Origin of the sequence: Cobetia sp. 3AK, assembly GCF_029846335.1 — a bacterium.
In the GTDB taxonomy this organism is placed as follows: Bacteria; Pseudomonadota; Gammaproteobacteria; order Pseudomonadales; family Halomonadaceae; genus Cobetia; species Cobetia marina.
On record NZ_JARWKR010000001.1, the window covers coordinates 461,372 to 576,714 of the forward strand.

At 63.5% G+C, this 115,343-nt stretch carries 100 protein-coding genes and 6 tRNA genes (2 of these 106 running past the window's edge); 54 read left to right on the forward strand and 52 right to left on the reverse strand.

The window, feature by feature from the left end:
• From murA to QD228_RS02020, 7 genes are all read right to left on the reverse strand, one after another.
• On the reverse strand, positions 1 to 1,089 hold the 5' portion of the coding sequence (gene murA, locus QD228_RS01990; protein WP_077371616.1) for a UDP-N-acetylglucosamine 1-carboxyvinyltransferase. Its footprint begins 177 nt before the window's first position; only the first 1,089 of its 1,266 coding nucleotides appear in the window; it begins with the start codon at positions 1,087 to 1,089; its stop codon lies off the left edge, out of view.
• A 12-nt stretch (positions 1,090 to 1,101) separates the two neighbouring features.
• Positions 1,102 to 1,356 (reverse strand): BolA/IbaG family iron-sulfur metabolism protein, encoded by a 255-nt coding sequence (locus QD228_RS01995; protein ID WP_077371613.1) that lies wholly within the window; start codon positions 1,354 to 1,356, stop codon positions 1,102 to 1,104.
• Between the two features lie 189 nt (positions 1,357 to 1,545).
• Complete coding sequence (locus QD228_RS02000) at positions 1,546 to 1,917, reverse strand: STAS domain-containing protein (RefSeq protein WP_279855188.1); 372 nt, start codon at positions 1,915 to 1,917, stop codon at positions 1,546 to 1,548.
• A 23-nt stretch (positions 1,918 to 1,940) separates the two neighbouring features.
• Entirely contained in the window at positions 1,941 to 2,612 is a 672-nt protein-coding gene (locus QD228_RS02005; protein WP_279874266.1) for an ABC transporter substrate-binding protein, read from the reverse strand.
• A 52-nt stretch (positions 2,613 to 2,664) separates the two neighbouring features.
• A complete protein-coding gene (gene mlaD, locus QD228_RS02010; RefSeq protein WP_077371603.1) occupies positions 2,665 to 3,129 on the reverse strand; it encodes an outer membrane lipid asymmetry maintenance protein MlaD in 465 nt (154 codons plus the stop codon).
• Positions 3,126 to 3,929 (reverse strand): lipid asymmetry maintenance ABC transporter permease subunit MlaE, encoded by an 804-nt coding sequence (mlaE, locus tag QD228_RS02015; RefSeq protein ID WP_077371600.1) that lies wholly within the window; start codon positions 3,927 to 3,929, stop codon positions 3,126 to 3,128. The genes mlaD and mlaE overlap by 4 nt, the downstream gene beginning before the upstream one ends.
• Complete coding sequence (locus QD228_RS02020; RefSeq protein WP_077371597.1) at positions 3,926 to 4,858, reverse strand: ATP-binding cassette domain-containing protein; 933 nt, start codon at positions 4,856 to 4,858, stop codon at positions 3,926 to 3,928. The genes mlaE and QD228_RS02020 overlap by 4 nt, the downstream gene beginning before the upstream one ends.
• Positions 4,859 to 5,141: 283 nt before the next feature.
• Between QD228_RS02020 and QD228_RS02025 the strand changes: the two genes are divergently transcribed.
• From QD228_RS02025 to mgtE, 12 genes are all read left to right on the forward strand, one after another.
• Positions 5,142 to 6,086, forward strand: a complete 945-nt coding sequence (locus QD228_RS02025) for a calcium/sodium antiporter (RefSeq protein WP_084209224.1) — start codon at positions 5,142 to 5,144, stop codon at positions 6,084 to 6,086.
• Between the two features lie 225 nt (positions 6,087 to 6,311).
• Entirely contained in the window at positions 6,312 to 7,280 is a 969-nt protein-coding gene (locus QD228_RS02030; protein WP_077373096.1) for a KpsF/GutQ family sugar-phosphate isomerase, read from the forward strand.
• A gap of 126 nt (positions 7,281 to 7,406) precedes the next feature.
• Complete coding sequence (locus QD228_RS02035) at positions 7,407 to 7,976, forward strand: HAD hydrolase family protein (RefSeq protein WP_084209225.1); 570 nt, start codon at positions 7,407 to 7,409, stop codon at positions 7,974 to 7,976.
• The gene (gene lptC, locus QD228_RS02040) at positions 7,976 to 8,659 is read left to right on the forward strand and encodes an LPS export ABC transporter periplasmic protein LptC (protein WP_084209226.1); all 684 of its coding nucleotides are present in this window, start codon (positions 7,976 to 7,978) and stop codon (positions 8,657 to 8,659) included. Before QD228_RS02035 ends, lptC begins: the two co-directional genes overlap by 1 nt.
• 98 nt (positions 8,660 to 8,757) lie before the next feature.
• The gene (lptA, locus tag QD228_RS02045) at positions 8,758 to 9,336 is read left to right on the forward strand and encodes a lipopolysaccharide transport periplasmic protein LptA (RefSeq protein WP_240499585.1); all 579 of its coding nucleotides are present in this window, start codon (positions 8,758 to 8,760) and stop codon (positions 9,334 to 9,336) included.
• A complete protein-coding gene (gene lptB, locus QD228_RS02050) occupies positions 9,333 to 10,079 on the forward strand; it encodes an LPS export ABC transporter ATP-binding protein (RefSeq protein ID WP_077371586.1) in 747 nt (248 codons plus the stop codon). The genes lptA and lptB overlap by 4 nt, the downstream gene beginning before the upstream one ends.
• A gap of 336 nt (positions 10,080 to 10,415) precedes the next feature.
• On the forward strand, positions 10,416 to 11,864 hold the full coding sequence (locus QD228_RS02055; protein WP_077371583.1) for an RNA polymerase factor sigma-54: 1,449 nt from the start codon (positions 10,416 to 10,418) through the stop codon (positions 11,862 to 11,864).
• A gap of 599 nt (positions 11,865 to 12,463) precedes the next feature.
• The gene (gene raiA / locus QD228_RS02060; protein WP_043332555.1) at positions 12,464 to 12,772 is read left to right on the forward strand and encodes a ribosome-associated translation inhibitor RaiA; all 309 of its coding nucleotides are present in this window, start codon (positions 12,464 to 12,466) and stop codon (positions 12,770 to 12,772) included.
• 9 nt (positions 12,773 to 12,781) lie between these two features.
• Positions 12,782 to 13,252, forward strand: coding sequence for a PTS sugar transporter subunit IIA (locus tag QD228_RS02065; RefSeq protein WP_084209227.1), 471 nt, complete (start codon positions 12,782 to 12,784; stop codon positions 13,250 to 13,252).
• Between the two features lie 96 nt (positions 13,253 to 13,348).
• Positions 13,349 to 14,263 carry an RNase adapter RapZ gene (gene rapZ / locus QD228_RS02070; protein ID WP_077371578.1) on the forward strand — a complete coding sequence of 305 codons (915 nt, stop codon included), beginning with the start codon at positions 13,349 to 13,351 and terminating at the stop codon, positions 14,261 to 14,263.
• A complete protein-coding gene (locus tag QD228_RS02075) occupies positions 14,250 to 14,519 on the forward strand; it encodes an HPr family phosphocarrier protein (RefSeq protein ID WP_077371575.1) in 270 nt (89 codons plus the stop codon). The genes rapZ and QD228_RS02075 overlap by 14 nt, the downstream gene beginning before the upstream one ends.
• 164 nt (positions 14,520 to 14,683) lie before the next feature.
• Complete coding sequence (mgtE, locus tag QD228_RS02080) at positions 14,684 to 16,039, forward strand: magnesium transporter (RefSeq protein ID WP_077371573.1); 1,356 nt, start codon at positions 14,684 to 14,686, stop codon at positions 16,037 to 16,039.
• 102 nt (positions 16,040 to 16,141) lie between these two features.
• Here the strand turns inward: mgtE and pmbA are convergent, their stop codons facing one another.
• Positions 16,142 to 17,512: a metalloprotease PmbA gene (pmbA, locus tag QD228_RS02085; RefSeq protein ID WP_279874269.1), complete on the reverse strand. Its 1,371-nt coding sequence runs from the start codon at positions 17,510 to 17,512 to the stop codon at positions 16,142 to 16,144.
• Positions 17,513 to 17,588: 76 nt separating this feature from the next.
• Here pmbA and yjgA point away from each other — a divergent pair, with 76 nt between their 5' ends.
• On the forward strand, positions 17,589 to 18,092 hold the full coding sequence (yjgA, locus tag QD228_RS02090) for a ribosome biogenesis factor YjgA (RefSeq protein ID WP_077371567.1): 504 nt from the start codon (positions 17,589 to 17,591) through the stop codon (positions 18,090 to 18,092).
• An 88-nt stretch (positions 18,093 to 18,180) separates the two neighbouring features.
• Here the strand turns inward: yjgA and tldD are convergent, their stop codons facing one another.
• The 7 genes from tldD to QD228_RS02125 all read right to left on the reverse strand — a co-directional run bounded on the left by tldD (position 18,181) and on the right by QD228_RS02125 (position 29,015).
• Positions 18,181 to 19,641 (reverse strand): metalloprotease TldD, encoded by a 1,461-nt coding sequence (gene tldD / locus QD228_RS02095; protein WP_279874270.1) that lies wholly within the window; start codon positions 19,639 to 19,641, stop codon positions 18,181 to 18,183.
• Positions 19,638 to 23,753 carry an AsmA-like C-terminal region-containing protein gene (locus QD228_RS02100; RefSeq protein WP_279874271.1) on the reverse strand — a complete coding sequence of 1,372 codons (4,116 nt, stop codon included), beginning with the start codon at positions 23,751 to 23,753 and terminating at the stop codon, positions 19,638 to 19,640. Before QD228_RS02100 ends, tldD begins: the two co-directional genes overlap by 4 nt.
• A 341-nt stretch (positions 23,754 to 24,094) precedes the next feature.
• On the reverse strand, positions 24,095 to 25,558 hold the full coding sequence (gene rng, locus QD228_RS02105) for a ribonuclease G (protein ID WP_077371558.1): 1,464 nt from the start codon (positions 25,556 to 25,558) through the stop codon (positions 24,095 to 24,097).
• 139 nt (positions 25,559 to 25,697) lie between these two features.
• Positions 25,698 to 26,378 (reverse strand): Maf family protein, encoded by a 681-nt coding sequence (locus QD228_RS02110; RefSeq protein WP_279874273.1) that lies wholly within the window; start codon positions 26,376 to 26,378, stop codon positions 25,698 to 25,700.
• Between the two features lie 87 nt (positions 26,379 to 26,465).
• Positions 26,466 to 26,948: a rod shape-determining protein MreD gene (gene mreD / locus QD228_RS02115; RefSeq protein ID WP_077371553.1), complete on the reverse strand. Its 483-nt coding sequence runs from the start codon at positions 26,946 to 26,948 to the stop codon at positions 26,466 to 26,468.
• A complete protein-coding gene (gene mreC, locus QD228_RS02120; protein WP_255304420.1) occupies positions 26,948 to 27,913 on the reverse strand; it encodes a rod shape-determining protein MreC in 966 nt (321 codons plus the stop codon). Before mreC ends, mreD begins: the two co-directional genes overlap by 1 nt.
• 64 nt (positions 27,914 to 27,977) lie before the next feature.
• Complete coding sequence (locus QD228_RS02125; RefSeq protein ID WP_043332576.1) at positions 27,978 to 29,015, reverse strand: rod shape-determining protein; 1,038 nt, start codon at positions 29,013 to 29,015, stop codon at positions 27,978 to 27,980.
• Between the two features lie 242 nt (positions 29,016 to 29,257).
• Between QD228_RS02125 and gatC the strand changes: the two genes are divergently transcribed.
• The 4 genes from gatC (at position 29,258) to QD228_RS02145 (ending at position 33,289) form a co-directional block, all read left to right on the forward strand.
• Positions 29,258 to 29,545, forward strand: coding sequence for an Asp-tRNA(Asn)/Glu-tRNA(Gln) amidotransferase subunit GatC (gene gatC / locus QD228_RS02130; RefSeq protein WP_077371550.1), 288 nt, complete (start codon positions 29,258 to 29,260; stop codon positions 29,543 to 29,545).
• A 133-nt stretch (positions 29,546 to 29,678) separates the two neighbouring features.
• A complete protein-coding gene (gene gatA, locus QD228_RS02135) occupies positions 29,679 to 31,157 on the forward strand; it encodes an Asp-tRNA(Asn)/Glu-tRNA(Gln) amidotransferase subunit GatA (protein WP_077371547.1) in 1,479 nt (492 codons plus the stop codon).
• A complete protein-coding gene (gatB, locus tag QD228_RS02140; RefSeq protein ID WP_077371544.1) occupies positions 31,157 to 32,611 on the forward strand; it encodes an Asp-tRNA(Asn)/Glu-tRNA(Gln) amidotransferase subunit GatB in 1,455 nt (484 codons plus the stop codon). Before gatA ends, gatB begins: the two co-directional genes overlap by 1 nt.
• Positions 32,612 to 32,737: 126 nt before the next feature.
• Complete coding sequence (locus QD228_RS02145) at positions 32,738 to 33,289, forward strand: cupin domain-containing protein (protein WP_084209232.1); 552 nt, start codon at positions 32,738 to 32,740, stop codon at positions 33,287 to 33,289.
• Positions 33,290 to 33,431: 142 nt separating this feature from the next.
• Here QD228_RS02145 and QD228_RS02150 read toward each other — a convergent pair whose 3' ends face one another.
• Both QD228_RS02150 and QD228_RS02155 read right to left on the reverse strand, forming a co-directional pair.
• Positions 33,432 to 34,928: an aldehyde dehydrogenase gene (locus tag QD228_RS02150; protein ID WP_279874275.1), complete on the reverse strand. Its 1,497-nt coding sequence runs from the start codon at positions 34,926 to 34,928 to the stop codon at positions 33,432 to 33,434.
• A 120-nt stretch (positions 34,929 to 35,048) separates the two neighbouring features.
• Positions 35,049 to 35,834 carry a gamma-glutamyl-gamma-aminobutyrate hydrolase family protein gene (locus tag QD228_RS02155; RefSeq protein ID WP_279874276.1) on the reverse strand — a complete coding sequence of 262 codons (786 nt, stop codon included), beginning with the start codon at positions 35,832 to 35,834 and terminating at the stop codon, positions 35,049 to 35,051.
• A 256-nt stretch (positions 35,835 to 36,090) separates the two neighbouring features.
• Here QD228_RS02155 and QD228_RS02160 point away from each other — a divergent pair, with 256 nt between their 5' ends.
• Entirely contained in the window at positions 36,091 to 37,467 is a 1,377-nt protein-coding gene (locus tag QD228_RS02160; RefSeq protein ID WP_136938347.1) for a glutamine synthetase family protein, read from the forward strand.
• Between the two features lie 83 nt (positions 37,468 to 37,550).
• On the opposite strand, the gene QD228_RS02165 is transcribed toward QD228_RS02160, so the two are convergent.
• The 12 genes from QD228_RS02165 to hemA form a co-directional block, all read right to left on the reverse strand.
• Entirely contained in the window at positions 37,551 to 38,843 is a 1,293-nt protein-coding gene (locus QD228_RS02165) for an FAD-binding oxidoreductase (RefSeq protein ID WP_279874279.1), read from the reverse strand.
• A gap of 193 nt (positions 38,844 to 39,036) precedes the next feature.
• Positions 39,037 to 40,434 (reverse strand): glutamine synthetase family protein, encoded by a 1,398-nt coding sequence (locus QD228_RS02170; RefSeq protein WP_077371526.1) that lies wholly within the window; start codon positions 40,432 to 40,434, stop codon positions 39,037 to 39,039.
• Between the two features lie 73 nt (positions 40,435 to 40,507).
• Positions 40,508 to 41,572 carry a spermidine/putrescine ABC transporter substrate-binding protein gene (locus tag QD228_RS02175; RefSeq protein WP_077371523.1) on the reverse strand — a complete coding sequence of 355 codons (1,065 nt, stop codon included), beginning with the start codon at positions 41,570 to 41,572 and terminating at the stop codon, positions 40,508 to 40,510.
• A gap of 106 nt (positions 41,573 to 41,678) precedes the next feature.
• A complete protein-coding gene (locus QD228_RS02180; RefSeq protein WP_084209238.1) occupies positions 41,679 to 42,479 on the reverse strand; it encodes an ABC transporter permease in 801 nt (266 codons plus the stop codon).
• A complete protein-coding gene (locus QD228_RS02185) occupies positions 42,476 to 43,399 on the reverse strand; it encodes an ABC transporter permease (RefSeq protein WP_279874281.1) in 924 nt (307 codons plus the stop codon). The genes QD228_RS02180 and QD228_RS02185 overlap by 4 nt, the downstream gene beginning before the upstream one ends.
• 2 nt (positions 43,400 to 43,401) lie before the next feature.
• Complete coding sequence (locus QD228_RS02190; protein ID WP_240704187.1) at positions 43,402 to 44,571, reverse strand: ABC transporter ATP-binding protein; 1,170 nt, start codon at positions 44,569 to 44,571, stop codon at positions 43,402 to 43,404.
• A 99-nt stretch (positions 44,572 to 44,670) separates the two neighbouring features.
• Complete coding sequence (locus tag QD228_RS02195; RefSeq protein WP_279874282.1) at positions 44,671 to 46,056, reverse strand: FAD-binding oxidoreductase; 1,386 nt, start codon at positions 46,054 to 46,056, stop codon at positions 44,671 to 44,673.
• A gap of 295 nt (positions 46,057 to 46,351) precedes the next feature.
• A complete protein-coding gene (gene moeB, locus QD228_RS02200) occupies positions 46,352 to 47,104 on the reverse strand; it encodes a molybdopterin-synthase adenylyltransferase MoeB (RefSeq protein WP_176492871.1) in 753 nt (250 codons plus the stop codon).
• 118 nt (positions 47,105 to 47,222) lie between these two features.
• On the reverse strand, positions 47,223 to 47,723 hold the full coding sequence (locus QD228_RS02205) for an Lrp/AsnC ligand binding domain-containing protein (RefSeq protein ID WP_077371505.1): 501 nt from the start codon (positions 47,721 to 47,723) through the stop codon (positions 47,223 to 47,225).
• A 260-nt stretch (positions 47,724 to 47,983) separates the two neighbouring features.
• Positions 47,984 to 48,832 carry a peptide chain release factor N(5)-glutamine methyltransferase gene (prmC, locus tag QD228_RS02210; protein WP_279874283.1) on the reverse strand — a complete coding sequence of 283 codons (849 nt, stop codon included), beginning with the start codon at positions 48,830 to 48,832 and terminating at the stop codon, positions 47,984 to 47,986.
• 1 nt (position 48,833) lies between these two features.
• The gene (gene prfA / locus QD228_RS02215; protein WP_077371499.1) at positions 48,834 to 49,919 is read right to left on the reverse strand and encodes a peptide chain release factor 1; all 1,086 of its coding nucleotides are present in this window, start codon (positions 49,917 to 49,919) and stop codon (positions 48,834 to 48,836) included.
• Positions 49,916 to 51,187, reverse strand: a complete 1,272-nt coding sequence (hemA, locus tag QD228_RS02220; RefSeq protein WP_279874284.1) for a glutamyl-tRNA reductase — start codon at positions 51,185 to 51,187, stop codon at positions 49,916 to 49,918. The genes prfA and hemA overlap by 4 nt, the downstream gene beginning before the upstream one ends.
• 529 nt (positions 51,188 to 51,716) lie before the next feature.
• Here hemA and QD228_RS02225 point away from each other — a divergent pair.
• The 8 genes from QD228_RS02225 to ychF all read left to right on the forward strand — a co-directional run bounded on the left by QD228_RS02225 (position 51,717) and on the right by ychF (position 59,269).
• Entirely contained in the window at positions 51,717 to 53,600 is a 1,884-nt protein-coding gene (locus tag QD228_RS02225; RefSeq protein ID WP_279874285.1) for a hypothetical protein, read from the forward strand.
• 111 nt (positions 53,601 to 53,711) lie between these two features.
• Entirely contained in the window at positions 53,712 to 54,386 is a 675-nt protein-coding gene (gene lolB, locus QD228_RS02230) for a lipoprotein insertase outer membrane protein LolB (protein ID WP_279874286.1), read from the forward strand.
• A gap of 68 nt (positions 54,387 to 54,454) precedes the next feature.
• The gene (gene ispE / locus QD228_RS02235) at positions 54,455 to 55,333 is read left to right on the forward strand and encodes a 4-(cytidine 5'-diphospho)-2-C-methyl-D-erythritol kinase (RefSeq protein WP_279874287.1); all 879 of its coding nucleotides are present in this window, start codon (positions 54,455 to 54,457) and stop codon (positions 55,331 to 55,333) included.
• Between the two features lie 29 nt (positions 55,334 to 55,362).
• Positions 55,363 to 55,437 (forward strand) — tRNA-Gln (locus QD228_RS02240).
• 84 nt (positions 55,438 to 55,521) lie between these two features.
• On the forward strand, positions 55,522 to 56,451 hold the full coding sequence (locus QD228_RS02245) for a ribose-phosphate pyrophosphokinase (RefSeq protein ID WP_077371487.1): 930 nt from the start codon (positions 55,522 to 55,524) through the stop codon (positions 56,449 to 56,451).
• A gap of 179 nt (positions 56,452 to 56,630) precedes the next feature.
• Positions 56,631 to 57,263, forward strand: a complete 633-nt coding sequence (locus QD228_RS02250; RefSeq protein WP_077371484.1) for a 50S ribosomal protein L25/general stress protein Ctc — start codon at positions 56,631 to 56,633, stop codon at positions 57,261 to 57,263.
• 31 nt (positions 57,264 to 57,294) lie between these two features.
• A complete protein-coding gene (gene pth, locus QD228_RS02255) occupies positions 57,295 to 57,879 on the forward strand; it encodes an aminoacyl-tRNA hydrolase (RefSeq protein WP_084209246.1) in 585 nt (194 codons plus the stop codon).
• A 298-nt stretch (positions 57,880 to 58,177) separates the two neighbouring features.
• Positions 58,178 to 59,269: a redox-regulated ATPase YchF gene (gene ychF / locus QD228_RS02260; RefSeq protein ID WP_077371478.1), complete on the forward strand. Its 1,092-nt coding sequence runs from the start codon at positions 58,178 to 58,180 to the stop codon at positions 59,267 to 59,269.
• A gap of 104 nt (positions 59,270 to 59,373) precedes the next feature.
• On the opposite strand, the gene QD228_RS02265 is transcribed toward ychF, so the two are convergent.
• Positions 59,374 to 60,333 carry a LysR substrate-binding domain-containing protein gene (locus QD228_RS02265; protein WP_170877339.1) on the reverse strand — a complete coding sequence of 320 codons (960 nt, stop codon included), beginning with the start codon at positions 60,331 to 60,333 and terminating at the stop codon, positions 59,374 to 59,376.
• 153 nt (positions 60,334 to 60,486) lie between these two features.
• On the opposite strand from QD228_RS02265, the gene QD228_RS02270 reads away from it, so the two are divergent.
• Positions 60,487 to 61,821, forward strand: a complete 1,335-nt coding sequence (locus tag QD228_RS02270; protein WP_279874289.1) for an FAD-dependent oxidoreductase — start codon at positions 60,487 to 60,489, stop codon at positions 61,819 to 61,821.
• An 81-nt stretch (positions 61,822 to 61,902) separates the two neighbouring features.
• Positions 61,903 to 61,979 (forward strand) — tRNA-Met (locus tag QD228_RS02275).
• A 217-nt stretch (positions 61,980 to 62,196) separates the two neighbouring features.
• Here QD228_RS02275 and QD228_RS02280 read toward each other — a convergent pair.
• Entirely contained in the window at positions 62,197 to 63,525 is a 1,329-nt protein-coding gene (locus QD228_RS02280; RefSeq protein ID WP_279874291.1) for a M18 family aminopeptidase, read from the reverse strand.
• 294 nt (positions 63,526 to 63,819) lie between these two features.
• On the opposite strand from QD228_RS02280, the gene QD228_RS02285 reads away from it, so the two are divergent.
• A complete protein-coding gene (locus QD228_RS02285; RefSeq protein WP_279874292.1) occupies positions 63,820 to 65,919 on the forward strand; it encodes a carboxy terminal-processing peptidase in 2,100 nt (699 codons plus the stop codon).
• 349 nt (positions 65,920 to 66,268) lie between these two features.
• Here the strand turns inward: QD228_RS02285 and QD228_RS02290 are convergent.
• From QD228_RS02290 to QD228_RS02310, 5 genes are all read right to left on the reverse strand, one after another.
• Positions 66,269 to 66,344: transfer RNA gene (locus QD228_RS02290), tRNA-Asn, on the reverse strand.
• A 97-nt stretch (positions 66,345 to 66,441) separates the two neighbouring features.
• Positions 66,442 to 66,517: transfer RNA gene (locus QD228_RS02295), tRNA-Asn, on the reverse strand.
• Positions 66,518 to 66,595: 78 nt separating this feature from the next.
• A tRNA-Asn gene (locus tag QD228_RS02300) sits at positions 66,596 to 66,671 on the reverse strand.
• 174 nt (positions 66,672 to 66,845) lie between these two features.
• Positions 66,846 to 66,922 (reverse strand) — tRNA-Met (locus QD228_RS02305).
• An 86-nt stretch (positions 66,923 to 67,008) separates the two neighbouring features.
• Positions 67,009 to 67,917: a choline ABC transporter substrate-binding protein gene (locus tag QD228_RS02310; protein WP_279874319.1), complete on the reverse strand. Its 909-nt coding sequence runs from the start codon at positions 67,915 to 67,917 to the stop codon at positions 67,009 to 67,011.
• 539 nt (positions 67,918 to 68,456) lie between these two features.
• On the opposite strand from QD228_RS02310, the gene betI reads away from it, so the two are divergent.
• From betI to betA, 3 genes are all read left to right on the forward strand, one after another.
• A complete protein-coding gene (gene betI, locus QD228_RS02315; protein WP_077371460.1) occupies positions 68,457 to 69,119 on the forward strand; it encodes a transcriptional regulator BetI in 663 nt (220 codons plus the stop codon).
• An 87-nt stretch (positions 69,120 to 69,206) separates the two neighbouring features.
• Positions 69,207 to 70,688 (forward strand): betaine-aldehyde dehydrogenase, encoded by a 1,482-nt coding sequence (gene betB / locus QD228_RS02320; RefSeq protein ID WP_279874293.1) that lies wholly within the window; start codon positions 69,207 to 69,209, stop codon positions 70,686 to 70,688.
• Between the two features lie 370 nt (positions 70,689 to 71,058).
• Positions 71,059 to 72,774, forward strand: a complete 1,716-nt coding sequence (gene betA, locus QD228_RS02325) for a choline dehydrogenase (RefSeq protein WP_136938359.1) — start codon at positions 71,059 to 71,061, stop codon at positions 72,772 to 72,774.
• Positions 72,775 to 72,975: 201 nt separating this feature from the next.
• Here betA and QD228_RS02330 read toward each other — a convergent pair whose 3' ends face one another.
• A complete protein-coding gene (locus tag QD228_RS02330; protein WP_279874294.1) occupies positions 72,976 to 73,224 on the reverse strand; it encodes a hypothetical protein in 249 nt (82 codons plus the stop codon).
• 38 nt (positions 73,225 to 73,262) lie between these two features.
• Between QD228_RS02330 and QD228_RS02335 the strand changes: the two genes are divergently transcribed.
• Positions 73,263 to 75,731, forward strand: a complete 2,469-nt coding sequence (locus tag QD228_RS02335; protein WP_279874295.1) for an acyl-CoA dehydrogenase — start codon at positions 73,263 to 73,265, stop codon at positions 75,729 to 75,731.
• A 125-nt stretch (positions 75,732 to 75,856) separates the two neighbouring features.
• Here the strand turns inward: QD228_RS02335 and QD228_RS02340 are convergent, their stop codons facing one another.
• Positions 75,857 to 76,444: a hypothetical protein gene (locus tag QD228_RS02340; protein WP_077371445.1), complete on the reverse strand. Its 588-nt coding sequence runs from the start codon at positions 76,442 to 76,444 to the stop codon at positions 75,857 to 75,859.
• 304 nt (positions 76,445 to 76,748) lie between these two features.
• Here QD228_RS02340 and ugpB point away from each other — a divergent pair, with 304 nt between their 5' ends.
• The 7 genes from ugpB to QD228_RS02375 all read left to right on the forward strand — a co-directional run bounded on the left by ugpB (position 76,749) and on the right by QD228_RS02375 (position 83,884).
• Positions 76,749 to 78,089 (forward strand): sn-glycerol-3-phosphate ABC transporter substrate-binding protein UgpB, encoded by a 1,341-nt coding sequence (gene ugpB, locus QD228_RS02345; protein WP_077371442.1) that lies wholly within the window; start codon positions 76,749 to 76,751, stop codon positions 78,087 to 78,089.
• Positions 78,090 to 78,280: 191 nt separating this feature from the next.
• Complete coding sequence (gene ugpA / locus QD228_RS02350; RefSeq protein WP_077371440.1) at positions 78,281 to 79,156, forward strand: sn-glycerol-3-phosphate ABC transporter permease UgpA; 876 nt, start codon at positions 78,281 to 78,283, stop codon at positions 79,154 to 79,156.
• A complete protein-coding gene (gene ugpE, locus QD228_RS02355) occupies positions 79,156 to 80,001 on the forward strand; it encodes a sn-glycerol-3-phosphate ABC transporter permease UgpE (protein WP_084209256.1) in 846 nt (281 codons plus the stop codon). Before ugpA ends, ugpE begins: the two co-directional genes overlap by 1 nt.
• Before the next feature lie 131 nt (positions 80,002 to 80,132).
• Positions 80,133 to 81,242: a sn-glycerol-3-phosphate import ATP-binding protein UgpC gene (locus QD228_RS02360; protein ID WP_084209798.1), complete on the forward strand. Its 1,110-nt coding sequence runs from the start codon at positions 80,133 to 80,135 to the stop codon at positions 81,240 to 81,242.
• Between the two features lie 192 nt (positions 81,243 to 81,434).
• Positions 81,435 to 82,226 carry a glycerophosphoryl diester phosphodiesterase gene (locus QD228_RS02365; RefSeq protein ID WP_279874296.1) on the forward strand — a complete coding sequence of 264 codons (792 nt, stop codon included), beginning with the start codon at positions 81,435 to 81,437 and terminating at the stop codon, positions 82,224 to 82,226.
• Positions 82,227 to 82,233: 7 nt separating this feature from the next.
• The gene (locus QD228_RS02370; protein ID WP_167593051.1) at positions 82,234 to 83,019 is read left to right on the forward strand and encodes a DeoR/GlpR family DNA-binding transcription regulator; all 786 of its coding nucleotides are present in this window, start codon (positions 82,234 to 82,236) and stop codon (positions 83,017 to 83,019) included.
• Positions 83,020 to 83,074: 55 nt separating this feature from the next.
• Positions 83,075 to 83,884 (forward strand): HAD-IIB family hydrolase, encoded by an 810-nt coding sequence (locus tag QD228_RS02375; RefSeq protein WP_084209799.1) that lies wholly within the window; start codon positions 83,075 to 83,077, stop codon positions 83,882 to 83,884.
• Positions 83,885 to 84,073: 189 nt separating this feature from the next.
• Here QD228_RS02375 and trpC read toward each other — a convergent pair whose 3' ends face one another.
• The 5 genes from trpC to QD228_RS02400 form a co-directional block, all read right to left on the reverse strand.
• The gene (trpC, locus tag QD228_RS02380; protein ID WP_191236610.1) at positions 84,074 to 84,901 is read right to left on the reverse strand and encodes an indole-3-glycerol phosphate synthase TrpC; all 828 of its coding nucleotides are present in this window, start codon (positions 84,899 to 84,901) and stop codon (positions 84,074 to 84,076) included.
• Positions 84,901 to 85,947, reverse strand: coding sequence for an anthranilate phosphoribosyltransferase (gene trpD / locus QD228_RS02385; protein WP_084209260.1), 1,047 nt, complete (start codon positions 85,945 to 85,947; stop codon positions 84,901 to 84,903). Before trpD ends, trpC begins: the two co-directional genes overlap by 1 nt.
• A 75-nt stretch (positions 85,948 to 86,022) precedes the next feature.
• Entirely contained in the window at positions 86,023 to 86,658 is a 636-nt protein-coding gene (locus tag QD228_RS02390; RefSeq protein ID WP_077371419.1) for an aminodeoxychorismate/anthranilate synthase component II, read from the reverse strand.
• 322 nt (positions 86,659 to 86,980) lie between these two features.
• Positions 86,981 to 88,468 carry an anthranilate synthase component I gene (gene trpE / locus QD228_RS02395; RefSeq protein WP_077373081.1) on the reverse strand — a complete coding sequence of 496 codons (1,488 nt, stop codon included), beginning with the start codon at positions 88,466 to 88,468 and terminating at the stop codon, positions 86,981 to 86,983.
• Between the two features lie 107 nt (positions 88,469 to 88,575).
• On the reverse strand, positions 88,576 to 89,223 hold the full coding sequence (locus QD228_RS02400) for a phosphoglycolate phosphatase (RefSeq protein WP_077373077.1): 648 nt from the start codon (positions 89,221 to 89,223) through the stop codon (positions 88,576 to 88,578).
• A gap of 466 nt (positions 89,224 to 89,689) precedes the next feature.
• On the opposite strand from QD228_RS02400, the gene QD228_RS02405 reads away from it, so the two are divergent.
• Positions 89,690 to 90,991: an NAD(P)/FAD-dependent oxidoreductase gene (locus QD228_RS02405; RefSeq protein WP_077371416.1), complete on the forward strand. Its 1,302-nt coding sequence runs from the start codon at positions 89,690 to 89,692 to the stop codon at positions 90,989 to 90,991.
• 79 nt (positions 90,992 to 91,070) lie between these two features.
• Here the strand turns inward: QD228_RS02405 and QD228_RS02410 are convergent, their stop codons facing one another.
• Both QD228_RS02410 and rpe read right to left on the reverse strand, forming a co-directional pair.
• Positions 91,071 to 91,427: a GIY-YIG nuclease family protein gene (locus QD228_RS02410; RefSeq protein ID WP_191236609.1), complete on the reverse strand. Its 357-nt coding sequence runs from the start codon at positions 91,425 to 91,427 to the stop codon at positions 91,071 to 91,073.
• 7 nt (positions 91,428 to 91,434) lie between these two features.
• Positions 91,435 to 92,142 (reverse strand): ribulose-phosphate 3-epimerase, encoded by a 708-nt coding sequence (gene rpe / locus QD228_RS02415; protein ID WP_077373074.1) that lies wholly within the window; start codon positions 92,140 to 92,142, stop codon positions 91,435 to 91,437.
• A 368-nt stretch (positions 92,143 to 92,510) separates the two neighbouring features.
• Here rpe and ggt point away from each other — a divergent pair, with 368 nt between their 5' ends.
• The 3 genes from ggt to QD228_RS02430 all read left to right on the forward strand — a co-directional run bounded on the left by ggt (position 92,511) and on the right by QD228_RS02430 (position 96,339).
• The gene (gene ggt, locus QD228_RS02420; protein WP_279874320.1) at positions 92,511 to 94,181 is read left to right on the forward strand and encodes a gamma-glutamyltransferase; all 1,671 of its coding nucleotides are present in this window, start codon (positions 92,511 to 92,513) and stop codon (positions 94,179 to 94,181) included.
• A 132-nt stretch (positions 94,182 to 94,313) separates the two neighbouring features.
• Positions 94,314 to 95,579: an MFS transporter gene (locus QD228_RS02425; RefSeq protein WP_279855215.1), complete on the forward strand. Its 1,266-nt coding sequence runs from the start codon at positions 94,314 to 94,316 to the stop codon at positions 95,577 to 95,579.
• A gap of 157 nt (positions 95,580 to 95,736) precedes the next feature.
• Positions 95,737 to 96,339, forward strand: coding sequence for a YajG family lipoprotein (locus QD228_RS02430; RefSeq protein WP_077371405.1), 603 nt, complete (start codon positions 95,737 to 95,739; stop codon positions 96,337 to 96,339).
• A gap of 139 nt (positions 96,340 to 96,478) precedes the next feature.
• Here QD228_RS02430 and tmpT read toward each other — a convergent pair whose 3' ends face one another.
• Both tmpT and QD228_RS02440 read right to left on the reverse strand, forming a co-directional pair.
• A complete protein-coding gene (gene tmpT / locus QD228_RS02435) occupies positions 96,479 to 97,162 on the reverse strand; it encodes a thiopurine S-methyltransferase (protein ID WP_279874297.1) in 684 nt (227 codons plus the stop codon).
• A gap of 70 nt (positions 97,163 to 97,232) precedes the next feature.
• The gene (locus QD228_RS02440; protein WP_307722825.1) at positions 97,233 to 97,919 is read right to left on the reverse strand and encodes a TIGR04211 family SH3 domain-containing protein; all 687 of its coding nucleotides are present in this window, start codon (positions 97,917 to 97,919) and stop codon (positions 97,233 to 97,235) included.
• An 810-nt stretch (positions 97,920 to 98,729) separates the two neighbouring features.
• Between QD228_RS02440 and miaB the strand changes: the two genes are divergently transcribed.
• The 6 genes from miaB (at position 98,730) to QD228_RS02470 (ending at position 105,623) form a co-directional block, all read left to right on the forward strand.
• The gene (gene miaB / locus QD228_RS02445) at positions 98,730 to 100,079 is read left to right on the forward strand and encodes a tRNA (N6-isopentenyl adenosine(37)-C2)-methylthiotransferase MiaB (RefSeq protein WP_077373068.1); all 1,350 of its coding nucleotides are present in this window, start codon (positions 98,730 to 98,732) and stop codon (positions 100,077 to 100,079) included.
• 240 nt (positions 100,080 to 100,319) lie between these two features.
• The gene (locus QD228_RS02450) at positions 100,320 to 101,414 is read left to right on the forward strand and encodes a PhoH family protein (protein WP_191237901.1); all 1,095 of its coding nucleotides are present in this window, start codon (positions 100,320 to 100,322) and stop codon (positions 101,412 to 101,414) included.
• Between the two features lie 122 nt (positions 101,415 to 101,536).
• Positions 101,537 to 102,151, forward strand: a complete 615-nt coding sequence (gene ybeY, locus QD228_RS02455; RefSeq protein WP_279874322.1) for an rRNA maturation RNase YbeY — start codon at positions 101,537 to 101,539, stop codon at positions 102,149 to 102,151.
• A gap of 128 nt (positions 102,152 to 102,279) precedes the next feature.
• On the forward strand, positions 102,280 to 103,188 hold the full coding sequence (locus QD228_RS02460; RefSeq protein WP_077371396.1) for a transporter associated domain-containing protein: 909 nt from the start codon (positions 102,280 to 102,282) through the stop codon (positions 103,186 to 103,188).
• Positions 103,189 to 103,275: 87 nt separating this feature from the next.
• Positions 103,276 to 104,805, forward strand: a complete 1,530-nt coding sequence (lnt, locus tag QD228_RS02465) for an apolipoprotein N-acyltransferase (RefSeq protein WP_279874298.1) — start codon at positions 103,276 to 103,278, stop codon at positions 104,803 to 104,805.
• A gap of 65 nt (positions 104,806 to 104,870) precedes the next feature.
• Positions 104,871 to 105,623 (forward strand): YdcF family protein, encoded by a 753-nt coding sequence (locus QD228_RS02470; RefSeq protein ID WP_077371390.1) that lies wholly within the window; start codon positions 104,871 to 104,873, stop codon positions 105,621 to 105,623.
• Positions 105,624 to 105,718: 95 nt separating this feature from the next.
• On the opposite strand, the gene QD228_RS02475 is transcribed toward QD228_RS02470, so the two are convergent.
• On the reverse strand, positions 105,719 to 106,933 hold the full coding sequence (locus QD228_RS02475) for a hypothetical protein (RefSeq protein WP_279874299.1): 1,215 nt from the start codon (positions 106,931 to 106,933) through the stop codon (positions 105,719 to 105,721).
• Positions 106,933 to 107,574: a zinc ribbon-containing protein gene (locus QD228_RS02480; protein WP_308477992.1), complete on the reverse strand. Its 642-nt coding sequence runs from the start codon at positions 107,572 to 107,574 to the stop codon at positions 106,933 to 106,935. The genes QD228_RS02475 and QD228_RS02480 overlap by 1 nt, the downstream gene beginning before the upstream one ends.
• 329 nt (positions 107,575 to 107,903) lie before the next feature.
• On the opposite strand from QD228_RS02480, the gene leuS reads away from it, so the two are divergent.
• The 4 genes from leuS to QD228_RS02500 all read left to right on the forward strand — a co-directional run bounded on the left by leuS (position 107,904) and on the right by QD228_RS02500 (position 112,853).
• Positions 107,904 to 110,504 (forward strand): leucine--tRNA ligase, encoded by a 2,601-nt coding sequence (leuS, locus tag QD228_RS02485; RefSeq protein ID WP_279874301.1) that lies wholly within the window; start codon positions 107,904 to 107,906, stop codon positions 110,502 to 110,504.
• Between the two features lie 182 nt (positions 110,505 to 110,686).
• Entirely contained in the window at positions 110,687 to 111,256 is a 570-nt protein-coding gene (gene lptE / locus QD228_RS02490; protein ID WP_084209267.1) for an LPS assembly lipoprotein LptE, read from the forward strand.
• 145 nt (positions 111,257 to 111,401) lie between these two features.
• Entirely contained in the window at positions 111,402 to 112,460 is a 1,059-nt protein-coding gene (holA, locus tag QD228_RS02495) for a DNA polymerase III subunit delta (protein WP_077371377.1), read from the forward strand.
• Positions 112,461 to 112,502: 42 nt separating this feature from the next.
• Positions 112,503 to 112,853, forward strand: coding sequence for a DUF6482 family protein (locus QD228_RS02500; RefSeq protein WP_103751361.1), 351 nt, complete (start codon positions 112,503 to 112,505; stop codon positions 112,851 to 112,853).
• 89 nt (positions 112,854 to 112,942) lie between these two features.
• Here the strand turns inward: QD228_RS02500 and QD228_RS02505 are convergent, their stop codons facing one another.
• From QD228_RS02505 to fadB, 3 genes are all read right to left on the reverse strand, one after another.
• Entirely contained in the window at positions 112,943 to 113,875 is a 933-nt protein-coding gene (locus QD228_RS02505; RefSeq protein ID WP_077371374.1) for an amidohydrolase family protein, read from the reverse strand.
• Positions 113,876 to 114,068: 193 nt separating this feature from the next.
• Positions 114,069 to 115,247 (reverse strand): acetyl-CoA C-acyltransferase FadA, encoded by a 1,179-nt coding sequence (fadA, locus tag QD228_RS02510; protein ID WP_279874302.1) that lies wholly within the window; start codon positions 115,245 to 115,247, stop codon positions 114,069 to 114,071.
• A 94-nt stretch (positions 115,248 to 115,341) separates the two neighbouring features.
• Positions 115,342 to 115,343, reverse strand: partial view of a fatty acid oxidation complex subunit alpha FadB gene (gene fadB / locus QD228_RS02515; RefSeq protein WP_077371369.1) — a 2-nt sliver only. 2,149 nt of this gene lie beyond the right edge of the window; a 2-nt sliver of its 2,151-nt coding sequence is all that appears in the window; the start codon falls outside the window, past its right edge; only part of the stop codon is in view: it crosses the right edge, with 2 bases visible at positions 115,342 to 115,343.

Below are 115,343 nucleotides of genomic sequence, written 5' to 3' on the forward strand. Positions count from 1 at the left end.
CAGGCGCTCGGTACCGGTCACCACCGCCGTGTTGCCTTCCAGGGCGATGTGCGCGCCCATGCGGTTGAGCTCCTGCACGTGCATGAAGCGGTTCTCGAAGATGGTCTCGATCACGGTACCGGTGCCTTCGGCCACGGCATTCAGCGCCACGAACTGGGCCTGCATGTCCGTGGGGAATGCCGGATACGGCGCCGTACGGATATTGACCGCCTTCGGACGCTTGCCCTGCATGTCCAGCTCGATCCAGTCATCCCCCGTGGTGATGGTGGCACCGGCTTCTTCCAGCTTGGCAAGCACCGCATCGAGGGTATCGGCGCGCGTGCGGGTGACGCGCACCTTGCCACGCGAGGCCGCTGCCGCGACCAGGAAGGTACCGGTCTCGATGCGATCAGGCATCACGGAGTATTCGCAACCGTGCAGCCTCTCGACCCCTTCGATGACGATGGTATCGGTGCCGTGGCCGGTGATCCTGGCGCCCATGGCGATCAGGCATTCGGCCAGATCGACGACCTCCGGCTCGCGTGCCGCGTTCTCGAGCACGGTGCGCCCATCGGCCAGGGTCGCGGCCATCAGCAGATTCTCGGTACCCGTGACGGTCACCACGTCAAAGACGATGCGAGCGCCCTTGAGGCGGCCACCCGGCGCCTTGGCACGGATGTAACCGTTCTCGACCGAGATCTCCGCGCCCATGGCTTCCAGGCCACGGATGTGCAGATCCACCGGGCGCGAGCCGATGGCGCAACCGCCCGGCAACGAGACTTCGGCACTGCCGAAGTGAGCCAGCAGCGGGCCCAGCACCAGGATCGAGGCGCGCATCTTCTTGACCAGCTCGTAGGGCGCATGACAGTGCTCGACCTTGGAGCCGTCCAGCTGCACGGTCATGTTGTCGCCCATCACCGGCTCGACTCCCATGCGCCCGAGCAATTCCAGGCTGGTGGTGATGTCTTGCAGGTGCGGCAGATTGCTGATGGTCACGGGACCTTCGGACAGCAGTGTCGCTGCCAGGATGGGCAGGGCCGAATTCTTGGCACCACTGGCCCAGACTTCCCCGTTGACCGGCCCGTTGCCGGTGATAATCAGCTTGTCCATGAAATGTTCCGATCAGCTCTGGGCGTTGCCGACGGCAGCATCGTACTGCGCCGGGGTATAGGTACGAATGCTGATGGCGTGAAGCGCGCCAGAGCGAATCTCGTCATTGAGTGCGGCGTAGACCAACTGCTGGGCCTTGACGCGACTGAGGTCAGCGAAGACCTCGCCCACGGCGACGACCTGGAAGTTGCATCCTTCACCCTGGATATGAAAATCGACGTTCTCGATTCGAGCCTCGAGCAGGGCCTTGACATCATTCGGTTGCATGACGGGCGATGACTCCTTCGCGGTACATGTCCGGGCCAGGCACATTACGCTGCGCTTCGACCTGGGAGATATGACCGCACATGGTAATCAAAAGCGCGCGGGAACGCGATTGGCGGCAGCCTCCTGCCTCCCACGTTCCCGCGCGCAGTGGTGGTGATCGAGCGGCTGGGCAGCCCGGCCGGAGCACGATCAGACAGCATCGACCTCAGGGCGAGGCGCCGAATCCGACGCCTGACCCGTGGCCTCCAGTCCCGGCAACAGGACATCGAGGCCAGAGACGGAGGCCAGACGCTTGAGCGCAGGCGATAGACGCAGATGCGTGACATGCCCCGAATGGCGCGCCAGATGACGCTGCCACTCCAGCAGGACACTCAACGTGGCGGTGCTTGCGCCACCGACGCCACAGAGATCGATCTCGATGCCCTCTGCATGCTGCCCGAGCCACTTGCAGCCCACTTCGGCGAGCTCGGAGGCGTGATCGAAATCCGGCTGACCGCTCAGCGTCAGGCAGCCATCGCCGGCGCTCAGGGTCACGTCATCATCATCGAAGAGTGTTTTCATGGTCATATCGCCAGTGGTCAGGCTCAGCTGTCGCTGTCGCCCGCGCTCTCCCCGCTGTCCTTTTCCAGGTCGACATCCGGCTGCCAGCCCTGGATGACGGCATCGATATCACGGCCATTGTCACGCATGGCCTGGTCGAACTGATTGCGGAAGGTCAGGCCCAGATTGACGCCATTGACGATCACGTTGACCACTTTCCACTCGTCATTGCGCAGACGCATGGAATAGGCCACCGGGTACACCTTGCCCTTGGTGTCGATCACGTCCATGTAGACGGTGTCCTGATCTTCATAACGACGCTCGCCTTCACTGTCCTTCACTTCGAGCTTGGCGTAGTCAAAGCTCACCAGGCCCTTCGCGTAGGTACCGATCAGGGTGTCATGGAAGACCTTGGAGAATTCGGTACGCTGTTCCGGAGAGGCACCCTTGAAGTACTTGCCCATCACGCTTGCCGCGATGTAGCGGTAATCCACGACCGGCTCGAGGGAGTTGTCGACCAGCGCTTCCAGCTCGTCGACGTGATCCTTGTAATAGCTTTCGCGGCTGTCGATCTTGGTGGTCAGGCCTTCGACGGTATCACGCAGCAGCACGTCCGGCTCCTGGGAAGCGGCAGAGGCCAGCGGGCTCATCGCCATCATGGCAGACAGGCTCAATACGCTCAGTGGGCGAATCAGCTGCTTGAGGATATGGGTCATCGGATTTGCTCCTTGAAAATGTGCATCGCGCCAACGGCGAGTCAGGTCTGCGTCAGCTCTTCGAGAAATTGGAGACGAACTGCTGAATCAACTCTTCCAGTACCAGTGCCGACTGGGTATCCCGGATGGTGTCGCCATCCTCCAGCGTTTCCGGATCCCCCCCGGTGGTCAGGCCGACATATTGCTCGCCCAGCAGACCGGAGGTCAGGATGGCAGCCGTGGTGTCCTTGCTCAACTTGCCCTTGAGGCTGCTGTCCAGCTTCATCGTGACACGGGCGTCAAACCACTTGGGATCCAGCTCGATCTTCTCGACACTGCCGATCGCCACGCCCGCCATGGTCACCTTGGACCGCGGCTTGAGGCTTCCTATCCCTGAAAAGTTGGCATTGAGCACGAAGGTGTCATCCGCCTGCTGGAAGGTGACGCCACTGACGCGCAGCCCGAGGAACACCATGCCCAGAAAACCGGCAAGTACGAACAGGCCCACGCCGAACTCGACCATGCGGGTACGTTTCATCCAATATCTCCAAACATGACGGCTGTGAGGACGAAATCGAGTCCCAGCACCGCCAGCGATGAATAAACCACAGTACGTGTGGTCGCGCGTGAAATGCCTTCCGAGGTCGGGATCAGGTCATAGCCCTGGAAGACAGCGATCCAGCTCACCACCAGCCCGAAGACCAGTGACTTGACGACGCCGTTCATGACATCCCCGACGAAGTCGACATTCGATTGCATGCTGCTCCAGTAGGCCCCTTCGTAGATGCCGAGCCAATCGACACCCACGAGCTTGCCACCCAGAATCCCCACGACGCTGAAGCCGATGGTCAACAGCGGCAGGGACACGAAACCGGCCCACAGCCGCGGAGCGACGATCCGCTTGAGGGGATCCACGCCGATCATTTCCATGCTGGTGAGCTGCTCGGTCGCCTTCATCAGGCCGATCTCGGCCGTCAGGGCAGAGCCGGCGCGCCCGGCGAACAGCAGCGCCGCCACGACCGGGGCCAGCTCGCGCAGCAGCGACAGCGACACCATCTGGCCAAGCGCCTCCTCAGCACCGAACCCGACCAGAATGGTATAGCCCTGCAGGGCCAGCACCATGCCGATGAACAACCCCGACACCAGCACGATCGCCAGTGACAGCACGCCGACGAAGTGCATCTGACGCACCCAGAGGGAGAACCCCTCACGGGATGGCAGGCCGACGCCCGCCTGCGCCAGCAGCATGCCGGCGCGTCCGATGGCAGAGATCACCTCGATGGTGCTGCGCCCCAGCGAGGTGATGGCCCCCAGCGGGCCACGATTCAGACCGCTCATGCTGATTGCCCTCTCTGTGAAGTGCCACTGGCCGCTTCTCTGCCATCGAGAATGTCGCCGGCGAAATCCGGCGCGGGATAGTGGAACGGCACCGGTCCATCCGGCTTGCCGTGGATGAACTGGGCCACGCGCGGGTCCGCCTCGGCGTTCAGGGCTTGTGGCGTGCCCTGCGCCATGACCTTGCCATCGGCGATCACATAGACGTAATCGGCGATGGTCAGCGTCTCCTTGATATCGTGGGAGACCACCACCGCCGTCATGCCCAGCGCATCGTTGAGGCGACGGATCAGATTGACCAGCACGCCCATCGAGATGGGGTCCTGACCGGCAAAGGGCTCGTCGTACATGATCAGGTCCGGATCCAGTGCGATGGCGCGTGCCAGCGCGACACGCCGCGTCATGCCACCGGAGAGCTCGGCGGGCATCAGTTCACGCGCCCCACGCAGCCCGACGGACTCGAGCTTGATCAGCACGATGTCGCGGATCATCGCCTCGGGGAGATTGGTATGGACTCGCAACGGGAAGGCCACGTTCTCGAACACGCTGAGATCCGAGAACAGCGCACCACTCTGGAACAGCATGCCCATGCGACGACGCATGCGGAACAGTTCGCGCCGCGACAGGGCATGCACATGGTGACCGGCGATATCCACACGCCCGGCGGACGGGGTCAACTGCCCCCCGATCAGCTTGAGCAGCGTCGTCTTGCCGGTACCGGAGGGCCCCATGATGGCGGTGATCTTGCCACGCGGAATCTTCAGGTCTATCCCGGAGAAGATCTCGCGCTCTCCACGGGTGAAGCGCAGGCCTTCGACACGAATCAATGCGTCGTCGAGGTCGATGTCAGCGGAGCCACGGCGAGAGGATGGCGATGCATCAGCGCCGGCCGCAGCGGTCGCTGTAGCAGCCTGACCGGGTAATTCAGTCATAGAAGCATCCGCTGTGAGGGAGTCACGACACTGGCCATGGGCAATCCGTCGCCTGGCACTGTGCCGCGAGTCCGAATCTTGGAGTTCATGGATCACGTCATTCGGGAATCAAGTTAGTTAGCGAACATCGTATCCGAACCCGCCCCCTCACTACCAGTCCGTTGCAGGGTCCATCGCATCCCGCAGATGCGATCCCTTGCCTTGCAATGCCTTGGGGGGATGCGTTTAATGGCGCGGTCACTGGCGACAAGCCGCTGCCCTGCCTCCTGCCCCGAGAGTTCCGATGCTATATCCCATCCTCGCTGTCATCCTTGGCCTGATAGGTCTTGTCTGGAGCGCCGATCGCTTCGTCGAAGGCGCCGCCGCTACCGCATGGCGAGCTGGCATGAGCAAGCTGCTCATCGGGATGACCATCGTCTCCATCGGCACTTCGGCGCCGGAGATCGTGGTCTCGATCATGGCCTCACTTGACGGCACCCCCGACATCGCCACCGGCAATGCTCTGGGGTCCAACATCGCCAACATCGGTCTGGTGCTGGGCGTCACGGCGCTCATCGCTCCCATCCCGGTGCATTTCGGCCTGGTGCGCCGTGAACTGCCGCTGCTGCTGGCCGCGACGGCACTGGGGGGCTATGCCCTCTCCAACAGCGGGCTCGAGCGTCTGGATGGCATCCTGCTGCTGGCACTGCTGGTGTTCACGCTTGTCTGGCTGTTCAAGGTCGACTCGCCGAGTGACGCCGAGAGTCAGGATGACGTCCCCGAGATGAGCGCCGGACGCGCCATCTTCTGGCTGCTCTTCGGACTGGCGGTGTTGATCGCCAGCTCACGCGCGCTGGTCTGGGGCGCCACCGATATCGCCCAGGCACTCGGCGTCCCCGAACTGATCATCGGCCTGACCGTCATCGCCATCGGCACCAGCCTGCCGGAGCTCGCGGCCAGCGTGGCCAGCGCACTCAAGCGCCATCACGACATCGCCATCGGCAACGTCATCGGCTCCAACCTCTTCAATATCCTGGCCGTCCTGCCGGTACCGGGCCTGCTGGCACCGGGGCCGGTGGATGGCAGCGCCATCAGTCGCGACTACCCGGTGATGCTCGGTCTGACCCTGATGCTGGCCGCCCTGCTCATCTGGCAGCGTCGCGGCCGCATCGGCCGTGGTCCGGGGCTGGTGCTGCTGGCCTGCTACCTCGGCTACACGGCCTGGCTTGCCATCAGCCTGACTCGCTGACGCCTGTAGGCGGACAGGCCGGAACGATCAGGCCATCCGCCCCATGTCAGCATCACGCCCGAGGCGTTGCAGCGCGTGAGTGACGCCTCTCTCACGTACCTTGAGTCCTGGCCACACACAGGCAACAATCTGAACATGACCAAGTCCTCCAGAATCCAGCCCGCCACCTCCGACATGTCTTCCACTGCCGATGATTCGCCCTCCAGCGGCCGCGATCACGCCGCCATGCAGGCGGATTTCCGCGCCAGCGCCCGACGCACCTTCGCGATCGAGGGCGCCGCCATCGCGGCACTGGAGCACCAGCTGGATGCAGAGTTCGATCATGCCTGCCAGCTGATGATGGCGACCAAGGGCCGGGTGATCGTCACCGGCATGGGGAAATCCGGCCATATCGCCAGCAAGATCGCGGCGACTCTGGCCAGCACCGGCACGCCGGCGTTCTTCGTGCATCCCGGCGAAGCCAGCCATGGGGATCTCGGCATGATCACCTCGTCGGACACGGTGCTGGCACTGTCCAATTCCGGTGAAACCGCCGAAGTCACCGCCCTGCTGCCACTGCTCAAGCGCATGGGGACGCCGCTGGTCTCGATGACCGGCAAGCCCGGCTCGACGCTCGCGCGTGATGCAGACGCACACCTGGACACCAGCGTCGCCCAGGAGGCCTGTCCGCTGAATCTGGCACCGACGGCCTCCACGACCGCCGCACTGGTGATGGGGGATGCGCTGGCCGTGGCACTGCTGGAAGCCCGCGGCTTCACCGCCGAGGAGTTCGCACTCTCTCATCCCGGTGGCAGTCTGGGGCGGCGACTGCTGCTGCGCGTCCAGGACGTCATGCATCAAGGCGATGCCCTGCCACGCGTGGCGCTGGGCAGCCCACTGCGCGATGCGCTGCTCGAGATCACCCGCCAGGGCATGGGGTTCACCTGCGTGATCGACGAGGACGAGCATCTGGTCGGCGTCTATACCGATGGGGATCTGCGCCGCACCCTGGATCAGCACGGCGATCTGCGGGCGCTCAAGGTCGATGACGTCATGACGCGCGGTGGCAAGACCATCCGTTCCAGCATGCTGGCCGCCGAGGCGGTGCGCATCATGGAAGAAAACCGCATCAGCGTTCTGGTAGTCTGTGACGAGGATGAGCACCCGATCGGCGCCATCCACATGCACGGCCTGCTGGCCAGCGGCGTGATCTGAACTCCCCCGCGGGATTGCTGTCTCTGCACGACAGTCCCGTGAGTCTGGCGAGGGCAGCACGCAACCGTTGGCGGTCGTCGCCTACAGGAATGCGTCACGCATGCACGGAATGCGAGGAGAAAGACCATGAATGACATCACTTCCCTGGCGGAGGACTACCCCCAGGACATCATCGACCGCTCACGTCGCGTGCGCCTGCTGGCGCTGGATGTGGACGGCGTGCTGACGGACAACCGGCTGCACTACGATGCCAATGGCGTGGAAACCAAGAGCTTCCACGTCCAGGATGGCCACGGCCTCAAGCTGATCCTGCGCAGCGGTATCCGAGTCGCCTTGATCACGGGTCGCAGCTCGCCGATGGTGGAACGTCGCGCCAAGGAGCTGGGTATCCAGGACGTCATTCAGGGCCGCGAGGACAAGCTGGTCGCGCTGACCAACCTGTGTCGCGAGCACGATATCGCGCTGGATGAGGTGGCCTACTGCGGAGATGACCTGCCGGATCGCGAAGCCATCCGTCGCGTCGGTCTGGGGGTCAGCGTTCCCAACGCCATGCCCTATGTGATGAGTGAAGCCAACTGGGTGACCACTCGTCAGGGCGGTGATGGTGCCGTGCGCGAGATCTGTGATCTGCTGCTCAAGGCACAGGGCCACTGGGCCTCGGTGCTGGATACCTATCTGCAGGAGTCGCGCGCCTGATGCCACGTCTTCCCCGTCCCTCTCCGCGCCTGTGGCTGATGCTGCTGCTCCTGCTGGTCGGCGGCGTCATGGCCCTGATCGAGCAGCGCAACAGTCTGGAATCGACAGTGGATGTCGACGCCAGCAGTGATGAGCCGGATTACTATCTCGACGGGGCTGACATGACGCGCTTCGATGCGCGGGGAGTGTCGATCCAGTCGATGACCTCCCCGCACATCGAACACACGCCAGGCGATGACGTGACGCGTGCGCAGGCACCGAAGATCCGGACCAACGACAGCGAAGACCGTCGCTGGTACGCCACGGGTGACAGTGGCGTGTTGAGCGCCGGCGGCGACACCTTCACCCTCGAGGGCAATGCCAGACTGCGCCAGCCTTCGGACGCCTGGACACTGGACACCGACGTGCTGCATTACAGTCGTGAGCAGAACCGTGCCTGGAGTGACGTGCCGGTGGTGATCACCCAGAATGGTCAACGCGTCGAGAGTGACCGCTTCAGCGCTGACCTCTCTCAGGATTCCGCCCAGCTGGAAGGCCGCGTCCGCAGTACCCTGCAACCCGGCAAGGGCAAGAGCGATGCCGCCCGGGAAGCCGAGACTCTCGACACCGGCAATGACACCACCCGTGACGATGATGGCCGCGTCTCCAGCACCTTCGATGCCGCACCGGCCCAGGATCAGTGAGCGCGCCCCTGCATGCGCCGAATCCTCTCTCCCCGATTTCCGCTTCACGATGGCCTGAGTGATCGTGAAGCCTTACCAGTTCTGCCAAGGAGCACTCCATGACTTCAACGACTCTCACGCCCTTGACGGTCTGGCGCCAGACACTCAGACCCGGTGTCATGGCCCTTGGCCTGGCACTTGGCATGACGACGCTTTCCCCGACCGCACTGGCGCTGGACAGCGATGCCAACCAGCCGATCAACATTGCCGCCGACTCACTGTCACTGGATGACAAGGCCGGCACGGCCACCTATACCGGTCGCGTGGAAATGCGCCAGGGCAGCATGAAGCTGGATGCCGCGCGCGTGGACATCAGTCGCGCCGACAGCGGCGAGATCTCCCTGGTCAAGGCCACCGGCCAGCGCGCCTACATGGAGCAGAAACCCGATACCGACGAGCGACTGGTCAAGGGCTGGGCGAATACCATTCGCTACCACGCGCTGGAGCGCCGGGTGGAACTGGTCGGCGATGCCCGCCTGGAGAAAGGCGATGACACCTTCGAAGGTGGCTACGTGGAATACTTCCTGGACAAGCGCCAGGTCAATGCCAGCAATGGCACCGATGCCTCATCCTCCGAGGGGTCACGCGTCCACATGACCCTGACGCCACGTGGCGCCAATGCCAGCAAGGATCAATGAGCATGACTGCTGCCAGCCCACGTACCCTCAGCGCTCGTCATCTGGCCAAGGCCTACAAGGGTCGCAAGGTCGTCAAGGACATCTCGCTGGAAATCCGCCAGGGTGACATCGTAGGCCTGCTGGGCCCCAACGGGGCCGGCAAGACGACCTCGTTCTACATGATCGTCGGCCTCGTGCGCTCGGATGCCGGTAGCGTGACCATCGATGACCACGACCTGTCCGGCGCCGCCATGCACCAGCGGGCTCGCGCCGGCATCGGCTATCTGCCCCAGGAAGCCTCGATCTTCCGCAAGCTCTCGGTGTCCGACAACATCATGGCGATCCTCGAGACGCGCAAGGATCTGGATCGCAACGGACGCAAGGCACGCCTGGAGGAGCTGCTCAACGAGTTCAGCATCACGCATATTCGTGACAGTGCCGGCATGAGCCTTTCCGGCGGGGAGCGCCGCCGCGTGGAGATCGCTCGCGCACTGGCCACCGAGCCAGACTTCGTGCTGCTAGATGAGCCGTTTGCCGGCGTGGACCCCATCTCGGTGGGCGAGATCAAGAGCATCGTGCGCCAGCTGCGTGACCGCGGCATCGGGGTGCTGATCACCGACCACAACGTGCGCGAGACACTCGACATCTGCGATACCGCCTACATCGTGGGCGATGGTCAGATCATCGCGCATGGCGACGCCGACACCATCCTCGCCAACCAGCAGGTGCGTGATGTCTACCTGGGCCATGAGTTCAAGCTCTAGCCCGAGAGTGCCGTCAGCCTGGTGAGAGCCGTCAGCCTGACGAGAGCCGTCCGACCTCTTCTGCTCTCACCAGCACCCTCCAGCACCCGCCACTTCCTGCTTCACTGTCGGGGCCTCGTTCCCCGCCCCCTCACGCAAGCGCCTCGACATGCGCTTGCGTGATCTCCCCGTGAACCTTCCTGCTCTGCCACACCTCACTCGAATGCATGACGTCCATACCACCTTGGTGGCAACATGGCATGCAAGTTGCTTGAATATTCTCGACTGCCCCTTGTCAGTGCCCCGACCCACGGTATAGCGTAGATGCACGTTCCTTTGCCGTGAATGACAGACCCCATGAAACCCACCTTGCAGCTTCGACTCGGCACTTCCCTGACCATGACCCCGCAACTTCAGCAAGCGATCCAGCTGCTGCAGTTGTCGACGCTGGACCTGCGTCAGGAGATACAGCAGGCGCTCGAGTCAAACCCCATGCTGGAGCTTGACGAGGAATACGAGTCGCTGGATGTCGCGGAGACACAGGACAAGAGCGAGATCTCCACCTCCGAGACCAACAGCGAGATTCCTGAAGAATACCCTCTCGACAGTGACTGGTCGGACCTCTACCAGGATCACGCAGGCAGCCTGACCAGTTCCGGCAGCGGAAGCTCGAGCGAGGACGGGCCGGACTTCGATCGCAACACCAGTGTCGAAAGCCTGCAGGACCATCTGCGCTGGCAGCTGGCGATGACGGACCTCGATGCGCGTGAACGCCAGATGGCGGAGAGTCTGATCGATGCGGTGGATGGGGCCGGCTACCTGAGCATGAGCCTGGACGAACTGGTCGATGGCCTGCGAGGTCAGGGACTGCCCGGCCTCAAGGCGTCGGAACTCGAGCAGGTCCTGCTGCGCCTTCAGCAGTTCGATCCCACCGGTGTGTTCGCTCGAGACCTGCGGGAATGCCTGCTGCTTCAGCTGGCCCTGCTGCCGGACGATCTGCCACTGCTGGCCCAGGCCCGCCGTCTGGTGCGGCAATTCCTCGAGGCACTGGGCAATGACGATCGCAAGCTGCTCAAGCGTCGCCTGAGCCTGGATGATGATGAGCTGGATCACGTCATTCGTCTGGTACGGGCGCTCGACCCGCGCCCAGCGTCCGCCTGGGGCGAGCCTGCCAGTGATTACGTCATCCCGGACCTGCTGGTCCGTCATACGCGTCACGGCTGGCAGGTCGAGCTCAACCCGGAAGCGCTGCCCAAGCTGCGTATCCAGCCGGAATATGCCGCCCTCATCAAGCGGGCCGACAAGTCCGCGGACAACACCTTCCTCAAGGACAATCTTCAGGAAGCCCGCTGGCTGATGAAGAGCCTGTCCTCACGCAACGACACCCTGCTCAAGGTGGGCCGCGAGATCATGGCGCGCCAGATCGACTTCCTCGAGCAGGGGGAAGAAGGCATGAAGCCGCTGATCCTCGCCAACATCGCGGAAGTGGTCGAGATGCACGAATCCACCATCTCGCGGGTGACCACCCAGAAATATATCCACACCCCGAGAGGCGTGTTCGAACTCAAGTTCTTCTTCTCGAGTCAGGTGGGTGGCAGCGGCAACGGTGACGCGCACTCCAGCACCGCGATCCGCGCGCGCATTCGCAAGCTGATCTCGGAAGAACCGGCGCGCAAGCCATTGTCCGACTCACGCCTGGTGGATCTGCTGGCCAGTGATGGCATCGAGGTAGCGCGCCGGACGGTCGCCAAGTATCGCGAGGCCATGGGCATCCCCTCCTCCAGCGAGCGCAAGCGCTTGGCGTGAGTCTCGATAACGGATACCCGCAAGCCAGCGGGCTCCACACGTCGGAGCGCTGAAGCTCGCCCCCTTGCACCTGCCATCCTGGCATCATCTGCCAATCGGTCGTCTGAATACCGGTTGGCAATGCCTGTCCTTGCGACTGCGTGAGTGACTTCACGCCCCCAATTGCCTATTTTTCCTGCCACTTTTCTCCAGAGTGCTTTCTTTTTCCCTCACATCCCACGGACAGATAGCCAGGGGTCGCCACCGACTCCTGCCACACGAACGTCGACGTAAATGCTGACATTGGCCACAAACGGCCGGTTTCTCGAGCCCCATTCCGTCCGTGATGCGAGGCGATGCTCATGAAGAACCTGCTGATATCCCTCGCTGGGTTGAAGACAAGCCTTGCCCCACGATGCAGCGCAGCGTTGATCTTTGTTCAAAGCTTGGGCATTGTCGGGGTAGACGCTCGGTACACCGGCACCGCCGCTCTCGCCAGCAGATGATCGCCACGAGACCATGGCCGGAGTCAGAAAGTGGCCGCGCGTTCAATCAGGGTTTGCTCGCAGTCAAAAAGGGTTACAATTCAAAGGCAACCCGCTGGATAAAGGAGCGTGTCCATGCAAGTGAATATCACCGGGCATCATGTGGAACTCACCGATCCTCTCCGCGATTATGTCAACGAGAAGCTCGCTCGCCTCGAACGGCATTACGACAACATCACCAATGTTCAGGTGACACTGTCGATCGAGAAGGAACGCCAACAAGCTGCCTGCACCCTGCACGCCGCTGGCGCCGACCTCCATGCCCTGGCAGAAGACCCCAACATGTACGCTGCCATCGACGCGCTCGCCGACAAGCTGGACCGCCAGCTGGTCAAACACAAGGAAAAGTCCCAGGCTCGCTCTCAGGGCACCGGGACCCGTTGACCTTCTGCCATGACACTTGATCAGATTCTTCCCCCCGAGCGCACGCTCTACGGCGTCCCCGGGGGGAGCAAGAAGCGGGTGCTGGAATTCTTCAGCACCTTCATTGCTCAGAACATTCCCAGCCTGGACAGCCAGGAAGTCTTCTCGCGCCTGATCGGGCGCGAGAGACTGGGTTCGACGGGTATCGGCCACGGCGTGGCCGTGCCACATGCACGCAGTCCACACTGCAAGACCCCCATCGCGGCGTTCATGAAGCTCGGTGACCCCATCGACTTTGACGCCATCGATGGCGAACCCATCGATCTGCTGTTCGTGCTGCTGGTCCCCGAGGAGGCAGATGACACCCATCTCACTCTGCTCGGCCAGGTGGCGGAACTGCTCAACTCGCCCACCAACCGGGCAGCATTGCGCCAGGCAGACAGTCAGCGAGCATTGTTCGATGCCCTGACCTCGGCCATCGCCGAATTGCCGGCGCGCTGAACCTGCAAGCCCGGACTCGCTCCGGGCTTGTCGCTGACTGGCCTCAGGCACCCTCCGCTTTCACCTCATGCTGACCTCGCCCTGGGAGAGCACTCCATGAAGATCGTGATCATCAGTGGTCGCTCCGGTTCCGGCAAATCGATTGCCCTCCAGGCGCTGGAAGACATTGGCTACTATGCCATCGACAATCTGCCCGGCATGCTGCTGGCACCATTGGTCGAGCAGCTGGAAAAGGACAGCCCCACCCGCCGGCGCATCGCGGTCTCCATTGACGCGCGCAACCTCCCCGATGCCCTGAGTCGCTTCCCTGAACTGCTCGACAGCGTTCGTCAGAGCGGCATGGATGTGCAGGTCGTCTACCTGACCACGGACTCCCGTGTCCTGCTCGAACGCTATTCCGCGACCCGCCGCCGTCATCCGCTGACCCGCGACAATGACCGCACGCTGGCCGAGGCCATCGAGATCGAGCAGCAGACACTGGCCCCGATTCGTCAGAAGGCGGATCTGGTCATCGACTCGACCAACCTCAGCGTGCATGACCTGCGCTCGCGCATCACCGAACAGGTCGCACAGCACAGCTCTCGTCATCTGACACTCACCTTCGAGTCCTTCGGCTTCAAGCATGGCGTGCCGACCGATGCCGACATGGTGTTCGATGCCCGCTGCCTGCCCAACCCCTACTGGGACATCAATCTGCGCAGCGATACCGGTCGTGATGACAGCGTGGCGGAATTCCTGCAGCGCTACCCGGACGTCAAGGCAATGCAGGATGACATCGCCGGCTGGCTGGAACGCTGGCTGCCCGCCTATCAGGCCAGCAATCGCAGCTACCTGACCGTTTCGGTGGGCTGTACCGGTGGCCAGCATCGCAGCGTCTATCTCTGCGAGCAGCTGGCCGAACATTTCGCCAAGCAGCTTCCTGAGGTGCGTCTACGCCACCGGGAACTGGGGATCCATACGGCCCTGGCGATCAGCGATACCCGTCAGGAGTCACACGATGCCCAGTCGTGAACTGGTTCTGACCAACAAGCGCGGGCTGCATGCTCGCGCTGCCACCAAGCTGGTCAACTGCTGTGCGCCCTTCGAGGCCACGGTCATGGTCAGTCACGGTGAGCGACGCGCCAACGCGGCCAACGTCATGGCGCTGCTGATGCTGGCAGCCCCGTGTGGCACGGCGCTGATCATCGATGTCGAGGGCGAACAGGCAGATGAGGCCCTGTCTGCGATCGAGTCCCTGTTCGAGGCGCGCTTCGAAGAGGAAGAATGACGCCGCCGCACGCCGTCTGACATCCCCCGCCCGCCGGCTTTCTGCCACTTTTTCCGCGCTGATTGCCCTACCGATAAGAAACAGTGTTTTCTTTTGTCGACGCGCCCCCCTGCGCCAATGGTAGAATCAACGCTGTCCTTCATGTCGACAGGGGAAGCCGACAGATGAGCAAGACGTCACGCAAACTCAAGCCAAGACTTGATCGCCTGTCACAGGCACTGGAAAGTGGCGAGCTGGATCAGGCAAGGCGCATGCTGAATCGCGGCCTGGCACCGGTGGACGTGGCCCACTTGCTGGAATCCTCCCCCCCCAAGGAGCGCAACCTGCTCTGGGAGCTGGTCGACGCCGAACTTCAGGGCGATGTGCTCCAATACCTTGGCGAGGATATCCAGAGCGACTTCCTCAAGGACATGGATGCCGAGGACGTCCTGGCCGCCACCGAGAATCTGGAACCGGATGATGTCGCCGACATCCTCCAGCGGCTTCCGAATGCCGTGATTCTCGAAGTCCTCGACTCCATGGAGGCGCAGGAACGCCAGCGGGTCGAGACGGTGCTGTCCTATCCCGAGGACACTGCCGGCGGCTTGATGAACACGGACACCATCACCATCCGTCCGGACATCACCCTGGATGTCGTGTTGCGTTACATCCGCCGTCACGAGCGACTTCCCGATTCCACCGACACTCTGCTGGTCGTCTCGCGCCGCGATGAATTCATCGGCGCCCTGCCCATCAACCGCCTGCTGGTCTCTGACCCCGGTGTCACGGTGCGCGAGGTGATGGATACCGACAGCGTGGTGATTCCGGCATTGATGCCGGAGAGCGAGGTCGCCTCGCTGTTCGAGAAGCATGACCTGATCTCGGCGCCTGTCGTCGGCGGTGATGGCAATCTGCTCGGGCGCATCACCATCGATGACGTGGTCGACGTCATCCGCGGCGATGCCGAGCACCAGGTCATGTCGATGGCGGGGATGGACGAGGATGAAGATACCTTCTCCCCGGTGATGCGCACCTCCTGGCGTCGCGCCATCTGGCTTGGCATCAACCTGCTGACCGCCTTCATGGCGTCCGCCGTGATCGGGATGTTCGAGGGCACCATCCAGAAGATCACCGCGCTGGCGGTCCTGATGCCCATCGTCGCCAGCATGGGCGGCATTGCCGGCTCACAGGCACTGACGGTACTGATTCGCGGCATCGCACTGGGACACGTCAAGAGTGGCAACGTGCGCTGGCTTCTCAAGCGCGAAATCATCGTCGCGGGGCTCAATGGCCTGCTGTGGGCGGTGGTGGTCGCCGGGATCGCCATCGTCTGGTTCGGTGATGTCCAGCTGGGGGCCATCATCGGTGCCGCCATCATGATCAATCTGTTGATCGCGGCCGTGACCGGGACATTGCTGCCGATACTGCTCAAGAAGCTCAATATCGACCCGGCCCTCTCCGGCAGCGTGATCCTGACCACCGTGACCGACGTGATCGGCTTCATGGCCTTCCTGGGCCTGGCGACCTGGCTCTACCTGTAATCACGCCAGGAGAGTCACGCGTCATCCGGCAGCCTGCAGAAACGAAGACGGCCGCTCCCCCAGGAGCGGCCGTCTGTCTTTTCACGAAGGATGATCTCTAGCTCAATCTTCCAGCGCGTCTTCCTCACCTTCCGACATGCCCGCGACGGTCATGCCACCGATCAGCCAGCTGCCAGAGTGGATGCTGCCCCGGGTATCGACATCATCACCGACCGCCAGCAGGTTGGCGGCCATGTCACGCAGATTGCCGGCGATCGTGAACTCCTCGACCGCGTGCTGGATCTCGCCATTCTCGACCCAGAAGCCCGAAGCGCCACGTGAGTAGTCACCGGTCACGCCGTTGACGCCCTGCCCCATCAGCTCGGTCACCAGCACGCCGGTGCCCATCTGCTTGAGCATCTCGTCACGGGAGGTCAGTGGCGCGATGATGCGCACGTTGCGCGCGCCGCCCGCGTTGCCGGTGGTCTGCATGCCCAGGCGACGAGCACTGTAGGCGCTCAGCATGTAACTCTGCACCTTGCCGTCGGCAAAGTAGACATTGTCACGCGTGGCGACACCGTCGTTGTCGAAGGCGGCACTCGACATGCCACCCACCTCACGCGGCTTCTCGCCGAGGGTGAACCAGTCAGGGAACAGCGGCTGACCCAGGCTGTCGCACAGGAAGCTGGACTCACGATACAGCGAACCACCCGCGATGGCGGACAGATAGTGCCCTACCAGGCCTGCCGACATCTGCGGGTCGAACATGACCGGCATACGCCCCGTCGCCACCTTGCGCGCGTTGAGGCGTGCCAGCGTGCGGCGTGCAGCCTCACGCCCCACATCCTCCGGGGAGCGCAGGTCGGCCGGGTTGCGCACGCTGGTGTAGTCATAGTCACGCTGCATGCCCTGTTCATCCCTGGCGATCAACATGCAGGACATCGAGTGTCGGCTGCCGCACTGACTGGCCAGGAAACCGTGGCTGTTGCCGTAGACCTGCACACCTTCCCCACTGGAGAAGCTGGCACCTTCGGATTGCGCGATGCCTTCCACTTCCAGTCCGGCACGCTCACACGCCAGCGCCAGATCCGTCGCGTCATCGACGCTGATCGCCCAGGGGTGATGCGCCTGAAGGTCCGGGAAATCGGTGGCCATCAGTTCGGCCGGCGCCAATCCGGCAAAGCTGTCCTCGCCGGTGTAATGAGCGATGGAGACCGCTTTCTCGACCGCGGCACGAATCGAGTCGCTACCGGCGTCGGAAGAGGTCGCGCTGCCCTTGCGATTGCCCAGATACACGGTCACGCCGATCCCCTGGTCACGCGACAGCTCGACGGTTTCGACTTCTCCGTCACGCACCGAGATGCTGACGCCCTGATCGACGCTGGCGCCCACCTCACAGGCATCGGCTCCCAGACTGCGGGCCAGCTCGAGCGCTTCGCTGACGCGGCGCTCCAGCAGTTGTTGCTGAGCAACGGCATCAAAGGCCTGGCTCATGTTGTTCTCCTTCTGAGGAGACGGGGCGCTGGCAGTGCTATACTGCCGCAAATTTCCCCGACTCGTTGGAATTGGCATGCGTAAAGAAAGACCTGAGGAGCTCGTCGAGCGTCCCAGCAAATCCCAGATGAAGCGTGAAATGATCGAGCTTCAGGCCCTCGGCAAGAAGATCATCGACATGCCGGCCGGTCAGCGCGCCAAGTTCCCGCTCTCCGATGACATGCTGGCCGCCATCGATGAGTGCGGACGCATTCGCAGTCATGAAGGCCTGCGCCGTCACATGCAGTACGTCGGCAAGCTGATGCGCAAGGAAGACCTCGAGGCCATCAACGCCGTCTTCCAGAGCATGGAGCAGCAGAGCATCCGTCGGGATGCCTCCTTCCAGCGCCTGGAGCGCTGGCGCGATCGCCTGATCGAGGACGACGAAGCCTTCGTGATCTTCGTCGAGGACTACCCGGAGGTGGACCGCCAGGCACTGCGTCAGCTGATCCGCAATTCACGCGCCGAGCGTGATGCCGGCAAGCAGCCCAACAGCGCCAAGAAGCTCTTCAGGCTGCTGCGTGCCGAGCTCGATCTGTAATTCTGACACCTCACGCTTCATCGACGCCGCCGCGGCCCTGCCACGGCGGCGTCGTCATATCGCTTCTCTGCTGATCAAGCGCACCGGTTCATGACTGGGTGCCACCGACCGTCAGCTCATCGAGCTTCAGCGTCGGCTGGCCGACCCCGACCGGCACCGACTGACCGTCCTTGCCACAGACCCCGACCCCGGTATCCAGCTCGAGATCATTGCCGATCATCGAGACGCGACCCATGGCTTCCGGGCCGTTGCCGATCAGGGTCGCGCCCTTGACCGGTGTGGTCACCTTGCCGTCCTCGATCAGATAGGCTTCGCTTGCGGAGAACACGAAGCGCCCGGAGGTGATGTCCACCTGGCCACCGCCGAAGCTGACCGCATAGAGGCCGCGCTTGACGCTCTTGATGATCTCCTGCGGGTCACGATCGCCACCCAGCATGTAGGTGTTGGTCATGCGGGGCATCGGCAGGTGCGCAAAGGACTCGCGACGCGCATTGCCCGTCGGCGCCATGCCCATCAGGCGGGCATTCAGCTTGTCCTGCATGTAACCGGTGAGGATGCCATCCTCGATCAGCGGCGTGTACTGACCCGGCGTGCCTTCATCGTCCACCGACAGCGAGCCACGGCGGTCCGCCAGCGTCGCATCGTCGACCACGGTGACGCCGCGCGCCGCGACCTGTTCGCCCATGCGTCCCGCGAAGGCGGAGCTGCCCTTGCGGTTGAAATCCCCTTCCAGACCATGCCCGACCGCTTCGTGCAGCAGCACGCCCGGCCAGCCATTGCCCAGCACCACCGGCATCTGCCCGGCGGGCGCATCGACGGCCTCGAGATTGACCAGTGCCTGACGCACGGCTTCCCGCGCGTAGCGCTCGGCGACGTTGTCGTCACGCAGACGGGTCAGCGGGAAGCGTCCGCCGCCACCGGCACTGCCACGCTCACGACGCCCATTGCGCACCGCGATCACGCTGATGTTGAAGCGCACCAGCGGACGCAGGTCCGCGGCCAGGGTGCCATCACTGGCACGCACCATCACCACCTCGTAAAGCGCCGACAGCGAGGCCGAGACCTGACTGATGGACGGGTCAAGGCTGCGGGCGATGCGGTCCGCTTCCTTGAGCAACGCGACCTTGTCCTCGGCACTCAGGCCATTGAGCGGGTCGATGCCGGAATAGAAGGACGGTGCCTTGGTGATGATCGAACGGGCGACCGTGCCATTGCTGCCACTGCGTGAGATGCCGGCGGCAGTGCGACCGGTGTCGGCAAGCGCGGCGGCATCGATCTGATTGGAATAGGCGAAGCCTGTCTTCTCTCCCGCCAGTGAACGCACGCCGACGCCACCATCGATGTTGTAGCTGGCGTCCTTGACGACACCATCTTCCAGCACCCAGCTCTCCTGCCAGATACGCTGGAAGTAGAGGTCGGCATAGTCGGTACCCGGACCCATGGCATGTGCCAGGCCGGCATCCAGATCATCCAGGCTGAGTCCGCCCGGGGTCAGCAACAGGGCCGCGGCATCGTCGAGCACGCGACCGGAACTCGCATTTTGCGTCATTCGGCACTTTCCAGAGTAATGTTCGGGTCGCCCCAGGGGCCTGATACCCGATAGTGAATTTGCGTCACCTTGTCGATGAAGCGACCGAAGATCTTGTCGGCCACGAACAGCGCACCGCCCACGGCGGGAGCGCCTGCCAGCACGGCGGCCAACGGCAGGTTCTGACTGACCGGCACCGTGATGGCCATGTGTTGATCAAGGGTACCGCGAAGCAGGTCAACCTGCCCGTTGAGCGTCACGGTGGTGGACGGCGCCTCGATACGCAAGGGGCCATCGCTTTCCAGACGCCCCGCAAAGAGAGTCGCGGCGCCCCGCACCTTGTCGAAGGCCGTGCCCTTGTCGGTCACATCCGAGAAATCCAGCGACAGACGACGCAGCAGATTGTCGACGTTGACCAATCCCAATAGCCGCGCGGACGCCGAGCCGAGATTCAGGAAACGTCCGTCGTCCAGCTTGACCTCGAGCCGCCCGTTGGAGCGCGACAGCGCAAAGTCCTGCGGCGCCCCCGGCCAGGCCAGCTTGGCCTCGGCGCGTGCGCGCTCGGCCTCGATGCCGCGTGGCTGGGACAACCGCTCCAGCAGCCCGCCCAGATCGCTGCCATCCGCGGAAAGACGAGCGCGCGTCAGACTGTTGGCACCGGCATCCTCCCAGGTGATGTTGCCCTGGGCCGTCATGTCGCCCACAGTAATGGCGAGGGGGGACACCACCAGCCGCTGTTGATCCGACTGCCACTCTGCACTGATGGGCCCCAGCTGCTGCTCGCGCCAGATGAGACGTGCCAGGCGCAGGCTGCCTGCCGGCAGCCCGGCCAGCGCCGCTGGGTAGGGAGTCGGCTCGACCCCGGTGGCCACGGCCTCGGTGAAGTTGCTTGGCGCAGGCTCGGGGGTTTCCCGGGTCTGTGGCGGCCACAGCGCGTCGAGATCAAGATGATCGAGATCCAGAATCAACGGCCGCGCGGCCCCGGACTGCCAGACGAGCTCCCCACTGGCGAGCCTGCCCTCCAGAGTGGCCGCCAGCCCCAGCGCTTGCTGTTGAGAGCTCTGACGAGGCGCTGCCTCAAGCGTCATCGGGCCGGTACACCGATCCTGGATCATCAGACAATCGGTGGCAACGCGCAGCCGCGACAGCTCGCTGAGTGCATCGCCACCGCTGCCACTGGCTCCATCATCGCCACTCGCGCCGGATAGCGCCCCGCCCCATGATGACCAGAGCTCAGGTGCCAGCGTCGGCGTCCGCCAGGCGATATCCCACCCCGTACGGGACGGCCATTGCGGGTCGCTCGGCCAACGTTCCAGCCACAGCTGGCCGGTCATCGGCACCTTGCTGCCATCATCACGCGTATTGCCGCCTTGCCAGCGAGCGCGGGCACGATTGGCGAGCACGACATCGCCACCGCCCTCGGCGAGCCCGACCTCCACCGACAATGCCGCGGTTTCATCACGCGCCTTGCCGAAGGGGGCCGGCAGATTGATGGCCGCGCCCTTGAGATCACTCGACAGCTGCAGGCTGGCTCCCTCCTCGGGCAGCATCAGACGCGCCTGATAATCGAACGTGCCGCCCAGCGCACGCGGGCTATCTCCCTGATTCAGTGCGGCACGGCTATCCTGCGCCGCATCACCGAGCAGCGTCTCGGGAGCCCCCAGCCAGCTCAGCACCGGTGCCAGCGGCGCCTGGCCACTGAAGGCCACCGCCCCCTTGCTGGCCGAATCCGCCTGACCGATAGTGAGTGCCGCCTTGACCGCGCCACCGAACAGCTGCCCTGACAGGTCGCCGGTCAATTGCTCGCGCTGTCCTTCAGGACGCGTGGGGTCATGCACGAATGCCAGCGGGCCGCGAATGCCGGCGATCTCGATGCCCGGCCCGGGGAAGGCCAGGCTTGCCGCCTGCTTCTCACCGACCTTGCCCGTCACCTCCACCCGCGCCTGCTCGGCATCTTCAAGCGGTACGCGAATCTTCATGGCCGCCGCCACGGAGCCCTTGCCCTGCCACTCGGCCAGCAGCTCCGCGGTGTCCTCGAGCGGTGCATGCGAGAGCAGATCGAACAGCGCCTCGACACTGCCCGTGACATCCCCCTGGATATCCAGGGTGTCATCGTGCATGTCGACCTTGGCCTGATCCACCGACAGACGCTGCGCGCTACCCAGCGCGACCGGCCGTGAGTACGCCGACTCGACGCTGGCCGTGAGATCATTGTCATGCAGCTCGAGATTGCCCTTCACGCCGTCAAGCGCGGGCCAGCCCTCGACATAGCCGAGCCGCCCGTTCTCGATGGCAAGCTCGAGATCCATCGCGTCCCCGGGGCCGTAGCCATTCTCGCCATTGTCCTCATCCCAGACCTGCTCCAGATGCAGAGAACCCTCTGGCACGACACCTGCCACATCACGCGTCAGCCATTCACGCAGGGAGGGGTCCAGTACCTTGAGCGGCAACCAGTCCGCCAGCGGGATGCTGCGAGCATCCACATCCTGCATGTCCAGATCCAGCTGGAAGCGGTCCGCATCATCCGTGGGAATCTGCAACCCGAAGCGTCCCGTCACCCTGGCGCCATGACGCGAGATATCCAGATCACGCCCGCTGATCTGGCTGCCGGCATCATCCACCTGCCAGTCCACCACCCCCTGCGCGGACTCCAATGACCAGCTGTCACCGAAGACCTCCGGGAAATGGAATCGCATGCCGGGGGCTCCCTGGAAGGTGACACTGCCCTGCATGCCCCCTTCATCACGACTCCGCGCCGTGACCCACGCCGCCAGCGGCCCGAGCCCCGGAGCGCCCTCCCAGGGTTCCACCTCGGTATCCGTCAGGCCAAGCGCCAGCGTCATGCTCAGCGGGGCTTCAAGGCCGATATTGGCCAGTGACAGGGACAGTCCGGTGGCGGTGCCACGCGGATCGAGTGACTCAAGTATCTCGCCCAGCTCGCCCAGCTCCAGCACGTTGCGCCAGCGCGCCACCCGCGCCAGATCGAAGCGACCGGTCACAAGCGAGACACTGCCATCGGCGAGATCCCCCGACAGGGAGATACGCTCAGGGAGGCTGGCAAGCGCGGCCTGCAATCGAGCAGGCGGCTCCTGTGAAGCGGAATCTGAATCCGATGGAGAATCCGAGCGCTGGGCCACCTGTGCCTCACCGTCACTCACGACGGCGTCATCGAGCTGCGAGGCTCCCACCGAGAGCTGATTGAGCCACGCCTGCCAGCGATCCCCGCCCGACAGATCCCGCAGCCACTGTCCCCGCGCATGGATGTCCTTGAGGGCCAGCATGGCGCCATCGTGATCCAGCGTCAGACGATTGAGATCGAGACGCAGGCGAGCGTCTTCCAGCCGTGCCTCTCGCCAGCGCGCCCACAGCGTGGCGTTGCCATCAGCATCACGCAGCATCAGGCTGTCGCGCTCACCGATCAGGCGCCCGACACTGGCCAGTGCACCGGCATCCAGCTCCACCTGCAGCTGCGCGGAATAATCGGCGAGCCCCGCGTCGCCGGGCAGCACCTCCAGCACGGCACTCACGCCGGCCTGGGGCGACTCCCCTACGCGCAGCTGCCCCTCCAGATGAGCGCGTTCACCATCACCGGCCAGCAACAATTCGGCCGCGTTCAGATTGAGCGTATCGTTGCGTCCATGCAGCACGAGACGCACATCCTCGAGCCTCACGCGCTGACGCGCCAGCAGTGCCAGGCCCTGCTCGAGCTGTTCCAGGCTCATCTTCCCCTTGGGCTCGAGGGCTTCAGGCGGGCGCGGCGGCCCCGGCCAGCCCCAGCTGCCATCGTCATGCTGATAGAGGTGAACGATGACGCCAGTGGCGGTCGCACGGTCAAACACGGGCGCCAGATGGCGCAGGGAGGACAGCACATCAAGCCGCGATTCGAGATGCTCCACGCTCAACAGCGGGGCCGCCTCCATCTCGTCGGGCCGAAAGAGGTTAAGACCGGAGAGCTTGATGGCCGGGTCGAGATAGTCCATTCGCCCGTCAAGCGATGACATCCCGACATTGGAATGGGTCTGGGTAGCGATGAAGTCGCTGATCGCGTCACGGCGAGATTCCAGCGTCGTCAGCCACCAGCGCAGGCCACCGATCACGATCGCCAGCACCGCCAGCAGCACCGCCAGCGCCATCAAGAGCCTTCGCCCCCAGCGCCGCCGCCGTGAAGGCGAAGGGATGGGAGACGAGGCTTGATGAGATGACGGAGCATCACCGGCCGTGGCGGCCGACTCCGTCGGTCCATCCGCCGCTGTCAGCCTGTCTGACTCAGCGGGTGGCACTTGCGGCTCATCCGAGGAAGAGGTCACACGCGGATCTCCGAGCAAACATGATGACACGCTACCTCACGCCTACGCAGGAGGGAGGCACCCGACCTCGAGGGCCATGCATCGCCCTGCTGTGCCAGCAGGGGGAACGAGTGTATCAATGCACCGATGGCGAGACTCCACCGGCGGAAACACAGATGGCGGGCACCTTACATGAGAACGATGTCATATTGCTCCTGAGTATAATGCGCCTCGACCTGGAAACGGATGGTCTTGCCGATGAAACTCTCGAGGTCCGCCACCGAGGCCGACTCTTCATCCAGCAGACGGTCCACCACATTCTGGGAGGCCAGCACCATGTAGGTATCCGGACTGTAGGCACGCTCTTCGCGCATGATCTCACGGAAGATCTCGTAGCAGACCGTCTCCGGCGTCTTGAGGGTGCCGCGCCCCTGGCAGGTCGGACAGGCTTCGCATAGCACCTGCTCCAGACTCTCGCGGGTACGCTTGCGGGTCAGCTGCACCAGCCCCAGTTCGGTCACGCCGGTCATCTTGTTCTTGGCGTGGTCCCGCTCCAGCGACTTCTCGAGCACTCTGAGCACCTGACGCTGATGCTCGGCCTCTTCCATGTCGATGAAGTCGATGATGATGATGCCACCCAGGTTGCGCAGACGCAGCTGGCGGGCTATCGCCGTGGCCGCCTCGAGATTGGTCTTGAAGATGGTCTCTTCAAGATTGCGATGCCCGACGAAGCCACCGGTATTGACGTCGATGGTGGTCATCGCCTCGGTCTGGTCGATCACCAGATAGCCGCCGCTCTTGAGCTGGACCTTGCGCCCCATCGCCTTGTGAAGCTCATCCTCGACGCTGAACAGATCGAAGATCGGCCGCTCGCCGGGGTAATATTCGATGCGCCCTTCCATGTCCGGCATGAATTCGCTGGAGAACTCCTTCAAGCGCAGATAGTTCTCGCGGGAATCGATGCGCACACGCTCGATCTCGTCTCGCATCACGTCACGCAGGGTACGCATGAACAGTGGCAGATCGTCATAGATCACGCTGGGCACGGCGGCAGTCAGACGCCGCTCGCTGACCTTGCGCCACAGCCGCAGCAGGAAATGCATGTCCTGCTTGAGCTCCGCCTCGCTGATGCCCTCGGCGGCCGTGCGCAGGATGAAGCCCCCCGGAGCGTCCGGGTCAAGCTCGGTCAGGCAGCGCTCGGTCATCTCCTTGAGCCGCTCACGCTCGACATCGCTCTCGATACGCTGCGACACCCCGGTGTGGGGAGAGTCGGGCATGTAGACCAGATAGCGGGACGGTACCGACAGATGTGTGGTCAGACGCGCGCCCTTGGTGCCGATGGGGTCCTTGGTGACCTGCACCACCAGCGGCTGACCTTCGCTGAGCAGCTCGCGGATCGACAGCTGCTCATCATGCGGGGTATGCGCGGGCATCACCTCCTGCGCATGGATGAAGGCGGCACGTTCGAGACCGATGTCCACGAATGCCGCCTGCATGCCGGGCAACACGCGCACCACCTTGCCGCGATAGATATTGCCGACGATACCGCGCCGACCGCTGCGTTCGATGAACGCTTCCTGCAGAACACCGTTCTCGACGACCGCAACGCGGGTCTCCATCGGTGTCAGGTTGATCAATACCTCGCCACTCATAGCGCAAGTCCTTGTAAAGTCGTTGCTTGCGATTATGACATAGCAAGGCAGCCCCCGGCTGTGGTCTATCGACTAACGATGTCGCCGGCGGCTGATTTTCCACAATCCCCTCGGCGGCCCCCTGCCCGCCCGCCCACCGTCACGACTGCCAGCAGGCAATGCCCCTGGCCATGAGCAAGCGGGACGTCTCGTGCAATGGCAGCCCGACCACCGCGCTGTAACTGCCTTCAAGATGGCTGACGAAGATGGCGCCCAGTCCCTGGATCGCGTAGCCGCCGGCCTTGTCCGCGGGTTCTCCCGTGGCCCAGTAACGCGCGGCCTCCTCACGATGGATGACGCGAAATGTCACGCGGCTCTCGACCAGCTCGCTTTCGCAGCACAGGGATGGTGACGGCTCGTTCGAGGCGGACGCCTGCTGACGATGGCAGAGCGTCACCGCGCTCAGGGCCTGATGACGACGACCGGAAAGCGCCATCAGCATCTCGCGGGCATCCGCTTCATCGCGAGGCTTGCCCAGAATCCGGCCATCCAGCGCCAGGGCGGTATCGGCTCCGAGCACCACCGCCTCAGCCTCCCCCTTGTCCAATCGCCTGAATCCGGCCTGTGCCTTCTCACGCGCCATGCGCATGACGTAGTGCTCCGGCGACTCATCGGGACGAGGTGTTTCATCGATGTCGACCGGGGCCACCTCACACTTGACACCGATACTGGCCAGCAGCTCACGCCGACGCGGCGAGCCGGACGCCAGGACGAGACGTGGCGAACGTCCGGGAATCTCGGGCGCTGCGGGGGTTGCGACAATGGACGACGACGCTGACATGTCTCCCTCCTGGGCAGGTTTCTTGATCATGAGACAGCAGAAAGCCGCCCGAAGGGGCGGCTCTCAAGCATACGATATGCCACAGGCTCACGCCGTCAGTCGACGACGCAGCATCTGCAGCAGGGTGTAGAGCCAGGGCCACAGCGCACCCCCAATCACCGCCGACAGCAGGAAGGACAGACTCACTGGCCCGGCACCGAAGATGCTGCGCAACCACTGGTCCACCAGCTGCGCGATGCCCAGCACCACGATCACCAGCAAGGCCTGCTGCAGCAGTGAGTAGGCGCGGATGCGCTGGTAGAGCAACACGCCCATGAAGGCGGTCAGCGAGAGCACCAGCGCATTGTGCCCCAGCGGTGCCCCCTGCAGGACATCCAGCGCCAGGCCGAACAGGAAGCCATGGAAGACACCGACACTCTGCGGCGAGACGATGCACCAGTAGACCAGCATCAGACCGAGCCACTGTGGACGCCAGATCAACCACACATCCGGCAAGGGCATGACCTGAAGACACAGGGCCAGCAGCAACGAGAACCAGCACAGCAAGGTGGTCTGGGGACGAAAGGCCATCAGTTGTTCTCCCCTGGCGCATTGGCGCTCTGCTGCGCCTCGGCATCCGCCGCGTCCTCGTCACCCGCGTCCGAAGCGGGCGCGGCGAGGTTGTCCTTGGGCAGCTCGTCAAGACTGTCATCCACGTAGAGGCTCTCCACGTCGACGGCGGGTGGCATCTGGATCAGGAAGTTGCGCGAACGCTCAAGCTGGGCAATGGGTTCGGCACTGACGCGAGCGAAGGGCTTGCCGGGGTCATGATAGACCTCGGTGACACGTGCCACCGGCAGGCCGCGCGGAAAGCGCAGCGCGAGCCCTGAGGTCACCAGCAGGTCCCCGACACGGATATCCGCGGTATCCGGCACGTGCAGCACATCCACCTGATCGATCTTGCCGCTGCCCTGGGCAATGAAGCGCAGGCCATTGCGATTGACCTCCACCGGCACGGCATGACTGGCATCACTGATCATCAGCACACGACTGTTGTAGGCCGACGTGGAGATGACCTGACCGACCAGCCCGTAGGCATCCAGAACCGGCAGGCCGATGCGCACGCCGTCCTGCTCACCGCGATCCACCACCATGCGATGGGAGAACGGATCAGCATCAAGCGTCAGCAACTGGGACGTGATGTAGGGGATATCGCTGCGCTGACCGGCATTGAGCAATTCGCGCAGACGGGAATTCTCGGCAGACAGGCTCGCCATGCGTTGCACACGGCTGGACAGATTGAGCAGCTGCTCACGCAGTGCCCGGTTTTCATCGGCGAGCTTCTGCTGGTCGGCAAACACCAGTGCGCCCCAGCTGAGGCCCTCTGTAGGCAGACTGACCACCCATTGCACAGGGGAAACCAGTGTCGCCATGCTGGCACGCACGTCGACCATCCAGCTGAAGCGATCTTCGGCAAACATCAGCGCGAAGGACAGCACCGCACACAACAGCATGCGATAGCCGGGCACGGGGCCACGCGTGAACAGGGGTTTGATAGCACTTCCTCCGACAGGCCGGGACCAGCCGTACAGCACACAGCATGCCCGGCCCCGGACGAGGTCAATCGCTCGACAGCAGCTCGAAGGTGTGCTGATCGATCATTTCCAGCGCCTTGCCACCGCCACGCGCCACGCAGGTCAGCGGGTCTTCGGCGATGATCACCGGCAGGCCCGTCTCTTCCGCGATCAACTTGTCGATGTCACGCAGCAGCGCACCACCGCCGGTCAGCACCAGACCGCGCTCGGCGATGTCGGATGCCAGCTCCGGTGGAGACTGCTCGAGCGCGCTCTTGACCACCGAGACGATGGCCGCCAGCGGCTCCTGCAGCGCATCGAGAATCTCGTGGGAGTTGAGCGTGAAGGAGCGTGGAATGCCTTCGGCCAGATTGCGACCGCGCACGTCGATCTCGCGCAGCTCGCCGCCCGGGTAGGCACAGCCGATCTCTTCCTTGATGCGCTCGGCCGTCGCTTCGCCGATCAGGCTGCCGTAATGGCGACGCACGTAGGAGGTGATGGCTTCGTCGAAACGGTCGCCGCCGATGCGTACCGACTCGGAGTAGACCACGCCGTTGAGCGAGATGATGGCGATCTCGGTGGTACCACCACCGATGTCGACCACCATGGAGCCCATGGCTTCCTCGACGGGAAGACCAGCACCGATCGCGGCCGCCATGGGCTCCTCGATCAGGTAGACCTCACGCGCACCGGCCCCTTCGGCCGATTCCTTGATGGCGCGGCGTTCGACCTGGGTCGACATGCACGGCACGCACACCAGAACGCGAGGACTGGGCGTCAGGAAGGTGCTCTGATGCACCTTGCGGATGAAATGCTGGAGCATCTGTTCGGTGACGGTGAAGTCGGCGATGACGCCGTCCTTCATCGGGCGGATGGCCGTGATATTGCCGGGGGTACGCCCCAGCATGCGCTTGGCATCGGCACCGACAGCCGCGACGCTGCGGGCATTCCCGGATTGGCGAATGGCAACGACGGAGGGCTCGTCGAGCACGATACCGCGACCGCGCACATAAATGAGCGTGTTGGCGGTACCCAGATCGATCGACAGATCGCTCGAGAACAGCCCACGTAAACGTTTAAACATGGAAGTTGATCACCTAGTCCAGACCGGAACCCTGTGCAGACGCGAACGGTACCATTGCCACCCCATGGCGGCAAGCTGACACGCCTGCCAGCGCGCCGCAGATGTGGTACATTTCACGCCGAATCACACTGTGACAGCGCAACGGGCGAGCAGTTGCCTCACCGCTGGCCAACGCCAGGTCACCGAGCAGACTGCACTCGCCGTTACCTCAAGCCTCACGAAGCCAAGACAGGGAAACTTCCATGGCCCTTGAACATTCAGATGTGCTGCGTGCCGCTCACCTCGCACGCCTGGGTCTTGCCTCGCAGGATGCCGAAGCCTATGTCGCGGATCTTGATCGGATTCTCGCCATGGTCGACCAGCTGCAACAGGTCGACACCGACGGCGTCGCTCCCCTGGCGCACCCGCTGGAAGCCACGCAACGCCTGCGTGCCGACGAAGTCACCGAGTCAAATCAGCGCGAGCGTTTTCAGCAGGTGGCTCCGGCCACAGAACAGGGGCTGTATCTGGTACCGCGCGTCGTCGAGTGATCACGCCTGGCCGATCCCTCACGTGAGGTGAGAGACCGCCAGACCTGATACCACGCCACGCGGCACGCCCCGTCCGCCCCCGGAATTTCCGCGTGCGATGCCCTTTGCATCGTGTGCACAGATGGAATCGAACATGTCATCGTCCATTGCACTACATGACAAGACGCTCAGTGAGCTGGCGCAAGGCCTCGAGGCCGGCGAGTACACCAGTCGCGAGCTGACGGAAGCCTTCCTGGCCCGTATCGAACGCCTCGACGGCGAGCTCAACAGCTACATCACCCTGTGCCGTGAAGAGGCGCTGCGCGAGGCCGATGCCGCGGACGCCAGGCGTGCCGCCGGCAATGCCGCACCGCTGACCGGCGTGCCGATGGCCATCAAGGACATCTTCTGCACCGAGGGTGTGCGCACCAGCTGCGGCTCGAAGATGCTCGACAACTTCATCTCCCCCTACGACGCCACCGTGATCGAGAAGCTCAAGGCGGAAGGCGTGGTGATGCTGGGCAAGACCAACCTCGATGAGTTCGCGATGGGCTCCTCGAACGAGAACAGTTACTACGGTCCGGTCAAGAACCCGTGGGACCTGTCCGCCGTCCCGGGTGGCAGCTCCGGCGGCAGCGCCGCTGCCGTCGCCGCAGGCCTCGCCCCGGCGGCACTGGGCACCGACACCGGCGGCTCCATCCGCCAGCCGGCCGCCTTCTGTGGCATCACCGGCCTCAAGCCGACCTACGGCCGCGTCTCCCGCTACGGCATGATCGCCTATGCCTCCAGTCTCGATCAGGGTGGCCCGATGGCACGCTCCGCCGAGGACTGCGCGCGCCTGATGAACGTGATCGCCGGCGCCGACCCGCGTGACTCCACTAGCGTGGTACGTGGCGTGCCGGACTACGTCGAAGGCCTGGACTATGACCTCAAGGGCCTGAAGATCGGCCTGCCGAAGGAATACTTCGGCGACGGCCTGTCAGCGGAGGTCGAAGCCTCCGTGCGTGCCGCGATCAAGGTCTTCGAGGATGCCGGTGCCAGCGTGCAGGAAATCTCCCTGCCGCATACCCACCTGGCCATCCCGACCTACTACGTGATCGCACCGGCCGAGGCCTCCTCCAACCTGTCGCGTTACGACGGCGTGCGTTTCGGCCACCGCTGCGCGGACCCGCAGGACCTGGAAGACCTCTACAAGCGCACTCGCGAGGAAGGCTTCGGCGACGAGGTGAAGCGCCGCATCCTGATCGGCACGCACACCCTGTCCGAAGGCTTCTTCGATGCCTACTACATCAAGGCCCAGAAGGTGCGTCGCCTGATCCGTCAGGACTTCCTCGATGCCTTCGACCAGGTCGATGTGCTGATGGGGCCGGCGGCACCGACCCCGGCGTTCGATCTCGGCGCGCACAAGGACCCGCTGTCCATGTACCTGCAGGACCTCTACACCATCGCCATCAACCTGGCGGGCATTCCGGGCATCAGCGTGCCGGCCGGTCTGGCTGGCAAGCGCCCGGTGGGTCTGCAGATTCTCGGCCCGCACTTCGGTGAGCAGACCCTGCTGGGCGTCGCGCACCAGTTCCAGCAAATCACCGACTGGCACCGCCAGCGCCCGGAATTCGGACAGGAGCAAGCCTGATGCAATGGGAAGTCGTAATCGGGCTTGAGGTTCACGCTCAGCTCGCCACCCAGTCAAAGATCTTCTCCGGCTCGTCCACCACCTACGGTGCCGAGCCCAACACCCAGGCCAGCGCCGTCGACCTCGGCCTGCCGGGCACCCTGCCGGTGCTCAACGAGCAGGCCGTGGCCATGGCCGTGCGCTTCGGCCTCGCCGTCAATGCCGCCGTGGCCGGCCGTTCGGTGTTCGAGCGCAAGAACTACTTCTATCCGGATCTGCCCAAGGGCTACCAGACCAGCCAGATGGATCAGCCCATCGTCGGGCCGGGTGAACTCGAGATCCTGCTCGAGGATGGCACGCGCAAGTCGATCCGCATCCACCATGCCCATCTCGAGGAAGACGCCGGCAAGTCGCTGCACGAAGACTTCCAGGGCATGACCGGCATCGACCTGAACCGTGCCGGCACACCGCTGCTGGAAATCGTCTCCGAGCCGGACATGCGCTCCGCCAAGGAAGCGGTGGCCTACGTGAAGGCGATCCACGCCATCGTGACGTACCTCGGCATCTCCGACGGCAACATGGCCGAAGGTTCCCTGCGTTGCGACGTCAACGTCTCGGTGCGTCCCAAGGGGCAGGAAGCCTTCGGCACCCGCGCGGAGATCAAGAACGTCAACTCCTTCCGCTTCATCGAGCGCGCCATCCACTTCGAGGTGGAGCGTCAGATCGAGCTGATCGAGGACGGCGGCAAGGTCGTGCAGGAAACTCGCCTGTATGATCCGGATGCCGACGAGACGCGCAGCATGCGCACCAAGGAAGAAGCCAACGACTACCGCTACTTCCCGTGCCCGGACCTGCTGCCGGTGGAAGTCGACGACGCCTACATCGAACACCTGCGCCAGACTCTGCCGGAGCTGCCGGCCGAGAAGCGCGCACGCTTCGAAGGCGAACTGGGGCTGTCCGCCTATGATGCCAGCGTGCTGTCCGCCAGCCGTGAGATGGCCGACTTCTTCGAGGAAGTGAAGGATGTCTGCGGCGACGCCAAGCAAGCCGCCAACTGGGTGCAGGGCGAACTGGCCGGGCGTCTCAACAAGGAAAATCTCGACATCACCGTGAGCCCGGTCTCGGCAGCCCAGCTGGGGGGCCTGATCAAGCGTATCGTCGATGAGACCATCAACGGCAAGGCCGCCAAGCAGGTGTTCGCCGCGCTGTGGGATGGCGAAGGCGAGAGCGCCGACGAGATCATCGAGTCACGTGGCCTCAAGCAGGTCACGGACACCGGTGCCATCGAGGCAGTGGTCGACCAGGTGATCGCCGACAATCCGGCTCAGGTGACCCAGTATCAGGAAGCCGAACCGGACAAGCGTGGCAAGATGATCGGCTTCTTCGTCGGTCAGGTGATGAAGGCCTCACGCGGCACCGCCAACCCGCAACAGGTCAACAAGGTGCTCAAGGAAAAGCTGGACAGCCTCAGCTGATCCTGCGCCTCTGAGTCATCCTGTCGCTGCATGCAACGGCCAGTCACGGACATCCCGAGGCTGGCCGTTGTCGCTCCAGGACTCAGGGCATTTCCAGTCAATCGTCGCTTCGCGAAGGAAGTTCTGATGGCAGATGATGTCGGTGCGCGCCTGCGGGCGCTGCGTACGCTGCGGGGCATCTCGCAACGCGAGCTGGCCAAGCGCTGTGGGGTGACCCATTCCAGCCTGTCACTGATCGAACAGGGCAAGGTCAGCCCCTCGGTCAGCTCACTGTCCAAGATTCTCGCCGCCATTCCCATGAGCATCGGTGATTTCTTCACCATGGAACTCGAGAACACCGCCAAGGTGTTCTATGGCGAAGAGGAACTGACGAACGTGGGCAGCGGGGAGGTGGTCTTCAAGCTGGTCGGGGCCAAGCGTCAGGATCGCAATCTGTCGTTCATGATCGAGACCTATCCGCCCGTCAGTGACACCGGCCGCGAGATGATCACCCATCAGGGAGAGGAAGCCGGTGTGGTCATCGAAGGCGAGATCGAGATCACCATCGGCAGCGACACTCGGGTATTGAAAGCCGGTGAAGCCTACTACTTCGATACCAATGTGCCGCATCGCTTTCGCAACATCGGCGAAGTCGAGTGCCGTCTGGTCAGCTGTGCGACGCCGGCGCGCATGTTCTAGACCTTGCGGCAAACACTTGCGGCAGATGACAACAGAAAAGAGGCCACGCGATCGCGTGGCCTCTTTTCGTGCTGCACGGTGTTCCGCCAACGCGTGACAGCCCGGTTCGGTTTCAGCCCAGCCCAGCGCAGTTCAGCCTAGCTCAGTCCAGCGCGATCCAGACACTCTTGAGCTGGGTGTATTCCGCCAGTGAGTGATGGGACTTGTCGCGCCCATTGCCGGACTGTTTCACGCCGCCGAAGGGCATGCTCTGATCGCCCCCCGCCCAGTTGTTGACGAAGACCTGGCCGGATTCGAGACGATGGGTCATGCGCATGATGCGGCCGATGTCCTGGCTCCAGAGCCCCGCCGCCAGTCCGAAATCACTGTCATTGGCCAGCGCCAGCGCCTCCTCTTCGGTCTCGAAGCCGAAGACCGACAGCACCGGCCCGAAGATTTCCTCACGGCCGATCACCATCTCGGGCGTGACGCCATCGAAGACCACCGGACGGATGAACAGCCCCGGCCCGGCAACGTCTTCGCCGCCGGCACGCAGCACCGCCCCCTCCTCGATCCCCTTGCGGATGTAGCCCATCACGCGCTCATGCTGGGTGCTGTCGACCATCGCCCCCATGAAGCTTGTCGGGTCCAGCGGGTCGCCCGGCTGCATGCGCTCGGCAGCCGCCGCCACCTTGGCGACGAAGGCGTCGCGGATCGAGTTTTCCACCAGCAGGCGGGAACCGGCGATGCAGACCTCACCCTGGTTGTAGAAGATGGCGGCAGCGGCACTCTCCGCCACGCGATCCAGATCCGCGCAATCGGCGAACACGATGTTGGGGCTCTTGCCACCGCACTCCAGGAAGACACGCTTCAAGTTCGACTGTCCGGCATACTGCATCAGCTGCTTGCCGACGGCGGTGGAACCGGTGAAGGCCAGACACTCGACGTCCATCGACAGGGCCAGCGCACGCCCGACGGTATGCCCGAAGCCCGGCAACACCTGGAAGACGCCACTCGGGAGACCTGCCTCACGTGCGAGTGCCGCCAGACGCAGCGCTGACAGCGGTGACTTCTCCGACGGCTTGAGGATGACACTGTTGCCCGCGGCCAGCGCCGGCGCGACCTTCCAGGCCGTCATCATCAGCGGGAAGTTCCACGGCACGATGGAGGCCACCACCCCCAGCGGCTCGCGCAGCACCATGCCCAGCACCTGCTCGCCGGTCGGCGCGACCTCGCCGTACAGCTTGTCGATGGACTCGGCCTGATGGCGGATCGAACCGATCGCTCCCGCCACATCATCCAGCGCGCTGGTGATCGGCTTGCCCATGTCGAGGGTATCCAGCAGCGCCAGCTCATCCTGGTGTCTCTCCATCAGGTCCGCCAGCCTGAGCAGCACGCCCTTGCGCTCGACAGGCGCCATGCGCGACCAGCCCCCCCTCTTGAAGGCGGCGCGCGCATGCCGGACGGCGATCTCGGCATCGGCGCCGTCACAGCTGGCCACCTTCGCCAATCGTTTCCCAGTGGCCGGATTGAGGCACTCGAAGGTCTCGCCGCTGACCGCCGGCACGAAGTCATCATTGATGAAGGCATTGCCTTGCAGTTGCGGCGTCAGACGGGCGGCGAGCGCCTGCCAATCGGTCAATGTCCGGGGACGGCTCATGATCAGGATTCCGAAGTCAGGTAAGAGGGGGCAGGTCACACGAGAACGCAGGAGAGGCAGCCAGCGCCGTGTCATCCTGCAGCGTCTGCAGGCGCGCGGGACGCGGCTTCGTCGTCATCTTCACGACGGCTGACGAGGTGTCTCCTGAACGGATGATGCTTGCCTGGACCTGTCCCGACAGGCCGCGGCAAATCCTTCCAGAATCGCCTGATACAGCGGATGCTGACGTGGCTTCCATTCGGGATGCCATTGCACCGCCAGCGTGAAGGCTCCCGCTGCGATGATCGAGATCGCCTCCACCAGACCATCCGGAGCGACCGCTTCGACACGCAGCCCTTCGCCCAGCCGCGCGATCCCCTGCTGATGCACGGAATTGACCCGCGCCTCAGGCGCGGCGTACAACTCGGCCAGCCGTCCGCCCGGCAGGATGCTGATGCCGTGGGAGGGGGCGAACTGCACGTCGAGATCGCCCTCGGGCTCACGATGATCCCTCAAGCCGGGCACGTTCTGCACCGCCTGATGCAAGCTGCCACCGAAGGCGACGTTCAGCTCCTGAAAGCCGCGACAGATACCCAGCAACGGCAGTTGCAACTCGAGCGCCAGCGGTACCCAGGCCATGGCTGACGCATCTCGTGCCGTGTCTTCATAGGTATTCTCCGGCGCGATGGCCTCGCCATACCGCGCCGGATGCACGTTGGAATAGCTGCCCGTCAGCAGCAACCCATCCAGTCGCGTCAGCAGCGCTCTGGCCGAGTCAGCCATGACGTCTTCCCATACCGGGATCACCAGTGGCTCCAGTCCGAATTCGCGCAGGGCACTGACGTACTTGTCAGTCACCATGTGCGCCGGATGGCCTTCAATCGTGCGACGGCAGGCGATCACACCCACCAGAGGGCGAGACGTCATGGGTTCTCCTTCAGGGGCCGCTCATGCACCCCGGTCATCTGGTATGTTTTATTCAACATCAATTGAACTGACATCCTTGCCAATCAGGCACGAAGGCAATCTCAAGCAAGGGGAACTACGGGACAGAGATCGAAAGAAAGCGCCTCAGCTGATGATACTGCCTCGAGGGTGCAGCGGGTAAGCGCTGTGAATTATTTGACAACACGGGATGGCGTGGCGATATATGATGTGCCACCACCCGCTCACAGGACCCCCCATGAACAGCCTTCACGTCGATGAGGCCAGAGAGTTTCTGGACCGCCATCCGGAAATCGAGAGCATCGACCTGCTGATCAGTGATATCAGCGGCATCCAGCGCGGCAAGCGTATCCCGCGCGAGAATCTGGAAAAGGCCTACGAGCAGGGCATCAACCTGCCAGGCTCCGTCTTCGCGATCGATATCGCCGGCAACACCATCGAAGAGACCGGTCTGGGCCTGGAGACCGGGGATGGGGATCAGGTCTGCCGCCCGATCCCCGGCACCTTGATGCCAGCCCCCTGGCTGCGCGGCGGCAAGCAAGGCCAGCTGTTGATGAACATGCGCGATGACAGGGACGGCCCCTTCTTCGCGGACCCCCGCAATCAGCTGCAGAAACAGGTCGATATTCTGGCCGGGATGGGGCTGACCGCCGTCGTCGCGCTGGAACTGGAGTTCTATCTCGTGGATCGTGAGCGCGATGACCTGGGCATGGTGCAGCCACCCTGCTCTCCGCTCACGGGTGAGCGCGCCACGGAAAGCCAGCTCTACTCCATCGGAGAGCTGGATGAATATGCCGACTTTCTGGAAGAGATCCAGAATGCCGCACGCATCCAACAGCTGCCGCTGGATACCGCGCTCAAGGAGTGCGCCCCGGGTCAGTTCGAGATCAACCTGATTCATCTCGACGACGTCATGAAGGCCTGTGACAGCGCCGTCCTGCTCAAACGCCTGATCAAGGGTGTCGCCCTGCGTCATGGCTTCGACGCGACGTTCATGGCCAAGCCGTACGGTGATGAAGCCGGCAATGGCATGCATGCGCACCTGAGCCTGGTGGACCGCGATGGACACAATGTCTTCGCAGACCCCGGCGAAAATCCTCTGGGCACCGAGACCCTGCGTCACGCCATCGGCGGCCTGCTGGAACTCATGCCCGCCTCCATGGCGCTGTTTGCCCCCAACCTGAATTCCTACCGCCGTTTCCAGCAGGGCCTGTACGTACCGATGGCGCCCACCTGGGGATTCGACAACCGCTCGGTCGCCATCCGCATTCCCTCCGGCCCCAATGAGGCGCGTCGGCTGGAGCATCGGGTCGCCGGGGCTGACGTCAATCCCTACCTGCTGCTGGCGACGCTGCTGGCCTCCATCATCCATGGCATCACCCATCGGATCTCCCCGGGTGAGCCGGTGACCGGCAATGCCTATGATCAGTTCGAGCCCAGCCTGACCAACAGCTGGCCCGAGGCCCTGACGCTGCTGGAGGAAAGCGCTCCCCTCACGGCCGCTTTCAGCGAGCGCTTCCTGAATGTCTTCATTGCCGGTCGCCGGGCGGAGCGCGAGGCCGCGATGCAGATCATCAGCCGTCTGGAATACGACTGGTACCTGCGCAGCATCTGAGGCGCCTCACCCCGGACACGCTTGCGCAGTGGGAATTACGGCCGGAACGCGCTTGCCGGCCCTGCCCTCCCGCTTCGGGTGCATCAGAGGCCGAGCCTGTCGCGCGTCTGGTAGTACCAGGCTCCCACGGCAGACAGCGGCACTCGCAACAGTCGTCCCCCGGGGAACGGCAGATGCGGCAGGTTCGCGAAGGCATCGAAGCGACCCTCACGCCCCCTCATCACCTCGCTGATCAGTCGTCCGGCGAGGTGACTGCAGGTCACGCCATGCCCGGAATACCCCTGGGCGTAATAGACATTGTCATTGAGCACGCCGAACTGCGGCAGTCGATTGAGCGTCATCAGGAAGGTTCCGCTCCAGGCATAGTCGATCCTGACGCTGGCCAGCTGCGGGAAGACCTTGAGCAGCTTGGGCCGAATCAGAGCCTCGATATCGGCGGGGTCTTCACCGCCGTAGTTGACACCGCCCCCGAAGAGAAGACGGTTGTCGCGGGTCAGGCGGTAGTAATCCAGCAGATAGTTGCAGTCCTCCACCGCCATGCCATTGGGCAGCAGCCCGCGCGCCACGTCATCCGCCAACGGCTCGGTGGCGATGATCTGCGTGCCGCAGGGCATCGACTTGCCCTCGAGCTCCGGCAGCACACCGTGAAGATAGGCATTGCCCGCCATCACCACACGCTCGGCCCGGATGGCGCCAGCGGCCGTCCTGAGCACGACCGGACTGCCATGCTCGAGACTCACCAACGGGCTATGTTCGAAGATCACCCCGCCGAGGGACTCGAAGGCCGCGGCCTCGCCCAGCACCAGATTGAGCGGATGGAGATGGCCGCCGGAGTGGTCGACCAGGGCGCCCGTATACCCTTCGGCGCTCACTTCACGCTGGTAGGCATCCCCTTCCAGCAATTCGAGACTGGTATTGCCATAGCGCTCCCAGAGGGCCTTGTGCTCCTTGAGTCCCTTGAGCTGACGCGCGTTGCAGGCGGCAAAGAGATTGCCGTCGCGCAGATCACAGTCGATGGCATAGTCAGCGATGCGATCCCGAATGATGCGATTGCCCTCAAAGGCCATGTCGCCCAATGCCTGCGCCGTCCGTGCGCCGAAGCGCGCCTCGATCACGTCAATGTCGCGACTGTAACTGTTGACGATCTGCCCGCCATTGCGACCCGAGGCCCCATACCCCACGCAGGCAGCCTCCAGCACCATCACCTTGAGCCCCTGCTCGGCCAGGTGCAGTGCCGCCGAGATTCCCGTGAAGCCAGCGCCGACCACGCAGACATCGCAGCTGACCTCACCGGACAACGGCGGGCGCTCGGGGGCGGCATTGGCGGAAGCGGCATACCAGGAGGCGGCAGGCTCCAGGGGGGTAGTGGCACTCATGACAGCATCCTTGTGGTAGACCAGATCAACCTGCGAACAAGACATCTTGCAGATACACACCATGAGCGCCGGACTGACGCGTCATGCCCCTCACTGACGCCCCCCCTTCTTCCGCCCGCCTCTTCCCCTGAACCTCGGGAGGCCACGACGGATGTCGTGGCCTCCCGGTATCCGTTGGCGTACCGCAGGGGGTCTAGACACGCAGCAGCAGGTGCTCACGCTCCCAGGAGCTGATGACCTGGAAGTATTCCCCATGCTCGGCACGCTTGACGGCCAGATAACTCTTCACGAAGCGCTCGCCGAGGATGTTGGCCAACGGCGTGCAGGCATGCAGAGCATCGAGTGCCGGGCCGATATCGTCCGGCAGGGTATTGCCGCCCTCCCAGGCCGAGCCGACCACCGGAGGGCGCGGCTCGATCCGCTCCATCATTCCCAGATAACCACACGCCAGCGAAGCCGCCATCACCAGATAGGGATTGGCATCGGCGCCCGCCAGACGATTCTCGACCCGCGTACCTGCCGCGTCCGACACCGGCACCCGCAGGCCCACGGTGCGGTTGTCCAGGCCCCACTCGACATTGATGGGTGCGGAGCCACTGGTGTCATTGCGCATCAGACGCCGATAGGAATTGACGTTGGGGGCGAAGAACGGCATCGCGGCGGGCAGATAGGTCTGCAGGCCCCCGATGAAGTGACGGAACAGCGTGCTCGGCTGACCCGACGCATCGGCAAACAGGTTATTGCCTGACTCGACATCCACCAGGCTCTGGTGAATATGCATCGAACTGCCCGGCTGATAGGCCATCGGCTTGGCCATGAAGGTCCCGTACATGCCATGTCGCAGCGCCGTCTCCCGCAGGGTGCGCTTGAACATCACCACCTGGTCGGCGAGAGAAAGAGCATCCCCATGCTCGAAATTGACCTCCATCTGCCCCGCTCCCTCTTCATGGATCAGGGTGTCGAGATCCAGCCCCATCGCCTCGCAGTAGTCATACATCTCCTCGAACAGCGGATCGAATTCATTGACCGCATCGATGGAGAAGGACTGACGGCTGCTCTCCTGCCGACCGCTGCGGCCGATGGGCGGTTCCAGCGGATAATCGGAGTCGGTGTTGGTCTTGACCAGATAGAACTCGGCCTCCGGCGCCACCACCGGCTGCCAGCCCTGTTCGGCATACAATGCCAGTATCCGTTTGAGCACATAGCGTGGCGACAGCTCGACCGGCTCACCATTCAGGTAATAGCAATCGTGGATGACCTGTGCGGTGGGGTCTTCCGCCCACGGCACCAGATAGAGCGCGTTCACGTCCGGAATCAGCTGCATGTCCTGTTCGGCCGGATTCCAGAAGCGGCTGTCTTCATCATCCGGATAGCCTCCCGTGACGGTCTGGATGAACAGCGAATCCGGCAGGCGTGGCCGCCCACCATTGAGGTACTTGCGCGCAGGCATGATCTTGCCCTTGAGAATGCCGGTCAGATCCGTGACCAGACATTCCACCTCGGTGATACCGTGAGCGGCGAACCATTCCTGCAGGATCGCGTCATCATCTTCATGACCCGGCTGCTCGTGACCCACGTGATTGACACTCATAACACCTTCCTTGAACACCGCAGGCAGCGCCTGCGGTCAATGACGAGATGCCCGCGATCGACGAGACGCCGACTCAACGGGCCTGCACTTCCGACCATAACTGCTGGAAGATCTGCAACTGCTCACCGGAGAGACTCGGCGAGAAATGCAGACGCGCCATGTCATCCTCGGAGGGCTGGATCGGTGGCTGGGTCAGCACCTCATCCAGATACGGCCTGGCGGCGGCATTGGGGCTGGCGTAGTAGTTGTAGTTGGACAACTGCGCGCCGACCTTGGCGTCCAGAAGGAAGTTGATGAAGGCGTGTGCCAGCTCAGGGTGCGGCGCCTTGGCGGGAATCATCATCGAATCGACCCACTTCTCGGCACCTTCATCCGGAATCATGTACTTGATATCGGCGAAGGACTCCGGATTCTCGTCCAGATAGAACAGATAGTCGCCGTTGTAGGACAGCGCACCATGCGTGACCTTGCGTGCCAGCTGTTGCAGGGCCGGCGTGCCATCGGAGAAGCCGCTGAAGTTGTCGCGATGCTTGGTCTCGATCAGCAATCTGGCCGCCTCACGCCAGGCATCCATGCCGGTACAGTCATAGCCATGACCGAGATAGGCACAGGCCGCCCCCATGCTGACCTGGCCATCGCCCATCAGGCTGAACGGATATGAGGCATTGACGGCGGGATCAAACAGCAGTGACCAGCTCTTGGGGGCATCCTTGAACGTGCTGGCGTTGTAGACCAGCCCGGTGACTCCCCACTGATACGGGACGGTGTAGTTGGCTCCCGGGTCAAAGCTCGGGTCCTTGAACTGTGCATCGACATTGGCCAGGTTGGGCACTTTCGCCTTGTCGATCTTCTGGACCAGGCCGGTGTTGATCAGGCGCGGCACGTAGTAATTGGACGGCACGATGATGTCGTATTGGGACACCCCGCCGGCATTCAGCTTGGCCAGCATTTCCGGCAGGGAGTTGTAATAATTCTCGACCACCTCGACATCGAAGGCCTCTTCAAAGGCGGTGATGATCTCCGGGTCCATGTACTGGGTCCAGTTGAAGAGATACAGCTTCCGGTCTTCTGCCTGGGCGGCGCCTGCCAGCAGCAGACTGCCGATGGCGACCGCGAGACGCAGCGTGTGAGTTGTCATTGTGATGCTCCGTTCAGTCGATGAGAGAGGTGGTGAATGCCCACCCCCGATACCGGCATGTCTGCCTGGTCAGGGGCGGGGTACGACGAGTGACCCTCCAGCGAAATCATGAAGCGCTGCGCCGGCGTGACAGCGCAAGACTCACGATCGCCGCCAGGGCGACCACCGCCATCATCAGGGTGGCGATGGCATTGATCTCCGGTGTCACGCCCTTGCGTATCGCGCTCCAGATGTAGATCGGCAAGGTGGCGCTCTCCGGTCCGGCGGTAAAGAAGCTGATCACGAAGTCATCCAGCGACAGCGTGAAGGACAGCAGAAAGCCCGAGATCAACGCCGGCTTCAGGGTCGGCAACATGAAGAACTGCACGCGCTGGCGCGGCGTGGCATAGAGGTCCTTGGCTGCCTCGAACAATGTCGGATCCAGACCGACGAAGCGTGAATAGACGATCAGCGCCACGAAGGGAATCTGGAAGGTGACATGCGCGATGATCATGGTGCCCAGCCCCGGTGACAGCAGCCCGGTCAACTCATTGATCTTGACGAAGAAGGTCATTTCCGAGATCCCGAACACGATGTCCGGCAACACGATGGGCAGATAGATCAACACGATCAGCCACCCCAGCTTGCGGTGACGATGGCGATACATGCCATAGCCGATCAGCGTGCCGATCATCAGCGCCAGCAGTGACGAGACCACCGCCAGCCACAGCGAATTGCCCAGCGCCGAGAGGATCGCGTCATTGCCCAGCAGGCGCCGATACCAGCGCAGTGACACGCCGGTGAAGCTGGCGGCACTGTTGGAGGCATTGAAGGAGAACAGCATCACCACGATCAGCGGCAGATACAGAAAACCGAGCGTCAGCCACCAGAAGCCCCGCAACCCCTTGTGAAGTCCGCCGCGCGTCATATCACCACCTCTTCACCGCCACCCAGGCGCCTGCCGATGCGACGCATGGCATAGAGTCCGATGAAGGTCGCGATCAACATCAGGATCGCTCCCGCCGCCCCCAGTGGCCAGTTGGCACTGCCGGAGAACTGATTGGCGACCAGATTGCCCAGCATCATGCCCTTGCCACCGCCGAGCAGTTCCGGAATCACGTACATGCCGAACGCCGGGATCGCCACCAGCACCACCCCCGCCAGCAGACCCGGCAACGTCTGGGGGAATACCGCATGCCAGAAAGCCTTGAGCGGCGAGGCGTAGAGATCCTGCGCCGCTTCCACCAGCGAGAGATTGAGCTTCTCGAAAGCGGCATACAGCGGCAGTACCATGAAGGGCAGGAAGTTGTAGACCAGCCCCAGCGTGACCGCGAAATTGGACGGATAGAGCCCCATGTTGGGCGCGATCATGCCCATGGCCTCGGCCAGCTCCGCCAACAGCGTGCCCGGCGCCAGCAGGTTCATCCAGCCAAAGGTGCGGATGACCTGATTGGTCCAGGACGGCACGACTACCGCCAGCAGCATGATCGGCCGCCAGCGCTGGTCTGCCTGCGAGATGTGATAGGCGATCGGATACGCCACCAGCACCACCAGCACGGTGGAAAGCACGGTCTGCCACAGCGAACGCCCCAGCGTCATGAGATTGCCTGGGCTCCAGCCGAGAAAGCCCTGACCCGCCAGCTGCGTAAACGAGGTCAGCGACAAGGGCATCTCCGGCAAGCCATAGGGGCCATTGCTCATGAAGGCCACGCTCATCAGATAGAGACTGGGCAGCACCAGGAAGATGATGATCCACAGCGCGCCGGGGGCGACCGTCAACAGCAGGTGGCGTGACTCGGCCACCACCGCGCGACTGCGTGCCGTGGGCAAGCTCCCGTGATAGGCCATCGTCATGCCTCCAGCGTGATCAGGTCTTGCGCGGCCACCACCACATCGACGTGGTCTCCCACGTCCGGCAACTGGCCGCCCCGATTGTTGACCACCACCTGCAAGGTGACACCCGCCACCTCCACGCGATATTCGGCATGGCTACCGCGGTACAGTCGCTCCTGTACTCGGCCCGGCAGATGATTTTCCAGCACGTCGTAGCGTTCGAATTCGCTGGCGGGACGCCGCCGCAGATCCAGCGTCTCGGGGCGCAGCAGCAGCAACCCGCCGCTGCCCGGTGCCTGCGCCGTCAGCATGCCCAGCGGCGTGGTCAGCCGGACGGCGTCATCGCGGCTGTCATCGCGAGCCGTGATCTCGAACAGATTGGCATGCCCCATGAAACGCGCCACGAAGGCATTGACCGGGCATTCATAGATCTCGCGCGGCGTCCCCACCTGCTGGATGCTGCCGCTGTCGAGCACCGCGATGCGGTCCGACATCACCATCGCTTCCTGCTGATCATGGGTGACGAACACGAAGGTCATGCCAAGGCGCTTCTGCAGACGCAGCAGCTCGATCTGGATCTGACTGCGCAGCCCGGCATCCAGCGCCGACAGCGGTTCATCCAGCAGCAGCACATCCGGCTCGCAGACCAGCGCCCGCGCCAGCGCGATACGTTGGCGCTGACCACCTGAGAGCTGGTCGACCCGGCGATCGACCAGACTCCCCAGCTTGATGAACTCGGCCATCTCGGCGACCTTTGCCTCGCGCTCGCCACTCGGCATGCCCTGCATGCGCAGACCGAAGGCGAGGTTGTCACGCACGCTGAGATGCGGGAACAACGCATAGGACTGGAAGACCGTATTGACGCTGCGCTGATGCGGCGGTACGTCGGTGACATCGCGCCCGCCGATCACCACCTGCCCCTCATCCAATGCTTCCAGCCCCGCCAGAATGCGCAGAAGCGTCGTCTTGCCACACCCGGAAGGCCCCAATAGCGTGAAGAACTCGCCGGGCTGAATGGCGAGATCCACACCATCAAGCGCCGCCACCTCGTTGCCGAAGCGCTTGTGCAGTCCCTTGAGCTGAATGGATGACGCGGCACGGCACTGGAACCGGGGCTGGCCAGCCTCCGACGACTCTCTCGTGTCTCGCTCAGGCGCCATACCCTCGTTGCTGTCCACTGCGCTCATCGCGCCTCCCTTGCGATTACTCACCAGTCGTTTCCCGCTCATGGGCTGTCGGGATGATCAACGATGTCAAATGTGCAGCACCTTCATCATGGCTTCGGCCTAGAGCCGATCACGCAGCGTGTAGAAGCTGGTCGCCAGGACCAGCAGAGGAGTTCGCAACCAGTGTCCACCCGGGAAGGCGCGGTGGGGCATGGCGGCAAAGACATCAAAACGTTCCGCCTGGCCGGCAATCGTCTCGGCGATCAATTTGCCCGCCAGCCCTGCAAGCGACATGCCATGTCCCGAGTACCCCTGAGCGTAATAGACATTCGGGGCAAGACGCCCGAAGTCCGGTGCCCGATTCATGGTGATGGCCACGTCACCCCCCCAGCGGTAATCGATCCCCACCCCGTCAAGCGCCGGAAACAGACGGCGAATCTTGCCGTCCATGCGCGTCTTGAGGTGGCGCGGCTCTCGTCCGGTATAGCTCACCTCCCCCCCGTAGAGCAGGCGCCTGTCAGCAGAGAGACGGTAGTAGTCGAGCACGAAGTTGGCATCGGAAAGGGCATCATTGCCCGGCAACACCTGCGCGACCTGTGCTTCGCTGAGCGGTTCGGTGGCCACGATATAATTGGCGACGCGCATGATGCGCTCATCCAGCCGCGGGACCAGGCCATCGAGATAGGCGTTGGTCGCCACCACCACGAACTCGGCACTCACGCTGCCCTGCGCGGTATGCACACGCGCACGCCCTGCCTGCCCACCGGAGCCATTGGCGACGATGCCACTGCCACTTCGGCCATGCTCGAGCTTGAGCACAGGACTCTGTTCACAGATCGTAACGCCTGCCCGCTGGGCAGCACGCGCAAGCCCGAGGGTGTAATTCAGCGGATGCAGATGGCCACCCTCTCCATCATGCAGCGCCCCGGGATAGGCATCGGTAACGACTCGCGCTCGCAGGGCATCCCCCTGCAACCACTGCAATGCATGGTAGTCATGATCGCGTGCCATGCGCGCCTGAAATTCCTGCAATTCGCGCACATGTCGCGGCTTGACGGCAGCATGCAGATAGCCGCGGGTATAATCACAGGGGATCCGGTGCTTCTCGATCAGTACGGTGGTGAGACGAACCGACTCGCGACTCATCTCCCAGATGGCATGCGCCTGCTCACGGCCGAGAGCCTTCTCGACCGTGGCGATGTCGGTACCGAGTCCCGGCAGGATCTGGCCGCCACTGCGTCCCGAAGCCCCGAAGCCGATGCCGCGCGCCTCCAGCAGGATGACCGAATAGCCACGCTCAGCGAGATGCAGAGCCGCTGAGCAGCCGGTGATACCGCCGCCGATCACGCAGACATCAGCGCGTCGTTCACCGGCCAACGGTGGACAGGGCGCAAGCGTCACACGCTGACTGGCCTGGTAGTAGGAGCGGATGTCATCACGCCCACGCTGCGCTTCCTGGCGGTCTCGCCGCGGCTCGTCTGTCGCGCCTGATCTGCAGCCGACCATGCCCCTCCTTACCCGCCACTGTTGAGTTTATTCACCGACCCGGGGAATATTTGCGTTATTTACCACACGTCAACGGCAAATACTGCATATTGATTGCCCCGCGAGGTATAAATTTTCAACACGCACTGTTTTACACCCCTTTTGACGCCCCACAATGGCGCCCCCCCTGAGGTCATCAACGTCAGACTTTTGAGATCAGAAAAGCAAAAGCCCCGCAGCCTGAGAGGCTGCGGGGCTTGGTGACAGACCCTCCACGCATTGGCGTGAAGGGTGCTCGGGGAGTGATCCACTCATGTCATGTCGAGCGACGACATACCGGACAGGCGGGGTCACGCTTGAGCCCCATGCGTCGCCACTCACCGGTCAGGCCATCGAAGGTGGCGAGCCCTCGATGCACATGCCCGGCACCACTGATCAGCTTGAGCGCTTCCAGCGCCTGGAAGGCCCCGATGATGCCGACCAACGGCGCGATGACCCCGCTCTCGGCACAGGTCAGCTCTTCATCGCCCTGCTCTTCCGGCGAATACAGGCAGCCGTAACACGGCGCATCTGCCTCACGGCGATCAAACACCGCCAGCTGACCGGAGAAACGAATCGCGGCACCTGACACCAGCGGCGTGCCTGCCGCCACGCAGGCGGCGTTGATCGGGAAGCGCGAACTGAAACGGTCAGTACAATCGAGCACCACGTCCGCGGCGGCAACCTGCTCGGCCAGCGCCTCGCCCTGAAGGCGTTCGGACAGGGCGATCACCTCGGTGTCGGGATTGATCGCCGACACCGAGCTGGCGAGCGAGCGCGCCTTGGGCTGGTCGATGTCCGCCTCTCCGTGGGCGATCTGACGTTGCAGATTGGAGAGCTCGACATGGTCATCATCGGCCAGCACCAGCGTGCCGACACCGGCTGCCGCCAGATAGAGCGCCGCCGGGCACCCCAGGCCGCCAGCCCCGATCACCAGCACCCGCGCGGCCAGCAATCGTTGCTGACCCGCGATATCGACCTGAGGGAGCAATATCTGACGCGAATAGCGCAGCAGTTGCGAATCTTGCATGGAAGGTGAGCCGTCTGTCTGTGAATGAAGTGAGTGCTTTGGCCGGCCGCCGGGCCTGGGCCTGGGCCTGAGTTCTGAGCTCTAAACCCTGAGCCCTGCCGCTGGCATCAGGGGCTCGTCACTTGGCGTCGAGATCCTCGATGTCCGGCACATGCAGCGAGAACTGCTCCTTGACCTCTTCCATCACCACATAGCTCTTGGATTCCTTGACCCCGGGCAGTGTCAGCACCACATCCCCGAGCAACTGCCGATAGGCGGACATTTCGGGAATCCGGCACTTGAGGATGTAATCGAACTGCCCCGAGACCAGATGACACTCCTGGATCTGCGGCAGCTTGGAGACGGCACGGCGGAATTCATCGAAGACGGAGGGTGACTGGGTCTCGAGGCTGATCTCGACGAAGACCAGCAGGTTGGCCTTGAGCGCCTTGGGGTCCAGCACGGCCTTGTAGCCACGGATGATGCCGGCACGCTCGAGGCGTTTGACTCGCTCCAGACAGGGAGTGGTGGAGAGTCCCACCTCGGAGGCGAGGTCGACATAGGAAATGCGCGCATTTTCTTGCAGGCAGCGCAGGATCTTGAGGTCAATGCGGTCCAGAGAACGTGATTTCGCTTTCATTATAATAGTTTTCCCAGCAGGGTGACTTGCAGCAGGATCATCCTTACTCCTGTCTTTCGTGCAGTCAGGCAACCCGAGAACGCGGGGGTAATCAGGCGACCTTTCCAGTCATGCATCGCTTATTACTACCATACCCGCCCGACAGGAGATACGCCCGCACAGGCAGGCCTGCGACGAGGATTCCACGCAGGCTCCACTGAAAGCAGGGGTTTCCTCTGGCAAGTCCGGGCCGGCCTGCATTCCCGCCCGCCGGGGAGGCGTCAGCCAATGCGCCCCAGCGTGATGCGCTCTCGCCCACCGAGGTCTTCCAGCGTTTCCACTTCCAGAAAACCACCGGCGCACAGCGCCTCGCGCACTTCCTTGCCCTGGGCCAGGCCATGCTCGAGCATGAGATGACCGCCCGCGGCCAGATGGCGGGGCGCGGCCTCGATCAGATGCAGGAAGTCTGCCAGCCCCTGCTGGCGCGCCACCAGTGCCGAGCGCGGCTCGAAACGCACGTCACCCAGTGCCAGGTGCGGGTCATCATCGGCCAGGTAAGGCGGATTGGCGGTCACCAGCGCAAAGCCGGTCTCGGGAACGGCGGAGAACCAGTCACTGCGCCGGAATTCGACGTTGGGAATCGCGAGATGCTCGGCATTGTCACGCGCAAGCTGCACGGCCTCCTCGATGAGATCGACCCCCAGCACATGCCACTGCGGACGATGACGAGCGAAGGCCAGCGCGATGGCGCCGGTGCCGGTGCCGAGATCCAGCAGCGTGCCTTCGGGCGCCTCGGCCAGCTCCAGCGCGCACTCCACCATCACTTCGGTATCCGGGCGCGGAATCAAGGTGGCAGGAGAGCAGCGCAGCATCAGGCCATAGAACTCACGGCGGCCAAGCAGGTGGGCGACGGGGTGTCCTTCGGCTCGGCGTGCCAGCAGCGCCTCGAAGCGAGCCACGCCCTCGGCGCCCGCTTCCGTCTCGAGATCGCGATCCCCCCAGGTATAGAACCAGGTGCGATCGCGCCCCATCACCTCTCCCAGCAGCAGCTCGGCATCCAGACGCGGAGACTCGCTGCCCGACTCACTCAGACGGGCAGCCGCGGCTGCCAACGTGACATCGATTCTCACCTCATTGCTCCTGCAGTGCCGTCAGCTGGTCTGCCTGATATTCGACGACCAGCGGCTCGATCACCTCGTCCAGCTGACCGGCGATCACTTCATTGAGCTTGTAGAGCGTCAGATTGATACGGTGATCGGTCAGACGTCCCTGGGGGAAGTTGTAGGTGCGGATACGCTCGGAGCGATCACCGGAGCCCACCAGCTTGCGACGGGCATCGGAAGTCGCCTGTGCCTGGCTGTCCACCGCGGCCTGCTTGAGTCGCGCTGCCAGCAACGACATGGCGCGCGCGCGGTTCTTGTGCTGACTGCGCTCGTCCTGGCACTCCACGACCACACCGGTGGGCAGGTGGGTGATGCGAATCGCCGAATCGGTGGTGTTGACGTGCTGCCCCCCGGCCCCGGAACTGCGGTAGGTATCCACTCGCAGGTCGGCCGGATTGATGTCGATGTCCCCGACCTCATCGGCCTCAGGCATTACCGCCACGGTACAGGCGGACGTATGGATGCGGCCCTGGGATTCCGTGGCAGGCACGCGCTGCACGCGGTGCGCACCGGATTCGAACTTGAGGCGCGAGTAGACCCCCTCGCCCTTGACGCGGGCGATGACTTCCTTGAAACCACCATGCTCACCATGGCTTGCGCTGACGGTCTCGACCTTCCAGCCCTTGAGCTCGGCGTAGCGGGAATACATCTTGAACAGGTCCCCCGCGAACAGCGCCGCCTCGTCACCGCCGGTGCCGGCACGCACTTCAAGGAAGACGTTGGCCCCATCATCCGGGTCACGCGGGATCAACAGCTGGGTGATCTCTGCCTCCAGCACGTCAAGCGCCGCATCGCTCTCGCGGACTTCCTCACGTGCCATCTCGCGCATCTCGGCGTCGCTGTCATCGCACATGCCGAGGGCGGCCTCGCGATCTTCCTTCAAGGCGCGATGGCGCTGCCATGCCTCGATCAATGGCTCAAGCTCGGCATACTCCCGCGACAGGTCACGGAAGCGGGCCTGATCCCCGATCACTTCAGGCTCCGACAGCAAGGCGGAGATCTCCTCGAAGCGGTCATGGAAGGTGTCGAGCTTGGTGATGAGGCTGTCTTTCATGAAGGGTCCTGTGATGAATCAACCGGCGCGAGCAGCAGCTCCTGCGCCGTCTGAAGAATATCCTGTCGATCGTCGCCTGACGCCTGACGCAGCGCCAGGGTCGGGTGATGCATGAAGCGGTTGGCCAACTGACGGGCCAGTTGCGCCACGACTTCCTGCGGGTCACGGCCCTGATCAAGCTCGGCCAGCGCCTGTGCCTCGCACTCTGCACGCAGTTGCTCGCCGTGGCTACGATAACGCTTGATGACTTCTCCGCCACTGCGCACACGCTTGCGGTGCTGCCAGGCACTGACACCCTGCCGGATCAGCTCTTCGGCCTGGGCAGCCGCCAGCTGGCGATGACGACGGTTCTCCTCGATGACTTCCTGCAGATCATCGACGGTATAAAGGAAGACATCATCGAGATCCCCGACCTGCGGTTCGATATCGCGCGGCACGGCGATATCGACCATGAAGACCGGCTTGTAACGGCGTTTCTTGAGCGCACGCTCCACCATGCCCTTGCCGAGGATCGGCAGCTGAGCGGCGGTGGAGGCTATCACGATATCGGCATTCTCGAGGGCATGCGGAATGCCTTCCAGGCCGATGGCGGTCCCGCCCAGCTCATCGGCCAGCGACTGGGCGCGCGACACGGTACGGTTGGCGATGCACAGGTTGGCGATGCCCGCTTCCTTGAGGTGGCGCGCCACCAGCTCGATGGTGTCTCCCGCCCCGATGAGCAGCGCATTGGCTCGCGAGAAGTCATCGAAGATATGACTCGCCATGCTGACCGCGGCATAGGCCACCGAGACGGGGTTCTCACCGATTCCCGTCTCGGTACGCACCTGCTTGGCGACCTGGAAGGTATGCTGGAAGAGCTGCTCCAGTTCCCCCCCGAGACCGACGGTACCGCGGGCGAACTGATAGGCATCCTTGAGCTGACCGAGAATCTGCGGCTCGCCCAGCACCATGGAGTCCAGGCCGACTGCCACGCGAATCAGGTGGCGGACCGCCTCCTCACCGAGATGTTGATAGCTGCAGCGCTCAAGCTCTTCTGCGGGCAGGCCATGGTATCGGCTCAACCATGCGAGAACCGAGCGCGCACCGTCCTCGGTCACACAGTAGAGTTCCGTGCGATTGCAGGTCGAGAGCACCGCCGCCTCGGAAACTTCCGGCAGACGCTTCAGCTCGGCCAGCGCAGCCTCGAGCTGTGTCGGCGTGAAGGCAACGCGCTCGCGGACATCGACGGCGGCGGTGCGATGATTGATGCCAAGGGCAAGAAGGGTCATGGAGTCAGTCAGTCGTCAGGGTCTGGCCGGCAGGGCTCGCATCGAGGACAGGCGGCTGTCGCTTGGAAAACCTCCGCAATGAAGGGGCCGGCACCTGGCCACCTGCTTGCAGATCTCGTTTGTCAAAGCGGCTGAAATCGTAAAATTAGCGTGCTCATTCTATCACAGCGCCTACATCACGCGAGCCTGCAGGGCGCGGCCAGCGATGAGGAATTTCCATGGGCTTGGCAGTCTGATGCTATCACCTCCCGTCTGCCATGTTGATTCAGGAAAACGCCGAGCGGACAGGCGCTGCCCTTGCCTCCATGACAGGCACCGCCGATGCTATCCCCGTCCGCCTTCAGCCGTTATGCTGGAGCGATCAATATCCCCAGGGTGTACTGCTGAGGCCGAGCGCAGGTCGGGCCGGAATTTCCAGCAGGCACACGCTGCCAGGCCACCTTTTACGGGTTTCATGACGGCGTGGGCGCGACTCCGGCCGGAACGTGCCGACTGGCCGAGATCCTTCCACCGCTGACTGCGAGGTTGCATGCACGTATCGACTGCCGCTGAACACTCCCCTCGCGGGGCGGCCCACGCGAGCCCTTCCGAGCGCCTGACGGGCACGGCACGGCTGGCCGACAGCCGCTGGACACGCTGCCTGCTGGCCAGTGTGCTGCTGGGTCTGGCCGGCTGCCAGTCGCCGGCCACGCAGGCTCCCTTCGCCTCTCAGCCGGACCCGCTGGATACCGCCCCACCCATCACCAGTGGCCTGGATGCCAACAGCCTCAATCAGCTGCTGGGCGCGGAGCTTGCCGGCCAGCGTGGCGACTACCCCAGCGCCGCCGATGGGTATCTGGCCGCCAGCCGCCGCTTCGATGATCCGGAACTGGCCCGGCGCGCCGTGCTGGCCGCTCGCTACGCCGACAATCCTGCCCTGCTTGAGCGTGCCGCCCAGCGCTGGCAACAACTGGATGATTCCGCGACCGAGCCGGGCATCATCCGCGCCCGCCTGGCCGTGGAGCGCGGCGACTGGATGACGGCGCTCGAGCAGCGCCTCGCGGTAGAGACCGCCGGCGGCACCGGCAACGTGACCACCTTGGCGGAGCAGTCCATCGATGCCGGCGCGGATCTGGAATCACTGCTGTCACGGCTGCTGGAGCATGTCGCGCAATATCCCGCGCAACCGGGCCCGCGAATTGCCGCCGCGCTCTATGAAGCGGCGCTTGGAAATGAGTCCGACGCTCGCAGGCGCCTGATGGCGATGGAAGGCGAGTTCCCCGAACTGGCCGAAGTGTGGCTGGCACGCAGCGAGATAGAGCGCGACGCAGGCCGCCTGAGCGCCTCACGTCAGGCGGCCGAGCGTGGCCTGGCCATCGCCCCGGATGACAGTCGCTTGATCCTGAGCGCCGCCCAGACCGAACTTGCCGGTGGTGACATCGAGGCCGCGCGCCTGCGCATTGATGACCTTGTCAGCCGCCATGCCAACGCACCGCGCCTGCGTCTGGCACTGGCCAGCCTCTATCTGGACGCCGACTCTCCCGAGGACACTCGTCGTCTGCTGCTGCCGTTGCTTGATGACACGCCGGTCCCGGATGCCGCCTATGCCCTGCTCGGGCTGGCGGCAGAGGCCAGCGGTGAGATCGACAACGCCATCCTCTATTACCGACAGGTACCGGATGGGGAGCGCTACGTCTCAAGTCGCGCGCGCGCCGCGCAGCTGCTGGTGGAGCATGATCGCAGCGAGGAGGCACGCCAGTTCCTTGCCGTCGAGCGCCTGCGTCATCCGCGTCACGCCATGACATTGCTCAGCTTCGAGATTGACCTGCTGGATGCCCAGGAACACTACGCCGCCGCCGACGAGCTGCTCGACGGCAGCATCAAGGCTCGCCAGAAGACACTCACCAGGGCACGCAGCGAAGGTGACGGCGAAAGCGCTGCCGTGACGGAGAACGAACTGGCCAGCCTGCTGTTCCTGCGCGGCATTCGTCGTCTCGATGACGGGCGTCTCGAGGAGATGGAGCAGGACCTGCGTCAGGTCATTGCACTGGAGCCCGAGAATGCCAGCGCCTACAACGCTCTGGGCTACACCCTGCTGGTAGAGGATGCCGACCGCCGCGCCGAAGCGCTCGAACTGGTTCAGCGCGCCCATGCACTGAAGCCGAACGACCCTGCCATCCTCGACAGCCTCGGCTGGGGGTATTTCCTCACCGGGGATGCCGCCCAGGCATTGCCCCCGCTGGAAGCGGCCTGGGCACAGCAACAGGATGCCGAGATAGGCGCACACCTCATCGAGGTGCTGTGGTCACTCAAGCAGCAGGATGAAGCACGCAGCCTGGCCATCGAGCTCAGTGAGCGTTTCGAGGAGGCCAGCGAGCTGGAAGCCCTGTTCCAGCGCATCCCGGCTCTGCGACCGGTCGTGGATGCGCCCTGACAGGACAGCCCGGCACTTTCTGTCCATCGGCGAGTCCATTATCCTGACTCGCCGATGGCGCCATCGGTTGCCCATCGACTCTCATTCCGCCATCCGGAAGGCTTTCGCGTCATGACCTCCTCTTCTTTCCCCCAATCATCATTCTCCTCTCCCCGGACACGCCACCTTTCCCTCGCCATGTTGCGCCGTCTGGTGGGGCCAGTCCTGCTGGCCATGACATTGGGCCTGAGCGGCTGTGCCAGTCAGATGGCCAGCGACAACGCCGGTGACCTGACCCGCAATGAAGGTGACTGGCAGCAGCAGAGCGACAGGATCGATTCGCTCACGCACTGGCAACTGGCAGGCAAGGTCGGCATTCGCACGCCGGAGGAAGGTCACAGCGCCAATCTTGACTGGCAGCAGGAGGGCGATGACTACCACATGCTGATCACCGGCCCACTGGGTGCTGGCCGCACGACCCTGGTGCGTGATGCCGAGGGCGTGCGCCTCTCCTCGTCCGACGGCGACTTCCAGGCACCGGACGCCGAAAGCCTGATGCTCTCGCAGCTGGGCTGGTCCTTGCCGCTGGGGGCCCTGGATGACTGGGTCCGCGGAGTGGCAGCCAAGGGCGAGCACGACCTGAAGAGTGACGCCCTCGGCTTCCCCGATACCCTTTATCAGGATGGCTGGGAGGTGGACTATCAGGATTGGACCCGCGCCGAAGGACTGTGGCTGCCGCGCAAGATGAAACTCTACTACGGCGATCTGACCGCCACCCTGATCGTCAATCAGTGGCAGGCACTCTAAGCGTGCCCCCGACGCTCTCTTCTTTCTCCACGGCCAGCATTCCGGCCAGCTCATCCATGACGGACACGATGACCGCGACACTTTCTCTGCCGGCACCGGCCAAGCTCAACCGCATGCTGCATATCACCGGTCAGCGCGCCGATGGCTATCATGAACTGCAGACACTGTTCCAGTTTCTGGATCACGGTGACCGACTGGACTTCACGCTGCGTGATGACGCTGCCATTCACCTCGCCCCGGCCATCGAAGGCGTGCCCGCGGAGTCCAACCTGATCATGCGTGCCGCTCGCCTGCTGAGAGAAGCGGCCGTCGCACGCGGCCAGGTCGCGAGCCCGAATGACTTGCCCGGTGTCGATATCCGGCTGAAGAAGGTGCTGCCGATGGGCGGTGGCCTGGGCGGTGGCAGCAGTGATGCGGCCACCACGCTGCTGGCGCTGGACCACCTCTGGAAACTTGAGCTCGATCTGGACACCCTGGCCGAGCTCGGACTGGCTCTGGGGGCCGATGTACCGGTCTTCGTTCGCGGCTTTTCGGCCTGGGCCGAAGGCATCGGTGAGCGACTGGAACCTGCCCCGCTGGACACCCCGTGGTTCGTGGTGATCCACCCGGGCATCGAGGTCGCGACCCCCGCCGTGTTTGGCCACCCGCAATTGACACGTTCCAGTCCCGCGATTAGTATGGCGCGCGCACTGCAGGGGGGCCGCAACGACTGCGAAGTCGTGGTGCGCACTTTGTACCCGGCAGTCGCCGACGCCCTGGACTGGCTGGACCAGTTCGGCACCGCCAGACTGACGGGCACCGGCGCCTGTGTGTTCTGTGCGTTCGATGACGCACGACAGGCCAGCAAGGTGCTGGGCCGACTCGACTCCGAGCGCCCGACGTGGCACGCCTTCATGGCACGTGGTTGCAATCTCTCCCCTCTTCATGCCGCTCTGGCTTCGGCCTGAGCACAGCAACTGGTTGAAGTGAACGTTGCTGGGGTATCGCCAAGTGGTAAGGCACCGGTTTCTGGTACCGACATTCCCAGGTTCGAATCCTGGTACCCCAGCCAATCCTGGCCGTTCCCGGTCAACCCGGAATTCTCCACTCCCGAGATCCCACAAGACTCCAAAGGTGGCTGCGCGTGTCAAAACTGATGGTATTCGCGGGGAATGCCAATCCCGCTCTCGCCCGCAAGGTAGCTGAAGCCCTCGATACCCGCCTGGGCCACGCAACCGTCGGTCAGTTCAGCGATGGCGAGATTGCGGTAGAAATCAACGAAAACGTCCGCGGCAAGGACGTCTTCATCATGCAGTCCACCTGCGCACCGACCAACGACAACCTGATGGAGCTGATCCTGATGGTGGATGCGTTGCGTCGTGCGTCAGCGGCGCGCATCACGGCGGTCGTGCCGTACTTCGGCTATGCCCGTCAGGATCGCCGCGTGCGCTCCGCTCGCGTGCCGATCTCGGCAAAGGTGGTCGCGGACATGATGGTCAAGGCTGGCGTGAATCGCGTCATGACCATGGACCTGCATGCCGACCAGATCCAGGGCTTCTTCGATGTGCCGGTGGACAACGTCTACGGCTCACCGATCCTGCTCGACGACATCGAACGTCAGAACTATGACAACCTGATCGTCGTCTCCCCGGATGTGGGCGGCGTGGTGCGTGCCCGTGCCATCGCCAAGCAGCTCAACTGCGAGCTGGCCATCATCGACAAGCGTCGTCCCCAGGCCAACCAGGCCCAGGTGATGAACATCATCGGTGATATCAAGGACCGCACCTGCGTGCTGGTCGATGACATGATCGACACCGCCGGCACCCTGTGCAAGGCGGGCGAGGCACTCAAGGATCATGGCGCCAACCGCGTCGTGGCCTATGCGTCCCACGCGATCCTGTCCGGCCCGGCGGTCGACAACATCACCAACTCCGTCCTCGACGAAGTGGTGGTGGCCGACACCATCCCGCTGTCCGACACCGCACGTCGTTCCGGCAAGATCCGCCAGCTGACAGTCGCTGGCCTGATCGCCGAGGCGATCCGTCGCGTCAGCAATGAAGAATCCGTCAGCGCCATGTTCCACTGAGTCCTGTCGGCGGGCCCTGCTCGCCGCTGCTCGGGGAAGAGGCACTGACACCGGCAGATGATCCGTCATCTGCCGACAAGCGGCCGGCCCGGAAATCTCCGGGCCGGCCTCATGGATCCGGTAGCGCTCTGGTCGCGGGGGCTGCCGGATTCTCATTAGACCCTTGAGGTATCTGCAAAATGAAACTGTTCAAACTGAATGCTGAAGTTCGTGAAGACCTGGGGAAAGGTGCGAGCCGCCGCCTGCGTCGTACGAACGACTTCGTGCCGGGAATCGTCTACGGCGCCGACAAGGCCCCGACTCCGGTCATGGTCGACAAGCCGAGCCTGTACAAGGCGGTTGACGATGAGGCGTTCTACTCCTCCATCATCACCCTGAATGTTGCTGGCAAGGCCGAGAAAGTCGTCATCCGTGACCTGCAGCGTCACCCGTTCAAGCCGCTGCTGACTCACATCGACTTCCTGCGCATCGACCCGACCCACAAACTGACCATGAACGTGCCGCTGCACATCACTGGTCAGGAAGCCTGTGTCGGCGTCAAGGATCAGGACGGCGTCCTGCACATCCTGGCAACTGACGTCGAAATCAGCTGCCTGCCGGAAGCCCTGCCGGAATACCTGGAGCTGGACGTGTCCAAGCTGGAAGTTGGCCACACCCTGCACCTGTCCGACATCGCTCTGCCGGAAGGCGCCGAGTCCGTTGCCCTGTCTCACGGTGCCGATCACGACACCGCTGTGGTCAACGTCACTCGTCCGAACATCTCTGCTGACGCAGAAGATACTGCTGAAGGCGAAGAAGCCGCTGCAGAATAACGCAGCCTTCTGATCAGGGAGCCAGACACGCATGTCACGAGTGAAAGCGATCATCGGCCTCGGTAATCCGGGGAGCGAATACGAAGACACCCGTCACAACGCCGGCGTCTGGCTCCTTGACGCTCTTGCGCGCCACGGTCACACCACGTTGCGTCCGGAACGCAAGTTCCATGGCCAGTACGCGAAGATCATCTTCGCAGGTCAGGATCTGCATCTGCTGTTCCCATCGACGTTCATGAATCGCAGCGGTCAGGCCGTGGCCGCATTGTGCAACTTCTACAAGCTCGCCCCGGATGAACTGCTCGTCGCCCACGACGAACTGGACATCGACCCCGGCACCGCCCGCTACAAGCAGGGTGGCGGCCACGGGGGGCACAACGGGCTTCGCGACATCATCAGCGCACTGGGCAACGACAAGTCGTTCCATCGTGCCCGCATCGGCATCGGCCACCCCGGCAATGCCAAGCTGGTGACCAACTTCGTGCTCGGGCGTCCCGGCAAGGCTGAACGCCTGGCCATCGATGACGCCATCGACGAAGTGGTCATGACCCTCCCGGATGCCCTCAGCGGCGAATGGGCACGGGCCATGAATCGCCTGCACTCCTTCAAGCACTGAACCTCTGCATCACCCGGCATCACTCCTCTCCGAATTTCGGTGATTCGCTCAGCGCATCACCTCGCTTGCGTGCGCGCGTCTCGCCACGCGATCAGCAGCAAAAGGCATCATTTGTCGCGCGACATGCGCCCAATGGATGACCTCGGCGGCATGAGGCCTTACACTTCCCGCCTGACTTCACACCGTGCCTGTCCCCTCGTCTCCTCGCATGGCCCGTGCCCTCGCACTCCGGGCCTGCCGGTCGAGACGGTCATCAGTGCCACGCCCCATTCGACACGTCACACCAGGATCTAGCGCCATGGGTTTCAATTGCGGCATCGTCGGCCTGCCGAACGTCGGCAAGTCCACTCTCTTCAATGCACTGACCAAGTCGGGCATTGACGCCGAGAACTTCCCCTTCTGCACCATCGAGCCGAATACCGGTATCGTGCCGATGCCTGACCCTCGCCTGAACGCGCTGGCCGAGATCGTCAAGCCGGAGAAGGTGATTCCGACCACCATGGAATTCGTCGACATCGCAGGTCTGGTCGCCGGCGCCTCCAAGGGCGAAGGCCTGGGCAACAAGTTCCTGGCCAACATCCGCGAGACCGATGCCATTGCCCACGTGGTGCGCTGCTTCGAGGATGACAACGTCATCCACGTCGCCAACCACGTTGACCCGGCCGCCGATATCGAGACCATCAACATCGAGCTGGCCCTGGCCGACCTCGACAGCGTCGAGCGCAGCATCCAGCGCCTGGCCCGTGTCGCCAAGGGCGGCGACAAGGAAGCCATCGCCACCAAGGCGGTGCTGGAGCGTATCCAGCCGCACCTGGCCGAAGGCCAGCCGCTGCGCAGCTTCGGTCTCAGCGATGACGACCTCAAGATCCTGCGTGGCTTCGGCTTCCTGACCCTCAAGCCGACCATGTACATCGCCAACGTCAGCGAGGAAGGCTTCGAGAACAACCCCTACCTCGACATCGTGCGTGGCATCGCCGCCAATGAAGGTGCCAGCGTGGTGCCGGTGTGCAACAAGATCGAAGCCGAGATCGCCGAGCTGGAGGAAGAGGAACGCGAGATGTTCCTCGACGAGCTGGGCATGGAAGAGCCAGGCCTGGATCGCGTGATCCGCGCCGGTTATGAACTGCTGGGCCTGCAGACCTACTTCACCGCTGGCGTGAAGGAAGTGCGTGCCTGGACCGTCAAGATCGGCGCTACCGCTCCGGAAGGCGCTGGCGTCATCCACACCGACTTCCAGAAAGGCTTCATCCGCGCCGAAGTCATCTCCTATGACGACTTCATCGCCTACAAGGGCGAGCAAGGCGCCAAGGATGCCGGCAAGTGGCGCCTGGAAGGCAAGGACTACATCCTCAAGGATGGCGACGTGGTGCACTACCGCTTCAATGTCTGAGGCCTCGGGCGCAGTCAGTACCTGGTGAGCCAGCCTGAAAGCACCTGATGCTGCAGGGAACGCCCCTGATCTCCCACGAGGTCAGGGGCGTTCTGCATCATGGGTCATGCCCCATCATCAAGAGCACAGCCCTGCAGCCATTGTGCCGCCAGCGTCGCCAACTGGTCCGCCAGTGACTGCGCCAGACGCCCCCTCCCCGCCTCTCGACGCCACACGGCACTCAGCATCAGCTCGCCGGCCTGAGGCAATGTCCGCGCGTCCAGGCCACGCTCCCGACAGGCGGTATGCGCCGTCAAGGCATCGACCACGGCCAGCCCCTCCCCTGCCTGCACCAGTGCCGCTGCCAGCGGATAGGTCTGTACGCGCGTCACGATGCGAGGAGATGACGGTGCTTTCGAGTTACCTGATTCAGACGGTGACGGCATCTCGCTCGCCAGCAGGCCATCGAGACGTCGCGCCAGCGGATCATGCGCCCCCAGCGCGATCAGACGCTGACCGGCAAGCTCCGCCACCGTCATCGGTGCCTGCTGACACTCCTGTGCCCAGTACCCTGCTGGCGCCAATACCTTCAGGGGCATGCGGGCCAGTGCGCGAGTCATCAGTGCCGGATGCGTCGGCGCACTCAAGGTGAAGGCGATATCGACTTCATGCAGCAGCAGGGCATCGATGATCTCGCGGGTGTGCTGGGTGGCCAGCTCGCAATTGACTCGAGCATGTCGCCGGCGCCATTGCCCCAGCGCCTGCGGCAACAGCTGCTGGGCGATCGCCGGCGTCGCCACCACCTTGAGAGACTGCGCCTCACCTGAACGCAAGCCTTCTACCAGCCGCTTGACGTCATCCAGCTGCCCCAGCATCCCCTGGCTTGCCGCCTCCAGCTTGCGCGCCTCCTCCGTGGGCACCAGCTGTCCGGCGCTACGGGTGAACAGCGCGATCCCCCACTGCCGCTCCACCTGCTGCAACGCCTTGCTCGCGGCCGGCTGGGAAACATGCAACAGCCGAGCGGCGCCGGTCACGCTGCCGGCCTGCAACACCGCATGAAAGACCTCCAGATCCCTGAGCCGCATGCAAGATCTCCACATTCTGTCGTGTTGTCTCAACGTCCAGCCGACAGCCTACCCCATAACCGGGGGTTATGACGTGGCGAGGATCTTTCATTCGCCGCTCGGCCCCGGGACAGGCATGCTCATCTGCCTCCCCCATACCGTCAGGAGCCTGCCATGCAACGTCATGTGACCATCATCGGAGGCGGCGTGATCGGCCTGAGCAGCGCTCATGCACTGGTCCGAGCGGGACACTGCGTGACCCTGATCGATGCCCACGCAGAGGTCGCCCGCGAGACCAGCCACGCCAATGGCGGCCAGTTGAGCTACCGCTATGTGGCGCCACTGGCCGATAGCGGCGTGCCCCTCCAGGCCATCAAGTGGTTGCTGGCAGGCAATGAGGCACCGCTGCGGCTGCGCCCGCGGCTTGCCCCCTCGCAATGGCGCTGGATGACGCAGTTTCTGGCCGCCTGCAATCAGCGCACGCATCGAGCAAGCGCAGCGCAGATGCTCGCCCTGGCACTGCACAGCCAACAGATCATGACTCAGTGGCGAGTTCAGGATGCACTCGAGGAGTTCGCCTGGCAGCAACGCGGCAAGCTGGTGATCCATCGCGACTCCGCAGCGCTCGACAAGGCCGCCGCCGCACGCGTCGCGCCTCAGGACCAACAGGTGCTCGATGCACGTCAATGCATCGCACTGGAGCCCTCGCTTATCCACCAGCAGCCTCATCTGTCGGGCGGAATCTTCAGCGCCTCGGACGAGACGGCGGATTGCCATGCCTTCTGTCAGGCGCTGGAGCGCAAGCTGCAGGCCTCTGGTCGCTATACACGCCTCGCCAGCACCCGCGTCGCTCCACTGAGCGCGCACGACGGGCGCATCGCGCACCTCGAACTCACCCGCGCCGATGGCCGCCGCGAACGCCACGCCGTCGATACGCTGATCATCGCGGCCGGCAATCACGCCACCGAACTGGTCCGCCCGCTGGGCATCCGCCTATCTCTGCAACCGCTCAAGGGCTACAGCCTCACGCTGCCACTGCCAGCTGACACCCCAAAGACAGCGGCCCCGCGCATCAGCGTGACGGATGCCGCGCGCAAGGTGGTCTACGCCGATCTGGATACACGCAAGTCCCGACAGCTGCGCGTCGCGGCCATGGTGGATATCGGCCACCGCGAATCTGACAGCTTCCATCCTGCGCTGGACGAGAAGCGCATTGCCGCCCTGCGTCAGCTGGCCAGTGAGACCTTCCCCGACGCCGGCGATTTCTCGCAAGCCACTCCGTGGGCCGGGCTGCGCCCCAGCACGCCGAAGGGCCCTCCGACCCTGGGCCGCCCCCAGCAAGCGGGCAGACCGGACAACCTGTGGCTGAACGTCGGACATGGCAGCCTGGGCTTCACGCTGGCCTGCGCCAGTGGCGACCTCATCGCACGCGCCATCTCGCACGAGACCCGTCCCGGCACGCTCCTCGATACCCTCCCCGACCACCTCGCAGAGCAGCTCGGCTGCTAGCCTGATGAATTCCCTGCCACTTTTTCAGGCTGATGCGTTGACAACATCACGGATAATCCGTAATATTCGCCTCCGTTGGACGGCTACATAGCTCAGCTGGTTAGAGCACATCACTCATAATGATGGGGTCCCCTGTTCAAATCAGGGTGTAGCCACCAACCAAGATTCGAAAGGCCTGACTGCTTGCAGTCAGGCCTTTTTTGTTGCGTCGGATTCACATTCCCTCGCATCGCCTGCGCTCATGCTCGTGACTCCCGCCGACAATCGACACCGGAACCGGAACCGGAGCCGAAACCGAAAGAGGCAGCCCGCAGGCCGCCTCTTTCAATGTTTCAATTTTTCAATGTTTCACCGTGCTTGTCAGTTCAACTCTGCTCAGTCCAGACGCTCGCGATTGCAGAATGCCACCAGCACCTTGATCAGCATCGCCACATCGGCACTGCCGGACGTCTCACGAATCGAGTGCATGCCCCACTGCGGCAGCCCGACATCCAAGGTCGGCACCCCCACTTCACTGGCGGTGATCGGCCCGATGGTGCTGCCGCAACCCATGTCGGCACGGCTGACGAACGTCTGAACCGGCACCTCCTGCTCCCGGCACAGCTCACGGAACAGACCCGCCGTGGTGCTGTTGGTGGCATAACGCTGATTGGCGTTGACCTTGATCACCGGCCCCGCATTCAGTTTCGGGCCATGACCCGCATCATGCTTGTCCGGGAAGTTGGGGTGGACGGCATGCGCATTGTCACAGGAGATCATCAAGGAGCGCTGCACGAGGCACTGATAACCTTCTTCGTTGTCCAAGCCCACATAGTGATTGATGCGCTTGAGCACATCCGCCAAGAAAGGCCCCTGGGCACCGCAGGCGCTGGCACTGCCGACTTCCTCGTGATCCGTGGCGACGAATAGCGCGCCCTGGCTGCCATCGGCCCCCAGCAACGCTTCCAGGCCGACGAAGCAGGACAGCAGATTGTCCAGGCGTGCACTGGCGACCAGCTCGCCCTTGAGCCCGGCCTGGGCCGCCGGCTGCAGATCATGCAGCCCGAGTTCGAAGTCGATGACCTCCGCGACACGCACGCCGTGCTGCTCTTCCAGCAGCTCGATCAACAGCGCATGGAAGGCCTCAGCCGGGGTGCCAGCCTCCTCGCCCAGCTGCATGACCACGGCGGACATCTGCGTCTGGGCATTGATGGCGCGCCCATTGTTGACGTCACGATCCAGGTGAATCGCCAGGCTCGGAACACAGGCCACCGGCCGCATCACCGTCAGCAGCAGACTCTCGCGACGGCCATCCTGGTGACGCACCTGAACACGGCCTGCAAGCCCGAGATCGCGATCGAACCAGGTATTCAGCAGCACGCCACCGTAGGTTTCGATCCCCAGGGTCAACCAGCCCTGACTGAGCTGGGCTGGATTGGGCTTCAGGCGCAGGCAAGGAGAATCCGTGTGCGCGCCGATCATCCGTATTGCCTCGAGCTGCGTATTACCCCGAGGAAGCTGAAAGGCGATCAGCGAGGAATCATTGCGCGTCACGAAAGCCCGTTCACCGGGCGACAACTTCCAGCTTTCGGTCTCCTCGAGTCGGAGATAGCCTTCGCGCTCCAGGCGAGCCGCCATGGTCGCCGTGGCATGCCAGGGAGTCGGAGAGACATTCAGGAATTCAAGCAGTGCTGGAACGCGGGAATCCGCAATCGCGTAAGTCATGATAGCGTCAAGTCCTCGAAGATGAATGCAAGGCACTGTATAAGAAGAAACATGATGGATAGAGCGAAACGACTCCTCCCTTGCGGTGGTGATCGACCCGCCAGCTCTCGTCAGCCGCGCAGGTCCCGCAGGACCGATCACGCCAGGCAGCGCTGACACGCCATACCGCAAGCCCCGCCGATCAACGACAGGCAACTGTCGCGGACGCGGGAGGCTGCTACAATGCCCGCTCGACCTCTCCGCGGAGAGGTCGCTCAGGGAGCAGAGTGTACATGAATCGGGAGTGCTTCATTGATGAGCCTGTTTGCAAACGTCCGGCGCACGGCATGCCTTGCCTTGTGTCTCGCCATGGCCGGCCCCGCCAGCGCCGCGGTCACCCCTACTGACGCCGATGCACAGGCTGCTCGCGAAGTTGCCGAATCATTGCGTTACGGGCATTACGAAGATGTCACGCTGGATGACCAATGGGCTACCCAGGCATTCACGCAATATCTCAAGACACTCGACCCCCAGAAAGCCTATCTGCTGGACTCGGATATCACCGAGTTCAGTGATCTTCGCCACGACTTCGATGACGCCATGCTCGACGGTGATCTAGAGCGCCTCTACGCCCTGCATGCCCGGTACCAGCAGCGCCTCACCTCACGCCTCGAATGGCTGGTGAAGACGCTGGACGGCAAGCCGAGCTTCGATTTCACCCGCGATGATCGACTCGCACTCGATCGTGCGGAAAGCCCCTGGGCCGACAGCGAGCAGGAGCTTGATGAGCTGTGGCGCAAGCGACTCAAGAACGCCTGGCTGTCGATGTCGCTGTCCGACAAGAGCGACGAGGACATCGCCAAGACGCTCAGCGAGCGCTATGCCAACCAGCTCAAGCGCATCGAGCAGACCAACGACGAAGACATCCTGACCCTGATCATGCACGCCGTCACCGGCAGCATCGATCCGCACAGCGAATACTTCTCCCCACGCCAGGGCGAATCCTTCGATATCCAGATGAAGCTGTCACTCGATGGCATCGGCGCCCTGCTTCAATCCGAAGGCGAGTACGTCAAGGTCTCAAGCCTGGTACCGGGCGGCCCGGCCGAGAAGGACGGGGAGCTCAAGCCGGCGGACCGCATCGTGGCCGTTGGTCAGGGGGATGGCGAATGGACCAACGTGGTCGGCATGCGCCTTGACGATGTCGTGGACCTGATCCGCGGCCCCAAGGGCTCCGTCGTGCGCCTTGAAGTCATCCCGGCCCAGTCCCTGGATGTCACCAAGACACGGGAAGTGGACATCACCCGCGACACCGTAAAGCTGGAAGACCAGGCTGCCAACGCCAAGGTCGTCGACGTCAAGCGCGATGATGGCGTGCACAGGATCGGCGTGATTCACGTCCCTGCCTTCTATGTCGACTTCGATGCCTGGCAGGCCGGCGAAGATGACTATCGCAGCACCACACGTGACGTGGCGCGCCTCATCGATGAGCTGAAGGCCAAGCAGGTGGAAGGCATCATTCTGGATCTGCGTAACAATGGCGGCGGCGCCCTGCAGGAGGCCAATTCGATGATCGGCCTGTTCATCGACCGCGGCCCCACCGTGCAGGTACGTGATGCCCGCGGACGCATCAGCCTGTATGGCGATACCGATGCCGGCACCCACTACGATGGTCCGCTGGCCGTCCTGGTCAACCGCCTTTCGGCCTCGGCCTCCGAGATCTTTGCCGGCGCCATCCAGGATTATGGCCGCGGCCCGGTCATCGGCAGCCAGACCTTCGGCAAGGGCACCGTGCAGACGATCTCCTCGCTGACACAAGGTGAAATCAAGCTGACCCGCGCCAAGTTCTATCGCATCTCCGGTGACTCCACCCAGAACAAGGGCGTCAAGCCGGACATCGCCTTCCCCAGCATCATCGACCCGAAGGAAATCGGCGAATCGAGCCTCGACTACGCCCTGCCATGGGACCAGGTTCGCCCGGTGAAGTATCGTCGCTATGGGGAACCGGCCCGCTACCTGGCGGCCCTGCGTGCCCGCCACGAGAGCCGTGTCGAACAGGAGCCCAACTTCGTCTACCTGCAGAGCGAAGTCGCGCTGTCAAAGGCACTGCGCGCCCAGCAGACCAGCATCAGCCTCAATCGTGAGCAGCGCAAGCGCGAGATGGATGCCCAGGAAGCCGAGCAACTGGCACTGGAAAACAAGCGCCGCCGAGCACTGGGCATGGAGCCGCTGTCGAGCTTCGCCGAACTTGATGCCGCCAGCGATCACATCGCATCGGCAGAAAGTGACCTGCAGCAGGAGATCGAGACGCAGGACAGCACCGACGAGCCAGCCGAGGATCCCATCGATCAGGCTCAGCTCCAGGAAAGCGCCGAGATCCTGCTCGATTACGCCCATCTCAATGGCGATCGCTGAACTCTCTCGTCGTCGCTGACGCGCCGGCACATCGCGGTTGCAAGGCCCCTGCCCTCATGTCAGATCCGAGTGCAGGGGCTTTTTCATGCCTGATGCAGGCGTCATCGACACGCACGGGCGAGTCGACGCACCGGCGCTCGGCACGCGAGGGCAAGCTGAAGACGAATAGCAGAGAGAGATCGACCAGCAAGGAAGCGGGCAGACAAAGGAAAGCAGGCAGACACAGAAAAGCGGCAGCGAAGACTGCAGGAGTGAGACATCATCAGCGCAGAATCACGTCATTCTGACGAGAGGCAGGCGGGATCTCGAACGATCGACTGGGAAGAGGGGGAGATACGGGATGTGATATTGGCTCCTCGAACAGGACTCGAACCTGTGACCCAATGATTAACAGTCATTTGCTCTACCAACTGAGCTATCGAGGAACAACGAAATATCGATCGATATCAGGGCGATATCGAAGCTGACGATGAGATGCTCATCTACCAGCGTCATTTCCGGCATTGGCAGGAAGCCTGGGATTGGCTCCTCGAACAGGACTCGAACCTGTGACCCAATGATTAACAGTCATTTGCTCTACCAACTGAGCTATCGAGGAACGACCGGAAATCCATCTGTCAGCGACATCATCATGGATGCTGTCAGACTGACATTTCAAGCATGCTGCGTGTGCTATTGGCTCCTCGAACAGGACTCGAACCTGTGACCCAATGATTAACAGTCATTTGCTCTACCAACTGAGCTATCGAGGAACAACCTTGAACACGCGACGAATTATACGGAAATACTCAATGGCGTCAACCACCTTCGGGCATTCAACCTACCGCAGAACTCGCTCGATTCCTTCTGCCGAATCCACCTCCGAAAGCGCACATGGCGACATCCAGATGTGACAAGGCCCGCACGGATGCAGGCCTTGGAATCACTGGTGGCTACACCCTGATTTGAACAGGGGACCCCATCATTATGAGTGATGTGCTCTAACCAGCTGAGCTATGTAGCCACACGACGAGGCGTATATTGCAGGTCAGGCTGCTGAATTGCAAGCACTTTTTTGCAATTGCCCGTCAAAGTGAGCCAGCGGGATGCTCAGATGCCCAGCGAGGCCTTGACGGCAGGCAGGCTAGGTTCTCCCTGGGTGGTCTCGACACCTTCAAGCCATGCCTCCAGCACGCTGGGGTTCTGCTTGAGCCAGTCTGCTGCTGCCTCGTCCGGATCGGCACCCTCATCCATGATCTCGCCCATGATCTGATTTTCCATCTCCAGGCTGAACTCGAGATTGGCCAGCAGCGCACCGACATTGGAACACGCCTCACTATATCCCGCGCGGGTATTGGTGTAGACCGTCGCTCCGCCTAGGTTCGGCCCGAAGTAGTCATCCGCGCCTTCCAGATATCCCATCTCGAAGCGAGTGTTCATGGGGTGCGGCTCCCAGCCGAGGAAGACGACCCACTCCTTGGCCGCGATCTTCGACTTCACTTCCGCCAGCATGCCGGCTTCGGAAGAATCGATCATCTCGAAGGCGCCCAGACCGAAGGCATCGTCATCGATCATGTCGGCGATGATCATGTTGCCATCATTGCCTGCCTCGATGCCGTAGATGCGCCCATCGAACTTCTCGAGGTTGTCGGCAAGATCCGCCACCGAGGTCACGCCGGCATCCAGCACGTACTGGGGCACCGCCAGGGTGTACTTGGCCCCTTGCAGATTCGCACGCGGTCGCTCTACCTGCCCCTTGTCGATATAGGGGTCACTGATGGAAGCCATCGACGGCATCCAGTTCCCCAGGAAGACATCGAAGTCATCGTTCTTCATGCCGGCATAGGCGATCGGCACGGAGATCGTGTCGGAGGTCGTCTCGTACCCCAAACCTTCCAGGACACTGCGCGTCAGCGCCGTGGTGGCAGTGATGTCCGTCCATCCCACCTCAGCGAAGCGCACCGTACTGCACTCCTCTGATACCTCGGCGTGCGCCTGGGGTGCCAGCAGCATCCCCATGGCCAGTCCCAGCGGCAATGCGGCAAAACCTGATGATGATTTCATGCTTGTCCCTTCTCTTTGTTATATGAGCAGTACATGTCCGTCAGTCACACGTGTCATTGACCCCCACCCGGCCCGGCGACAAGTGACAGCCCGCGGTAGGCGCCACTCATGACACGCTCTCATCACGACAAGCTCCCATGCTGTCGTTGAGAAGCTGCCAGTCTCTGACGAGCTGCCGGACCAGACGTACGAGGCACCTCGTAAGCACCTTCACAGCCTTTGCAAGGACACCTTGTGCCCTCTGGCGTTCTCTATAGTTCTACCAAGCCTGGCTTTCAATAACCACGAATTATGCAACTTGACGCATCACCTTTCTGTCTCTACACTTTTTATTAATTGAACGTTCAATAAAACTCGAGTCACGACTAGATCGAGCCGAATCCCGATTGAACGCCGGATTCAGCAATGCGGTGACAACCGCGTATCCTTGGCGTCTACCAGTACCAAGATTACGCGAGTTTCACCGATACGCCACCTGACGGGAGAGCAAGCTGATGCCGAAAGTGGGAATGGAGCCCATTCGTCGCCGCCAATTGATTCTGGCCACCATGCAAGCCATCGATGAGGCAGGACTGGCCGACGCCACCGTTGCACGGATCGCACGGCATGCGGGCGTCTCCGCCGGCATCATCAGTCACTACTTCGGCGGCAAGGATGGCCTGATGGAGGCCACGATGCGCCAGATCCTCACCGACCTGCGCAGAGCCGTCAGTGAGCGACGCGCCGAGATCGCCTCGAACGACGTCCGCAGTCACCTGCACGCCGTGATCGATGGCAACTTCGATCGCAGCCAGGTCAGTCAGAGCGTCTCCAAGACCTGGTTGGCCTTCTGGGCCTCCAGCATGCACCGCACACCGCTGGAGCGCCTGCAGAAGGTCAATGACCGTCGTCTGGTCTCCAATCTGTCGGCCATCTTCCGTCGCGTGATGCCGCTGGTGGAGGCACGCGATGCGGCGGCAGGACTCGCCGCCTTGATCGACGGCCTGTGGTTGCGTGGCGCGCTGGACCCCGAGGGACTGGACGTCGAGCGAGCCCGGCGTCTGGCCTATGAATATGTGGAATACCAGCTGGCGCAACACGCCGCTGACGTCTCCACGCCAGCAGCAGATGCACAAGCGTCTGACATGACGCACCCGGTGCCTGCCGAGCATGCCTGAGCGCAACAGCCTCCCCCGCTCGGACGCTTGAACCCACCGGTACTCTACGACTCTCCCCCTTTTCTGATCCCTGACAGGAGCGCAAGCATGGCCAACAGCAACGCAAGCTTCCCGACCCAGACCCTGTACATCAATGGTCGTCGCGTCGACGCGACCTCTGGCGAAACCTTCGAGACCGTCAACCCGGCCACCGGCGACGTCATCGCCCAAGTACAGCAGGCCAGCGGCGCGGACGTGGATGCCGCCGTCGAAAGCGCCCTGCAGGGCCAGAAGGTGTGGGCCGCGATGAGCGGCATGGAGCGTTCGCGCATCCTGCGTCGCGCCGTCGACCTGCTGCGCGAGCGCAATGACGAGCTGGCACTACTCGAGACATTGGACACCGGCAAGCCGCTGTCCGAGACGGAAGTGGTCGACATCGTCACCGGTGCCGATGCACTGGAATACTATGCAGGCCTCGCGCCGGCCATCGAAGGCACCCAGGTGCCGCTGCGCCAGGAAGCCTTCGTCTACACCCGCAAGGAACCGCTGGGTGTCATCGGTGCCATCGGTGCCTGGAACTACCCGATCCAGATCGCCTGCTGGAAGTCTGCCCCGGCACTCGCCGCCGGCAACGCCATGGTCTTCAAGCCCAGCGAAGTCACGCCGCTGAGCGCACTGAAGCTTGCCGAGATCTTCACCGAAGCCGGCCTGCCGGACGGCGTGTTCAACGTCGTGCAGGGCGATGCCCGCGTCGGCGTGATGCTCACCGAGCACCCGGATATCGCCAAGATCTCCTTCACCGGCGAAGCCGGCACCGGCAAGAAGGTCATGTCCGCGTCCGCCTCTTCCAGCCTCAAGGAAGTCACCATGGAGCTGGGCGGCAAGTCCCCGCTGCTGGTGTTCGCGGATTCCGACCTCGACCGTGCTGCCGACGGCGCCATGATGGCCAACTTCTACAGCTCCGGTCAGGTGTGCACCAACGGCACCCGCGTCTTCGTCGAAGCCAGCGTCAAGGAGGCCTTCGAGGCCAAGATCGTCGAGCGCGTCGCACGCATCAAGGCCGGTGATCCGCAGGATCACGCCACCACCTTCGGTCCGCTGGTCAGCTTCGAGCACCTGGAAAAGGTCGTCTCCTACCTGGAGATCGCCAAGCAGGACGGCGCACGTCTGCTGGTTGGCGGCGAGCGCATGAGCGAAGGCGACTTCGCCAAGGGCGCCTGGGTCGCGCCGACCGTCTACACCGACTGCAGCGATGACATGCGCATCGTGCAGGAAGAGATCTTCGGTCCGGTGATGTCCATCCTGTCCTTCGACAGCGAAGAGGAAGTCATCCGCCGCGCCAACGACACCACCTATGGCCTGGCGGCTGGCCTGTTCACCGAGAACCTGAACCGCGCGCACCGCGTGATCCACCAGCTCGAAGCCGGTATCTGCTGGGTCAACACCTGGGGCGAGTCCCCGTCCGAGATGCCGGTCGGCGGCTACAAGCAGTCAGGCATCGGTCGCGAGAATGGTGTCGAGACGCTGTCCCACTACACTCAGACCAAGTCCGTGCTGATCGAGATGGGGCCGTTCGAGTCCGCCTTCTGAGCCACCAGAGGCCATGAGGCCTGAATCGACGACAGCAGCATCGTCTGGCGCAGGATGCGGGATCAGGACACTTGATCCACTGATCCGCTGCAGTGAGTTGATGCACGGAAGATAGCGCCAGATGCCCCACCCGCCGGCATGACGACCCCTCGTCGTGCCGGCCAGCACGCCACGCCACTCATGACTTCGGCGCTGGCAGTGCACGAATCCCGACGAGTCGCTGACAGTGATGGCATACCACTTGCCATGCGCTGCCCCGACGGCTCCTCACAGACACATCACCGTATCCATCCGCCCGGCAGTGGCCACCCCTCGTCGTCGACGGGGCGTCCTGCGCCCGCATGTGGCATCTGATACGAAAGGAGATTTCATGAGCCAATTCGAGCGTGAATACGACTACGTCATCATCGGTGCCGGCAGCGCCGGCAACGTGCTGGCCACTCGCCTCAGCGAAGACGCTGACGTCAGTGTCCTGCTGCTGGAAGCGGGCGGCCGTGACCACCGTTTCGATTTCCGTACCCAGATGCCTGCCGCACTGGCGTATCCCCTGCAGGGCCAGCGCTACAACTGGGACTTCAAGACCGACCCCGAGCCGCACATGAACAATCGCCGCATGGAATGTGGCCGCGGCAAGGGGCTGGGAGGCTCCTCGTTGATCAATGGCATGTGCTACATCCGTGGCAATGCGCTGGATTACGACAACTGGGCCAAGGATCCCATCCTGGCTGACTGGAACTATCGTGAGTGCCTGCCCTACTTCCGCAAGTGCGAGACGCGCGATATCGGCCCGAACGACTACCACGGCGGCGATGGGCCGGTCTCGGTCACGACTCCCAAGGAAGGCAACAACGAGCTCTATCACGCCTTCATCGCGGCAGGCATCGAGGCGGGCTATCCGGCCACCGAAGACGTCAACGGCTATCAGCAGGAAGGCTTCGGCCCGATGGATCGCTTCGTGACCAAGGAAGGCCGTCGCGCCTCCACCGCCCGCGGCTATCTGGATACCGCCAAGAAGCGCGCCAACGTGACCATCGAGACGCGTGCCACCACCGATGTCATCCTGTTCGAGGGCAAGACAGCGGTCGGCGTGAAATATGAGCGCAAGGGGCAGGACCACCGCGTACGTGCACGCAAGGAAGTGCTGCTGTGTGCTGGCGCCATCGCCTCGCCGCAGATCCTTCAGCGCTCCGGCGTCGGCAATCGTGAGCACCTCGAGCCGCTGGGCGTGAAGATGGTGCACCACCTGCCGGGTGTGGGGGAGAACCTGCAGGATCACCTCGAGCTCTACATCCAGTACGAGTGCACCAAGCCGATCTCGCTCTACCCGTCCCTCAAGTGGTACAACCAGCCGCCCATCGGCCTGGAGTGGATGCTCAAGGGGACCGGTGTGGGTGCCAGCAACCAGTTCGAGGCTGCCGGCTTCATTCGCAGCGATGCCAACGAGGCCTGGCCGAACCTGCAGTATCACTTCCTGCCGATCGCGATCAGCTACAACGGCAAGAGTGCGGTGCAGGGCCACGGCTTCCAGGCACATGTCGGTTCCATGCGCTCCCAGAGCAAGGGCCGTGTCCGACTGACCTCACTGGACCCCAAGGCCGCGCCCTCGATCTTCTTCAACTACATGGCCGAGGAGCGTGACTGGGAAGAGTTCCGCGCCGCCATTCGCCTGACTCGCGAGATCATCGCTCAGCCGGCACTGGACGATTACCGTGGCCGCGAACTGGCGCCGGGCGCTGATGTCCAGACGGACGAGCAGCTCGACGAATACGTACGCAATCATGCCGAGACGGCCTACCACCCGTGCGGCAGCTGTCGCATGGGCAGTGACGAGACCTCCGTGGTCGATGGCGCCGGTCGCGTGCATGGTCTCGACAACCTGCGCGTCGTGGACGCCTCGCTGTTCCCGGTCATCCCCACCGGCAACCTGAACGCACCGACGATCATGCTGGCGGAGAAGATGGCCGACAAGATTCGGGGCCGTGCTCCGCTGCCGCCGTCCGACGCCGACTACTTCGTGGTCGAGCCGGGCACACCGGCCAAGCAGCCCGCCAAGCGCCAGATCGATTCCGCGCCGATCAACGGCTGATCCTGCGCGATCAACGTAAGCCTCCGTTATGCTGACGGCAGGCATGGAAGCACCATCGATCGTTCGAGGCCCCGCACTGCGGGGCCTTTTTTATGTCTGGCATGTCTCGATTCCAGACCATCACTTCCGTCGTGGCAGCCCACCTCCTCGTTTCTCCCCCGCCCGCATCGCTTCATCCCGCCCGCACCGCCTCATCCCGTCTCATGGCATCAGCAGCTCCGATGACGTCCCGACCTGGGCCAGTGCCTCTCCCTGTATCCAAGGCCCCTTTCGCTGCCCATACGCCTTGCACAGCCACCATTGCTTTCCCCGCGACGCCTCTTCCATCGCTTCACCTTTCATACCTTCGACCTTGGGTGGACTGGCGGAGTGAGTCGAGTTGGGATAGGCTGACAATAATTCAAACAACTGTTCTAAACGCATGGCTGCTATGCTGAAGAGGAAGGCCATTCGCTAGAGCTCCCGCAACGCAACCTGGAGATCCTGCCATGACGCAGCTCATCCTCATCCTCGTCGCCCTTGCCGGTCTGCTGACCGTCATGGCACGTGAATCCGGTGCACTGGCCGCCATCGGCGTGCTGGCGGTCACCGGCCTCATCGGCCTGGGCATCGACGCCCCGGTGCTTGGCGTCCTGCTGTTGATCAGCGCGGCACTGGTCGCCGTCTGCGGCCTGCCGGCACTGCGCACCAAGTGGCTCAGCCCGCGGCTGTTCGCGATGTTCAAGAAGGTGTCGCCCAAGGTCTCGGCGACCGAGAAGGTAGCCCTGGAAGCCGGTACCGTGTTCTGGGACGCCGAATTGTTCTCCGGCAAGCCGCAATGGGACACCCTGACCGCACAGCGCAATGAGGGCATCTCCAGCGAGGAGCAGGCCTTCATCGATACGCAGTGCTCCATCGCCTGTGGCATGACCAACAGCTGGGAAATCGCTCGCGAGCGTGCAGATCTTCCCGAGGAACTGTGGGAATTTCTCAAGCGCGAGAAGTTTTTCGGCATGATCATTCCCAAGCAGTACGGCGGCCTCGGCTTCTCGGCCAAGGCGCAGTCACTGGTACTGCAGAAGCTGGCGGTCAACGAGACGCTGATGGTCACCGTCGGCGTGCCCAACTCCCTCGGCCCGGGTGAGCTACTACTCAAGTACGGCAGCGAGGAACAGAAGGATTATTACCTGCCGCGCCTGGCGGATGGCCGCGAGATCCCCTGCTTCGGCCTGACCGGCCCGCGTGCCGGCAGTGACGCGACCTCCATTCCGGACACCGGTATCGTGTGTCGCGACATGCATGACGGCGAGGAAGTCGTCGGTATCCGCCTCAACTTCGAGAAGCGCTGGATCACCCTGGCGCCGGTCGCCACCGTGGTCGGCCTGGCCTTCCGCATGTTCGACCCCGAGCACCTGCTGGGGGACGTGGAAGACATCGGCATCACCTGCGCCCTGATTCCGCGTGATACTGACGGCATGGACATCGGCCGTCGCCATCACCCGATCGGCGCGCCGTTCATGAATGGTCCGATCTTCGGCAAGGACGTCTTCATTCCGCTCAGCTACCTGATCGGTGGCGAGCAGATGGCCGGCCAGGGCTGGAAGATGCTGGTCGAGTGTCTGTCGGTGGGCCGCTGCATCACCCTGCCGTCCGGCTCCGCGGGCATCTCTCGCTACGCATTGGGCTGGAGCGCCGGTTTCGCGCGCATTCGCCGCCAGTTCAACCTGCCGGTGGCCGAGATGGAAGGCGTGCAGGAGCCGCTGGCTCGCATGGCCGCGATGAACTACATCAGCCAGGCCGCCGTACTGCATACCGCCAACATGATCGACAACGGCCACAAGCCGGCCGTGCCCTCCGCCATCCTCAAGAGTCAGCTGACCGAGATGGCCCGCACGCTGCTGACCGATGGCATGGATATCCACGGCGGACGCGGCGTGACGCTCGGCCCGCGCAACTACATCGGCGTGGCATATGCCGGCACCCCGGTCTCGATCACGGTGGAAGGCGCCAACATCATGACCCGCAACCTGATGATCTTCGGTCAGGGGGCCATCCGCTGCCATCCGTACGTGCTGGAAGAGCTGGCCGCCAAGGATGCCGATGACCTGAACGCCTTCGACAAGGCCTTCTTCCGCCATGCAGGCCTCATCTTCGGCAACGCGGCCCGCGCCTTCAGCCAGAGCTTCGGCATCGGCGGCAAGACCACCGGCTTCGACGCCGTCGCCACGCCTTATGCCAACCACATCAACCGCTTCAGCGCCGCCTTCTCGCTGTCCGCCGATGCGGCCATGGCCAGCCTCGGCTCCAGCCTCAAGGCACGCGAGATGCTGTCGGCTCGTCTGGGTGACGTGCTCTCCAACCTCTACCTGGCGTCCCTGACGCTCAAGCAGTGGCACGAATCGGACGCCTGTGAGCACGAGGAAGCGCTGTTCCACTACAGCATGCAATGGTTGCTGCATCGCACCGAGAAGGCACTCGACGAACTGCTCGCCAACCTGCCCAACCGTGCCCTGGCCACGACATTGCGCGTCGTCACGCTGCCGCGTGGTCGTCAGTTCGCCATGCCCAGGGACAGCCTGACCCGCGAGATCGCACGTGCCGTCTCCACCGACAGTGCACTGCGTACCAAGCTGACCGACAACACCTGGGACGCTCAGGACGAAGGCCAGAAGGACAATGCTCTCGCCCGCTACAACGCGCTGCTCAAGGATTACCCGCGTGCGGAGCCGATCTACAAGACGCTGGCCAAGGCCTACCACAAGGGCGAGATCCCGGCCGACGCACTGTCACCGGAAGCGCGCATCGAAGCGGCGGTCGAGGCCGGTATCCTGTCCGCTGAGGATGGCGACTTCATGCGCGTCTTCGAAGCCGAGGTACTCGACATGCTGACCGTCGACCACTTCGATTTCGATGCCTTCGTGCGCAAGCCGATGGCGAGTGACGGCACAGCCTCCAACCCACAGCAGGACGCCGCCTGATCACCGGCCGACGCCCGCGTGAGCGATGCAAGACCTGATCGCTGATCGCAGAACCAAAAAGGCCCCGCTCAGTGAGCGGGGCCTTTTTATTGGCAGGAGGCGCCATGCTTCGCGTCATCTCGATCTCAGATATGACGCGCGAAGTGCTCGAGATCACGCACGAAGGCATTCTTGTAGGTCTCGAAGTCCTTCGGGCGCGCCTTGAAGGTGCGCTTGATACGCTCGCGATCCAGACGCAGCGGCTCGTCCAGCGCCGCGAGAGTGCCGACACGCGCCGCCGGATTCATGCCGACCAGCTCACGCGGGCGATCGCCTTCGGCCTCGGCCTCCAGCCAGTCGTTGATCCCGGCGCGACGCAGCACGCTGACCAGCGAGCCGTCGGTGAGACGCACCTGCAGACGACCGTGATCCGCCAGCTGTGACACCAGCGCGATGCCGTGGTCATGGCCACGATGGACCGGCGGCGTCGCCCACAGGGCAAGATTCAGCCCGCGCGCATTCTCGTCGAGCACCAACAGGGCGGCGGAGTGGATGCGCTCGGCATCGTCCACCAGCGCGAACAGGCGAGCGGTCTCGTTCTCGAACCAGACACCTCGGACACCGGCATAGCTCACCAGCGCATCCAGTCCCCCCTCGCGGCCATGCACTTCGGCACACAGCATCGCCAGACACGCATCGCGCCGAGCACCGGCACTCACTTCCACCACTTTCATCGCATTCTCCGCCACAGGCATTTTCAGCGCGCAAGACTAGCACACTCGCCGGATGATCGCCTGATCCACCGCGCCCCGTGCAGGGCCGACGGTGGTTACCCGCACATGAACATCCAACCGTCATAAAGTTGTAAGGAAAGCCTTCTAGAGTCGTCTACGCTTTTCGGACGATCATCATAAGAACAAAAAGATGTTCGCTTGATCGTTCGCCATCGATCGACAGCAGTCAGCCTGCGCGACTCCCACAAGGCTGACCAGGGACCCTCTCAGGAGCTCGACCATGCGCCGCCCTACCCATCACGCAATGCTCAACACCCGTGGCACCCGTCATCTTGCCAGCCTCGCGCTGGCAGTCGGTTTCGCGACCGCTTCCGCCAGTGCCCTGGCCGCCACCGAAGTCGAGTGGTGGCACGCCATGGGGGGCGGACTTGGCAAGAAGGTCGACGAGATCGCGGCCGACTTCAATGCAAGTCAGGATGAATTCGTCGTCAAGCCGGTCTTCAAGGGCAACTACTCCGAGACCATGACGTCCGCCATTGCCGCCTTCCGGGCCGGCAAGGGCCCGGACATCGTGCAGATCTTCGAGGTCGGCACCGCCACCATGATGAGCGCCAAGGGTGCCATCATGCCGGTCCATCAGCTGATGGCGGACTATGCACCGTCAGAAGGCGCGAGTTTCGATCCGAAGGCCTACCTGTCTTCCGTCACCGGCTACTACACCGACACCGAAGGCAAGATGCTGTCGATGCCGTTCAACTCCTCCACCCCGGTCACCTATTACAACAAGGACATGCTGGCCAAGGCCGGTGTCGAATCCGTGCCGGCCACCTGGCAGGAGCTGGGTGATGCCCTCAAGAAGGTCGTTGATTCCGGCGCGGGCAGCTGTGGCCTGACGACCACCTGGCCGTCCTGGGTGATGCTGGAGAACTTCTCGGCACGCAATGACGTACCCTTCGCCAGCCAGGCCAATGGCTTCGCCGGCACCGATACCCGCCTTGAATTCAACAAGACCGCCGTGGTCGACCACATCCAGCGCCTCGATGACTGGCAGGCCGACAAGCGCTTCGTGTTCGGCGGTCGCTTTGATGACGCGGCGCCGAAGTTCTACTCCGGTGAGTGCGCGATGATGATGGGCTCCTCCGCCAGCTATGCCGGCGTCAAGGAAAGCGCCAAGGGCTTCGAGTTCGGCGTGGCACCGCTGCCCTACGACAGCGACGCGATCGAGACGCCGCAGAACTCCATCATCGGCGGCGCGTCACTGTGGGTGCTGTCCGGCCACAGCGATGAGGAATACCAGGGCGTCGCCAAGTTCTTCCAGTACCTCTCCAGGCCCGAAGTCCAGGCCGACTGGCACCAGTTCACCGGTTACCTGCCGATCACCACCGCCGCGGCGGAGCTGACACGTGAGCAGGGCTTCTACGCCGAGAATCCGGGCACTGACGTCGCCATCACCCAGATGACCTCCGTGACCCCGACCGAGAACTCCAAGGGCCTGCGTCTGGGCAACATGGTGCAGATACGTGACGTGATCAACGAAGAGCTCGAGAAGATCTTCGCTGGCAAGGAAAGCGTGCAGGACGGTCTCGATCAGGCTGTCGAGCGCGGCAACAAGCTGCTGGAGAAGTTCGAGCGCGCCAACGGCTGAACACCGCCACACCATGGTGGGCCGTCTGGGCGGCCCACCATGCCTGGATGCCAGAGAGCGGAAAGCGCACCCGATACCGGTGCCCTTTCCCTTCTCTCCCGGCTTGATGGCGCATGGTCGGCCGAATCCGCGCCGACCATGCGCACACGACTGACGTGATCAGTCCCTCTTCCTTGCGAGACCTCTGCTGCATGGCCCATTTCAATCGACATCCCTTCACGCCGTGGATCCTGCTGGCCCCCCAGCTGATCATCGTCGGCGTGTTCTTCTTCTGGCCGGCCCTGCAGGCCATCGAACAGGCTTTCTATATCGAGGATGCCTTCGGGCTTTCACGTGAATTTGCCGGACTTGCCAACTTCCTCGCGGTCCTCGGCGAAGCGGAATATCTGGAAACCCTGTGGACGACGGTCTACTTCTCGTTTGCCGTCGCCTTCGGCGCCATGGCACTCGCCCTTGGGCTGGCCGTGCTGGCAGACCGCGTGCTGCGTGGCGCCAGCACCTACAAGACCTTCCTTATCTGGCCCTATGCCGTCGCACCTGCCGTGGCCGGCGTCCTGTGGCTGTTCCTGTTCGACCCGACGCTGGGCATTCTGCCGGAACTGCTGTCCGCCATCGGCATCGACTGGAATCACAACCTCAACGGCAACCAGGCCATGCTGCTGGTGGTACTGGCCTCGATCTGGAAACAGATGAGCTACAACTTCGTGTTCTTCCTCGCAGGTCTCCAGGCGATCCCCAAGAGCCTGCTGGAAGCGGCCGCCATGGATCGCGCCGGCCCCTGGCGACGTTTCTGGACCATCACCTTCCCGCTGCTCTCCCCGACCAGTTTCTTTCTGCTGGTGATGAACGTGGTCTACGCCTTCTTCGAGACCTTCGGCACCATCGATGCCACCACCTCGGGTGGTCCGGGCGGCTCGACGCGCACCCTGGTCTACAAGGTGTATGAAGACGGTTTCGTCGGTCAGGATCTGGGGTCGAGTGCCGCCCAGTCGGTGTTGTTGATGGTCATCGTCGGCGTGCTGACGCTGATCCAGTTCAAGTATGTCGAGAAGAAGGTGCAGTACTGATGCGCTACAACCGTCCCGGGCTTGATATCGCAAGCCATGCGCTCTTGATCGTCGGCTGCGCGCTGTTCTTCCTGCCGGTGTGGATCGCCTTCAGCGCCAGCACCCACGAGATGGGCGACCTCTACTCCAACGTCGCCCCCGTCTGGATAGGCGAGGCAGGATTCGACAACTACCGCCACCTGCTGGAAGACCCCGTCAGCAGTCTCGGCGCCGACGTGATGACCCTGCTGTTCAATTCGATGCTGATGGCACTGGGCATCGCCATCGGCAAGATCATCATCTCGGTACTGGCGGCCTATGCGATCGTGTTCTTCGAGTTCCGCTTCCGCAAGCTGTGCTTCTGGCTGATCTTCATCACCCTGATGTTGCCGGTGGAGGTGCGCATCCTGCCGACCTTCAAGGTGGTGGCCGACCTCAACATGCTGGACAGCTATGCAGGCCTGATCCTGCCGCTGATCGCCAGCGCCACCGCGACCTTCCTGCTGCGCCAGTTCTATCTGACCATCCCGGCCGAACTGGTCGAGGCGGCACGCATCGATGGTGCCGGGCCGTGGCGCTTCCTCAAGGACATTCTGCTGCCGCTGTCGAAGACCAACATCGCGGCACTGTTCGTGATCATGTTCATCTACGGCTGGAATCAGTACCTGTGGCCGCTGCTGATCACCACGGATGCCGACTACCTGACCATCGTCGTCAGCCTCAAGCGCATGCTGACCACCGGCGACGGCCTGGTGCCGTGGCAGGACGTCACCGCCACCACGCTGCTGGCCATGGGGCCGCCGGTGCTGGTGATCCTGTTCATGCAGCGCTACTTCATCAAGGGGCTGGTGGACAGTGAGAAGTGACCTCCTCTCGCCCCGGCACCTCGTGATTCGCGCCCCTTTTACCTGACGCCTTGCGCCCGGCCACCTGATTCCGTTCCGCCGTGATGGGCCGCTCTCACGCCTGTCACGGCACCGCTTTGGATATTCATCTCATGGCAACACTGACACTCAAGCAGCTCAAGAAGCAGTACCCCAATGGCTACCAGGCCCTGCACGGCATCGACCTGGAGTTCGGTGAGGGCGAGCTGATCGTCATCGTCGGCCCTTCCGGATGCGGCAAATCCACCCTGCTGCGCACCCTGGCGGGGCTCGAGGATATCTCCGAAGGCGATCTGGAGATCAACGGCAAGCGCGTCAATGACCTGGAGCCCGCCGAGCGCGATATCGCGATGGTGTTCCAGAACTATGCGCTCTACCCGCACATGAGCGTGTTCGACAACATGGCCTACGGCCTCAGGAACCGTCGCACGCCCAAGGACGAGATCCAGCATCGCGTCAGCGAGGCCGCCGAACTGCTGGGCCTGACCGAGCTGCTCGATCGTCGTCCCAAGCAGCTCTCCGGCGGCCAGCGTCAGCGCGTCGCCATGGGGCGCGCCATCGTGCGCAAGCCGCAGGTCTTCCTGTTCGATGAGCCGCTCTCGAATCTCGATGCCAAGCTGCGCGTGCAGATGCGCCTCGAGATCCGCCGTCTGCAGAAACGCCTCAAGGTCACCTCCGTCTATGTCACCCATGACCAGACCGAGGCCATGACCCTGGCAGACCGCCTGGTGGTGATGAATGGCGGCCACGTCGAACAGTTCGGCACGCCGATGGCGCTCTATGACCGACCCGCCAGCCAGTTCGTCGCCGGCTTCATCGGCTCGCCTGCCATGAACTTCCTGAGCGCCACCCGTACGGAGGCAGGCCTCTCGCTGCCCTGCGGCGCGCGCCTGGCATTGCGACCGGCGGCCAGGGAACACGAGGCGACTCCCATGGACGCCGCACTGACGCTGGGCATCCGCCCGGAACATCTCGAGGTTCTGCAGCCGGACAGCCCGCTGCCACCGGGTGCCGCGGAGCTTGTGGCCCGCATCGAGCTGGTCGAGCCACTGGGCGCGGACACCCTGGCGTACTGCCGACTGGACGGCCAGGCGGAGCCGCTGGTGGTGAGACTGGACGGCGAGCACGCCGTCGCCGAAGAGCAATGCCTGCGCCTGGCCATTCCGCCCGCACGCGCGCATCTGTTCGGTGCGGATGGCAAGCGCCTGGCAACTCACGAGTGATGGAGCACCTGGCCTGCGCACGAGTCGCCACAACGAAACCTGCAGCAGGGCCTGGAGCGGAACCTGTCGCGAAAGGCACATGCACACAAAAGTGATTGCCCCCGTAGCGTCATCATCGGATGGTAACAAGGACACGCCGGGTGCTCGTCCTGACGCGTCGAGCCTGACACCATCCACCAACGAGGTTCATCGATGTCATCATCTTTCTCCCACGGCACATCGCTTGCATTGCCAATGGCCATCGCTCACCGCGGGTTGTCCGCCTATGCGCCGGAAAACACGCTCAGCGCCATTCGCGCCGCCCACGAGGCCGGCCACCAATGGGTGGAGCTGGATGTCCAGCTGCTCAAGGATGGCACTCCTGTCATCTGGCACGATGCCAGCGTCAATCGTTGCTCCGATGGGCGTGGGCGGCTGAGAAACCTGGATCTGGCAGCGGCCCGGGCGCTGGATGTAGGCAGCTGGTTCAGTGCCCGCTTTGCCGGGGAACGCATGGCGACACTCGAGGAAGCCCTGGCATTGATCGCCTCGCTGGGCATGGGGCTCAATCTCGAGCTCAAGCTGAGTCCGGGGCACGACACTCGAGCACTGGTCGAGAAAGTCGTGCCCATGGCGGTCGGGGCGCTGCCCGTCGGGCGGCTGATTCTCTCGTCATTCGACCCGCAAGCCCTGCGCATGAGCCGGGAACGGGACGGCAAGGTGCTGATCGGGCTGCTCTACGACGCCATTCCTGACGACTGGGAGGCATTGGCCGAGGACGTGAAGGCAGTCACCGTACATGCGGACTGGCGTGCACTGACACGTGTCGCGGCAAGTCGCGTCACGGCCACCCAGCGCAAGCTGCTCTGCTATACGCCCAACGATGCCGCGGCCTTCTCCCCTCGCTGGGCCTGGGGGGTCAGTGCCGTCATCAGCGATGACCCCGGTATCTTCTCCGAGCAGGACCTTGCGCAGTCTCCCTGTACCGAACGCACCTTGTCGTGAGATCGCCATGAGCCAGTCACTGGAGACATTGAGCCCGCGCCAGCTACGCATTCTCGAGCGCCTGGCGCGGGACGGCCAGTTGAGCGTCGAGCCGCTGGCCGTGGACTTCGAGGTCACACCGCAGACCATACGCCGCGATCTCGGCGTGCTGTGTGATCTCGGACTGGCGCGACGGCGTCATGGCGGCATCGAACGTCCGCTGGGTGGACACAATCTGGGCCACACCCAGCGCAGCATGCTGGCAAGACCGGCCAAGCAGGCCATGGCGGCCCAGGTCGTCGCCGAGATACCCGATGGCGCCTCGCTGGCACTGGGAATCGGCACCAGCGTGGTGGCTGTCGCCGAGGCACTGATCGCCCGGCGCGGCCTGCGCGTGATCACCAACAACCTGCAGGTGGCACAAGCGCTTTCCAGCCACCCGGATGTCAGCGTGCAGCTTGCCGAGGGCCAGCTTCGCCCTCGGGATCTCGATGTGGTCGGCAGCGCCACCGTGGCCTTCTTCACCCGGCATCAGGTGGACATCGCCGTGCTGGGATGTGGCGGGCTGGATGCCGAGGGGCTGCTGGATTTCGACCCTGAAGAGGCCGCCGTCAGTCGCGCCCTGCTCAGGCATGCCAGACGCCGCATCCTGGTCACCGATGCCAGCAAGTGGGGGCGTGCCGCCATGTGCCGGATCGGCCCGCTCACCGATATCGATCTGCTGATCACCGACAGCCCCCCACACGCCAGCGAGCACCAGATGGCGTTGACCGAGGCGGAGGCTCACTCACTGCAGGTGATGTACCGCCAATGAATCACTCAGCCCCCGCCCCTGTGGCCCACCGCTCACGAGGATGATCGGAATCACCATGCAAGCCTTCGCTCACTGCCCAGCCACCACCCTGTCCGGCATTCGCTACCTGCTGACCGACATCGATGACACCCTCACCCGGGAAGGGCGACTCGATGCCTCGACATTGGCGGCACTCGAGCGCCTGGAGGCAGCCGGCATCAAGGTCATTCCGGTCACGGGCGGCTGTGCCGGCTGGTGCGATCATATCGCCAGGGCCTGGCCAGTGGCCGCCGTGATCGGGGAGAACGGCGCCTTCGCCTTTCAGCGCCAGGGGCAGCGGATACTCACGACCTGGTGGGAGGACGAAGCACGTCTGCGCGCGCGTCAACGCCATGTGATGACGGTGGCGCGCCAGCTGCTGCTCAATCACCCCCAGGCCGCACTGGCCCAGGACCAGCCCTTCCGCTACGCGGATGTCGCGGTGGACCACTGTCAGGCCGTCAGCCCGCTGTCGCAGGCACAGATCCACGCCATCATCGCCGGCTTCACGGCCGCCGGCATTCAGGCGCGTGCCAGCTCCATCCATATCAATGCCTGGCAGGGTGACTTCGACAAGGCACGCATGGCCGTGCGTGTCCTGACCGAGACCTTCGGACTGGACCGCATGCAACTGGAACAGGAGGTGATGTACGTCGGCGATGCCCCCAATGACGCGCCGATGTTCGCTACCTTCCGGCATACCGTGGGCGTCGCCAATATCCTCAAGCATCGTGCAGCGCTGGGCTGGGAGCCCGCCTGGCTGACCCGCCACGGTCATGGCGCCGGGGTCGAGGAAATCGCCGATGCCCTGCTCGGGTCACATGCGGCCATCGACAGCGGACACTGAGACTGCCGAGCGGCTGCACTTGTCGTACTGAGCCTGCCAGACCGAGCCCTTCGAGCTGAGCCCGTCGAACTGTGCCCGTCGGACTGAGCTCACCAAGCTTGACCTGACGACATGAAAAAGCCCGCCTCGGCATTCCGAGACGGGCTCTTATTATCTTAAAGATAACAATGTTACCAAAGTACAGACTGTCTACTGTGGGAAGAACAGCCCACGCAAGCCTTCACCCGGGTCTTCGAAGCGCATGAAGGCCTCGCCCACCAGGAAGCCGTGGACACCACGGTCACGCATCTTCGCCACATCCTCACGGGTGTGGATACCTGATTCGGTCACGACGCGCACTCCCGATGGCATGTCGGTCAACAGGTCCAGCGTCGTCTCCAGTGAGGTCTCGAAGCTACGCAGATCACGGTTGTTGATTCCGACCAGCTCGATCCCCAGCGCCAGCGCACGCTTGAGCTCCTCGCCATCATGCACCTCGACCAGCACATCCATGCCCAGCTCTCGCGCCTGATCATGCAGAGCACTCAGGCGTGCATCATCCAGTGCCGCGACGATCAGCAGAATGCAGTCGGCACCGATGGCACGCGCCTCGAGCACCTGATAGGGATGAATGATGAAGTCCTTGCGGATCACCGGGATCGAGACGGCGTCGCGCGCCTCGATCATGAAGTCCTCATGCCCCTGGAAGAAGTCGGCATCGGTCAGCACCGACAGGCAGGCAGCGCCGGCCTGCTCATATGCCACGGCGATCTCGGCCGGCGCGAAGTCTTCACGAATCACGCCCTTGGAGGGAGAGGCCTTCTTCACCTCGGCGATGATGGCCGGCTCACCGCGATCGATACGAGATGTCAGCGCCTTGATGAAACCACGCGGCGCACTCTGCTTCTCGATCAGCGTCTGAAGATCCGCCTCGCCCACCGCCGCACTGCGCTCGGCGATCTCTTCTTCCTTGCGCGCCAGAATTCTGGCCAGGATGGTCGGCAGCGCCTTGTCAGTCGTCTGTTGCTCGGTACTCATCAGCGGGTCGCTCCTTCATCATTGACCTGGGCGTAGACACGGGTGAAATCGGCAAGCTCCTTCATCTTCTCGAAGGGCAGCTTGCTGGCCTGCACGTCCTCGGCAATATTGACGCCTTCCTTGAGACTGTCCGCGATACCGGCCACGTACAGGGCCGCACCGGCATTGAGCGCCACGATATCGCTGGCCGGCCCCTCGTCTCCGCGCAGCGCCTGCTGCACCAGCTTCAAGCTGTCGGCAGACGTCGCGACTGCCAGCGAATCCAGCGACTGGCGCGCGATACCAAAGTCTTCCGGCGCGATGCGGTATTCGCGGATCTCGCCATCCTTGAGCTCATTGACCAGGGTCGGCGCCGCCAGCGAGATCTCGTCCAGACCGTCATCGCTGTGCACCACCAGCACATGCTCGGCCCCGAGACGCTTGAGCACTTCGGCCATCAGCGGCACCAGCGCGGGGTCATACACGCCAAGCACCTGACGGGTAGCGCCAGCCGGATTGGTCAGCGGACCCAGGATGTTGAACATGGTGCGCACCCCCATCTCGCGACGCGGACCGATCACGTGCTTCATGGCAGCATGATGATTGGGCGCGAACATGAAGCCGACCCCGATATCATCGATGCAGCGCGCGACCTGTTCGGCATTCAGCGCCAGATGGATGCCGGCCGATTCGAGCAGATCCGCACTGCCGGACGACGAGGAGACACTGCGGTTGCCATGCTTGGCCACATGCCCACCGGCGGCGGCCACCACGAAGCTGGCCGCAGTGGAGACATTGAACAGATTGGCCCCATCTCCGCCGGTACCCACGATGTCCACCGCATCGGTGGCGCGCACCGTGACTCGCGTCATCAATTCACGCATCACCTGCGCGGCAGCGGCCAGCTCATCGACCGTCTCGCCTTTCATCGACAGGGCCATCAACAGTGCCCCTATCTGCGCCTGGGTTGCCTCGCCGGTCATGATGGCCGTCATGACCGCATGAGTGTCGTCGTAGCTCAGGTGCTGGCGGCGCATCACGGCGCCAATCGCCTCACGCATCTGCATGTTGTGTCTCCGCAGACGCCAGCCTCGGCGGCTGACGCATGAAAATGAAATATGACTCTTGCGATCTGCATCCGCTCAAGCGGCTTTCTCGACCTCGCCGCGACGCAGGAAGTTAGCCAGAAGCTCATGACCTTGCAATGTGAGGATCGACTCGGGGTGGAACTGCACACCCTCGACATCCAGCTCGCGGTGGCGCAGCCCCATGATCAGCTGCGGGGTGACATCGTCGTCACCCGTCCAGCTGGTGACGACCAGACACTCAGGCAGGCTGTCGCGCTCGACGACCAGCGAGTGATAACGCGTGACTTCCAGCGGCTCGGCCAACGCGGCGAAGACGCCACTGTTGTCGTGATGGACGGCGGAGGTCTTGCCATGCATCACCTGAGGGGCACGCACCACCTTGCCACCGTAGACCTGACCGATGGCCTGATGGCCGAGACAGACCCCCAGGATCGGCAGCTTGCCGGCAAAGTGACGGATGACGTCCAGGGTAATCCCGGCCTCATTGGGCGTGCACGGCCCCGGCCCCAGCACCAGATGCGTGGCACCGAGCGCCTCGATCTGCTCGAGCGTGATGGCGTCATTGCGCACGGTCAGCACTTCGGCCCCAAGCTCGCTCAGATACTGGACGATGTTGTAGGTGAAGCTGTCAAAGTTGTCGATCATCAGCACGCGTGGCGCGCTGGCGTCCTGCGAAGTGAATGCCTGCATGGTCAGTGTCCATTCTCGGGAGCGGATCCGTGCCGTGATTCACCGGCCTGCCCGCCCTCCTTTGGTGTCGTTCCCGCCGTCCAGCAACAAAAATGCCGCCCTGGTCGGCGGCATTCTTCTGGTCGTACGTCCTCGAACTTCAGACATGCGAAAGCCGCCCCGTTGTCAGGAGCGCCACCACTGCTGGCTGAGGTCGTGCGGGTTACGTAGCGTCATGGGTCAATAGTGCGTTGAGCCGTTGGGAGTGTCAATCACATGCGACATTGCAGGGAGCGGCCCCGCAAGGCCGCCGGGCCACTCCCTGTCGTGCATGGCGCGGCATTCAGTCCAGATTGTCCAGGCCACGCTCCGCCATCGCCACGGCACGGAACAGCGCACGCCCCTTGTTGAGGGTCTCGTCCCACTCGGACTGCGGGACGGAATCCGCGACTACCCCGGCACCGGCCTGGACGTGAAGCACCTGATCCTTGAGCACGGCGGTACGGATCGCGATCGCGGTATCCATGTTGCCGTGCCAGGAGAGATAGCCCACCGCACCCGAGTAGATGCCACGCTTGACCGGCTCCAGCTCGTCGATGATCTCCATGGCGCGAATCTTCGGCGCGCCGGACAGCGTGCCCGCCGGGAAGGTGGCACGCAGCACGTCCATCGGCCCCAGCCCTTCCTTCAGCTTGCCGGTGACGTTGGAGACGATGTGCATGACGTGGGAGTAGCGTTCCACCACCATCTGGTCCGTCACCTTGACGCTACCGGTCTGACTGATGCGCCCGGCATCGTTGCGGCCCAGGTCGATCAGCATCAGGTGCTCGGCGATTTCCTTGGGGTCCGATAGCAGATCCTTCTCGAGCGCCAGATCCTCCTCTTCGGTGGCACCGCGTACGCGCGTCCCGGCAATGGGACGCACCGCGACTTCACCATCCTCGAGACGCGAGAGAATCTCGGGCGACGAGCCGATGACGTGATGGTCATCCAGATTGAAGAAGAACATGTACGGCGAGGGATTCAGACTACGCAGCGCACGATAGAGATCCAACGGCGCGGCACGGTAGGGAATCGACATGCGCTGGGACGGCACGCACTGCATGACATCACCGGCCAGCACGTATTCCTTGATCTTCTCGACCGCGCCCTTGAAGCCTTCCTCGGTGAAGCCGGAAGTGAAATCGGTCTCCTGGACCGGATCACCTCCGGTACCGGGACTGACGGTATTCAGCGTGGCGCTGCGCAGCTGGATCTCGAGGCGCTCGAGACGCTCGCAGGCTGCCTCGAAGGCATTGGGTGTCTCGGGGTCGGCATGGGTCAGCAACGTCAGGCGGCCAGAGAGATTGTCGAAGATCACCAGCTCGTCGGCCACCATCAACAGGATATCCGGCACGCCCAGCGGGTCCGGCTTCTCGACGCCCCGCAGGCGCGGTTCGATGTAGCGCACGGTGTCATAGCCGAAGTAGCCGACCAGCCCGCCATTGAAGCGCGGTGCGCCCTCGATGACCGGCACCCGGAAGCGCGTCTGGAACTGCTCGATCCACTCGAGCGGATCTTCCACCTCGGTCATGCCGGTCTGCTCGCCATTGACCAGATGCGCCACGACCTGACCACGCACCTCGATGCGCTCACGGCACGGCAAGCCGATGATCGAATAGCGCCCCCACTTCTCGCCGCCCTGCACGGACTCCAGCAGGAAGGTCCACGGCATGTCAGCCAGCTTGAGATAGGTGGACAGCGGTGTGTCGAGGTCCGCCAGCACGTCACGAGTAACGGGAATGCGGTTGTAGCCTGCCTCGGCCAGTTCAGCGAAGTGTTGTGGGGTCATCATGACCTGCAGTTCCTTCCACGGAGGGGGCGTTGCCGGTACGCGACCGGCTTGTCTGGCGTCAGTCTATCATCGCGTGCCGGTGGCGGCAGCGCTGTCTGGCAGGCTCAGCCTGCGACGACCAGCTCGGCAAGGGACTCGACGATGTGATCCGGATGACTGCGCGCGATCGGCTCACCGTGGTTGTAGCCGTAGGGCACCGCCAGCGTCCGGAAACCGGCGGCGCGACCTGCCGCGATATCGTGACGTGAATCCCCGACCATCAACGCCTCCCGCGGCGCGACCCCCAGGCGCTCGGCCGCGAACAGCAACGGCGCGGGGTCCGGCTTGCGCGTCGGCAGACTGTCGCCGCCCAACGCCAGCGCGAAGTGTTCCGCCAGCGAGAAATGCGAGAGCAGCGGTTCGATGAAGGTTTCCGGCTTGTTGGTGATCAGCACCACGACCACACCGGCCTGATGCAACCCCTCCAGACAGTCACGCGCACCAGGATATAGCCGTGTACGCGAGCTGGGGTCCGCGGCGTAATGCGCCAGGAAGCACTGATGCGCGCGCTCGACCCGCGTCAGATCATCCGTCGCCAGACCATGCGCCTCAAGCGCTCGCTCCACCAGCACCCGCGCGCCATTGCCGACGAAGTCGCGCACGCGGTCTTCCCCGAGTGCCGACAAGCCTTCATCGACCAGCATCCTGTCGATCGCGTTGGCAAGATCCGGCACCGAGTCGATCAAGGTGCCATCCAGATCGAAGGCCACCATCTTGATGCCCCGCAATGCCGGATGCGCCAGCCCGTGATCGAGGCTCTGTACCTGCTCGGGTCGGGGCCCGAGAGCGTCCCCGCCACGCGCGGTATCGCAGGGCGTGGAAGTGGAATGAGACGCGGTCTGGACAGACGCCTCGTCGGAAGTCTGCATTACCGTCTTTTCGCTCACCTGGCCTCCTGAGATCACTCGCTGAATCCGGCTGTCACGGGACGAGAATCGTCCGCCATTCATCCACGCAACGCATGGTTTCATCTGTTTTGTTGGAAAAATCCGTAAAAAAATTACATTCCTTCACCCTGCCACTATTAGCACGCCAGCGGTCACGTTACCATAGCGCCATTCAGTCGACCGTCCCTCCGGGTGTGGCGCCAGTGACAACGAAAAAACGCGCAACCCGACGCTCCGGCGACAGCCAGTTTCTGCTTGTCCTTTTCGATCTTGTCACTCTCAGGAGCTCTCCATGGCTATTCCCCGCATCGTGGTTGTCGGCGGTGGCGCCGGCGGTCTGGAACTTGTCACCAAGCTTGGCCACAAGCTGGGTCGCAAGAAGAAAGCCGAAATCATCCTCATCGATCGCAATTCCACGCATATCTGGAAGCCTCTGCTGCACGAAGTGGCCACCGGCGTGCTGGATTCCGGTCTTGATGAGGTGTCCTACCAGGGCCATTCCAAGGCCCACGGCTACAAGTTCCAACGCGGGACTCTCGAAAGCCTGGAGCGCGAAGAGAAGCAGCTGACACTGGCGGCCATCCACGATGCCAACGGCACCGTACTGCTGCCCTCGCGCACCCTGAGCTATGACTATCTGGTGCTGTCGCTGGGCAGCGTGTCCAACGACTTCGGTACCCAGGGCGTCGCCGAGCACTGTCACTTCCTGGACAGCCCGCAGCAGGCCGAGAAGTTCCGTCGCGACATGCTCGACACCTTCCTGCGCTTCAGCGCCAATGGCGACAAGTGTGAGCGCCAGCAGCTCAACGTCGCCATCATCGGCGCCGGCGCGACCGGGGTCGAACTGTCCGCCGAGCTGTTCGATGCCTCAAAGATGCTGCACAGCTATGGCTTCTCCTCGCTGGAGGATCGTCAGGTCAAGGTGCATCTGATCGAGGCCGCTCCCCGCATCCTGCCGGCCCTGCCGGAGCGCATCGGCAAGCCGGTCGCCAAGGAGCTGACCCGACTCGGTGTGGACATCCACACTGACACCCGCGTGACCTGCGCCGACGAACGCGGCATCACCACGGCCGATGGCACCCTGATCGAGGCGGATCTGAGCGTATGGGCCGCCGGTATCCGAGCGCCGTCCTTCCTGTCGGAGCTGGGCCTGTCCACCGAGCGCAACCACCAGGTCAAGGTCCACCAGACCATGCAGAGCATCGACGATGACGCCATCTTCGCGCTCGGCGATTGCGCCAGCTGCCCGCAGCCGGATGACAAGCGCGTGCCGCCACGCGCCCAGGCCGCTCACCAGCAGGCCAGTCTGATGGTCAAGAATCTGCGTGCGGCAATGGACAACAAGCCGCTGAAGGAATTCGTGTTCAAGGATCACGGCTCGCTGATCTCGCTGGCGCATTTCGATGCCGTCGGCTCGCTGATGCGCGGCGCCTCCGCGCGCTCGTTGTTCATCGAAGGCCGCCTGGCCAAGTTCTTCTACGCCTCGCTGTATCGCATGCACCAGATGGCGATCCACGGCGTGATCAAGACCGGCATGACCGTCATCGTGGATGGCCTGAATCGCTACCTGCGTCCGAAGATGAAGCTGCACTGATCACCCGCTCAGAACGAAAAACGCCCCCGACGGTCTCCGTCGGGGGCGTTTTCATTCAGGCACTTGTGCGTTCAGGCACTTACCCGAGCAGGCTCTCCAGCGTCAGTTCGCCGGCAATCAGGCGCCGCTTGGCGGAGACACTCAGCTGCTTGACGCGGTACTCGAGCTTGAGTGCCCGCGAGCGATCCCCGACCGCCTGTTGATAACACAACGTCAAGGGCCCCTTGCCACGCAGGGCACGCGCGCCCCGCTTGCCGCCGGCATGCTCGCTCAGGCGACGCGTCACATCGGTACTGATGCCGGTATAGAGGCGCCCCTGGGCCGTCTCGAGGACATACAGCCACCACTCGGATGGCGTCTCGCCCGTCTGCGCCGCCGCGTCCGCGATACACGGTTCTCCCGGCACAGTCGCTTCCGGCACAGTCGCTTCCGGCATGGCCGGATCAGCCACGCACGCTGGCAAGCTCGGCACGCAGTTTCGCCAGTACGCTGTCATAGCGGTTGGCATCGCTGTCGCTGCGCGCATTGAAGATGGCGGAACCCGCGACGAAGGTGTCAGCACCGGCACGCGCGATCTCGGCGATGTTGTCGACCTTCACGCCACCATCGATCTCGAGACGGATGTTGTAGCCGGAGGCATCGATGCGCCGGCGCGCTTCACGCAGCTTGTCCAGCGTTCCGGGGATGAAGGACTGCCCGCCGAAGCCCGGATTGACGCTCATCAGAAGGATCATGTCGACCTTGTCCATCACGTAATCGAGATAGGACAGCGGCGTGGCCGGATTGAAGACCAGGCCGGACTTGCAGCCCGCGTCACGGATCAGTTGCAGCGAGCGATCGACGTGATCGGAGGCTTCCGGATGGAAGGTGATGAAGCTGGCGCCTGCCTCGGCGAAGTCGCCGATCATGCGATCCACCGGGGTGACCATCAGGTGCGCATCGATCTCTGCCGTGATGCCATAGTCACGCAGCGCCTTGCACACCATCGGACCGATGGTGAGGTTGGGCACGTAATGATTGTCCATCACGTCGAAGTGCACGATATCCGCACCGGACGCCAGCACATCCTCGACTTCCTGCCCCAGGCGGGCGAAGTCGGCAGACAGGATCGACGGGGCAATCTTGAAATCATTCGGCAGTAGATCAGACATGTCATCAGGCGCCATCAGCAAGTGGAAGGGGCATTTTACGTCACCCTCTCACAAAAGACAGGCACTGTGTGAAGCGTCAGGCTGTCCCGGCACCAGCGCTTGCGTTCCCCTCTGCGCGACGGACGCCGTCGTCATCGAGGTTGAAATTGGTGCATTAGCATCTGATAGTAAAACGGTTCGTCTGGGTAGCCACTCCCGATGCGACTCACGACAGCACGTGGCGCGCGCGTCACCGACGCCATGCAGCGACTCCAATAACGATAAAGGGACTACCACTCATGTTCGACACCCCTTGTGCAGCACGCAAGCGTCTGAAGACCTTCGCCGCGGCGGCACTACTGCCTCTGGCAGGTCTGCTGCCCACCGCGATGCCGGCCGCCTTCGCGGACAGCAGCGCGATTCTGGAAGGCGAGCGTTTCCATCCGGTGGAAGGCAAGCATGGCATGGTCGCCACCAGCCATTACCTGGCCTCACAGGTCGCACGTGATGTCCTGGCGGAAGGCGGCAATGCCGTCGATGCCGCCGTGGTGGCCGGCTTCGCGCTGGCCGTGACCCAACCCCGCTCCGGCAACATCGGTGGCGGCGGTTTCATGCTGGTGTCCGATGAGAAGACCGGCAAGGTGGTCGCCATCGATTACCGTGAGAAAGCTCCGGCCGCGGCCAGCGAGACGATGTTCCAGGACGAGAATGGCGAAGCCGTGGCCGAGTGGTCTCGCTTCACGCATCGCGCTGCGGGCGTGCCCGGCACCGTGGCCGGTCTTGCCAAGGCACTGGAGGACTACGGCACCCTGACGCTCGAGCAGGCACTGGCTCCGGCCATCAAGCTGGCAGAAGACGGTTTCGTCATCCCGACCCGCTTCGCCAAGGGGCTGAGCGATGCCAAGGACCGCCTCGCCAAGTGGGACAGCACCGCCAAGGTGTTCTACAAGCCGGATGGCAGCAACTATCAAGCTGGCGAGCTGTTCAAGCAGCCGGAACTGGCCGCGACGCTCAAGCGTATCGCCGCCAATGGCCCGCGCGAGTTCTACGAGGGTGAGACCGCCAGGCTGATCGTCGCCGAGATGGACCGCCATGACGGCATCATGACGATGGATGACCTGAAGGCCTACGAGCCGGAAATCCGTGAGCCGGTCCATGGCACCTATCGTGGCTACGACATCTTCTCGATGAGCCCGCCCTCCTCCGGCGGGGCGCACATCGTCCAGATTCTCAACATGCTCGAGGGTGACGACATCCAGGCGATGGGCTTCAATTCCGCCGCCACCATCCACGTGATGGCCGAGGCGATGCGCCGTGCCTACGCCGATCGCTCCGAGTATCTGGGCGACACCGACTTCGTCGATGTTCCGCTGGCCGGCATCACCTCCAAGGACTACGCCAAAGAGCTGCGCGGCCAGTTCGACATGAACCAGGCCACGCCGTCCAGCGAGATCAAGCCCGGCAAGCCGCAGCCCTATGAATCCAACCAGACCACCCACTTCTCGATCGCCGATGGCAATGGCCTGGCCGTCTCCAATACCTACACCATCAATTTCAGCTATGGCTCCGGCATCGTGGTGGATGGCGCAGGCTTTTTGCTCAACAACGAGATGGATGACTTCTCCGCCAAGCCGGGCGTGCCGAATGCCTATGGTCTGATCGGTGGCGTCGCCAACAAGATCGAGCCGGGCAAGCGCATGCTGTCCTCCATGAGCCCGACCATCGTGATGAAGGATGGCAAGAACTTCCTCGTCACCGGCAGCCCCGGCGGCTCGCGCATCATCACCACCACGCTTCAGGTGCTGATGAACGTGATCGATCACGGCATGAACATCCAGTCGGCGGTCAGCGCTCCGCGCATCCACCACCAGTGGCTGCCGGATGAGATCCGCATCGAGGCGGGCATCAGTCAGGACACCATCCGCCTGCTCGAGGCGATGGGCCACAAGGTCGTCACCAAGGACGCCATGGGGGCCATCCAGTCCGTGATGATCCAGGACGGCACCTTCTATGGCGGTGCCGACCCGCGCCGCTCCACCTCCTCGGCCATGGGGCTTTGAGCGAGGCCACTCGCGCTGCGCCTGACGCTCTGAGCAATGCGTCATCTGCCTGACTGGTCAGGACCTGCGATACGGGCGACACTCCACGGTGTCGCCCGTTTTCATGTCGCTCGCGCTCAACCAGGTGCTCTCTTGTCCTCCTCAAAGTCTCTTTCCTCGGCCGATGCCCGTTGGCGGCAACTGGCCAGCCGTTACCCCGTCGCCCTCATCGCGCTGGCTCAGCTGTTCGGCACCAGCCTGTGGTTCACGCCCAATGCCGTGCTGACGCCAATGCTGGCGAGCTGGAACTTTGCCGGCGAGAGCGCTGGCGCTCTGGGGCAACTGACCTCCTCGGTACAGGGCGGCTTCATCGTCGGCACCCTGACCCTGGGGCTGGCGGGACTGGCAGACCGCTTCGCGGCACGCCACCTGTTCATGGCTTCGTGCCTGCTGGGGGCGCTGACCAACCTGGCGCTCATCCTCGCGCCGGGGCTGTTGAGTGCCTCGGCGCTGCGCGTGCTGACCGGCCTCGCGCTGGCCGGCATCTATCCCATCGGGCTCAAGCTGATGGTACAGACGGCCCCGGACCGCGCCGGAGCTGCACTGGCCTGGCTGGTCGGCATGCTGGTGCTGGGCACCTCGCTGCCACATGGCCTGGCTGCCCTGCAACTCAGTGGCAGTTTCTCGCTCCCCTGGGGGGCGGCGATCGGCATGGCCTCGCTGCTGGCCGTGGCCGGGGCCGGACTGGTGGCCTTGCTGCCCGCTGTCGCCCCGCCCGCACCAGCGCCTGCCTCGACGCAGACATCCTTGCTTGCCCGCGCGACACGAGGGCTGGCCGCCTGGCGTCATCCCGGTTTCGTGCGCGGCGCGCTGGGCTACTTCGGCCACATGTGGGAGCTCTATACGCTGTGGGCATTGGTGCCGCTATTGCTGACGACCATGGCCAGACTCAACGGCCTCTCACTCTCGGCCACGCAACTGGCACTGCACAGCTTCATGGTGATCGCGGTGGGCGGGCCCGGTTGCGTGGTCGGAGGCTGGCTGTCGCGCACCCGCGGGAGTCTGTGGGTCGCGCGCCTGGGACTGGCGGGCTCGGTGATCCTCACCCTGCTGTTCGTCGGTGCCATGCAACTCGAGGCCGGCTATGGCCTGCTGCTGGGCCTGCTGGCGCTCTGGAGTCTGATGGCCGTGATCGATTCCCCGCAATTCTCCGCGCTGGCGGCCGGCGGCACGCCCGTCGAGCTGCAGGCCAGTGCGCTGGCCTTGATGAATGCCATCGGTTTCAGCCTGTCACTGGTCTCGATCGCCCTGCTGACCCCGCTGATCGCCGCACAGGGCAGCCTGTTGCTGCTGAGCATTCTGCCCGGCCCCTTGCTGGGGCTGCTGGCATTGACGCGCCGGGTGCCGCCCGGCCAGTGAGCGTCGCCGAACGGGAACAGCCATGAGCCAGAATTTCCACTACTCACCCGGCGCGATCTGACCCTATACTCGCGCCCATCAATCCGGGAGCCTGCCATTCAGCCGGCTCTCGTGATCCTTCCACTGTTGACCGGCCACCGGCCCGGGAGCCCGAACGATGATGCGACACCTGCGTATTACCTGCATGAGCGTGGCCTTGATGGCCACGACCGCGCTACTCAGCGCCTGCGGCACCAGCCCGCAACGCCTGTACGTCAACCCGCAGGTTGGCGAGATGGGGGTGGTCGGCCATGGCCAGCAGGTGGTGGTGGAAGTGCGCGACGAGCGACCCTCTGAGCGCATCGGCACCCGTGATGGTGCCACCAACGCCTCCAGCTATCTGGTGGTCCCGACCGGCGATCTGACGCCCAAGCTGGAGGCACAGGCCATCAGCGCCCTGCGCCGCATGGGCTTCGTGCCGGTGACCGCCGAGCAGGCCAATGCCGGTGCCACCGAACTGACCCTCTCGCTGACCGAGCTGGCCTATGGCGTGAAGCGCGGCGGTCTGCTCACCGACACCGCGGCACTCAACGGAGTGATCCAGGCAGTCGCGGTCTCCGGCAAGCAGCGCTACACCGGCAGCTATACCGCCACGCGTGATCAGGGCTACGCCCTCAAGCCCAGCCAGGAGAAGAATACCGAACTGGTCTCTCTGGTGATCGGGGATGCCCTGACACGCGCCTTCCAGGACACCACCCTGATCCGCCAGCTGGACCAGTAAGTCCACTCGAGAGACGCGTCCAGCAGCCCCGCACCACCTGCTCGTCCAACGAAAACACCACCGCCGCCCAATGGGCGGCGGTGGCGTTTCACGAGATGAGGCAGACCCGCCAGGTATCGCGGCGAGGTGGACCAGTCAATCACTCTCTGGGCCCCTTGCGCACCAGCGCCCAGATCGTCTCGCGCAGACCACGATCATCCGGCGCACGGCGCTCCAGCACCTCCAGCGTGAAATTGGCGCCCAACAGCCGCCGGATCTCCGCCTCCGAGACATGAAACGGCGGCCCTTGTTCACGCTCCGTGTCACGCTCGAGACTGATCAACAGGCCGCGAGCGCCGGGCGGCAACAGCTGAGCCAGATGGAAGGCATAACGCTGACGAGTCGCCTCGGGCAGTGCAATCAGCGCCGCACGGTCATAGAAGGCATCGAGATGATCGACATGATCGATGTGGAAGTGGAAGAAGTCTCCGCACCACAGCTCGACCGGCCCCTGACGGAAGCATTCGAAGTGATCCAGTCGATAGCGCGAGACATCCCCGACTCCCTCGGCCACGAAGGCCTCACAGGCCTGACGCGCAAGCTCGATCCCCAGCACCGGATGCCCCTGAGCCGCCAGCCAGCGCATGTCCAGACTCTTGCCACACAGCGGCACCAGCACCTTGGCCTGGGGCGCGATGTCGAGACGCGGCCACCAGCGCTCCAGCGCCGGATGGGGCGCCGGCAGATGAAAGCCGATCCGGCCTTCGGCCCAACGCGCAAGCCAGGGGTCACTGGCCGGGGCATTGCCTGACATCAACGCTGACACGGGGTCATCTGCTGACATGGGAGAGCCCTCCTGGAATCTGGAGATGCCCGAGTGCGGCGACACTCGGGCGAGTGGAGACCTTCACGAATTACAGGAAACCGTGACGCTTCTTCTTGCGGCGCGGCAGGTGCGGCACGATCAGGCCGACCAGCAGTCCGGCACCGGCCACACCACCGCCATACATGAAGTAACGCATCAACAGGTCCTGCTTCTGGGTGTCCAGCAGCGCCTGCATCTTGCGCATCTTGCTGCGGGCCTGCTCAAGCTCCGCGGACTGGCTGTTGCTGGAGGCTTCCAGCTCCTCGATGCGCGCCTGACGCGTCTCGAGGCCAGCCTTCATGTCCGAGACCCGGGTTTCCCACTCGTCATTGATGCCATCGAGCCTGGCCGTAAGCTCCTTGACCTTGCTGCTGAGGGCCGGCACACGCGCATTGACGCTGCGCGTGTCCTGAAGGTCGGCGGAAGGCAGCCAGACCACGTCACCGCTGGCAGTGCGGATCTTGCTGTAGTCATTCTGGACGTCGAGCAGCTCGACCGGCTGCCCGGCCTCCACCGTGCCCACGATACGGTAACCATCGGTGGGGCCGCTGCGCACGAAGGTGGTGAGATTGTCAGAGACCCAACGCTCGCTCGCGGCATTGGCCAGCGGTGCAGACAGTCCCAGCATCAGGCTGCCGGTGACGCCAAGCCCAAGCAAGGCACGGCGCAATGAGCGCAGGCTCACGCTGCCGAGTGAACGAAGGGAAAAGGTGCTGAGAGTGAGTGATCGCATCATGTCGCGTTCTTCATGGGTGTCTGAGGGCGGTGGTCGCCGCTGACGAGCAGGCATCGGAATCGAGGCTTCCGAACGCATCTGCCGAACACCGTCGACCGCTTGTCGGCATGCCGTGGCATGCCTTGATCTGCCCATGCGCTGTCTGACAGGTTGCGTGACGCGAGGCTTCCTGCCTGACATCACTATACCGCTGGGACGTAGTAGATATTTCGCTGTCATCAGACATCCACACTTTCTGTGGATAAGTCTTGGGACAACGTGACGATGGAAGGTCCGCGCACGGCGAAATGCCTGCCCCGCCAACAAATCGTTTATTTTTTGACCAGCACCAGTGCCGCCACTGTCGGCATGAAAACCTCAATAAATCAAGCTATTGACAGCTGCCTGTTTGCCCTGCAACACGGGCTTGAGACGGATATCACACGCGGACGTCGCCAATCTGCCCGTGAGGATACCACAGCCACCCTCAGCCTGAAGCCATGCGTGCAAGCCTCTCGCCACTCCCGTCCCGCCCCCGACATTTCCATGAGAAACCCCAGAGCTTGCAGGGGCCGCCACGGTCTGAGGGCTGGCCGCATGCCCGCCAGACTCCTATACTATGCCGTCCTGATTTCGGCTCAGGCACGCAGTGAGCATCACGTCTCAAGGCTGCCACGCCCTCGATTCCCGCCAGGCTCAGGCCTCGGGGCTCATTCATCACAAGTCGCGCCCCTTCTCCTGACCACTTCTCAAGCCCTCCGCCACCCAAGGTGTCGAGAGCCGGAAGTGAACGAAGGTTCGGCGCGCAGCTCAGAGCGTTCACACAAGGCAATGGCGAAGAAACTCTTCATCAAGACCCACGGCTGCCAGATGAACGAGTATGACTCCGCGCGCATGGCGGATCTGCTCGGCGAATCGCACCAGATGGAAGTCACCAGCGACGAATCCGAGGCAGACGTCATCCTGCTCAACACCTGCTCCATCCGCGAGAAGGCGCAGGAGAAGGTGTTCCATCAGCTGGGACGCTGGAAGAAGCTCAAGGAGAAGAATCCGGACCTGGTGATCGGTGTCGGCGGCTGCGTGGCCAGTCAGGAAGGCGACAACCTGCGCAAGCGCGCGCCACATGTGGACATGGTCTTCGGCCCGCAGACCCTGCACCGCGTGCCGAAGATGCTCAATACGCGTCGCGAGAGCCTCAAGCAGATCTCCGTGGTCGACGTGACCTTCCCGGAGATCGAGAAGTTCGACAACCTGCCCGCGCCCAAGAGCGACGGCGCCAGCGCCTTCGTCTCGGTGATGGAAGGCTGCTCCAAGTACTGCACCTTCTGCGTGGTGCCCTACACCCGTGGTGAGGAAGTCTCACGTCCCTTCGAGAAGGTGATGGATGAAGTCATCCATCTGGCCGACCAGGGTGTGCGCGAGATCAATCTGCTGGGCCAGAACGTCAATGCCTACGCCGGCCTCAACCTGCTGGGCGAGGAGATCGACCTGGCCGAGCTGATCAGCTGCGTGGCGCAGGTCGAGGGGATCGACCGCATCCGCTTCACCACCTCGCATCCGCTGGAGTTCAAGGACTCGCTGATCGAGGCCTTCGGCGAGATCCCCGAGCTGGTCAGCCACCTGCACCTGCCGGTGCAGTCAGGCTCCAACCGCATTCTGGCGGCGATGAAGCGTGGCCACGAGCGTGATCTCTACATCGACAAGCTCGAGCGCATCCGTGCGCTGCGTCCGGACATCAGCTTCTCTTCCGACTTCATCGTCGGCTTCCCGGGCGAGACGGATCAGGACTTCATGGACACCATGGACCTGATCGGCCAGATCGGCTTCGATCACTCCTTCAGCTTCATCTACTCGGCACGCCCCGGCACCCCGGCGGCCAGCCTCGAGGATGATACGCCCGAGGAGGTGAAGAAGGAGCGCCTGATGATCCTGCAGGAGCGCATCAATCAGCAGGCGATGCAGATCGGGCGCAAGATGGTCGGCACCACCCAGCGCATTCTGGTCTCCGGGTTCTCGCCGCGCGATCCGGGCCTGCTCTCCGGGCGTACCGAGAACAATCGCGTGGTCAACTTCCGCGCCGCCAACCCGACCGAGCTGATCGGCTACCTGGTGGATGTCGAGATCACCGAGGCCTATCCCAATTCGCTGCGTGGCGAGCTCGCCTCTCCCTATCGCTATTGATCACTCGTCGCCCCAGGGATTGACGAGGCGCCATCAGCCCCCACTATCAAGCGGATAGCCACGTTGGCCGTACAGGACAATTGCCCTGTACGGCCATCGCGCATTAAGCTCTTCTCAACGACGTGGCAGCCGGGTTTCACTCAGGTGAATTCCTTGCCCACCGCGACTCACGCATTCACCTGCATCAGGACATTCGACGCCTTGAGCCACCAGCCCCAGCAAGCCAATCGCATTCTCAACATGACGCTCGAGCCGGCAGACCCACAGCGTCTGGCCAGCCTGACCGGTCAGCGCGACGAGCACCTCAAGCTGATCGAATCCCGACTCGGTGTCACCCTGCGCAACCGCGGCAACGACTTCCAGATCGCCGGCCCCTCGGCTGCCGTCAAGGCCGCAGCCAACGTGCTGGAGCACCTCTATCGCGAGACCGGTGCCGGGGAAGTCGATGCCGAGACCGTCCATCTCTTCCTGCAGGAATCCGGTGTCGAGGCACTGGTGGAAGCCGCGGAAGACCAGGACGTCAGCTACGGCGACGTGGTGATTCGTACTCCCAAGGTGCTGGTCCGCCCGCGCGGCTTCAACCAGCAGGGTTACGTCACCGAGATGCGCAACCACGACATCAACTTCGGCATCGGCCCGGCCGGTACCGGCAAGACCTATCTGGCCGTCGCCGCTGCGGTGGAAGCGCTCAACAATCAGGAAGTGCGCCGTATCCTGCTGGTGCGCCCGGCGGTCGAGGCCGGCGAGAAGCTCGGCTTCCTGCCCGGTGATCTGGCCCAGAAGATCGACCCCTACCTGCGCCCGCTCTATGACGCCCTCTACGAGATGCTCGGCTTCGAGCACGTCAACAAGATGATCGAGCGCCAGATCATCGAGATCGCCCCGCTGGCCTACATGCGTGGCCGGACGCTCAACAATGCCTACATCATTCTCGATGAGTCCCAGAACACCACGCGCGAACAGATGAAGATGTTCCTGACGCGCATCGGTTTCGGCTCCACCGCCGTCATCACCGGGGATGTCTCGCAGGTCGACCTGCCGCGTGGTACCCAGTCGGGCCTTGCGCACGTGCTGGAAGTGCTCAAGGACACTCCCGGGATCAGCATCACCCGCTTCCTCGCCAAGGACGTGGTGCGTCACCCGCTGGTGCAGCGCATCGTCGAGGCCTACGACAGCTTCGAGGCCGAGGAAGAGAAGCAGGAAGGCGAGCGTCGCGAGAAGCGCCAGGCCGAGCGCGAAGCGCGCATGGCGGCACTCAATGCCCAGGGCAGCACGCCGCCTTCTGAGAACAGCTCGTCCAGTGACAGGCCCTCCGGCAATGGGGGTGCTCAGTGAGCCAGGCACCTGCCGTGGTCGTGGACCTGCAACTCGCTGTCACCGAGAGCGAGATCGATGGCCAGCCGTTGCCGGCGAGCCATCAGCTCGAGGCCTGGGTGGCCGCGGCGCTGGCAGGGGCCATGGCCGATGACGCCTTGCAGAGTGACGGCGAGGTGGATGACACCCCCTACGAGCTGACCGTGCGCCTGGTGGAAGAGGAAGAAAGCCGCGGGCTCAACCGCGACTATCGCGGCAAGGATTCCTCCACCAATGTGCTGTCCTTCCCGCATGAGCCACTGGATCTCGAGGACTTCGCCCTGCCGGCCGAACTGGCGGAGCGTTTCGCCGAGGAAGCTCCGGGATTCGATGACGGTGAAGACGCCGGCCTCGACGGCCAGCCTCAGGGCGACGTCGCTGACGACGATGTCATGCTGGAGTCAGGTGGCGTGGGGGATGCTGAGGCGCCGCAGACCCCGGAACTGATGACGGCTGAGGATGAGGCCGCGGATGAGGCGGACGACGCCTCGCGCTTTCTCGGCGACCTCGTCATCAGCGTACACGTCGTGGCGCGGGAAGCGGCCGCTCAGGGCAAGTCCCTCGAGGACCATTTTGCCCATATGCTCGTGCATGGCACCTTGCACTTGCTAGGTTATGACCATATCGAGGACGATGACGCCGAGCATATGGAAGCCCTCGAGCGTGACGTGCTGGCAGGGCTGGGCATTGCCGACCCCTACCGGGAAGAGAATCAATGATGCCGATGCCCTTTCGCATCGGCAGCACCCGCCGTCGGGTGATGCCTGGTTCGTCCAGGCGTCACCCGGCAGCCCCGATACCCCCACGACGATGGGGTATCGCCACCGAGGAAAAGAGAAACTAACGCATGAGCGAAGACCGATCGGGAAGCCATTCGAAATCCTGGCTCGATAAGCTGTTCGGCGCCTTCTCAAGCGACACCGACGAACCCAGCTCCCGCAGTGAGCTGCTTCAGTTCCTGACCGAGGTAGGCCCACGCCTCAACCTCGATCAGGACGCGATTGCCATCATCGAGGGCGCGCTGGAAATCAGTGACCAGCAAGTCCGCGAGGTGATGATCCCCCGCTCCCAGATGCAGGCCATCCAGGTCGATCAGCGTCCCGAGGAGTACCTGCCGCTGATCCTCGAATCGGCGCATTCCCGCTATCCCGTCATCGACGAGAACCTCGACGAGGTGCTCGGCATCCTGCTGGCCAAGGACCTGCTGCCGCTAATCCTGCAGAACGACAGCGAGCGCAAGCGCTTCGATCTACGCGAAGCCATCCGTCCGGCCATGTTCATCCCGGAGTCCAAGCGCCTCAACAGCCTGCTCAAGGAATTCCGCGAGACCCGCAATCACATGGCGGTGGTCATCGATGAATACGGCGGCACCGCGGGCCTGATCACCATCGAGGACATTCTCGAGCAGATCGTCGGCGACATCGAGGATGAGCACGACACCGATGAGGATGAGGATATCCGTGAGCTGGGCGACGGCCAGTTCGCCGTCAGCGCCCTGACCACCATCGAGGACTTCAACGAGCACTTCGCCACCGACTTCCCGGATGAAGAGTTCGATACCATCGGCGGTCTGATGATCCAGCGCTTCGGCCACATGCCACGTCGCCAGGAGTCGACCGACTTCGCCGGCTGGCGCTTTACCGTGCTCAATGCCGACAACCGTCGCATTCGCCAGGTGCAGGTCTGCCGCCTGGAAGATGCCACCGGTGATGCCCCGCCCTCCGCTGAGCATCGCGCGCACATCAGCGGTGAGTGACGCATGGCGCTGATGCCAGGCTGAATCGATAGAGGACAATGCCAGACATGCCCGACGGTGTGTCTGGCATTTTACAAGGAGAGCGGCATGTCCGAATCACCTCACCCGGCGGCCTTCAGGGGCACGTCGTCGTTGAGCAATGCGCTGGGCCACCTGCTGGCTCTGATCGCCGGTGTCTTGATCACCCTGAGTTTCGCCCCCTTCGAGCAATGGTGGCTGGGCCCGGTGGGTGCGGGGCTGCTCTACGGCGCCCTGCGCATGCCGAGCGGTGGCTTCCTGCGCGCCTGGTGGTATGGCGTCGGTCTGTTCGGCAGTGGCGCCAGCTGGGTCTATGTCTCGATCCATGATTACGGCTATACCGGCATGCCGCTGGCCGTGCTGCTGACGATGCTGTTCGTCTCCACCATGGCGCTGTTCCCGATGCTGTGGATGGGGCTGTGGCAACGCTTCTGCTCACGCCAGCTGGACGTGCTGTCGTTCGCTGCCGTCTTCGTCATCAGTGAGCTGTTTCGCACCTGGGCCTTCACCGGCTTCCCGTGGCTGCTGCTGGGCAACAGTGCGGTGGGGTCGCCGCTGGCCAATTGGGTGCCGATACTCGGGGTCTACGGCGTCTCACTGATCATCGCGCTGTCCGGTGCATTGCTGTGGAACCTGGCGCTCAGGCGGCGCTGGCTGACCCTCGTGCCATTGGTGGTGCTGTGGGGGGCGGGTCTGCTGCTGCCGACCAGCTGGACGCATCCCGGCGGAGAGCCGGCACGCGTCGCGCTGCTGCAGGGCAACCTGCCGCAGCTGATCAAGTGGAGCGCCGAGGGCCAGCGACGCGCGGCCAATACCTATGCCGCGATGACCCGGGCCGTGCAGGACGATGCCGACCTGATCGTGTGGCCGGAAACCGCACTGCCGATGCTGCGCGATCAGGCCGAACCCTTCCTGGAACGCATCCAGGCGACGCTGCCTCCCAAGACCGGGCTGATCACCGGCATCGTCGAGCGCGACGCCGACAACCGCTTCTACAACAGCGTGATCCCCATCGATGACCCTTCGGCCCAGTACCGCAAGGAACATCTGGTGCCCTTCGGAGAATATGTGCCGCTGGAGAGCTGGTTGCGTGGCATCATCGGCTTCTTAGACCTGCCGATGTCGAGCATGCAATCAGGCGACAGTCAGCAGGAACCGCTGTTCGTGAGCGGGCTGCGTATCGGGGTCGCCATCTGCTACGAGATCGTCTATCCGGAGCTGGTTCGCCAGCGGGCGCTGAGCTCGACCGTGCTGCTGACCGTGTCCAATGACACCTGGTTCGGTCACTCCATCGGCCCGCTCCAGCACCTGCAGATGGCACAGATTCGCGCACTGGAAAACGGACGTTTCCTGCTGCGCGCGACCAGCAACGGGGTGACGGCGATCATCTCGCCACAGGGGGAGATCATTGCCCGCGCCCCGCAGTTCGAGGAGGCGACCGTCACCGGCGACATCCGCCTGCAGCTGGGCATGACGCCCTGGATGCGCTTCGGACTGCTGCCGATATGGATTCTGGTGGGCCTGCTGCTGGCACCGAGCCTGATACTGGGCATCGGTGAACGTCTGGCGGCACGCCGTGGCATGAAGGCGTCCAGCTGATACGCTGCTCCCCCTATCCGCTGCCGGGAGATGCCCGGCAGCGCCTCTGAACAAGCGAGACCATCATGGGCTTCACCGAGTTTCTCGGCATCATCAAGGACCTGATACTGCCACCCGGCGGCCCGCTGCTGCTGCTGATCCTGACCATGCTGATCCTCAAGCGCTGGCCGACTCTGGCGCGGGCGTTGATGGCACTGGCCATTCTTGGCATGTGGCTCCTGGCGTCACCGGTCGTCTCCACACGCCTGATGGCCGGGCTTGAGCGCATTCAGCCCAGTGCACCGGCGGAATGGATTCAGGCTCAGGCGGTGGTCGTGCTGTCCGGTGGCCGTTACTACAATGCGCCGGAGCTGCAGGGACGAGACCGGATCAACGGCGAGACGCTCAGCCGGCTGGACGAAGGCGTGCGGGTCGCGCGCAATGCCGAGCTGCCGATCCTGCTGACCGGCGGCAAGGTCTCGTCATCGGACGATGGCACCCTGGCGGAACTGATGCAGCGCTCGCTGATCGATGAATTCGATTACCCGGCGCGCTGGCTTGAGAACCGCAGCGAGAATACCCAGCAGAATGCGCGCTACACTCGCGAGATGCTCAAGGAAGACGACATCAACAAGATCGTGCTGGTCACCAGTGCCTGGCACATGCCGCGCGCGATGCGCAACTTCCAGAATCAGGGCTTCCGCACCATCATTCCGGCCCCGGTGGGATACACCACCGTCTCCGGGCTGGGAATCGATGCCTGGATTCCCAACAGCTCCGCGCTGACCCAGTCACGCTGGGCACTGCACGAGTGGATCGGCTGGCTGGTGGGTCGCTAGACGCATCGAGGCCACCGACCAGAGACACGACAGGCTGCCCATGGGCAGCCTGTCGTGTCTCTGGTCATCAATGCCACCCTGCCACGCTCACGCTCTCAGGTGACCTCCTGCATCCAGCTGGCCTGCCTGAGCCAGGGCCCCAGCTGGCGACGCTGGAAAGCCGGGTCCCGCGTCCATTCATCGCATCCGACATGGGCATTGCCCGCGGGAAGCTCACCCAGCACATCATCGGGAAACGCCAGGCTGGCGCGCGAGTTCACCTTCAGCGAATAACAGCGGTCATGGTTCATGAGGCTGGTACGCAGATAGCGCCAGACGCGCTCCTTGAGAAACCATTGATCGATGTTCGGGGTTTCCACCTGCCGGGGACTCCAGTCCGCCAGCATCCCCTCCATCGAGGGCAGCACCCCGGCGACACCTCCCCAGAGTCCCGCCAGCACGAGATCGGTATGCGTCCACCAATCGCGCATCACATGGAAGAAGCGCCCGGAAGTCAGCCACATCTGCACGGCTCGTACCTCGCGAAGACTGATGACACTGTCGCAGTCCCGCACAAGGAAATAGCCAACGCCGGGATCATCCGCGACCGCAAATCGCCAGCACAGCCGCTGTCTGAGTGAGTCGGTCTTCGGACGTTCCACCAGCTCGGCGTCCAGCTGCCGGGCGATGTCCAGAAAATCCTCTGGCACACTGTCGTCGTGATACAGCCGCACCTGCCAGCCCGGGTAGAGCACCGGTGCCAGCAACAGGTTATGCAACATGCCATTCAGATAACGCGGCCCCTGGCCCCAGAGACCATAGGACAGCACTCGCCGCTTGCCGGCTGCCACCGCCGATGGGGCTCTGGAGGGCAATGCCCAGTCCTTGGCAAGCGGCTGGTCTCCGTACGCGACATCCTTGAGCTCCAATGCGCGATTGCCGAAGCCACGTGCCTGAGCATGGCGCCCCAGGCGTGCACAGCAGGAGGCCAATGCATCGAACAGTACCGGATTGCGGCTTCCTCCATCGACCAGCCTCTGCCCAGCGGCGATAGCCCCTGACGCATCACCCGCCCGCGACAGGCATACCACCCGATTGAGGGAGATTTCTTCATCCTCGGGGCATTCATCACAACCCTGGCCGAGTATCTGACCGGCAGCGCGATAATCCCCCAGCAGGAACAGGTAGTAGGACACCTGCTTGAAGAGGCCCGCGGCACGCGGGCGAGCCTGTTGATTGAAATGCGCGATCATGCACTGGACGGCTCGGGCGCGATGCCCTGCCGTCCACTCCTGATGCGCTGGCAGGAACCAGTCGTGCGGTGTCGCCATCAGTCCCGGGGGTCCGCATCGGTTGATGGCGCGGGTTGCGGCGCCCCGCGTGCGAAGAAACGGTGCCCACAGGCATGGCAGGGCTCCAGTACGCTGGGGCGCGTCAAGGTCGTGATGGCCTCGCAATGCACGCAGTGCAGCAGCCCCGGCGCGATGACTTCTCCACTGGTGTAGTCGGCGCGAGCGGCCTCGAGGTCTTCCTCGAAGTGCGCGCGGTCCACCACGGTGCGATCCGCGATGGACATCAGCGCGGAACTGACGCTGCGCGACAGCACGTCGAGATCAATCCCCAGCCAGCTGGCGACCCCTTCGCCACCGGCCGCCAGGTGGCGACGGAATTCCTGCATGTCCCGCTCGACCCAGGCACGCAGCAGCGCCAGCTCGTCACGGGTGAACTCCTCGACCTCGGCCTCGAACTTCACCGCTTCATCCAGCTCGGCCTTGAGCCCTTCCCAGGACAACTCGCCGCTACTGTCTTCCAGACGCGTCAGGATTCGCCCATAGGCATCGCCGAGACGTCCTTCCCCTTCGCCCTGCGGCTGGCGGGAGGGCATCGGGGTATCTTCAAAGCCGCTGTCATGCGAGGACGTGGTGGCACTGGCGGGATCGTGCGGATCACGGGGTTCACGTGGTTGGCTCATGGACTCTCCTTGTATCATCAGCGTCTCCCGGTCTGCGGGAGGCATGGGGCGCTCTCTCAAGCATGGTGGTGTTGGCGTTGCTTCACAAGCCACACCCACTCGTGGCCGCCTGCAGGACGTGACGCAGGTCAGGATATCGCGTCACCCTATCAAGACCGGTCTCACGGCGGACCATGGCAGTCGCCTCCCCTACCTGAGGCCTGGCGTCTGGGGTAGACTTGACCCCATCGCTGACAGTGGCGGCCTTGCCAAGCGGACCGCCCATCTCTTCACGCCCTGCCTGCCCGCTTGGACAGGTACAGGCCAACGCCAAGGTAGCAACGGACCCGATGGACTCACAGGATACGTCTCAACAGTACGCTCCCGACCAGATCGAACAGGCTGCCCAGCAGTACTGGGAGAAAAATCAGTGCTTCAAGGCGGTGGAAGATGCCAACCGCGAGAAGTTCTACTGCCTGTCGATGTTCCCCTACCCCAGCGGCAAGCTGCACATGGGGCACGTGCGTAACTACACCATCGGTGACGTGATCTCGCGCTTCCAGCGCATGCAGGGCAAGAACGTGATGCAGCCGATGGGCTGGGATGCCTTCGGACTGCCGGCGGAAAATGCCGCGATGAAGAACAACGTCGCGCCGGGCAAGTGGACCCACGAGAACATCGCCTACATGCGCGATCAGCTCAAGGCGCTGGGCTTCGCCTACGACTGGAGCCGTGAGTTCGCGACCTGTGATCTCGAATACTACCGCTGGGAACAATGGTTCTTCGCCAAGCTGGTCGAGAAGGGAGTCGTCTACAAGAAGAGCTCCATCGTCAACTGGGACCCGGCGGACCAGACCGTGCTCGCCAATGAGCAGGTCATCGACGGCCGTGGCTGGCGCTCCGGCGCGCTGATCGAGCGCAAGGAAATCCCGCAGTGGTTCCTGCGCATCACCGACTATGCCGAAGAGCTGCTGGCCGACCTCGACAAGGTCGAGTGGCCGGAACAGGTCAAGACCATGCAGCGCAACTGGATCGGCAAGTCGCGGGGTGTCGAGCTGAGCTTCGGCCTCGATGCCAAGGCAAGCCAGGTGCAGGAATCCCTGACCGTCTTCACCACGCGTCCGGATACCCTGATGGGCGTGACCTACGTCGGTGTCGCCGCCGCTCACCCGCTGGCCAAGGCCGCGGCGGAGCACAATGCCGAGCTTGCCGAGTTCAACGCCGAATGCGCGCGTGGCGGCACCAGCGAAGCCGACATGGCGACCATGGAAAAACGCGGCATGGATACCGGCTTCAAGGCCATCCATCCGCTGACGGGCCGTGAAGTGCCGGTCTACGTCGCCAACTTCGTGCTGATGGAATACGGCACCGGTGCCGTGATGGCCGTGCCGGCCCACGACGAGCGCGACCACGAATTCGCCACCAAGTACGGCCTGCCCATCGAAGCCGTGATCGCCGATGCCGACGGCAACGCGCCTGACGTCAGCGAGGCCGCCTTCACCGAGCACGGCGTGCTGATCAACTCCGGCGACTTCAATGGGCTCGACTTCGAGAGCGCCTTCGATGCCATCGCCGCACGTCTGGTCGAGCAGGGCCGTGGTGAGGTCAAGACCAACTTCCGCCTGCGCGACTGGGGCGTCTCGCGTCAGCGCTACTGGGGCGCGCCGATTCCGGTCAAGAATGGTCCGAATGGCGAATCCATCCCGCTGACCGACGACGAGCTGCCGGTCGAGCTGCCACTGGAAGTCGAGTTCGACGCCTCCGGCGGCTCGCCGATCAAGAAGATGCCGTCCTTCAGTGACCTGGGCGATGGCTGGCAGCGCGAGACCGACACCTTCGACACCTTCATGGAGTCCTCCTGGTACTACGCGCGCTTCTGCTGCGCGGACAATGCCGAGGCCATGCTGGACGAGCGCGCCAACTACTGGCTGCCGGTCGACTACTACATCGGCGGCATCGAGCACGCCATCCTGCACCTGCTCTACTCGCGCTTCTTCCACAAGCTGATGCGTGACTTCGGCCTGGTCGACAGCGATGAGCCGTTCAAGCAGCTGCTGACCCAGGGCATGGTGGTCGCGGATACCTACTACCGCATCAACGAGAAAGGCGGCCGCGACTGGTTCAACCCGCTGGACGTGGACGTCGAGACCGACGACAAGGGCCGTGCCATCAAGGCCGTGCTGAAGTCCGATGGCCTGCCGGTGGAGATCGGTGGCACCGAGAAGATGTCCAAGTCCAAGAACAACGGCGTGGACCCGCAGTCGATGATCGACCGCTTCGGCGCCGACACCGTACGTCTGTTCATGATGTTTGCCGCACCGCCCGAGCAGTCGCTGGAGTGGTCCGATTCCGGTGTCGAGGGCGCGCATCGCTTCGTCAAGCGCGTCTGGCGCCTGGTTCACGAGCACGTCGCTGCCGGCACCCCGGCCGCGTTGGACGTGGCAGGCCTGAACGATGACCAGAAGGCGCTGCGTCGCAAGACGCACGAGACCATCGCCAAGTGCAGCGATGACATCGGCCGCCGTACCACCTTCAACACCGCCATCGCGGCCGTGATGGAGCTGGTCAACGCCATCAGCCGCTTCGAGGACGCCTCCGAGCAGGGCCTGGCCGTCAGCCGTGAAGCCGTCGAGGCCTGCGTGCTGTTGCTGTCACCGATCATCCCGCATGCCAGCCACTCGCTGTGGGCGACACTGGGCCACGAGGAAGCCGTGATCGACGCCAGCTGGCCGGTCGCGGACAGGGATGCGATGAAGAAGGACAGCATCGAGCTGGTCGTGCAGGTCAACGGCAAGCTGCGGGCGCGTCTGTCCTTCGCCGCCGATGCCGACCGTGATGCCATCGAGGCTGCTGCCCTGGCAGATGCCAACGTCACCAAGCACACCGATGGCAAGACGGTGCGCAAGGTCATCGTGGTACCGGGCAAGCTGGTCAACATCGTCGCCAACTGAGGCGATACCGGGGCACGCCCCGCACCCGGCGCTTGAGCGCGTCGGGCTCCTGCCAGCCATCCACATCCTCTTGCGGATGGCTGGCAGCCAAATTTCGTGCGCGGCATGGCTTGCGGGAATCTCCGGAGCATGCAGCGCTCTCGCAGGACATTCATGACACTCGTTCATGACAGGAGGTCACGGTGACGCAGGCGAATTCCAACAGTGCATCAGTGGACGCATCACGCAGCCCCGGCGAGACCGCAGCGTCAGCTGCCCCGCGCCGGTCGGCTCCTCGCCGCCTGATGGCGGCCATTGGCGTCGGCGTCGCGCTGACGTTGAGCGGCTGTGGCTTCCAGCTGCGCGATTACGACGCCACGCCGATGGCCATCACCGAACTCGATGTCCAGGCACCGAACACCGATACCCACGACGCGCTGCGCGAAGCGCTCAAGCAGGCCGACATCCGCCTGAGCGATGATGCACCACTGCGCCTGAATCTGGGCAAGCTGAATGAAGACGTCCATCAGATCACCTTTGGTGATGCAGGCAGCATCAAGCGCGAGCTGACCTATCGTGTCGTCTACTCGCTGCAACGCAAGTCGGACGGCGCCTACCTGGCCAACCAGCAGGAGCTGGAAGCCAGCAGCGACTACTACACCAACGACGACAACCTGCTCAACACCGATGACGTGCGTGAACGTGCCGGTGAGCAGAATGATCGTGAGCTGAGTCGTCAGCTGATGGACCGCCTGCGCGCCATCACCCCCTGAACTCTCTGACCTGGCGAGACGCTCACCAGTAGACCGCACCACCATCACGGCTCCGCGCTATCGGGCAACCGACCACCGCGGAGCCGTGTGCGTCTGCCGCCATCCAGCGTCACCGCCCTCTCCCGTGCAGGATCAAAGGACATTCATGAAGGTCTATCCCGACAAGCTGGAAGAGCAACTCAACAAGCGCCTGTCTCCGGTCTATATCGTGGCGGGCGACGAGCCTCTGATCCATCAGGAAAGCTGCGACGCCATCCGGCGCGCGGCGCGTGCGGCCGGCGTCGAGGAGCGGGAAGTCCTTCACGTCGAGAACGGTTTCCAGTGGGGTCGTCTGACCGAATCCGCCGCCAGCATGTCACTGTTCGCCTCGCGCAAGCTGATCGAGCTGCGGCTGGGCACCCAGAGCGCCGGCCAGGAAGGCAGCAAGGTGCTCAAGGCCTATGCCGAGCGCATCGAGAAGGATGGCGACATCCTGCTGATCACCGCCGCACGCCTCGACCGCAAGGTGCAGCAGACGGCGTGGTTCAAGGCGCTCGAGAAGGTGGGAGTGTTCATCGCGGTCTGGCCGGTGGACCATTCCCGCCTCGGTTTCTGGATTCGTGATCGCGCCCGCCTGCATGGCCTGGAACTGAATCAGGACGCCGCCCGGCTGCTGGCCGAGCGCATCGAAGGCAATCTGCTGGCCGCGGACCAGGAGCTGCAGAAGCTGGCGCTGCTGCACCCGCCGGGCGCACGCCTGGATGGCAATGCCATCGCCCAGGGGGTCGAGGACAATGCCCGCTATGATGTCTTCACGCTTGCGGATGCCTGCCTGAAGGGCGAGATCGAGCGCAGCGGGCGTATCGTGCTGGGCCTGCGGGGAGAAGGGGTCGAGCCGCCGGTGATCCTGTGGGCCTTGACGCGCGAGCTGCGCACCCTGCTCTCGCTGCGTCAGCACCTCGATCAAGGCCAGAGTTTCGAGCATGCCTGCAAGGCGCAGAAACCGATGATCTTCGACAAGCGGCGTCCCTTCTATCAGCAGGCGCTCAATCGTCTGCCCCACAAGCGTCTGCACAAGCTGCTGCTGTTCTCGCAGCGACTCGACATGGCAATCAAGGGCGGAATGACGCTGCCTATCTGGGACGGGATGGTGGATCTCGCCCTGACGCTCGCCGGTGGACGCGGCCCGCTGGCCGAACTGCCTCACGCCTACAAGGTGGGGTGATCCTGGCACGGTCCGACGTGCCTCTGACACGAGGGAGATCCCATGCAGATGACACCCCCGTTGCTTGGCGAAGGCGTCAGTGTCGAGACCCTGCGTCGATGGCTCGCCGAAGGCAACACGCTGACCGTGGAGATCCAGACGCTGGATCAGGGGCTGTATCTGGTGCGCCTGCATCATGCCGACGGCATCAGTCGTCTGGTCGATGAAGACGGTCAGTCCCTGCGCTTCACCGGCACGCAGTGGGTCAGTCGCCTGTTACTGCCACTGGGGCTGACGCATGGCGTGCAGACCTGGGCGGAAGTGCAGGATGAGATGATCGGCCTCCCCACGACTCCGGTCGACAATGCCAGCCTGCTGGCCCATGGCACGCGTGTGGCGTTCAAGACGCTGTAGCCATGCCAGGAAGCCCCCGCCAGTTCACTGACGGGGGCTTCTGTCATTGCGGCACGCACCTGAGACTCAGGTGGGCGCTCGATCCGCGCTCAGTGCGCCTCCTCGACCTTCGACTTCACGAAGGCGGGATATCCATAGAGCTTGCGTGGATTGTCGCGGAAGATCTTCTCGCGCATCTCGCGCTCCGGCAGCCAGCGCTGCATCAATTCCGCCAGCGTGTCCTCCTCAGGCATCTCGACCCCGATATGCGGATGCGGCCAGTCACTGCCCCACACCACGCGTTCGGGATTGGCGGAAACCAGTGCCCGCGCCAGTGCCGTGACATCGGAATACGGCAGGCGCCCCCGGGTGGTGAGTCGATATGGCGCCGACAGCTTGGCCCAGGTACGTCCCTGCTTGAGCATCCGACACAGCGCGGTGAAACCGGGACATTCCGGCCCCCGTGAAGCCGCGAGGTGGCCCATGTGGTCGATCACCACCGGCACCGGCAGACTGCCGAGCCGTGCCTCCATGTCACGGAAGGTCGAGACATCGATCAGGCATTCCAGATGCCAGTCGAAGCGGGCCAGACGGTCCGCCAGCAGCACGACATCACGCCAGCGCAGCCCGCCGGAGAAGATCAGATTGAGGCGCACCCCGCAGACGCCCAGCCTGGAGAGCCGCTCAAGCTCTGCATCACTGATCTCGGGCGAGACCACGGCGATGCCACGATAATCCAGCCCGCGCTCACGACAGTTCTCGAGGCTGTCGCACAGCAGGCGATTGTCATAGCCATAGACACTTGGCTGGATCAGGACGCCATGACGGGCGCCAAGCGCGTGGTGCATTTCCAGCGCGTCCTTGAGCCCGAATTCGGCAGGGTTGTAGGTCCTGTCTTCCGCCAGCGGATAACGCACCGGATCGCCGAACACATGAAGGTGGCAATCAATGCTGCCCGGAGGCAGCCGGAACGTCAGGGGATGCGGCAGGGGGCGTGGCGGTGCCGCACACGGCAGATCCTGCTCGACATGGTTCCAATCCATCGATGCGACTCCCTCGCGTAACCTCGATCATCAAGCTCTGGGCGACTTCGCGTTTCAGTGCCCTGTGTCACGATACTGCGCCCCCTCTCTCGTTTCCAGACAAAAGCACGCATATGAAAAAGCGGCATGTCCGAAGACATGCCGCTTGAAGATACTCTGCCGGTGCGTGATCGCCATCTCAGACGAGTCGCAGTCAGTCGAGTCGCTCGAAGACCGTCGCGACCCCCTGCCCCATGCCGATGCACATGGTCGCCAGCCCCAGACGTGTGCCCTGCTGCTTCATGACGTTGAGCAAGGTGGTGCAGATACGCGAACCGGAACAGCCCAGCGGATGCCCCAGCGCGATGGCGCCGCCGTTGAGGTTGACCGCCGTGTCGGCGCGCTCCAGCAGGCCGAGGTCCTTGAGCACGGGAATCGATTGCGCCGCGAAGGCCTCATTGAGCTCGACGGTCTGGATATCGTCGATGGTCAGCCCCGCTGCCTTGAGTGCCTGCTTGGAGGCCGGCACCGGGCCGTAGCCCATGATGGAGGCATCGCACCCGGCCACACCGGTGGACAGTACGCGGGCGATGGGCTTGAGACCCAGCGCTTCGGCGCGCTCGGCGCTCATCACCGCCATGCCCGAGGCACCCACGGAAAGTGCGGAGGAGGTGCCCGCCGTCACGGTGCCGCCCTTGGGGTCGAACACCGGCTTGAGGTTGCCCATGGATTCCATGCTGGCATCGCCACGGATGACCTCATCACGGGTCACCATCACGCGACGTCCCTCGGTATCATGGCCCTCGACGCCGATGATCTCGTCATCGAAACGACCTTCATCGGCGGCGGCCTGGGCACGCTGGTGAGAGCGCACGCCGAACTCATCCTGCTGCTCACGACTCACGCCGTGCATCTTGCCGAGCAGTTCCGCGGTCAGGCCCATCATCATCGCGGCCTTGGCCGCGTGCTTGCTGGCCGCCGGGTTGACATCGACCCCATGCGCCATCGGCACGTGCTCCATGTGCTCGACACCCCCGATGATGTAGAAGTCGCCCATGCCGGCCTTGATGTTGGCGGTGGCGATATGCAGCGCGCTCATCGAGGAGCCACACAGGCGGTTGACCGTCTGCGCCGGCACGCTGCGCGGGATGCCGGTCATGATGGCGGCATTGCGCGCGATGTTCATGGCCTGTTCCAGGGTCTGGTTGACGCAGCCCCAGATGACGTCATCGACCTCTGCCGGTACCAGGCCGGGGTTGCGGTCGAACAGCGCCTGCATCACCGCGGCGGACAGGTTCTCGGCGCGCACGTGGCGGAAGGCCCCATTCTTGGCCTTGGCCATGGCAGTGCGCACGCCATCGACGATTACCACATCTCTCGGATTCAGATTCATTGTCTGGCTCCCTCATGGCCCTCGCTGTCGCGAGAGCCGAAAATTCTGGTCGGATAGTGCTGGCCCCACTTGGGTGTGCTCAGCAATCAAAGGCTC

Coding starts and splice junctions, on each gene's coding strand:
- QD228_RS02125 (WP_043332576.1), bottom strand. CDS start 29,015: ATGTTTAAACGTTTACGTGGGCTGTTCTCGAGCGATCTGTCGATCGAT.
- QD228_RS02020 (WP_077371597.1), bottom strand. CDS start 4,858: ATGACTGAATTACCCGGTCAGGCTGCTACAGCGACCGCTGCGGCCGGC.
- lnt (WP_279874298.1), top strand. CDS start 103,276: ATGTCCGAATCACCTCACCCGGCGGCCTTCAGGGGCACGTCGTCGTTG.
- QD228_RS02335 (WP_279874295.1), top strand. CDS start 73,263: ATGACGCAGCTCATCCTCATCCTCGTCGCCCTTGCCGGTCTGCTGACC.
- QD228_RS02270 (WP_279874289.1), top strand. CDS start 60,487: ATGCAACGTCATGTGACCATCATCGGAGGCGGCGTGATCGGCCTGAGC.
- mlaE (WP_077371600.1), bottom strand. CDS start 3,929: ATGAGCGGTCTGAATCGTGGCCCGCTGGGGGCCATCACCTCGCTGGGG.
- QD228_RS02075 (WP_077371575.1), top strand. CDS start 14,250: ATGCCCAGTCGTGAACTGGTTCTGACCAACAAGCGCGGGCTGCATGCT.
- QD228_RS02025 (WP_084209224.1), top strand. CDS start 5,142: ATGCTATATCCCATCCTCGCTGTCATCCTTGGCCTGATAGGTCTTGTC.
- QD228_RS02340 (WP_077371445.1), bottom strand. CDS start 76,444: ATGAAAGTGGTGGAAGTGAGTGCCGGTGCTCGGCGCGATGCGTGTCTG.
- QD228_RS02310 (WP_279874319.1), bottom strand. CDS start 67,917: ATGGGGATGCTGCTGGCACCCCAGGCGCACGCCGAGGTATCAGAGGAG.
- QD228_RS02250 (WP_077371484.1), top strand. CDS start 56,631: ATGAAACTGTTCAAACTGAATGCTGAAGTTCGTGAAGACCTGGGGAAA.
- pmbA (WP_279874269.1), bottom strand. CDS start 17,512: ATGAGCCAGGCCTTTGATGCCGTTGCTCAGCAACAACTGCTGGAGCGC.
- rapZ (WP_077371578.1), top strand. CDS start 13,349: ATGAAGATCGTGATCATCAGTGGTCGCTCCGGTTCCGGCAAATCGATT.
- QD228_RS02000 (WP_279855188.1), bottom strand. CDS start 1,917: ATGAAAACACTCTTCGATGATGATGACGTGACCCTGAGCGCCGGCGAT.
- QD228_RS02180 (WP_084209238.1), bottom strand. CDS start 42,479: ATGACGCGCGGCGGACTTCACAAGGGGTTGCGGGGCTTCTGGTGGCTG.
- trpC (WP_191236610.1), bottom strand. CDS start 84,901: ATGAGTACCGAGCAACAGACGACTGACAAGGCGCTGCCGACCATCCTG.
- QD228_RS02195 (WP_279874282.1), bottom strand. CDS start 46,056: ATGGTCGGCTGCAGATCAGGCGCGACAGACGAGCCGCGGCGAGACCGC.
- trpE (WP_077373081.1), bottom strand. CDS start 88,468: ATGACCCCACAACACTTCGCTGAACTGGCCGAGGCAGGCTACAACCGC.
- gatB (WP_077371544.1), top strand. CDS start 31,157: ATGCAATGGGAAGTCGTAATCGGGCTTGAGGTTCACGCTCAGCTCGCC.
- gatC (WP_077371550.1), top strand. CDS start 29,258: ATGGCCCTTGAACATTCAGATGTGCTGCGTGCCGCTCACCTCGCACGC.
- QD228_RS02400 (WP_077373077.1), bottom strand. CDS start 89,223: ATGGTGGCCTTCGATCTGGATGGCACCTTGATCGACTCGGTGCCGGAT.
- gatA (WP_077371547.1), top strand. CDS start 29,679: ATGTCATCGTCCATTGCACTACATGACAAGACGCTCAGTGAGCTGGCG.
- QD228_RS02245 (WP_077371487.1), top strand. CDS start 55,522: ATGGTATTCGCGGGGAATGCCAATCCCGCTCTCGCCCGCAAGGTAGCT.
- QD228_RS01995 (WP_077371613.1), bottom strand. CDS start 1,356: ATGCAACCGAATGATGTCAAGGCCCTGCTCGAGGCTCGAATCGAGAAC.
- QD228_RS02475 (WP_279874299.1), bottom strand. CDS start 106,933: ATGGCGACACCGCACGACTGGTTCCTGCCAGCGCATCAGGAGTGGACG.
- ugpE (WP_084209256.1), top strand. CDS start 79,156: ATGCGCTACAACCGTCCCGGGCTTGATATCGCAAGCCATGCGCTCTTG.
- raiA (WP_043332555.1), top strand. CDS start 12,464: ATGCAAGTGAATATCACCGGGCATCATGTGGAACTCACCGATCCTCTC.
- QD228_RS02035 (WP_084209225.1), top strand. CDS start 7,407: ATGAATGACATCACTTCCCTGGCGGAGGACTACCCCCAGGACATCATC.
- QD228_RS02205 (WP_077371505.1), bottom strand. CDS start 47,723: ATGAAAGCGAAATCACGTTCTCTGGACCGCATTGACCTCAAGATCCTG.
- QD228_RS02375 (WP_084209799.1), top strand. CDS start 83,075: ATGCAAGCCTTCGCTCACTGCCCAGCCACCACCCTGTCCGGCATTCGC.
- tmpT (WP_279874297.1), bottom strand. CDS start 97,162: ATGTCAGCAGATGACCCCGTGTCAGCGTTGATGTCAGGCAATGCCCCG.
- QD228_RS02170 (WP_077371526.1), bottom strand. CDS start 40,434: ATGAGTGTCAATCACGTGGGTCACGAGCAGCCGGGTCATGAAGATGAT.
- QD228_RS02145 (WP_084209232.1), top strand. CDS start 32,738: ATGGCAGATGATGTCGGTGCGCGCCTGCGGGCGCTGCGTACGCTGCGG.
- trpD (WP_084209260.1), bottom strand. CDS start 85,947: ATGCAGATGCGTGAGGCGATTGGCGCCGTGATGCGCCGCCAGCACCTG.
- betI (WP_077371460.1), top strand. CDS start 68,457: ATGCCGAAAGTGGGAATGGAGCCCATTCGTCGCCGCCAATTGATTCTG.
- QD228_RS02185 (WP_279874281.1), bottom strand. CDS start 43,399: ATGGCCTATCACGGGAGCTTGCCCACGGCACGCAGTCGCGCGGTGGTG.
- QD228_RS02280 (WP_279874291.1), bottom strand. CDS start 63,525: ATGACTTACGCGATTGCGGATTCCCGCGTTCCAGCACTGCTTGAATTC.
- ybeY (WP_279874322.1), top strand. CDS start 101,537: ATGGCCGATGACGCCTTGCAGAGTGACGGCGAGGTGGATGACACCCCC.
- QD228_RS02100 (WP_279874271.1), bottom strand. CDS start 23,753: ATGGCGCTGGCGGTGCTGCTGGCGGTGCTGGCGATCGTGATCGGTGGC.
- QD228_RS02390 (WP_077371419.1), bottom strand. CDS start 86,658: ATGCAGGCATTCACTTCGCAGGACGCCAGCGCGCCACGCGTGCTGATG.
- betA (WP_136938359.1), top strand. CDS start 71,059: ATGAGCCAATTCGAGCGTGAATACGACTACGTCATCATCGGTGCCGGC.
- QD228_RS02190 (WP_240704187.1), bottom strand. CDS start 44,571: ATGAGCGCAGTGGACAGCAACGAGGGTATGGCGCCTGAGCGAGACACG.
- QD228_RS02160 (WP_136938347.1), top strand. CDS start 36,091: ATGAACAGCCTTCACGTCGATGAGGCCAGAGAGTTTCTGGACCGCCAT.
- QD228_RS02405 (WP_077371416.1), top strand. CDS start 89,690: ATGGCTATTCCCCGCATCGTGGTTGTCGGCGGTGGCGCCGGCGGTCTG.
- QD228_RS02330 (WP_279874294.1), bottom strand. CDS start 73,224: ATGGCCTTCCTCTTCAGCATAGCAGCCATGCGTTTAGAACAGTTGTTT.
- mreD (WP_077371553.1), bottom strand. CDS start 26,948: ATGGCCTTTCGTCCCCAGACCACCTTGCTGTGCTGGTTCTCGTTGCTG.
- QD228_RS02150 (WP_279874275.1), bottom strand. CDS start 34,928: ATGAGCCGTCCCCGGACATTGACCGATTGGCAGGCGCTCGCCGCCCGT.
- moeB (WP_176492871.1), bottom strand. CDS start 47,104: ATGCAAGATTCGCAACTGCTGCGCTATTCGCGTCAGATATTGCTCCCT.
- QD228_RS02470 (WP_077371390.1), top strand. CDS start 104,871: ATGGGCTTCACCGAGTTTCTCGGCATCATCAAGGACCTGATACTGCCA.
- QD228_RS02450 (WP_191237901.1), top strand. CDS start 100,320: ATGACGCTCGAGCCGGCAGACCCACAGCGTCTGGCCAGCCTGACCGGT.
- QD228_RS02110 (WP_279874273.1), bottom strand. CDS start 26,378: ATGTCAGCGTCGTCGTCCATTGTCGCAACCCCCGCAGCGCCCGAGATT.
- lptB (WP_077371586.1), top strand. CDS start 9,333: ATGAGCATGACTGCTGCCAGCCCACGTACCCTCAGCGCTCGTCATCTG.
- rng (WP_077371558.1), bottom strand. CDS start 25,558: ATGAGTGGCGAGGTATTGATCAACCTGACACCGATGGAGACCCGCGTT.
- ggt (WP_279874320.1), top strand. CDS start 92,511: ATGCCGGCCGCCTTCGCGGACAGCAGCGCGATTCTGGAAGGCGAGCGT.
- betB (WP_279874293.1), top strand. CDS start 69,207: ATGGCCAACAGCAACGCAAGCTTCCCGACCCAGACCCTGTACATCAAT.
- QD228_RS02225 (WP_279874285.1), top strand. CDS start 51,717: ATGCACGTATCGACTGCCGCTGAACACTCCCCTCGCGGGGCGGCCCAC.
- QD228_RS02175 (WP_077371523.1), bottom strand. CDS start 41,572: ATGACAACTCACACGCTGCGTCTCGCGGTCGCCATCGGCAGTCTGCTG.
- QD228_RS02265 (WP_170877339.1), bottom strand. CDS start 60,333: ATGCGGCTCAGGGATCTGGAGGTCTTTCATGCGGTGTTGCAGGCCGGC.
- ychF (WP_077371478.1), top strand. CDS start 58,178: ATGGGTTTCAATTGCGGCATCGTCGGCCTGCCGAACGTCGGCAAGTCC.
- QD228_RS02165 (WP_279874279.1), bottom strand. CDS start 38,843: ATGAGTGCCACTACCCCCCTGGAGCCTGCCGCCTCCTGGTATGCCGCT.
- ugpA (WP_077371440.1), top strand. CDS start 78,281: ATGGCCCATTTCAATCGACATCCCTTCACGCCGTGGATCCTGCTGGCC.
- holA (WP_077371377.1), top strand. CDS start 111,402: ATGAAGGTCTATCCCGACAAGCTGGAAGAGCAACTCAACAAGCGCCTG.
- QD228_RS02410 (WP_191236609.1), bottom strand. CDS start 91,427: ATGCCGGAAGCGACTGTGCCGGAAGCGACTGTGCCGGGAGAACCGTGT.
- QD228_RS02430 (WP_077371405.1), top strand. CDS start 95,737: ATGATGCGACACCTGCGTATTACCTGCATGAGCGTGGCCTTGATGGCC.
- QD228_RS02480 (WP_308477992.1), bottom strand. CDS start 107,574: ATGAGCCAACCACGTGAACCCCGTGATCCGCACGATCCCGCCAGTGCC.
- QD228_RS02370 (WP_167593051.1), top strand. CDS start 82,234: ATGAGCCAGTCACTGGAGACATTGAGCCCGCGCCAGCTACGCATTCTC.
- QD228_RS02505 (WP_077371374.1), bottom strand. CDS start 113,875: ATGGATTGGAACCATGTCGAGCAGGATCTGCCGTGTGCGGCACCGCCA.
- QD228_RS02285 (WP_279874292.1), top strand. CDS start 63,820: ATGAGCCTGTTTGCAAACGTCCGGCGCACGGCATGCCTTGCCTTGTGT.
- lptC (WP_084209226.1), top strand. CDS start 7,976: ATGCCACGTCTTCCCCGTCCCTCTCCGCGCCTGTGGCTGATGCTGCTG.
- lptA (WP_240499585.1), top strand. CDS start 8,758: ATGACTTCAACGACTCTCACGCCCTTGACGGTCTGGCGCCAGACACTC.
- miaB (WP_077373068.1), top strand. CDS start 98,730: ATGGCGAAGAAACTCTTCATCAAGACCCACGGCTGCCAGATGAACGAG.
- fadA (WP_279874302.1), bottom strand. CDS start 115,247: ATGAATCTGAATCCGAGAGATGTGGTAATCGTCGATGGCGTGCGCACT.
- lolB (WP_279874286.1), top strand. CDS start 53,712: ATGACCTCCTCTTCTTTCCCCCAATCATCATTCTCCTCTCCCCGGACA.
- QD228_RS02500 (WP_103751361.1), top strand. CDS start 112,503: ATGCAGATGACACCCCCGTTGCTTGGCGAAGGCGTCAGTGTCGAGACC.
- QD228_RS02065 (WP_084209227.1), top strand. CDS start 12,782: ATGACACTTGATCAGATTCTTCCCCCCGAGCGCACGCTCTACGGCGTC.
- yjgA (WP_077371567.1), top strand. CDS start 17,589: ATGCGTAAAGAAAGACCTGAGGAGCTCGTCGAGCGTCCCAGCAAATCC.
- rpe (WP_077373074.1), bottom strand. CDS start 92,142: ATGTCTGATCTACTGCCGAATGATTTCAAGATTGCCCCGTCGATCCTG.
- QD228_RS02365 (WP_279874296.1), top strand. CDS start 81,435: ATGTCATCATCTTTCTCCCACGGCACATCGCTTGCATTGCCAATGGCC.
- mgtE (WP_077371573.1), top strand. CDS start 14,684: ATGAGCAAGACGTCACGCAAACTCAAGCCAAGACTTGATCGCCTGTCA.
- pth (WP_084209246.1), top strand. CDS start 57,295: ATGTCACGAGTGAAAGCGATCATCGGCCTCGGTAATCCGGGGAGCGAA.
- QD228_RS02155 (WP_279874276.1), bottom strand. CDS start 35,834: ATGACGTCTCGCCCTCTGGTGGGTGTGATCGCCTGCCGTCGCACGATT.
- leuS (WP_279874301.1), top strand. CDS start 107,904: ATGGACTCACAGGATACGTCTCAACAGTACGCTCCCGACCAGATCGAA.
- QD228_RS02055 (WP_077371583.1), top strand. CDS start 10,416: ATGAAACCCACCTTGCAGCTTCGACTCGGCACTTCCCTGACCATGACC.
- ispE (WP_279874287.1), top strand. CDS start 54,455: ATGACCGCGACACTTTCTCTGCCGGCACCGGCCAAGCTCAACCGCATG.
- QD228_RS02440 (WP_307722825.1), bottom strand. CDS start 97,919: ATGATGCGATCACTCACTCTCAGCACCTTTTCCCTTCGTTCACTCGGC.
- QD228_RS02030 (WP_077373096.1), top strand. CDS start 6,312: ATGCAGGCGGATTTCCGCGCCAGCGCCCGACGCACCTTCGCGATCGAG.
- hemA (WP_279874284.1), bottom strand. CDS start 51,187: ATGACCCTTCTTGCCCTTGGCATCAATCATCGCACCGCCGCCGTCGAT.
- QD228_RS02460 (WP_077371396.1), top strand. CDS start 102,280: ATGAGCGAAGACCGATCGGGAAGCCATTCGAAATCCTGGCTCGATAAG.
- QD228_RS02005 (WP_279874266.1), bottom strand. CDS start 2,612: ATGACCCATATCCTCAAGCAGCTGATTCGCCCACTGAGCGTATTGAGC.
- prfA (WP_077371499.1), bottom strand. CDS start 49,919: ATGAAAGACAGCCTCATCACCAAGCTCGACACCTTCCATGACCGCTTC.
- tldD (WP_279874270.1), bottom strand. CDS start 19,641: ATGACGCAAAATGCGAGTTCCGGTCGCGTGCTCGACGATGCCGCGGCC.
- ugpB (WP_077371442.1), top strand. CDS start 76,749: ATGCTCAACACCCGTGGCACCCGTCATCTTGCCAGCCTCGCGCTGGCA.
- mlaD (WP_077371603.1), bottom strand. CDS start 3,129: ATGAAACGTACCCGCATGGTCGAGTTCGGCGTGGGCCTGTTCGTACTT.
- QD228_RS02360 (WP_084209798.1), top strand. CDS start 80,133: ATGGCAACACTGACACTCAAGCAGCTCAAGAAGCAGTACCCCAATGGC.